Source organism: Sphingobium aquiterrae, assembly GCF_037154135.1.
Classification (GTDB): Bacteria; Pseudomonadota; Alphaproteobacteria; order Sphingomonadales; family Sphingomonadaceae; genus Sphingobium; species Sphingobium aquiterrae.
Map to the genome: position 1 here is coordinate 1 of NZ_JBANFL010000006.1, position 115,343 is coordinate 115,343.

Genomic DNA, 115,343 nt, shown 5'->3' on the forward strand with positions numbered 1-115,343 from the left:
CGAAGGCGAGACCGCCGGCGCGCCGGCCCAGGGCGCCGAGGCCGGCCTCGGCCAGTCGTCGGCAGAGCACGCCTTTGGTGGCGAACAGCCTGAAGGCGGCCGGCGTCAGCGTCGTCAGCGTGCGGCCGAACAGGTGGAGGAACCCGAAACCGTCAGCTGAAATCCCCCCGTCGTGCCCGGTCCCGCGCCTCCAGGCCGGGCCCGATCCCCGCAGGGTCCGCTTCGTTTCACGCGAAGCGGACCCTGTTCTTGTTTGGCGGCGGTATTTCTCGAACTTACTAAAATTGCCATATTTGGTATATGCCAACTATTCCGCCAGGACCGTGCCATGAATGCGGAAACCTTGCGGTCGACAACGAAGAAGAAAGTTCCGCGGACGGCCTTCCACAATCATACCGGTCAATATCCGGATATCAGCCGGCGAGAACCGATCACCGTCACAAAACATGGGCGTCCGGACATCACTATTGTCGAGGCCGCCTATTTCGAACGGCTCGCCGCTGGACAGATTCTTGCGGTGCTCGATCTCAACGCCGCCGATGCCGATCAAATGCCCGACGCGCATCGGGATCTTTTCGAGGCCGCGAAGCCCTCCGCCGAAGAAATCGGACAGGACGTTTGGAACGATGACGCCGCTCCTTAAGGTCGGCGACATCCTCCACTATGTCTATCTCTTCACCCGTGACCAGTAGGCCGGTCGGGACGAGGGCATCAAGACACGTCCAGTCGTTGTGATTGCTGTGCAGGGTCAGCGCGCTTTCACGGCCGCGATTGCCACGAGGAGCGACAAGGCGGGCCAAGGAGCTGGCCATTCCCGACGCCGTTGCCGATCCCGCCGGGCTCGCGCGCGGCACGTCAGTGGTCATCGGCCAGTATAATCATTTCACCTGGCTCGGCTTCGATATCCGCCCCGTTACAGCCGAACCTTCCCGGTTCCCATCCGGCGGCCGCGACAGTCCCCACCGCAGCACCGGTGATCATCTGCCGCCGTGACGACTGCGATCACCAGCGCCCTTCCTGCCGAAGCGCGCGATCCGGCGCGCTCGCCCGGGACGGACCCGCCGGCCAATCTCGTCGTCTCTGGGATGTGGCCCGGCCTCCGGCTGCAGGCCGCCCGCGGGATCGTCGAAGCGATCGGCGCGCACCGCGCCCACTGGCGGCCGCCTCGATCGGAGTCCGCGACCGGGCAACGCAGGCCGTCCATCGCCCGGCCATCGGCCGCGCTGGTTGAGGGCAAGCGGCCTGGATCGAGCCTTCCACAGTCGGTGCGTCCCCGTCTCCTGTCCGCCATCCGGCCACCCGCTTGTCGGGATGAACGCTACGCCCGTGCGGGACCGCCGCAACCCCCGATTTTGCGGCCGTGTTGAGGCCTGGCGGCCTCTGCCCGCACCACCCGAAAAATCGCAGGTTCCCCGTCGCTGGCGCTCCGGTGCGGCGCCCCCTCGTTCACGGGCTTTCGCGACTGTTCATCCCAGCGGGGTCGGCCCGCTGGCGGACACGCGAAAGGTACACGACCATGAACAAGGTTTTTCTCTCAGGCCGCATCACCTCCGACATCAGCCGCTTCGGCACCGACAGCAAGGGCGGCGTCAGCTTCAGCCTCGTCACGTCCAAGCCGGTGATCAAGGACGGCCAGGTCCAGAAGGACGACAACGGCTACACCGAGACCTACGACGAGTTTCACACGGTGAAGGCCTTCAACGGCCTCGGCAAGTCGGTCGCCAACCACAAGAAGAAAGGCGACAAGCTGATGGTCGTCGGCGAGATCCGCTACAGCCGCAACGAGCGCGATGGGCGCACCTACTACAACACCGACATCGTCGCCGAGGAAATCGAGTTCCTCTGATCCCTGACGGGCGGCCGTCAGCGGCCGCCCTCCTCATTTCCACGGAGAGCACAATGTTCCATCTCGCCACCTTCGATGAGATCGCCGGCATTGCCCACGGCATCGAGACCACGAACCCCGCCATGGTCGACCGCATCCGGCGTGCGGCAGACCGCCTCAACCGCTACGAGATCGCCGCACGCCTCGCCCAGGCGATTGCCGAAGCCGCCGACGCGGCCCACGTCCGCGCGTTCGAACAAGCCCAGTTCGGCGAAGCGAGTGCCGATGCGATCGTCGACAGCGAATATTACGACGACCTCGCCGCGGCCTGGTCGCTGGTCGCCGGCGAGCACCAGCTGATCAGCCCCGATGCCATCTTCGCGCATGACGGGTCAGTTCACTGACCCGTCCTTCCGCTCAAGCAAGGATTCCGCTCATGGCCACACAGCCCGCCCCCAGACCCGCCGTACAGCATTGCTACGGCGTCCTTCTCCATCACCGCCTCGCCTGGTGGCTCGTCGAGTTTCCCGAACTCGACGCGGCGCCGGTTCGCGCGCGCAAGCTCTCGGGCCGGCTCACGCCGGCCCTCGCCGACTGGCTTCGCTCGGAGACCGGCGATGCCGGTCTTCCCGCCGAGGTCACGGCCCTGCACCCGGACAGCCGTTGCTGGTCGGGCGAATTCTCCTGTGTGCGCGCCGCCGGGAGCGTCGATCTGTATGACATCGACGCGCATCCCTGGGGCAGCGATGCCGGCGAACTCGAGCTTCGGTTGGCGCGCACGATGATCGATGCGACGATCCGGCCGCTTCCGTCCGGCTTCACCTCGGTCTTCTTCGATCTTCCTTCGGAGAATCAGCCGGTGCTTGCCATTCGCCTCAGCGGCTATAGCTGCGCCACCTTTGAGCTGATGACCGCTCGATACATGCCGACCTATCGGCCGCGCTCGCCGTGGCGCGACATTTCGAACGACGCCGTCTCCGACAGTGGCAGCGACATCCTTGGGTGGCGTGAGGCCGCGGACTGGATCGGCCCCGTCTGATCGCTGCCGACGTCGAATGTCCGGGACGGGTGCCAGCCATGTCCCGGGCGCCGGCGTGACCACCCCTCGCACGGCGGAAGCCGCGATGCCGAAGTTCCTGCCGGCATGAGCGCATTGGCTCGCAGGATATTGCCCATATGCCTGATCTCGGGGCGCTGCGCTCCCGATTGCGGCATGGCGCAACATGGGGATGGGGCGGTTGCATGGATGGTTGGCGCATCCCGTCCTTCGCCAGGGCAGAAGGACGGGACCGGGGCTCTATTCGCTAAGCCGCCGCCCGCGCATGCGCGCGGTCCCCGGCTAACCTCACGGAGCCGAGGCCTGAGCCTCGTCTCCGCCCGTCCGAGTCACGATCCCGCTTGCGGTTGGTCACGCCCGTGAGGTTTTACACCCCTATTCCTCTCTTGTGTCTGCCTAGTGTGGCATGCGGGGTTGGCGGTCCGTCGAGCATGAGCGGTCCCCCCAATTTTGACGGCGCCGCCGCGCCGCTGACGCGTCCCGGCAACCCCGACAAAATCGGTTCCCCCACTCCCCGCTGGCGCGGCGTTAACCGGGGTCCGGCCTGTGGCCGGCTTCCCGGTTAACGTGCCTGACCTCCCTGACCACCGCATGCTCTGAGTCAGGTCTCATCCGAGGGGATGAGACAGCAAAAACGCCATGGAGGCTCACATGACCAAGTCTTTCACGAACTTCGCCGACCTCGCCAGCTTCATCGCCGGCGAAACCGGCCATCACGGCCAGAGTTCGATCTACGAGGGTGCTTTCATCGAGCACGACGAACGCGCCAAGCTGTCGCCCGTCGACGAGACCGAGCAACGCGAGATGCCTGATCCCGAGCAAGCCCGCGCAGCGGTGGAAATGGTGATGGCGACGCTGTTCGACGTGTTTCGCGACACGCGGCTCGAGCCTTTCGCGAGCGATCTCGCCTGGGGCTTCGTCAACAGCTTCCATGTCGTCGCCAAGCGCATCAACGACCGCGAGGACGACGCAGCCAAGGAGCTCGGAGATCTCGCACGCAGCTTCGATCCGAGCGAAATCTACGCCTCGCAGCTCGAGGAGGCGCAGCTGCTGTGCCAGACACTGCAGGGGTGCCGCGATGCGATGGAATGCATGCGCGACCATGCCGCCGAAGTCTATCGCGTCGAGACTGGCCGTCCCTACTCGCCGACCCGCGGCAGCCGGGTGTCGAGCGGGGTCACCGCCTCGATGATCGATGCCCGCAACTATCTCGCCGAGCGCGCCCGCGAGCGCCGCGAACAGTTCGCGCCCGAAGGTCCCGTCGTCGCCTTCTCCGGCGGTCAGGTCTGGGACGATCACGAGATGCTCTGGCGCGGTCTCGACTCCATCAAGGCCCGCGTGCCGGAAATGATCCTCGCGACCACCGCGCAGACCAAAGGCTGCGACGCGATCGCCCAGGCCTGGGCGGCAGCGCGCGGCGTGAAGGTCATCCTGTTCCGGCTGGATCGCCGTCTCGGCGCCAAGGCCGCCTTCGTCCGCAACGATCGCCTGCTGGCGCTCAAGCCGGTCGAAGCGGTCATCTGCGAGGGGTCGGGCATCCAGATGAACCTCGCGCAGAAGCTGCGGCAGGCCGGCGTTCCGCTCCATGTCGTGAAGCTGGACCAGCAGGCCCCGCGCCCGGCACCGCAGCGTCAGCAGCGCTGGGCCTGAGCCCGCGCCCGAGAGAGGCTCCGGCATCCGCCGGGGCCTCTCTCTTCCTTTTGCGCGCGACATGCGGAGCGCGGGGGCATCGAACCCCCGCGCTCCGCCGGGGCGAACGCCATGCGGCATCAAGCCGCGTCCAGAGAAAAGGGGGATGAAAGGGTGGCGGTTTGCCCAAGGAGACAAAGTCATGTCCATCCTCTTTCGCATCGCCGTTCCTGCCGACGACACCCTCGCGCCGGTTGCCGTCATCACTGCCCGCCAACTCGCCGCGCTGCGCCGCATCCTTCGCGCCGAAGGCGACCGAATCGGCACCGCGCTCATCGAACCCGACGACATCATCGGCGACAGTTTCGAGGTCCGGGTCTGCCCGCTCGCGCTGGCCACGGTGACGGCCATCTTCGACCATGATCCGGCGGTGATCAGCGTGGTCGAGGAAGCGCAGTTTCGTGCCCGCCGGGTCTGCGTTCACCACTGCGCCAACTCGGCCGAAATAACCATGAGGGTCGCGCTTACATCCGATAGCGGGCTTGAACTCGATCTTGCCTATGGCAACGCCTATGCGCTTCTCGAAGCCTTGGGCGTGGACGCCGAGAGCGTAGGAGAGATCGCCCTTTCGCAGCTCAGGGAGCGCATTGCCGACCCGGCTACGTCACGGCGCGCGATGCGCTTTGGCGTCGAACAGTATCTGCCCCGGCTGAAGCGTCTGGCGGATAGCGCCGATGGAACGGACGACGCCCGCCTCGCCTGGGCCTGATTTCAATGAATTTCCCGCGACAGATCATTGCGAGGGCCGCCCAGCAATCGGTCGATCGCCATCTGCAAATGCGGGGTGCAATTGGTGTCCCGGATCGAATCGAGCACGCCCAGAGCCTCGCGCATCAAGACCAGCGCATAAGCGCGCTGCATCCTCGCATCGCCACCATCGCCTTGCCCAATTTCGCCGCGCAGCATTCGGATCGATAGCATGACCTGCTCCACGAAATGTCGATCCGATGCCTCCAAATCTTCCGGCTTGATCATCCGACTTCCCCTCGCCTCCGCCGAGGCGGAAACGAGAGAGCCATTCCCGCCCAACGCTCCCGCGCGAAGGCGCGGGAGCCGGGGCTTAAGAACACGTCGAGACATGCGCCTACGCTTTTAGAGCCGAGGCTCCTGGACATATGCGCAGGCACCCCGGCGTGAAATCACACCGTGTGCCGTTCTCGACAGGGTTCTTAAGCCCCGGCGCTGCCGTTTTTGCAGCACGCCGAAGCGCCTAGCACAGCGACGAGGACCAACCAAGCGGCACCCCGTTCGCCGGAGTAGCGCCGGGGATTTACTGCCGGGTTACCCGCTCGACTTGCCGGGCAGGAGGCAAGCACGCGTTCGCACATCTCGGCATCAGACGGGGCTTCATCGCCATAGCATGACGCTGGGTGTTCCTCGGCCGTCAAGGATCAGCGGTCCCCCCGATTTTGCCGCCGCTCCGCTGCGCTACCCGGCAACAAAATCGGTTCCCCCGCTGCCCGCTTCGCGGCGGCCATGCCGTCCCTGACCGCCTCAACACCGCGTCCCGCTGAGCCCATCCTCATCGATGAGAGATGGGGAGCACGGCATCATTCTGATGGAGGCTCTTATGGACAACCTTTCCGACGATCTCCGGGCGCTGTTCAACGCTCCGATCTGCCCGTACTGCGCGACGCTCTACGATCCTGAGCAATATGACGAGGTCGATGAATGCGCCCGCTGTTCGAACTGCTGCAGGGCATACCAGGTCGCGGCCGAACACCGCCCACCACAGCCGCACATTCCGCAAGATGACCCGCTGTCGGCAGCCGCCCAATCAGATAGTCTGGCCCAGTTTCGGGACGAGGCGGGCCGCGTTTCGAAAGCCATGATGCGCCAGACCGCCGGAGGAAGCTACCAAATGTACGAACGCTGGTTCACAGAAGCGCTCGGGCCTGCCATCGACAAGCTCGATCCGGTGCTCCGGCCCCAGGCAATCACGATCGCCAGCGAGCTTGGCTATATCGCCGATACCGAGGTCATGGCGGCCGGCTTCGGTCCAGGCCTATGCTCGATCAGCGGCATCGATGAGCATTTTTGCCATTGCGGCCGGCATCCCTGACGACATCGGGGCCGGGTATCCGCTCGGCCCCTTCTTCTCATCCATCGCCGAACTCGTTCCGGCTCGCTCGCGTGCCGCGCGGACCCGTCGGTCCGCACGCCGCTACGCCTTGCCGCAGCGTCCCGACGAGGGGAAACATCTCTCACAGACTTCCCATTATGTCGGACGGCCGAGACCGCCTCAAGGACGGTGGGGCCCCACCATTTTCTTCGGCGGATCGAGCGCGGCGCTTCTCCTTCGGCGTTGGCGGCCGCCGAAGAAAATCGTGACCCCCACCGCCGCTCACGCGGTCGCTTCGCGATCCTTGACCCGGCCTCGGCCGCCCGACGCGCCGCTCCTGTCATTCAAGACCGACAGGAGCCTATCATGCAGATCATCTCGACCAGCGCCGCCGCCGACAACGCCGCCTTCTTCGCCGCCATCGCGAATGCCGAACGCCGCGCGCTTCACAGCTACTTCGACCAGCATGTCGTGGCGGACGAGGAGGCCGGCTACATCACCATCGACGAGGGCGATTACGGCGCGCTGCCGATGACGATCATAGACCGGATCGTCCACAGCGTGCCGGGCGGACGGCTTGACGAATTCTGAGACAGATGGGGAGGGGCGCGTCTGCGCCTCTCCCTTTTTTTTTGCTGTGGGGTCAGAACGGACATGGAGGGCATCGAGCCCTCCATGTCCGTGCCGCGAGCATGCTCGCGGCGGGGGCTGTTCACGCCGTCAGGCGCTTTTCCACTTCGTCTATCCCGAGGCTCCGAATCCGGCCGAGAAGGTTCCCCAGCCGCTTTGTCTCGAGTTTGAAAAGACCGGTCTTCTCGATGGCCTGAATGGCTGCCTCGCGTTCCTTCTCTTCCAGTCTTTGCCGCCGCTCTTCGAGCTTGCGGACATCCTTTTCGATCGCGGCTCTTTCCTGTTCCAATGTGCGTGCCATGAAGGGCCTCTTGGTTCACGCTGATCGGGCTATGAACCGCGACACTATAGCCTCTCGCGACCGGCCTCGAAAGCGGAACGTCGCCGATGTTTTTCGGTGCACTTTTCCTCGTGCAAACAAATCCCATCAGCGTCGTTCACAACGCTAAGACGCGCAGACTGGCAGTCTCGCTTCGCGTAATCACGCCTTGCACGCCGTTCCGTCCAAAGGACGGCGAGGCGCCCCGCCGAAGGCATTTTTCATCCCAGACCATCTGTGTCACATGACGACCCGAGGGTGGAGATCTGCCCTGGTACAGAGCAGCACACCGAACGCACCAGGGTGCATGGACTTTGACAGCGATCCCAATAGGTTAGCGGCGCCATGGGCTGTGTGCTGCTGTGGGACAGCATCCGGGAGGCGGAAAGCACCGCTAAAATCCGCCATTTCAGCGTGTTACGTCAGAACACAGCGCGCCCGTCGCTCGCGACTTCCTTGCCCTCCTGGCGCGGCTGCGCTATAAGGTGGATCGGTTTCTGAGACCCCACCAGCCTCCCTGCTAGGAGGCCTGGTTTGACGACCCCCAACAAGCATTGCACGGTCCGCCTCGACCGGAGCAAATATGATCGCCTCGTCGAGCTCGCTGCCGAACGTGGTTGCACGCTGACCGACCTGCTCCGCGCGGCCGTCGACAACTTCCTGTCATCCGGCCAGCTGCTGACCTCCAGTCAGCGCCGTATCGCACGGATCGGCGAGTTCCAGCACCTCGCGCTCGACATCATCATCCGCGAACAATTTCCCGAATATCGCGACCGTATCATCGCGGAAACCGACAAGCGCCTGGAGCTCTACCATGGCGCGTAAGGACGACATCCGCACCGATGGCAGAGCCATCCCGCTGACCCATCACAGCGCGCGTGGCAAAGTGCAGCGCAACTCAGGCAATTTCACCCGCGGCAGCCAGCTCATCACCCATGAGATGCTCATGTGGTTCTCGGGTGCGAAACTGCCTTTCATCCTCTGGTTCTTCGCCTTCCTCGGCGCCTGGTTCATCATCATGTCGATCAAGCTCGACGAGCACGGTTTCCAGCTCGTCTGCATGAAGGTCTACGCGACGCTCTGGAACTGGATCGACCTCGATCCAAACAAACGCGTCAACGTCACGTTGCCGAGCGGCGACATCATGCGAACGGTGATGCAGGCGGTCCCTTATATCCCCGAAGTCATCAAGGCTTGGAGCACCGCGATGCGCGGTCTCCTGGGAGCCTTTCTGATCTCGATCTTCGTGACCATTCCGGTGGCCATCTGGTTCGTCGATCTGTCGCATCGGCGGGGGCGTTCGATCCTTCAGGAACGGCACGAACGCGGGGCGATGCTCGTGGCCCGCGACATCCTTCAGGCCGAGATCAGCCAGCACAATCTCGAGAAGTTCGAGGAGGAGGCGCGCGATCTCTTCCCCGGCATGTCCCCTGCCCAGGTCCTCCGCCTTTCTTTCGGCAAGCGGAAGGGGGCGGGAATCCATCATCCTTACACGCTCGCAGGTGTTCCGTTTCCACACCGGACCGAGCAGTCCCACGTCATGCTCATCGGCACCACCGGCTCGGGCAAGACCACCGAGCTCAGGAGCCTTGTGACGCAGATGCGCGAGCGCCAGGACACCGCCGTCATCTTCGACCTCACCGGCGCCTATGTCGAAGCCTTCTATGACCCCGCGCGCGACACGATCCTCAATCCCATGGACGCGCGCTGCCCGGCCTGGTCGATCTTCAACGACTGCCGCACGCACAGCGAGTTCACCGCTGCTGCTGCTGCCCTGATACCGTCGGATGGTGGTTCGTCCGAGCCCTTCTGGGCGCTCGCCGCGCGCACCCTCTTCATCGAGATGTGCATCCGCTTGATGGAGCGCGGACAGACTACGAATCTCGCGCTGTCCGAGAACCTGATGACCGCCGACCTGAAGCGCGTTCACCGCTTCCTCGCCAATACCATCGCAGACCCGCTGACCGCGCCGGAAGCTGCGCGCATGGCGGAATCGATCCGCGCGGTCTTCAACACCAACGCCCAGGCCTTGCGCTTCCTCCCTGACGACGGCGAGCCCTTCTCGATCCGCGACTGGATCTGCGGGGAGAAGAAGCCGGGATCGATCCTCTTCGTGACGTCGAGCTATGTCGATCTGCCGATGAACCGGGCGCTGCTGACGCTCTGGATGGACCTCGCCATCAACCGCCTGATGACGCTGCCGCGCACACGTAGCTTGCGGACCTGGTTCATGTTCGACGAGCTCGGCGCGCTTCACAAATTGCCGGCGATCGAAAACGGTCTTCAGACCGCGCGCGCGTTCGGTGGTGCAATGATCCTCGGCATCCACAGCTTCGAGAAACTCGTCGAGGTCTATGGCGAGCAGGGCGCGAGAAATCTTGCCTCGCTCGCCCGCTCGAAACTCATTCTCGCGACCGCCGATCTCGACACGGCCGAGCAATGCGCACGCTATATTGGCAACCGCGAGGTCCGCCAGATGGATGAGGCCTATAGCTACGGCTACAACAACACGCGCGACGCCTCGACGCTGACCCCGCGCAAGCAGGTCGAGCCGCTCGTCATTGCCGACGACATCACCAACCTGCCCTCGATGCACGGCTTCGTGAAATTCCCCGACGGCTTTCCCGCCGCGCGGATCTTGCTCGAGTGGAAGGACTATCCCCAGGTCTCCCAGGGCTTCGTCCAACGGCCCGATATCGGGCCGGTTCGGTCGAAGCGCGGAGAGGAAGCGTTCGAGGAGGACGGGGCAGGGGAAGCGGGCGGACGGGACGGCGCCGGGCAGGTGATCGAGGAAGTGTCCGAAAGCACCAATCTCGCGAAGGATCTGGCCGCGCGCATCCTGTCTGCCGAGGTCGAGGAAGTGGACGATGCTGCGAGCCGGGCCGCCCAGCGTGCCGACGATCGCGATGAGCAGACCGCGCCCACGCTACACGCCGCGGACAGGGCCCAGGCGGGCCGCGCCAATGGCGAGGAGCAGCCGGTCGCGACGCGCGAGAGGGACCGGGGAAGCGAGCGGCGGACCGATACGCCGCGAGCGCCCCAGGTCGAGGATCTGACACCGGTCGAGCTGCGCCAGGCCTTCCACCCAGGCCGCGGCGACGACGGCGTCGACATGGGGATCTGATCCATGCTGTCGGTCGCCGCCGTCCGCTCCGCATCCGGCGCCGCGAACTACTTCGCAAAGGACGACTATTATACCGTCGAGGGATCGTCCGAGGCCACCGCCTGGGCGGGGGAGGGCGCCGATGCGATCGGGCTGTCCGGCGAGGTCTCCAAGGAGGCCTTCGAGGGCGTGCTCAACGGCATCCTGCCGAGCGGCGAGGCGGTCGCGCAGGTCGAAAATCGGCGCGCCGGCGTCGACCTTACTTTCTCGATGCCGAAGTCCGCGTCGGTCATGGCCTATGTCGCCGGCGACAAGCGCGTGCTCGGCGCCAACATGGCCGCGGTCAAGGCGACCATGGCCTGGGTCGAGAAGAACCTCGCCGAGGGGCGGCGCGATGTCGAGGGCCGCAAGGTTCCGGTCCAGACCGGCAATCTCGTCTATGCACTCTTCCAGCACGATACCAGCCGGGCGCTCGACCCGCAGGCGCATATCCACGCCGTTATCGCCAACCTCACCCGCATGCCCGACGGCAAATGGCAGGCGCTGCATGCCGACAAGATCTGGAGCCACAACAGCATCATCGGTTCGATCTACCACGCTTACCTCCGTTCCGAGCTCGAGCGGATCGGCTACCAGCTCGACATGAAGGGCAAGCACGGCACGTTCGAGATCGCCGGCGTGCCCAAGGCGGTGATCGCCGAATATAGCCAGCGGCGTGAGGCGATCCTCGAGCGGGCGACGCGGCTCGGCATCAAGTCGCCCGAGGGCCTGCGTGAAATCACCAAGCGCTCGCGCGATCCCAAGCTCGATGTCGAGGATCGCGCGGCCCTCAGACAGGATTGGATCGACCGGGCCGCCACCCTGGGTTTCGATGGCAAGGATCTGCGCGCGGCGGCCGAGGCGCGCGCCGGAATGGCGCCGCCCGAAGGGGCGCTGGAACGCGGCTATCGCGCCATCGTCGAAGCGATCGACGGCGCCCGCAATCGCCTCGGCGCATTCCTCCGTCCGCACGATCCGCTGGTCGACAATGTGCTCGCCCGTGCCGTCCGATCACCGGCCGAGGCTCGCACCCAGCTCGCGGTCGCATCCGCCGTTCGTATCCTCTCGGAGCGCGAGGCGGCCTGGCCGGTTCACAAGCTCAGCAAGACCGCGCTCGATCTCGGGCTCAAGGGCGTCACGGTCGAGAGCATCGAACGGCGGATCGAACGGCTGGTGCAGACCCGCCAGCTTATTCCCGGCGTCGCCACGGCGGCCGATCGGACCGGGCGCATGGTGACCACGCAGGAAGCCCTGCGCACCGAAGAGAAGATCCTTGGCGCCGTCGAGGCAGGGAAGGGGACTGCCGACCCGATCATCGCCGCCGACACAGCGCCCGCGCGGCTGCAGGAAGTGGCCGAGCGAGCGCTCAATCCGGGACAGCTTGCAGCGGCCACGACGATCCTGTCCTCGGCCGATCGGACCATTTCGGTCCAAGGCGTCGCGGGTGCCGGTAAGTCGACCATGCTCCAGGCGGTTTCCCGGGTCGCGGAAGCCGAGGGACGCTCGATCACCGGTCTCGCTTTCCAGAACAAGATGGTGGCGGACCTTGCGGAGGGAGCGGGCATCAGGGCGCAGACGATCGCCTCGTTCGTGCTCGCGAACGAGCGATTCATCACGCAGCGCGACACGCCGCGCTATGCGGCGGCGCATGAGAAACTCGCCGGCACCATGCTGCTGGTGGACGAGACATCGATGGTCTCGAGCAACGATATGCTCAAGCTCCATCAGATCTCCGAAGCGCTTGGCATCGACAAGCTGATCCTGGTCGGCGACCGCCAGCAGCTCTCCTCGATCGATGCGGGCAAGGCCTTCGCCATGATCCAGGCCGGCGGGGGCACCATGGCGCGGATGGATCAGAATATCCGTCAACGGACCGACCAGTTGCGGACGGTAGCGGCCCTTGCCAATGTCGGAAAGGCCGGTGCCGCGCTGAAGGTCCTCGGTGACCGGGTGATCGAGCATGCCGAGCCCGCTGCGGCGGCGGCCGATATGTGGCTCGCCCTACCGCAGACGGAGCGCGATGCGACAGCCGTCTTCGCCTCGGGTCGCGATGCGCGCACGGTCATCAACCAGCGTATCCAGGACGGTCTGGTTGCCGAAGGCAGCGTGAAGGGGCAGGGACTCCATCTCACCGTCTATGAGCGGGTCAACACCACGCGCGAGGAACTGCGGTACGCATCGACCTACCGGCCGGGGCAGACACTCGAGGTCGGCCGGGGCGGGGCACAGGATGTCGGTATCAAGGCGGGCCGCTACGATGTCCTCAAGGTCCATGCGAACGGCAGAGTCGAGCTTGCGGATGGTCGCCGCAAGATCCGTTTTGATCCGCAAAAGCTGTCGCCCACCGAACAGCGTGACCGGTTGCAGCTCTCCGAAAAGAAGGTTCTGCACCTGCGGGAAGGGGATCGCATCCGCTGGACAGCCAACGACAAGGAGCGGGGATTGCACAATGCCGCTCTCGCACGCGTCATCGCTATCGATGCCGATGGCGTGAAGGTTGAGACTGCGGACAAGGAGCGCCTCACGCTCGGCCTCGGTGACTCCATGCTCTCTCGGTTCGACCTTGCCTACAGCCTCAATATGCACATGGCGCAGGGGATAACGACCGACAAGGCGATCACCGTCATGTCGTCGCACGAGCGCAACCTCTCGAACCAGCGTCTCTTCAATGTCGGCGTCACCCGCGTGCGTGACGAGCTCACGATGGTCGTGGACGACAAGGAAAAGCTCACCCGGCAGCTCGATATGAACCCAGGCAACAAGACCTCTGCGATGGAGACGCTTGGTCGCCTCGACATCGATGGGAAGAAGGGGCCGCCCCCCCGTGACAAGTTCGATCCAGGGCCGATCGAGGGCGTCGATCTCGCGGACCTTCCACCCCTGCCCACCGACCTGCCCCCGTTGCCCGATGGGGCAGCGCCGGCGGCGAAGGATCCGCAGCGTCCACCCGATCTGAAGCCTGATCGCGGCGACGTGCTGCCGCCGCTGCCGGAGCGAAGCCTGGGTCTCGATTTGTAGCTTGAAGCCGCCGGCGAGGGCCGGCCGCAATGAAGGAGAAATGCCATGGGATGGGAATTCGAAGAAGCCGGTAAGTTCGGCAGTGAGAAGGCGGCCGACGAATATGCCCGGCGCAACAATATCGACCCTCGCGATGTCCATATCGCGCGCAAGGGCGATGAGGTCGAGCTTAGCATTCGCCGCTCCGCTCTCGATCGCCGAGGCTTGCGCGATAGTCATGAGGGCAGGCGGGATGGCTGGAGTTGAGGGGGAGTGCCCTCGCTCTCCTGTGGCCGGCATGGAGAGACTATGTCAGTCGCTGCACCATGTTCGCCCTTAAGGCTCGGGGAGGGGGTCGCGCTGTATCCTACGACTATCGATCCTCAGGCCAGGAGTTCCGTTCCGATCTGATGTGCTGCCTGACCGCTCTCTTCGAAGCTCGAGATGTTGTGGATCGTGGTCTCCGCGATGGCTGTGAGCGCCTCGCGGGTGAAAAAGCCCTGATGGCCTGTAATGAGGACATTCGGGAATGTCAGGAGGCGCGCGAAAACATCATCCTGCAGCATGGTTTCCGACAGGTTTCGGAAGAAGAGATCACCTTCTTCTTCATAGACATCGAGGCCCAACGCCCCAATCCTTCCCGACTTCAATCCAGCGATGACGGCGCGGGTATCCACGACGGCTCCCCGGCTCGTATTGATCAGCATCGCACCCTCGCGGATCAGCTTGAGCGAGTTCGCATTGATCAGATGATGCGTTTGCGGCGTGAGCGGGCAATGGATGGTTACGATGTCGGATCGTTCCATCAGCTCGGGGAACGGCACGTAGGTCACGCCCCGCTGCTCGAGGGTCTCATCCGGGACTGGGTCGAAGGCCAATAGCGTGCATCCGAATCCTTGAAGGATATGGGCCACGAGCGTTCCAATGCGGCCGGTCCCCACAATCCCGACTGTTCGGTTGCCGAGGTTGAACCCAAGCAGGCCGTCCAGCGCGAAGTTCCCTTCCCGGACCCGGACATAGGCCCGGTGCAGCTTGCGGTTGAGCGACAGGATGAGCGCGACGGTGTGTTCGGCAATTGCTGCGGGGGAATAGGCTGGTACGCGCGCGACGGCGATCTTCAGCGCCTCCGCCGCTTCGAGATCGACATGATTGAAACCGGCGCATCGCAAGGCAATCAGTTTCGTCCCTTGGCCGTGAAGCGCGGCGAGCACGTTTCGATCGAGGTGGTCGTTGACGAAGGCGCAGATCGCATCCGATCCCGCCGCCAGCGCCATCGTCTGCTCCGAGAGGCCGGCGTCGAAATAACGCAAGGCGTGCGAATTTCCAGCCGCCGCGTTGGCCAGATCGAGAAATTCCCGATCATAGCTGCGCGTGCTAAAAACGGCGACGTCCATCTACCTGTTTCTCCTGGCCGCAGTGTGCGTGTCCATAAGTATGATCCCGAACAGACAGCCATGTCGATCCGGGGCAAGCGTCACCACACTTTGTCATAATCCGTCAGCAGGATCACTCTCTGAGGCGAATCTCGCGGGCAGATCAGGAAGGACATCACAATGCAGGGATTTATCGGCGACATCGAAAATCTGACCGAGGATAATGAGGACTTTCGCCGTGTTCTCTACACGGGCCGAAACCTGCAACTCGTGCTCATGGCGTTGAAGCCCGGTGAGGAAATCGGGCTCGAAATTCATGATGATCGTGACCAGTTCTTTCGGGTCGAGAAGGGAAGCGGCGAGGTTCTCATCGATGGCGTTCGCACGGCCATCAAGGGTGATGACGGCATTGTCGTTCCTGCCGGGGCTGAGCACAACATCGTCAACACCGGCGACAAGTTGCTGCAGCTTTACACGATCTATGGGCCGCCGGAGCACATTGACGGTACGATCCATCGCACGAAGGCCGATGCCGAAGCCTCGCACAAGCATTTCGACGGTCGGACGACGGAATAGACGGGTTCCGTTCGGCCCGGATTGGACGATCAGCGGTCTCCTCCGAGGAGGAGCGTTCGCACCTTGCCTGCGACCACCTCGCGTGCGCCGTCCGCTCTTACCTTGTGCCAGTCAACAGTGCCGATGTCATAATGTGCCTGCGCTTCGGCCACGACGGCATCGGCGTCCGAGGCATCGTTCGCGCGCGTCGTGATCCGTTGTTTCAACAGATCGGGCGCGGCTTCGAGCCAGATACCCTCGAATGGAAGGCCCTGGCGCTGTGCGATCCGACCGATCGCATCGCGCTCCACCGGCCTTGCAAAGACCGCGTCCGCTATCGCGGCCTGTCCGGCGTGCAGGGTGTGACTGGCCAATCGTTCCAACTCGCCATAGACTGCCGCGCTCGCTGTCGAGGTATAAGAGGCACTGGGAAGCGGGGTTTCCGGCGGAACGCCCGCCAGCCGCTTGCGCAAGACATCCGACCTTAGAATTCGGGCACCGGGAGCCCGACCCAGACATGGAGCCACCAGCCTGGCAATGGTCGACTTTCCGGTTCCGGAAAGCCCGCCGATCGCCACGAGGCGCGGCGGCACGGAAACGAGCAGCTTATTGGCGAGCGCCAGATAATGCCGGGCCTTGTACGCCAGGTCCGAGTCCGGTGTCCCCGCCGCTTGTGCCGCCAAGGCATGGGCCCGGATGGTCGCGCGGATGGAAAGAAACAAGGGGAGGAGCGCTATGCCCGCCTCATCCTGCGGAGAAATGTCCAGATAGCGGTTCAGCAGCAGATTCGCCTGCGTTTGAAGCCCGCGCGCCCAAAGATCCATCAACAGGAAGCCGAGATCGTAGAGCACATCGGTCGTTGCAAGCGTCGGATCGAACTCGAGGCAATCGAACAAGACGGGCTCGCCGTCGATCACCGCAATATTCGCGAGATGCAGGTCACCATGCCCGTGCCTGACGCGGCCCTGGCGGGTGCGCGCATCCAGCAATTCGGCATGGCAAAGTGTCTGTTCCATTTGCCGTTCAATCAAACCGCTTGCGGTAGCGGCCGGCAATATCTCGCCAAATCGCGCCATGCTCGTCCGATTTCCCGAGATCACCGCTGCGATACGTTTCGCGCCCGATTGCGAGCGGTGCACCTCCGCACCAGCGTGAAATGCTTCGATCTGACCAGCGAGTCTCGTGACCAGCCGATCATCCAACCCGCCGCGAGCGGCGACGTCCTCGAGCAAGGCACCATCCGCAAAGCGCCGCATTTCGAGGAGCCAGTCGACGGCTTCTCCCTGTCCCTCCATGTTGAGCTTGCCAGTGCCATCCCGACAGATCGGGCGGACCGCAAGATAGAGCGACGGCGCCGCCCTGCGGTTGAGTGACAGTTCCGCCTCAAGCGCGGCGCGGCGCTTGTCCACGCTCGAAAAGTCGAGATAGTCGTAATGGACGGCTCGTTTGAGCTTCCAGGCGCGATCGCCGGCCAAAAATATGTGCGCGGCGTGCGTATCTATCCGTCGCGCGGTTTCGCCAGGCGCGAGGACGCCCGGCGTCTCCAGGAAGGCGACGACATCGGCTTGCTTTCCAGTCATGCCGATCAGCCGGGCCGATGCCGTCATCTGCGGTCTATGCCTTGCCAATCTCGATCTTGCGACTGCGTGCAGGCACGTTCTCGTCCTTTGCCAGGGTCACGGTCAGGACGCCATCCTTGAACCCGGCGGTGATCTGGTTCTGATCGACATCGTTCGGCAGGGATATCTGGCGGTGAAACGAGCCGTAACGGCGCTCGCTGTACAGATAGCCTTTGTCCTTGCGCTCGGTTTCTTCCTTCTTTTCGCCCGAGATATCGAGTACGCCTTCGGTGATATTAACTGCGATATCTTCCTCGCTGAGGCCAGGCAGTTCGACGGTCAGGCGATAGGCTTTGCCATCATCCACCATCTCGACGGCCGGCACGGGCGCTGTCGGTGATCGATTGCCAAAGCTGAATATGCTCGATGGGGGTCGGCCGAAATCTTCGAACAAGCGGTCGATCTCACCACGCAGCCAGTCCATTGGACGATCCCCAGACCGGCTGACAGGAGTTCCTTTTGACGCGGAAACCGGGACCTGATCAGTCATTGCACATCTCCTTCGAACGGGAACCCGAAGGCCAGCAATCGGCAGAAACAAGTTCGCCGCAGAAACGACACGAACCGTTGTTCCATCAATCGGCTCTCGAGTGTGACGAAGATAATATCCTCAGCCTACGCGCCTCTATTCGGGAATCTACGGAGGCCGCTCATGGTGTGCCACATATCCGCCCCTGCTCATGCAACCCGCTACGTAACTTTCCCAATTCACGTGAACCTGCCCGCAGTGACAGAATTATATGGATAAAGGAGCGTATGCTCGATGGCGCGCGCAGATTGTGGGGCGGGAGAATATCTGCGGCTTCGGCGCTTCATTCGGGATCGCCGAGTCGGCGCGCTGCGGAGTCACTTTGACGACCGTTTTGCCTTCCAGGGAAATCAATCCGATGGTTCGCATGTTCGACCTCAATCAGCATCTCCGGACGCTGCAATTGCGTCTTGACGCTCGAAGCAGCGATGGGGCGCAGATCGAAATTAAAGTCTCAGCGGAGAAGGCTCTGGTCAAGTTTGATGCGTCGGTCCTTGATGCTGCACTCGTCGAGCTTGTCGACAATGCGCGCACTGCTCTTGCAATCGGGGGGCGCATCATTGTGCGAGCCAAGCGCGTGGGGCGTCGGTTATGGGTCACCGTTGCAGACACGGGAAAAGGGATGAGCCCGCCGAAACGCACAGCCGTTCTGGATGGCGCGCATGACACTGGCCTCGGTCAGGTTCGCCATTTCGCACGATCCTGTCACGCCAGATTTCGACTTCGTAGCGCAGTCGGCCGGGGCACGGTTGCCGTGCTCATGATACCGCTTGTCCTCAATGTTGGCCTTACTCGTCAGGCGGGATCGCCAGCGCCCGCAGGGAGGCAAGCACGGCTACATGAACGCCGCGGAAGACTGCAGCGCGGACAGCCAAGAGGGAACAAGGCCCATATGAATGCTCAGCCCGTCGAACCCAAGCCTGACATTATTCGGCCATTGGCCCCGCCAGAGACTCCCGCACCTCCAGAGCCTCGAGAAACGCCTATGCCCAATCCCCCTGAAATCATCCCAAGCCAGCCTGATTTCGTACCGGGTGTGCCACCGGAGGAATACCCCGCCAGTGTCTAATTCTATCTGAGCGCGAGAAGCACCGCGATCCCCACGCCGGAGGCCAGTACCGCGGCGAACAGGGGGCCGGACGCCTTCCAGCCCTGCTGGCGGGGGCCGGCGATCCCGAGCGCCAGAAGGCCCTTGAAGGCCGTGTTCGCGAGCACGGGGACCGCCAGCACCAGGCCTGCCGTGTTTTCGTCGAGAACATCCCTGGGCATTCCCGCGAGAGTGAGGACCGCCGCGTCGACATCCCACATGCCGGTCAGGCCCAGCACGACGACAATGCCCTGGTTGCCGAACTGTTCGAGCGCCCAGCGTGCCGGCACGGCCATCACCGCCACCACTCCGGCGAGCAACAGCGCCGGTCCAAAATCGAGCGGGTTGCCGAGCTTCACCTCAGCGCTGCTCGTCTTTGCGTTATATTTGCGAAGCGCGATCAATGTCGTCAATCCGCCGACGATGAACGCTGGAACCATGGCCAGAGCCAGCGACCGGGCTGCGTAGGGGATGAGGGCAATCGACAACAGCTGGACGCGCACGAACATCACCAGCGAAGCAAGCGCTATACCGGCAATAAGGGGCGCTTCCGATCCGTCTTTCTCGCGCAATCGCCGCGCATAGGTTGCGGTCACGGCCGTTGAGGACACAAGCGATCCGCATAGCGCGGTTATCATGATGCCTTTCTCGGACCCCAACCGGCGGGTCGCGACATATCCGGCGAAGGAAAGTCCGAGGACGACGACCACCACCATCCAGATCTGGCGGGGGTTCCAGGCATCGTAGGGGCCGAGATTGCGGTCGGGCAGCAACGGCAGGATGACGAGTGCCACGAGCGCAAAGCGCGCGATCGAATCGACTTCCTGTGCCGTCATGCCTTTGAGCATGGCGTGGGCCTGCCCGCGCAGCGTGAGGATCAGCGTGGTTACGGCGGCGACCGCCAGCGCCTCGCTGACCTGGCCCCTGGCGGCAATGTAACCCAAAGCGAAGGTGATGATCCCAACCAGCGTATTGGTGACCGAAAGACTCCCTTCGCGTGCGAGAGCGCCGCGGTAACCGAGAACCAGGCTCGACAGCGTAGCGAGCGCAATGACGGCGGCCAGAATATCCGGGACGTGCCCGGCGAGTCCGCCGGCGAGGCCAATCAAGCCAAATGTTCTGAGCCCGCTCACCCGGCTTCCATCAATCGCATTCCGCTGGCGCCAGCCGCGTTCGATGCCGATCAGGATGCCAACTGCCAGAGAGGCCGCCAGAGTGCGTAGCAATTCAGCTTCAGGCATGTTCATGGAGTTGCCTTGTCGGGATCCAGGTTGATCGAATGGTGGACGGTGAGGACACACGGAACAGCCTGCACACTTGCACCCAACCCTTTCCGAACGTGCCGAATGAACCAACGCGGCGCCATTTATTGCCCTTGTCTGTCGATCGTGTCGGTTCGTCGACGAAACACGAAATGGGGTCTATCTTCCAGGCGCCGTCATGGGAATCCGTATTTGTTCCAATGACCGGCAGAGGGCGAGCGTCGCGCGCTGCGGCAGAGATGAAGGTAATCCGTCGCAATTCCCAGAGGCCTGACCTCGCAACTTTCGATGGCTCAATCCGGGTTCAATCGATAGAAAACGGAACAAAAGGGGAGTGTGTCCGCGCGGTGCGGCTCCCTTCACCACGGCGAGGGAGCAAAGCAATTCCGGATACCAATGGGCCATCGGAACGGAAGGGCGCCTTTGCGCCGGCATTGGCCGCTGCCAGGCTGCTCGCCAGTCCTTCGATCCGTTCCCAGATCATCACGGCGGTTCTCGCGAGTCTCGCGGTCGCGATCATCACCTTCGTGACCCGCGAACAGCTCGCCGAGCAAGTCGATGAACGCGTCCATTACTTCGTGGCCCTGAGCGTGGCGGGCATGGTGCTGGTCGCGCTCAGGCCCGACCTGTTCGTGATCTCGAGCGTCTCGCTCATAACCCTTGCAACGCTTGCCGTCGTCGACGGCTGGCCCACAGCAACCAGCCAGCAGATAGCCGTCGCGATCTTTCTCTTCGCGATGTTCCTCTTGTGGCGCAATCACCATCGCACCGTCACGGTGACGCGCGAACTGGCCGACAGCGCGGTCATCCTCGCCGAAGAGCTGAACCTCCTGATCGACGGCGCGCAGGATTACGCCATCTACATGCTCGATCCTGACGGGAACGTCACGATCTGGAACGAAGGCGCGCAGCGGCTGAAGGGCTGGACCGCCGCGGAAATGATCGGGAGACCGGCCGATCTCTTCTATCCTGATGACGCCGTTGCCGCCGGCAAACCGGCGTTGATCCGGGCCGAAGCGGTTGCACGCGGCAAGATAGAGATGGACGACTGGCGCGTCCGCAAGGATGGCAGCGAATTTCTCGCCCATGTTGCGATCACGGCGTTGAAGAATCCGGACGGGACGGTTCGCAGCTTTGCGATCGTCGTCCGCGACATTACCGACCAGCGCGCCGCCGAAAGCTCGCTCCGCAACAGCGAGGCGCATCTTCGCTCGATCCTGTCGACCGTTCCCGATGCGATGATCGTCATCGACGAGCGGGGGACAATGCTGTCCTTCAGTGCTGCGGCCGAGCGCCTGTTCGGGTACGCGCAGGCCGAAGTCCTGGGCGCCAATGTGAGCATGCTCATGCCCTCGCCCTATCGCGAACGTCATGACGGCTATCTCGAACGCTATCTCACGACGGGCGAGCGCCGGATCATCGGTATCGGCCGGGTGGTCTTCGCGATGCGCAAGGACGGGACCACATTTCCGATGGAATTGTCAGTGGGCGAGGCAACCGGCGATGGCCAGCGTGTCTTCACGGGCTTCATCCGCGACCTTACGGACCGCCATCGAACGCAGGAGCGGCTCGAGGAACTTCAATCCGAGCTTATCCACGTCGCCCGCGTCAGCGCGATGGGAACCATGGCATCCACCCTGGCCCACGAACTCAACCAGCCGATCACAGCGGTTGCGAACTATGTCGAAGCCGTTCGCGATTTGCTGGCCGAGCCGGATCCCGACGATCTGCCTGACATCATCGAGGCGTTGCAGGAGGCCGCAGGGGAGGCCATGCGCGCGGGCCAAATCGTCAGGCGGCTACGTGATTTCGTGGCGCGCGGCGAAGTTGAAAAGACGGTCGAGAGCCTGCCTGATCTGATCAACGAATCTGCCGCTTTCGGGTTGCTGGGCGCGGGTGACAAGTCGATCGGAACCCGGATCGACATCGATCACGAGGCAGCGAGCGTGCTGGTCGACAAGATCCAGATCCAGCAGGTTCTGGTCAACCTCATCCGCAACGCGGTGGACGCGATGAGCACATCCGAGCGCCGCCTTCTCACGATCCGGACGGCGCCCGATCAGCCAGGATTTGTTCGCGTGACGGTGGCGGACACAGGGCCTGGCGTGGCGCCCGAGGTGGCGGCCCAGCTCTTCAAGGCATTCGTGAGCACGAAAACGGAAGGCATGGGTCTTGGCCTCTCCATTTGCCGAACCATTGTTGAAGCCAATGGTGGTCGCATCTGGATGGAGCCAGCGGAAGAGGGCGGTACCCAGTTCCATTTTACCTTGATAAGGACGGAGGCGGAGAAGCTGGATGGATGAAAAGCGTGTCGTTCACATAGTCGATGACGAGGACTCGATCCGCCGTTCGACTGGTTTCATGCTCAAGAAATCGGGTTTTTCGGTGACGCCGTGGGCTTCTGGCGTGGAATTTCTTAAGAATCTCAAGCATGCCGAGCAGGGTTGTATCCTGCTGGATGTCCGCATGCCCGAGATGGATGGCCTGGAAGTCCAGCAGGAGTTGAACGCGCGTGGTATCTCCATGCCTGTTGTTGTCCTGACCGGCCATGGCGATGTCACGATCGCGGTGCGGGCAATGAAGGCCGGAGCGGTCGATTTCCTGGAGAAGCCGTTCGAAAAGGCAGCCCTGATCGCGGCCATCGAAAGCGCCTTTGAGCGCCTTGCCGATGCCGAGGGCAGGGCAAGCCGGGCGGCCGATGCGACCATCCTCATTGCGAGCCTCTCCGCCCGCGAGCAGGACGTCCTCAAGGGACTTGCCCAGGGCTTGCCGAACAAGTCGATCGCTTTTGACCTCGGCATTTCGCCGCGCACGGTAGAAGTTCATCGCGCCAACCTGATGACAAAGCTCGGTGTCCGCAGCCTGTCGGAAGCTCTTCGCATCGCATTTTCCGCGGGCGTGACTGGCTAGGGGTTCGGACACTTACGTAGCGACCCGTCGCCGATTTCCTGACATTCCCAATCAATCAGCATGGTCGCTGGATTTGATGGTGTGTCATGACAAGTGAGAGAATTGCATCCCGGATGCAGGAACGTCCACGGCTTCTCCTGGTGGAGGATGATGCCGGGGTTCGCCGATCGTTACAGCTTCTGTTTCGTGCCCGCGGTTTCGATGTCCGGGCCTATGCGGCCGGGGCCGCGCTCCTTGCCGATCCGACCGTCTGCAACGCCTGCTGCTTTATCGCGGATTACAGGCTGGACGAAACCGACGGGATCGACGTGCTCTGCCGTCTCAGAGAGAGTGGCTGGTCCGGTCCGGCGGTGCTTATCACCGCATTCCCATCGGCTGATCTCACCGAGCGTGCCCTGGCGCATGGGTTCAGCCAAGTCCTTGAGAAGCCCTTTCGCGAACATGTGCTCGGCGAGGCCGTTGCTCGATTGACGGGTGGGGGTGAGGCAATCGCCCATTCCTGATCGCGCTTGCCTTTGCGCCAACAGACGGCTGGAGATGATAGTCTGATGCTTCGAGATTCCCCTCATATGGTGAGCCTCATCCCGCGCGGCCGCGGGTGCAGGGCACCCTATGAATGACGGCTGCGCCTGCGTGGAAAACGCTGTGTCTGACCGGTTCCCCATGCATTTGATAGGTGTTGGTCCAGATGAGGAGTTTGGCATCGCCAGGCAGTTGACGAGCGGTCCGGTCGCCTGGCTTGGCAATGTTGAAAATCTCGAGACATTTCTGGGCCGGCCGCCGTTTACATCTCCTTACGTCGTTCTTCTTGATAGCCGCTCCTCGCCTCAACTAATCGCTAAACTTGATCGATATGCCGATTTCATCAGGGAAAATCCGATCATTCTGCAGATCGCCGCACCACCCGTTCGCCTGGTGGTGGAGATCATGCGGCGTGGGGTCCGCGACGTGATTCAAAAGCCCTATACGCTGGCGCGGTTGCGATCGGCCTTCGAGGAGCTTTGCGGTGGGCGCGGTCGCTGGCCACCGTGATTTGGCAGAATCTGCGACATCCCCGCGTGCCAGGGCAGCCGTGCACGCAATCAAGGCGCAATCACCGTCAGAACAGTAGCACGCCTGAAGCCATTAATATCCGCATAGCCTTATCAGGCAAAGGAAGACCAGATGACCGTAGCCGAGCAATCGCAGACGCCTTTCGATCTTATCGGTGGAGCAAAGATCGTTCGCCAGATTACCGATTGCTTCTATGATCTGATGGAAGCTGACCCCGCCTACGCACAATTGCGCGATCTTCACGCTGAGGATCTCGCACCCATGCGCGTGTCTCTTGCCGGCTTCCTCAACGCCTGGCTGGGCGGCCCATCCGATTGGTTCGTCGAACATCCAGGCGTCTGTATGATGTCGGCGCATGCACGTCTGCCCATCACCCGGGAAACGGCGGACCAGTGGGCCGATGCCATGCGCCGCGCGATCACGGCATCGCCAGTGGAACCCGTGATTGCCGGCAAGATGGCCGAAGCGCTCAGCACCATGGCGCAAGGCATGGCTCGGAACCCGGGACAAGCGATGTGACCTGTTTCATCGACCATGACCGTGCGTTCGCGGACGCAGTCCACGACCGCCGCGACTGGAGCTTGCGATGCGTCTGAAGGGAATATCGGCTGTCCTGATCGCCGTCGCGGTTGTCAGCGGAGCAATCGCGACCGGACAGGCCAGGCCTGCAAAGGAAAGCAATCGAGCCGAAAGGACGGCTCAGCAGCGGGGGCTGGCGTTTGCCCAAAAACATTGCTCGACCTGTCATGACATCGATACCGGTATCTCGCCCAAACCGGAGGCGCCATCGTTCGAGGCGATCGTCAATACTCCCGGACTGACCGCCCGTACCCTGAACCCATGGCTCCGGAATTCGCATAATTTTCCTGAGATCATGAACTTCGAAATCGCGCCGGAACAGATCGAGGTGCTTGCGGCTTACATGCTGACTCTCAAGAACGCCGATTATCGCCCTCCGATCCAGTAATATCCGGCGGGATTGATCGCCGCCGGCCATAAGATGATGATCGTCGCCGGCGGGCGTTGGCGCCAATTTACAGGGGAACCAACCGATACCGCTCCATCCGGTTTCGGCGCAGACATTGGAGGAAATAACTATGCTCACGCAACTGAATAGCGGGAACGACATCATTGCCCTGTCGGTAGGCGGACGGATCGAAAAGGACGAAATGGAACTCGCCTTCCGGCTGCTGGACGAAGCGTTCGCGCGCGATGGCAAGGTCCATATCTTCGTTGAAGTGCTGGACTTTCAATCCATCGCGCCCGATGCGCTGCTTTTCGATCTTCGCCATGTCTTTCATTATCTGGTGCGACTCAAGCAATTCGGCCGAATTGCCATCGTCACGGATCAGTCCTGGGTCCGCATTGCGTCACGCATCGAAAGCGCGCTGCTGCCTTACGTGTCTTACGAGGTCTATCCGGTCACCCAGCGTGACCGCGCGCTCGCCTGGGTGAAGGGCGAGGTCGATACGCCACACGCTCAGGCCGTCCGCCGCATTCCTGGCGACGACGACATCTGTGCGTTCGAGGTGGACGGCCAGATTACGGCAGATGAACTCGACGGCCTGTACGCTCACCTTTTCGAGGTCTCCCAGCCGGATTCGCCGCTGAAAATACTGATCCGGATGAAGCGCTATGACGGCTTTGCACCGGCAATCCTGGCCGATCCGAAAATTGTCGAACGCAAGTTCTCCCTGCTGCATCGCGTGTCGCGCTATGCGATCGTCGGCGGACCGGATTGGCTGGCGGCTCTGGTGAAGCTTTTCGATCCTCTGTTCAAGATCGAGTTGCGTCATTTCCCATTGGATAGCGAGGATGCGGCGCGGGCCTGGCTGTCAGAGGACGGTGACGAGAGGCGATAGAACTGGCCGCGCAGAACGGACGGTGAGGGTGGCGAGATGCGGTTACCGACAATCGGCAACGCCCGGATCACGATTCCGACCGCAGAACGGCGAGTGTATGATCGGCGATCATCCGCTCCTCGTCGGTCGGAATGACGAGGACTTTGACGCGGCTGTCCCGGTCGGAGATGCATGGGGCATTTGCGGCATTCGCATCCTCATCGATGGACAGTCCCAGCCAGCCTAGCCGCTCGCAAATGCGTTTGCGGATTTCCGCGTGATTCTCGCCGATCCCGGCCGTGAAGACAATGCCGTCAACGCCGCCGAGTGAGGCAATGAGCGCGCCGAATTCACGGACAGCCCGCCACTCAAAAAGTTCGACGGCCTCCTGGGCCTGCCTGCCCGGGTCGGCTGTCAGGACACGCATGTCGCTGGAAATCCCTGACACGCCAAGCAGGCCGGATTTCCGGTAGAGCAGATCGTCGATCTCGGCCGGACTCATGCCCATTTGCGTCTGGAGGTGGAGCACGACTCCGGGGTCGAGCGTTCCGCAACGCGTTCCCATCATCAGGCCATCGAGCGCCGTGAAGCCCATGGTGGTGTCGATGCTCTTCCCGTCCCGCATCGCGCACAGGCTTGCGCCGTTGCCGAGATGGGCGGCGATTACCCGTCCGCTTGCAAGCTCTCTGTCGATGGTTCGCAGCCGTCCGGCGATATACTCGTAGGACAGACCATGAAATCCATAGCGGCGGATGCCCTGCTCATGCAGCGCGCGGGGCAGCGCCAGCCGCGCGGCGACCTCGGACTTGTCGTGGTGAAAGGCGGTATCGAAGCAAGCGACCTGGGGAAGGTCTGGCGCCAGCGCGGCAATGGCGCGGATCGCGGCCAGATTGTGCGGCTGATGGAGCGGCGCGAGCGAGCAGAGCGCGTCGAGCTCGGTGAGGAGGGCGGCATCGATACGGCGCGGCGCGGCGAAACGCATCCCGCCATGCACGACGCGGTGCCCGATCGCGATCACTTCCCGGCCTTCGAGGTGTTCGATGGCCCAGTCGAACAGATCCTTGAGGAGTTCCGCATGCGTCAGGCCAGCGCCCTGCGCCCATATGCGCTCGACAAGGACAGTGCCGTCGACCCGGCGCGCGACCAGTGACGGTGCAATTCCGATCTTCTCGATCTTGCCGCCAGCCGAACGCTCCGGATGTCCCGCGTCATCCAGAGTGAAGAACGCAAACTTGATGCTCGACGAACCCGAATTGAGGCTGACAATCGCCTTCATGCGGCAGCCCGCGGAAGCCCGGGTGCCGCTTTCGGGGCAGCGCGTGCGAGCAGCGCGGCGATGGCGCAAGACGCAAGACGCGTCCGCTCGCTGTCCGCGCGGCTGGTAAGGATGATGGGCACCCGCGCGCCGAGGACGACACCGGCAGCGTCGGCGCCGCCCAGAAAGGTAAGCTGCTTGGCGAGCATGTTGCCGGCCTCCAGATTGGGAACGACCAGAACTTCCGCCTTCCCGGCGACCGGCGAGACGATCCCTTTCTCCCGGGCCGCGGCCTCGCTGATCGCGTTGTCGAAGGCGAGAGGGCCGTCGAGGATGCCGCCGCTGATCTGGCCCCGGTCGGCCATCTTGCAAAGAGCGGCCGCGTCGAGCGTCGAGGGCAGGTCGGGGTTCACCGTCTCGACAGCGGAGAGGATGGCGACTTTGGGCGCGGCGATGCCGATGACATGGGCCAGATCGATCGCGTTGCGAATGATGTCGGCTTTGTCCTTCAGGGTCGGCGTTATGTTGATGGCCGCATCGGTGATGATGAGCGGCGTCGGGTGCCCCGGCACGTCCATCACATAGGCATGGCTGATCCGCCGCTCGGTCCTGAGGCCGGTAGCGGCTGACACAACCGCGCCCATGAGTTCGTCGGTATGCAGCGAGCCTTTCATCAGCAGCTTCGCATCGCCAGCCCGCACGAGTGCGACGGCCTTCGCGGCGGCATCATGGCTGTGATCGGCGGGGAGGAGGCGGTAGCCGGAGATATCTTTCCCCGCTTCCTCGGCGGCGGCACGGATCCGTTTTTCCGGGCCGACGAGAATCGGCACGATCAGCCGCGCTTCGGCGGCATCCACCGCCGCCGCGAGCGCCGCCGCGCTGCACGGGTGCGCGACTGCGGTGGCGATGGGTTCTCCGCCCTGCGTCTGCTCGATCAGTCGCCGGTAGCCGTCATGCGTGGCGACACGCACGTCGGGGAGCGTCAGGCGCGGGCGGCGCACTTTTTCGCAAGGCGCGCGGACCTCGGCCTGCCCGGTAATGACGGTTTCGCCCTTCTGGTTCACACAGCGGCAGTCGAAAACGACGACACAGCCTTCGCGCTTCTTGTCCGTCACCGTGACCGATGCCGTGATGACGTCGCCTATGTCCACCGGGCGCGTGAAGCGCAGCGATTGCCCGAGATAGATCGTTCCCGGTCCGGGCAGCTCGGTCCCGAGCACCGCCGAGATGAGGCCGCCGCCCCACATACCATGGGCGATGATCCGCTCAAAGAAATTGGTCTGTGCAAAGTCGGCATCGAGATGCGCCGGATTCACGTCACCCGAGACGAGCGCGAATAGTTGGATGTCCTTCTCCGACAGGGTGCGGGACACGCTTGCCGTGTCGCCGATCTGGATCTCATCGAACGTCCGGTTCTCGATGAACGCGTTGTCGGTCATCCGCTTATTTCTCCAGGACATACAGGCCGGGCGCGTCGCCAAGGGGCGTGAGGCCCTTGTCTGGCGCGCCTATGACCGGAGGCGCGCTCGGCGCTCCCGAGCGCGCCGTGAGCCAGGTGCCCCACTCGGTCCACCAGGATCCCGCCCTGCCCTCCGCCCGTTCCAGCCAGGCCTCGGGGTCATAGGATGGTCCGCACGCCTCGCGCGTCATTACCCGATAGGAGCGGCCCTTGTGACCCGGTTCGGAAACGATCCCGGCATTATGCCCGCCGCTGGTGAGCACGAAGGTGATCTCCGCACTGGTCAGCAGGTGGATCTTGTGGACCGAACGCCACGGGGCGACGTGGTCGCGCTCGGTGCCGACCACGAACATCGGCGTATCGATCGCCGACAGCGTGATCGTGCGCTCATCGACCTTGTATTTTCCTTCGGCCAGATCGTCGTTCAGGAACAGGCGGTTCAGATATTCGCTGTGCATGCGATAAGGCATGCGCGTGGCGTCCGCGTTCCAGGCCATAAGGTCGCTCATCGGCTCGCGTTCCCCCATGAGGTAGGTGCCGAGCACGCGCGACCAGACGAGATCGTTCGACCGCAGGATCTGGAATGCACCGCCCATCTGCGCACCGTCGAGATAGCCGCGGCCCCACATCATGTTGTCGAGCACGTTGAGCTGCGCTTCGTCGATAAACAGGCCAAGCTCACCCGGCTCGCTGAATTCGGTCTGGGCCGCCAGCAGGGTGACGCTGGCGAGCCGCTCGTCACCGTCTCGCGCCATCGCCGCCGCGGCGATCGACAACAGCGTGCCGCCAAGGCAGTAACCGGCGGCATGCACCTTCTGACCACCCGTGATCGTGTCGATGACGTCCAGCGCGGCCATTGGCCCCTGCTGGCGATAGGCGTCAAGATCGAGGTCGCGGTCCTGTTTGCCGGGGTTGTGCCAGGAGATCATGAACACGGTGAAGCCCTGATCCGTCAGCCAGCGTACGAGTGAATTTTCCGGCGAGAGGTCGAGGATATAATATTTCATGATCCAGGCAGGGACGATCAGGACCGGTTCGGGGCGCACGGTCTCCGTCGTGGGCTCATACTGGATGAGTTCGATGAGCGCGTTGCGATAGACAACCTTCCCCCTGGCCGTCGCCACCTTCTCGCCGACGGGAAAGGCCTCCGCGCCCACGGGCGGCTCGCCGCGCGCCAGGCGCTGCATGTCATCCATGAGGTTATGGAAGCCATCGACGACGCACCGCCCGCCGGTTTCGACGATCTTGCGTTGCAGGACCGGATTGGTCGCAAGGAAATTGGCCGGCGCAAAGACATCGAGGATTTGGCGGGCCGCGAACTCGACGATCTCCTCATGGTGCCTGCTTACACCGCCGATCCCGGTGGTCGCGGCGTGCCACCACTGCTGGTTCAGCAAGAAAGCCTGGACGATCAGGTTGAAGGGCGGCTCCTTCCATGCCGGATCGATGAACCGGCGATCCTGCGGCAGAGGCTCGATCGCGGGGGTGGCATCGGGATTGCTGAGGCTTCGTCCGATATAATCGGACAAGCGCCAGCATTTTCTCAAGGCCTTGGCGCCCAACTGCAATTGCTTGCCGGGCGCGCTCGCGAGGTGCAGCATCCAGTCCGTTGCCGCGAGCATCATCGTCACCGGCGACAGCCCGTGCGTCAGGTGCGCGATGCCAGCAGCAGCCGCGCGATCGAGGGTCTGGCTGATGCCGTCGAGAGGGTCGGTGGCAACATGCTCTATGTTATTCATCATCAACCTGCCGCGCGTGGGTCATGCTTTAGCGTCTGCCGCACCTATCCGATCGGCAGCGGCCGACCGATACGTATACATCCCAATTCTGCGCATGAAGCCAATCAGGGTACAGGACCTGTGTTTCCGTAGGAGTGGGCCTTCACATGATTGCAACCGATGGTTGCGGCCCGGTGACAGGCTCGTCTTGCGGACATCATCATGGAAAGGATCCAACGATGACATTTCCACTCGATCAGGTCTTGGCGGTCGCCGGCGCCAACCGCCAGCTCGCGCTGAAGTTCTTTGATATCGCGCGCACCACTGGCGCGCGGCAGGCCGCGATCGGGGCCCATGCGCTGGGCGCTTTCCTGGAGCCGGACAAGCTTTCCGAAGTGGCCCAGGAGATAGAGCAGAACCGTCGGGCTCTCTTCGCTGACACAAAGGCGGCGTTCGAAGAATGGCAGGAAACCGCCGGAGATCTCTTCTCGCCGGAAAGCGAGACCGCGCAGCTGTCTGTTGCCTTTGCGCCTTTGCGCACCTTCTTCCTGTCGCCGCTCCAGGCCTTCGCCAATGCTGCCGCTGGCGTGCCGGTCGCAAACAACGCCGAAGCCAACGCTTGAGCCACAGGGAATGCGGAAAGACCAAGGTATGAAAGTCAGCGACATCATGACACTCGGGGCGGCCACCGTCACCCCGGAAAGCTCCCTGGCGGAAGCAATCCGATGCATGGGCAACCACAACATCAGCGGCTTACCGGTGGTGGATGGTGACGGTGAACTTCATGGCATCATTTCCGAAGGCGATTTCTTCCGGAAGGCGACGGGTTCATTTCAGCTGGACTCGTTGTTCGATGCCGGGCCGGAGGCCCGAAGGGATGCACTGGATTCGACGCGGGCCGGAGACCTCATGTCGACCGAACTGGTGACGGTCGACGGCGATGCTTCGCTCACCGATGCGATCGGCCTGATGGAGCGGCACGGGGTCAAGCGACTGCCGGTGATTTCGAACGGCAAGCTGGTCGGGCTCATCAGCCGAGCCGACATTCTCCGTGTCCTTCTGGACGAATGAATGACAGATCAGGCTGTGCCCGTGATAGGCGCCGCCGAGCAGTGGTGCAAGATGGGCCCCGGTCGATGGGCATCACCGTTGTCCCTTTACCACAAACAGCGAACTTCCATTTCGGTTACGTACACTTCCTAGGCTCGCTGAGGTCAACGGTCAGCTATCCTCCCGGCCGCATCGTCGACGGAGGAGTCATCATTCCGGCTGACGGCGCCTTGGGATCGTGTGAAAAGGCGCGCGCCGTGGTGCCTACAACTTACCGTCCTCTCGACATGGCCAATATCGCAGATGAGGTGATCATATGTCCGATATAGCGTCCTTTACCGAGGTGGTGACCCGATCGGGTCTCAGCCTGTCCTTAAGGCCGGTCACGCGCGACGATGGGCCTTTGCTCCGAGATTTTTTCGACAGGGTTACCCCGGAAGATCTCCGCTTCCGTTTCCTCACAGCAATGCTCAAGGTCTCTGACGACCAGATCGCGTCCATGATCGATGTCGACCACAAGCAGACTGAGGATTTCCTGGCCTTCGCGGACAACGGGACGCTGGTCGGATCGGCCATGATCGCAATCGAACCATCGGGAGAACGCGCCGAAGTGGCGATCGCGGTCCGTGCGGACTATAAGCATCAAGGCGTAGGCTGGACGCTTCTCAACCTCGCCGCAGACTATGCGAAGACGCGTGGCTGCCGCACGCTGGAGGCAGTCGAAAGCCGGCTGAACCAGAAGGCGATTGAAGTGGAACGGGACTCGGGCTTCACGGTGAAGGCCTATCCGGATGACGCAACCCTCGTCATTGTCTCGAAGCAGCTTCAATGATGGGCTGATAATTATATCCCGAAAGGACGTCTTTCGATGACGGAGATGTGGGCGATGGAACTCGGCGCGGTGGGCGGTCCGCTGCGTCTTGTCGCCCGCGCGATTCCGGATCCGGGACCAGGGGAACTGCTCATCAAGGTGATCGCCTGCGGTGTGTGCCGGACTGACCTCCACATTGTCGATGGTGAAGTAACGGCCCAGCTTCCGATTATCCCGGGCCATGAGATTGTCGGGATCGTCGCCGCGATTGGGGAGGGTGTGACCGGGTTCCTGCCGGGCGACCGGGTCGGCGTTCCATGGTTGGGCCATAGCTGCGGGCGTTGCGACTATTGCCGCTCGGGCCGTGAAAATCTGTGCGACATGCCCGGCTTTACGGGATGCACGCGCGACGGCGGCTATGCGACCCATGCTGTCGCCGATGCTCATTTCTGTTTCCGAATCCCCGACCTCTATTCGGATGAAGAGGCGCCGCCGCTGCTGTGTGCTGGCCTGATCGGCTGGCGCTCGCTGCGTGCCGCCGGCGATGGGCGGTGTCTTGGACTCTATGGCTTTGGCGCCGCGGCGCATATCATCGCGCAGATCGCCATCTGGCAGGGCAGGGAGGTTTACGCCTTCACCAAAGCGGGCGATCGCGAGGGCCAGGACTTTGCGCGGTCGCTTGGCTGTGTGTGGGCCGGATCATCGGACGAGCCAGCCCCTGTGAGGCTCGATGCCGCGATCCTCTTTGCGCCGGTCGGCACGCTGGTCCCTGTCGCGCTTCGCGCTATCCGCAAGGGAGGGCGGGTCATCTGTGCCGGCATCCACATGAGCGACATCCCCGCATTCCCCTATGCCGATCTCTGGGGCGAACGCACGGTCGCCTCGGTTGCAAATCTCACCCGCGACGATGGGACGAGCTTTTTCGAAGTCGCCCAAGAGGCTCGGGTCAGGGCGGTCACGACAACCTTCCCCCTCGTTGACGCCAACATTGCCCTTGAGCGCCTTCGCGCCGGAGCGTTGACCGGCGCGGCTGTTCTCCTTTCCGGAGAGCCGGGAAATTATCAACGCCAGGAATGATGTTCGCATGATTCATGACCTGTTCGGAGTCTCGGCGGCTCATGGTAATGTTACGGAGTGCGGGGCCGATCATTCGGAACCATGATGCGGTCATGAGCAAGAACATATCGATCAAGGACGTACTCGCCGTCGTCGATGGCACACCTGCATCGCTGACTGGGGTCGATCAGGCGGTCGCTTACGCGGGTCTTTATGACGCAACGCTCGCGATCGTCGTCGTGACCGAAAATCTCGCCTGGGCGGCAGCAGTCGATCCGATGGCATATGCCGAAGCGATGGAGGCGTCGGAGGCCCAGCGCAAAGAGCATGTCGCGGCGGTTCGCAAGCGTGTCGCAGGCGCGCCGGTTCACGTCGAGGTCCATGCGCTGTTCGAAGCACCCGGCCTTCTTCCCGGGCTTGCCAAGGCGGAAGGGCAATATGCAGATATCGCCCTCGTCCCCGGAACAGGCGGCTGGCAGAGCGATGGCCTGCGTCGCCATATCACCGAGGCGCTCATGTTCGCGGGCGTACCGACAATGGTGATGCCGGCAAACTGGAGACCGGTGCCCATCACCCATGCTGCACTTGGATGGAATGCGTCGCTTGAAGCCTTTCGGGCTGCGCGGACGGTCCTCGACCTGGTTGAGCCCGGCGCGACGATCGATGTTGTCGTGGTAGACTCGCTCGACGGCGATAAATCCGACCAGCCCGCACCGGGAACTCGGATCGCCCGCCATATCACTCGCCATGGCCATAATGCCCTCGTTCAGACCATTGGTTCAGCGGAGCACGGGACGTCAGCTGCTCTGCAACTTTTTGCCTTTGAGAGCCGCGCCGACGTGCTCGTCATCGGGGGCTATGGGCGTTCGCGAGCCTTGGAATTCATCCTGGGCGGGGTGACCCGCGAACTGATCGCGCACCAGCGATTACCGATCGTCTTCGTGCATTGATGACTGGGTGCGACCGAATGATTGCGAACGGAGGATGTCATGAAAGCTCTGGTTTATCACGGTCCTGGTCGGAAAAGCCTCGACGAACGCCCCAGGCCCGAGATTCAGGCCCCGACCGACGCGATTGTACGGATCACGAAAACGACGATTTGCGGCACCGATCTGCATATCCTCAAGGGCGATGTCCCCACTTGTGAACCGGGCCGAGTTCTTGGCCATGAGGGCGTCGGGATCGTCGAGGAAGTCGGTACGGCGGTCGGCAGCTTCAAGGCTGGTGATCATGTCCTCATTTCCTGCATCACGTCCTGTGCGCGTTGCGAATATTGCCGTCGCGGCATGTATTCGCACTGCACCGACGGCGGATGGGCCTTGGGCAATACCATCGATGGGACGCAGGCTGAATTCGTTCGTATCCCGCATGCCGACAACAGCCTCCATCCGGTACCAGCCGGAGCGGATGAGGAAGCACTCGTCATGCTCAGCGATATCCTGCCCACCGGCTATGAATGCGGCGTCCTCAACGGCAAGGTCGCGCCGGGAAGCAGCGTGGCGATCGTGGGCGCCGGCCCGATCGGTCTTGCGACCCTGCTCACCGCGCAGTTCTATGCGCCGGCCCTCATCATCATGATCGATCTTGACGACAATCGTCTTGCTGTTGCGCGCCGGTTCGGCGCCACGCATACGTTCAACAGCTCGCGCGATGCCGTCGTGCGCCTGGTTCGCGACCTGACGGATGGCAAGGGCGTCGATGCGGCGATCGAGGCGGTTGGCGTGCCTGCGACCTTCAGTTTGTGCGAGGAGCTCGTCGCGCCGGGCGGGGTGATCGCCAATGTTGGGGTGCACGGCACGAAAGTCGATCTGCATCTTGAGAAGCTCTGGTCGCACAATATCACGATCACGACGCGTCTGGTCGATACCGTCAGCACGCCGATGCTTCTCAAGACGGTCGAAGCGAAGCGATTGCAGCCTGGACAACTCATTACCCATCACTTTGCGCTTGATGACATCCTCGCCGCCTATGAGACATTCTCGAATGCGGCCGCTTCCCAGGCCCTGAAGGTGGTCATCGCCGCGTGATCGAGGATCAGCGCGGCGACCTCATCGGCGCACAGTCCGCGCTACAGGACTTGGGCGTATTAGGGCAGATCGAGCCGTCCTTCGCCCGGGCGCGCCGTCTTCACTTACACACGCACCACGAGCTGGTCGCTGTGATGCGGACCGACAGCCCAGTCTGCCATGCCGAGGGCCTTGCCGCACATACCCAGGTCTATATCCGCAACGGCAACCAGCCGATTGCGGCAACGCTTTATCAGGTCGATGGCGAATTTCTCGCTGGGGACGAAATCGGTCTCTCCGAAGCGGCATGGAAGGCGCTCGGCGCCGAGGAGGGGGCCATCCTGCAAGTCGGGCATGCACCGCCACTCGAATCGATCGCCTGCGTTCGCCAGCGCATCTATGGGCATCGGCTGGACGCCGCTGCCTTGAGCCATATTGTCGAAGACGTCGTTGCCGGGCGCTATACCGATGTGCATCTGGCCGCGTTCCTGACGGCGACGGCTGCTCTCCCGCTCGACGATGATGAAACCTATTTCCTCACTGAAGCCATGGTCGACGCCGGCGATCGCCTCAGCTGGCCGAGCGAGATCGTCGTCGACAAGCATAGCGTTGGGGGTCTGCCCGGTAACCGGACGACGCCGATCATTGTCGCCATCGCGGCTGCCTGCGGCCTCACCATGCCCAAGACATCGTCGCGCGCGATTACCTCCCCGGCCGGTACCGCCGATACCATGGAGACGCTCACCCAGGTCGACCTTGACCTCGAGGCAATGCAACGCGTGGTAGCCTCCGAAGGCGGGTGCCTCGCCTGGGGCGGTGCGGTCCGCCTGAGCCCTGCCGATGATATCTTCATCGGCGTCGAGCGCGCGCTCGATATCGATACCGAAGGACAATTGATCGCATCGGTCCTGTCGAAGAAGATTGCGGCGGGAGCCACCCATGTCGTTCTCGACATTCCGGTCGGACCCACCGCGAAAGTCCGCAGCGCCCCCGCGGCGGACCGGCTGGCGGCAACGCTCAGTGCCGTTGCAACGCGCTTCGGCATCGTCCCTACTGCGTCCAGACCGACGGCACACAGCCGGTCGGCCGGGCGATCGGCCCCGCGCTCGAGGCGCGCGAAGTTATCGCCGTGCTGACGGGAGACCCGGACGCACCCATGGATCTGCGCGATCGCGCCTGCATCCTTGCGGGCGTCCTCCTGGAAATCGGCGAGGCGGCCGCGGCAGGGACGGGAAGGGCGCTCGCCGAACGCACCCTGGCTGATGGAAGCGCCTGGCAGAAATTCCAGCGCATATGCGATGCTCAGGGCGGAATGCGAACGCCGCCCACCGCCAGGCTGACACACCCGATCGTGGCAATCCACAGTGGCCGGGTTACGCATATCGATAATCGCCGGATTGCCCGCCTGGCAAAGCTTGCCGGTGCTCCGGACGTGCCGGCGGCAGGGATGCGCCTGCATGTCGGCCTCGGCGACGATATCATCGCTGGTCAACCCCTGCTGACCCTTCATGCGCAGTCGCAGGGGGAAATGGCTTACGCCCTGACCTACGCCGCTTCCAATCCGGATATGATCGTGATCGTTCCATGACCATGATGCTGTTTCCGATGCTCGGGAACGAGCGCATGACCAATGCGATCGCCGAACGTATCGGAAGCGCGGTCGGGAAGCTTGAATTACGCCGTTTCCCGGATGGCGAGAGCTATATTCGTCTCCATTCAACCGTTGCGGGGCGCGCTGTTGCGGTGGTGTGTACGCTCGCACACCCCGATGACCAGTTTCTGCAGTTACTCTTCACGGCGCGATTGTTGCGCGAGAACGATGCGCGATCCGTCCACCTCGTGGCGCCCTATCTTGCCTATTTGCGGCAGGATCGCCGGTTCAACGACGGCGAAGCACTCACTTCGCGCCAGTTTGCCCAACTGCTCTCCGCCGAATTTGACGGGCTCGTCACGGTTGATCCGCATCTGCACCGGTACAGCAATCTGCAGGAGATCTATTCGATCGAAACCGAAGCGCTCGCCGCGTCACCGCTTCTGGCGGAATGGATTCGCGATCATGTCGAGGCGCCGCTCATCATCGGTCCTGACAGCGAGAGCGAACAATGGGCGGGCGCCATCGCCGGGCATATCGGCGCGCCGCACGTGGTGTTTACGAAGACGCGCCGGGGCGACCGCGATGTCATCATTGCGGCAGCGAACCTCTCGGCCTGGAAGGGACGAACGCCGGTCCTCGTCGATGATGTCATCTCATCGGGCCATACCCTTGCGAACGCCGCGCGGGAAATCCGCGAGCAGGGGTTCCCCGCGCCGATCTGCCTCGCGGTCCATGGCCTCTTTGCATCTGATGCCGAAGCGATGCTCCGGGATCTCGGCTGCCGCCTGGTGACGACCGACAGCATCCCGCATTCCAGCAATGCGATCGCGCTTGCGGCGATACTCGGTAACGCGCTGGCAGGCCAGGTCGCGACCATCGATGCGAAGCGATTACGTAATACACCCAAATGAACCGAACGGTGGCGCTGGGTAGAAAGTTTCTACAAGCTGGAGGAAAATATGGCCATCAAGGATGTCCTCGCGGTTGTGGATACCGGCGATAAGGACGAACAGTTCTTACGTGACGCTCTTGGTTTCGCCGAGTTTCACAACGCCAGCCTTTCCGTGGTTATTCTCTCGGCGCTTCCATCGGCTGACTACGCCCTGACGATCGCGCGGCCCTATGCCTTCCTTCAGGACTACACCGAAGCGGTGGAGGCCAAGCAGCAGCGCATCGACGCGCTCGCAGGTTCCACCAATGTCGAGGTTCGCACGATTTCGGACCAACCCTCGGTGATCTTCGTCAAGACGGCAGTCTATGCCCGCTATGCTGACGTCATTCTCTTCGGGCCGGCCAACAGCTATGATCACCCACCGATCCGTCGCGAAACGGCCGAGAGCATCCTGTTTTCATCGGGACGCCCCGTCCTGATCGTTCCGGACGGGTACAAGGCAAAAGCGATCGAGCATGTCGCGATCGGTTGGAACGCCACTCGGGAAGCGACGCATGCCCTGCGCGACGCGACGGCATTTGCTTCCCCAGGGGCCAAGATCGACATCCTCGTTCTCGACGCGAAACCCACCGTGAAAGGCCACGGATCGGAGCCAGGTTCCGACATAGCCCGTCATCTCGCCCGGCACGGCTTTGTGGCGAGAGTAGTGCCGGTCCGCGGCGGCCTTGAGGCAGAGGGCGACGCGCTCGTGACGGCCGCCCGCCACGGCGGCGCGGCCATGCTTGCGCTTGGCGCCTACGGACATTCGCGTCTACGCGAGATGATCCTTGGCGGCGTCACCCGCGACCTGCTTGGTGGCGCACCGCTCCCCCTGCTATTTTCACACTGACGGCGGCGTCTGTGTAGCGCTGCTCGGACAAGACGCCTGGCTCATTCTGGCGCTTGCGAACTTTGCGTGTGAGGTCATGCGCGGAGCGGCGGCGTTGCCGCATATTGGTCGGTATCGGCTGCCGTTCCGCCCTGCGTCGATACGATCGTTGCAGGGTTGTTCAGAGGCGCGAACGCCGCAATTCCCGCCGTTCAAGGACGAGCCGGGCCGGCATGCAGACACCTCTTTTTAACCCCGCATCCATAAAGCTGTCCCATCAAGCGGCGGCCGTACGGTGGGCGGCTGAGCCGCAGCGTTCGATTTGGTTTTGGGTTGCGGCTATGATTGAGAACCAGAAGATCCGTCCGGCAATGGTCATCGGACCGCTCGGGGAGCCACTGACACTCGAATCCTTGCCGCCACGCGATACCAAGCGGTGGGTTGTGCGGCGCAAGGCAGAAGTCGTTGCCGCGGTCACTGGTGGTCTGCTGACGATCGCGGAAGCCTGCGAGCGCTATGACCTGACCCTGGAGGAGTTCATATCCTGGCAGCGCGCGGTCGGGCGATCGGGAATGCCCGGCCTGCGCGTGCCACGCATCCAGCATTATCGCGACCTGTATGAGCGCCGTCAGAAGTATTGATTGGCGTTTACAAATCTCGCGGTGCCGGAATAGGATGATGGCTCTGGCGCAAACCGACCCATGCCGGAACAGGAGAGCGGACGATGGCGTACAAGATCGACGAGATCGAAGGTATTGGCTCGAAATATGCCGAACGGCTGCAATCTTCGGGGATCAAGACTACGGATGACCTGCTCAAGTTCTGCGGTAGCCGCAAAGGCAGGGAGGACGTCGCCGCGCAAACCGGGTTTTCTACCATCCAGCTCCTCAAATGGGCCAATATGGCTGACCTGATGCGGATTTCGGGCGTCGGTGAAGAGTATTCGGAATTGCTCGAGGCTGCGGGGGTCGACACAGTCAAGGAACTGGCCCTGCGCAGAGCCGACAATCTGGCTGCCAAGATGAAGGAAGCGAACGAGGCAAAGAAGTTGACCCGGGCTCTGCCGGCAGCATCGCAGGTTCAGAAATGGATCGACCAGGCCAAGACGCTGGACGCCGCTATCAGCCACTAAATGCCTCGTAGCCGGCAAAGGGGGAAGTTTCATGAGCGATGGTCCGGTGCAGAGGCAAAGTGTCGAGCGTCTTCCGGATCAGCGTTCAACTCTGCTTACCGACGAATTGAACAAGATTCTCGATATGCTGACAAGTGCCTGCCCCGAAGGGGCGATCATCAGCTTCGATTTCGACGGCAAACTGCATGTGCATGTCGATGTCCACAGCTTCGAGGATATCCTGAAAGTCGAGGGGGCCTTGCCGATCCTTGGCGGTGGGATGTTTCACGCTATCTCGCGCGGCGAGACGCCGCATCGTCCCTTCCACCATCGGCTGAGCGCTATCGTTGACCGTTGATCGCAATTCTGGACGATTTGGACTTGCATGAAGCCTAGCTGACCTTCGTCTCGGTTGCCCGCCTCGCGTAACCCGGCCGCCGGAAATGAAATTCAGTCGTGAACATGCATCTGTGACACTTTACCCGCTGGTAAAGTGTCACAGCCGACAAATGTCTGAAAGCGTAGGTTGAGGGATTCACTTTTCGTTCTACCTGTGCATGATTCTCGCATGCTCCAGACCCGCCTCACATCTGATCGTGATGCCAGGCCGCTCGATATGCCCGGTCTCGTCGAACTGCTTTCGAAAAGCTCCTCGCGGCCTCGCTACGCCTACATGATCCTTGATCTGATTGCGAAGATCGCTGGGCCCAATGGCAGCGCCGGCCCGCTTGTCATCGACGGTGGGAGCGCCATCCCCATCCGGGAGTGGTTGTGTGACGCCCTCGTCCCGATGGGCAGCAGCTACCCGCGCAGGATGGCTCTGGCCAATCGTGTTCGCCAGGAGATGGAGGCGGCGGGAACCCTACCCCAGAACCCCGCAGACGCCGAACGCGAAATCGATGCGGAAGTTCGGACGCGGGTTCGCGCATCCGGCAAGACGAACGTGAGCCGCGCGGTATCCGACCTCGTGCGTGCAGGAATCCTGCACAGGCATTATCAGGGCTACCGCGTCGATCACCACAATCGAGGCGGTCAACGCCAAGCGGTCTACACGCTTTCGCCGACCGCTCGAAAACTTCTCCGGGCAGGTGAGGTCCGGCCATCTCCTCCGCAGCAACGGCAAGGCTCGCTCGCCTTCGGCTGAACAGGGCAGTGGCCGGGCCGGCTTAGGGGTTGAGTTTGTCTTTCAGGGCCTTCGCGGCCGAAAAGCCAAGCTTCCGCGATGCCTTGATGGTCATGGGCTCGCCAGTGGCCGGGTTCCGGCCTTCCCGTGCGGGGCTGTCCTTGACCTTGAACTTGCCGAACCCGTTGAGCGCAATCTCCTCGCCCTTGGCCGCAGCCTCGCCAATCCCTGCGAACACCGCATCGACGATCTTGCGCGCGTCAGCCTTGGTGATCCCCTGTTCGGCGGCGATCTTTTCGGCAAGATCAGTGTTGTTCATGGACTTGGCCTTCCTGTGTTGAAATGCGGTCGTAGTTATGGTCGCTCCTAGCGGGCCCGGCATCGCGCGTCATCCTCGCAAATCCATGCCGACCCAATTCGCATCCAGAAGCATCCCGTGGGGGCCGGTGCGCAGCGCAGCGAGCCGGTTTCCTGGGCTGCTTTGACATCGAGCCGGTGGCATTCGTGATCAGGCGCGTCATCAAACGGCCACCATGCGCCTGCAAACGGAGGATTGCCAGACGGCGGTTCATGAGGGGTTGCATAGCCTTTGCGGACGATACGCACTTGTCTAATCCAAACTTACTTATCGGCCGAGGACGGTGACGGCGCTACGGATATAACCGGATTGCGGTCCACCCGGCCTCTCCAGCTAGGTGACCCCGATTGTGGATCGAACTGGAGGGCATCGGAGCGCAGCTCAGGAACATAAAGAAGCGACGTCCGAACCGTGCTTCCCTGTGCCCAATTCCCATAGCCTGAACCTATCTGAAGGAAGCTTGATGTCGGCGCCCGTCGATTTGGAAGAAATGCGCTGGCATGCGTTACCGAGCAATGAGATCGCCAGGATCCTCGACGTGGAACTGGCCGGCCTCTCAGCTCAGGACGTCAACCGGCAAGCTGCCCGTTTCGGTCCCAATACGCTGCCCAAGGCATCCCGGCGCAATCCGCTGCTGCGCTTTCTGGCCCAGTTCAACAATACCCTGATCTACGTCCTGCTCGCCGGCGCGCTCGCAGCCGCGCTGCTCGACCATATGATCGATGCCGCGGTCATCGTGGCCGTCGTCATCGTGAATGCGATCATCGGTTATATTCAGGAAGGGAAGGCCGAACAGGCGCTCGAAGCGATCCAGCAGATGATCGCGCCGAAAGCGAGTGTCATCCGGGAAGGCGTCCGGCAGACCATCCCGGTTTCCGACATCGTCCCGGGCGACCTTGTTCTCATCGAAGCGGGCGACCGTGTCCCGGCCGATCTCAGGCTTCTCCACGCCCGCCGCCTCCTGATCGACGAGGCTCTGCTGACCGGGGAGTCGGTCGCGGCCGAAAAGCATGATGCGGTGCTGCCCGAGGAAACGGTTCTTGCAGACCGGCAGAATATGGCGTTCTCCGGCACTCTGGTCGCCGCCGGGCAAGCGAACGGCATCGTCGTGGCGACAGGCGTGCATACGCAGATCGGACGGATCAGCACGCTGATCCAGTCGGTCGAGGTGATGGCGACGCCCCTCCTGACGCAGATCGACCAGTTTGCCCGCCGCTTCACCTGGTTCGTGCTGGCAGGGGGGGTGGCGCTGTTCGCTTTCGCTGTCCTCGTGCGGAGCTACGACTGGGTCGATGCCCTGATCGCCGTCGTCGCCCTGGCCGTGGGCATCGTGCCGGAAGGTCTGCCCGCGGTCATCACCATCACCCTTGCCATCGGCGTGCGCCGGATGGCGGCTCGCAATGCCGTCATCCGCAAGCTTCCGGCCGTCGAAACACTCGGCGCCACGTCCGTGATCTGCTCGGATAAGACGGGTACACTGACGCGCAACGAAATGACGGCCCGCCGGATCATCACGGCGCGATGCACCATGCTCGCCAGCGGCTCAGGCTATGTCCCGGAGGGCCATATCCAGATTGCGGGCGTCGGCGACCAGGCCGAGGCCATGGCCGCTTCCATGCCGCTGATCCGCTGCGGCCTCCTGTGCAACGATGCGTCGCTGCGCAAAGTCGGCGAGGAATGGCGCGTCGAAGGCGATCCCATGGAGGGAGCGCTGTTCGCCCTGGCCATGAAGGCGGCCGTCGATCCGGAACTGGAGCGCTCCGAATGGGAACGGCTCGACGAAATTCCATTCGATGCCGCGCACCGCTTCATGGCGACGCTCTGCCGCGGACCTGACGGAACGATGATCCTCTTCGTCAAGGGCGCGCCCGAAGCCCTCTTCGCAATGACCTTGCCCGAAGACATCGGCTATTGGGAGAATGCCATCTCTGACGCTGGAAACGAGGGCGAGCGCGTCCTCGCATTTGGCGCGAAGGAGATGCCATCGGATACAGTGCGGATCTCGTTCGACGACGTCATGGCGGGCGTCCAGCTGCTCGGACTTGTCGGCTTCATCGATCCACCGCGCCTTGAAGCGAAGGAGGCGATCGCCGAGTGCCGCTCCGCCGGGATCGACGTCAAGATGATCACCGGCGACCATGCCGCAACCGCACTCGCCATCGCGCGCCAGCTCGATCTCGCCGACGATCCGCAGGTGATGACCGGCCTGGATGTCGAGAAGCTTTCGGATGGGGACCTCGAAGGGGTCGTCAACCGCGTCTCGGTCTTCGCCCGGACCAGCCCAGAGCACAAGCTTCGCATCGTTCGCGCTCTGCAGGCGCAAGGCCAGATTGTCGCCATGACCGGCGACGGCGTCAACGATGCGCCGTCGCTCAAGCAGGCCGATGTCGGCGTAGCCATGGGCATCAAGGGGACCGAGGCGTCGAAGGAAGCCGCCTCCATGGTGCTCCTCGACGACAATTTCGCATCGATCGTCAGCGCCGTGCGCGAGGGCCGGACCGTCTACGATAACATCAGAAAGGTCATTTCCTGGGAAATCCCCACGAACGGCGGTGAGACGCTGGCGGTCGTCCTGGCGATCCTGCTGGGCTTCGCCCTGCCGATGTCGGCAACCCAGATCCTGTGGGTCAATCTCATCCTCGCCGCGACCCTTGGCCTGGTGCTCGCCTTCGAGCCGACCGAGCCAGGTGCGATGCAGCGCCGCCCGCGCGAGCGGGGCGCGCCTCTCCTTTCACCCTTCCTCCTCTGGCGCGTCGTGCTGGTGTCGGTGCTGTTCGCCGCGGTCACGCTCGGCATCTTCTTCTACACGCTCGATCAGGGGCGCGGCCTCGAAGTTGCGCGCACGATGGTCGTCAACATGTTCATCGTCGCGGAGATCTTCTACCTCTTCAATGTCCGCTATCTGCATACAACGTCTCTGACCTGGCGCGGCGCCATCGGAACCCCCGCCGTACTGATCGCGATCACGATCCTCGTTCTTGGCCAGGCGCTCTTCACCTACGCCCCGTTCATGCATGCGATCTTCCACTCGCGGCCGCTCACCGTCGCCGACCTTGCGCTGCTCGTGATTGCCGGCGTGGCCCTCATGCTCCTGCTCGAGGTCGAAAAGCACGTCATGCGGCGACTGGGCTGGTTCAAGGAACTCAATACCTAGGAGGATGAAATATGACCGAGGGCACTTTCCCCAGGCGCATGGCCTTGGCCACCGACCTTAGCCATCGCTGCGACCGCGCGCTCGACCGTGCCCTGCTCGTCGCCAGGGCGTGGCAGGCCGAACTCACCGTCATTCACGCACTCGCTCCGCCTGAGACTATGACCCTGTTCGGGAGCCTGCGCGATCTGCCGTCCTGGCGGCGGCCGCCCGACCCGGTCCGCAAGGCCCGCGACCGCATCTACAGGGATCTGGTGCGCGAGGATCCGCACGTCGACATCGCCGTCCATGTCGAAACCGGCTCGCCGGCCGAGGTCGTCCTCGAGGCAGCCCGGGAATCCCATGCCGAACTGATCGTCACCGGCGTCGCCCGCGACGAACTGCTGGCGCGGATGTTTCTTGGCGACACGGTCGACCGGCTGATCCGCAAGTCTCCTGTCCCGGTCCTCATTGTTCGCGACCGCGCCTTCGAACCTTATCACACCATGCTCGTCGCGACGGATTTTTCGGAATCCTCCCGCGTTGCGCTCGAAACAGCCATCCGGTTTTTCCCGGATACAGGCCTCTCGCTTTTTCACGCTTATGACGTGCCCTTTGCCGGCTATCTTGGCCGCGCAGAGGTCGAAAAGCAGTTCGAAGGATATGGCAAGGACGCGGCCGACAAGTTCCTGGCCGAAGCCGGGCTCACGCCCGACGCCGCCCGCAAGGTCAGCCACATGATTGAACATGGCGTGCCCGAGGCGCTGTTGCGGGACTATGCCGAGAACTCCCGGCGCCATCTCACTGTGGTGGGCACCCATGGCGGCGGCATGGTCTATGAAACCCTGATCGGCAGCACGGCGCGCAAGATCATCGATGCGGTGCCCGGCGACGTGCTTCTCGTACCCGATCCCGCCAAGCGCAAGGCAGACTGATCTTCGATGACTCATGCGATCGTCTGGATTAGCGTCGGGCTTGCCGCGTTGATCGCCGGCGCCGAACTGCTCGTAAGAGGCGGCGCGGCACTGGCAGCGCGCCTTGGCATTTCCCCCCTGCTGATCGGTCTTACCGTGGTTGCGCTTGGAACGAGCACGCCGGAGCTGGCCGTCGGCATCGAGGCCGCCATTCAGGGCAACGGCTCACTTGCGATCGGGAACATCGCCGGCACCAATACCGTCAACATCCTCCTTATCCTTGGCCTGAGCGCTGCGCTGCAACCGCTGGCGATCCAGATGCAGACCCTGCGTCTAGAGCTCCCCGCGATCGTCATTGCCGCGGCCACGCTGCTCGCCTTTGCTTGGGACGGCACGCTGTCGCGGCTGGAGGGCCTCGTGCTCGTCACCATGGGCGTGATATTCACGCTGGCGGTCATCCGCGCGGCCCGGCGAGAGAGCCTTAAGGTCAAGCTGGAGTTCGCCCGTGAGTTCGGGCCCCGGCGCCTCGCCAACCGTCAGGCGGCGACCGAGATGCTGATGCTCGCGATTGGTCTCGTCATCATCGTTGTCGGCGCCGACTGGCTCGTCGAAGGTGCTGTCGATCTCGCACGTCTCTGGAATGTATCGGACGCCTTCATCGGCCTGACGATCGTTGCCATCGGTACCTCGGCACCCGAACTCGTGACCACGATCATATCGACGATCCGGGGTGAGCGTGACATCGCGATCGGCAATCTGATCGGCAGTAGCGTCTACAATATCCTCGTGATTCTTGGGGTGACCTGCCTCATTCCGGCCGATGGTATCGATGTCAGCAGCCATCTCATCCGCATCGACATACCGGTCATGCTGGGAGTAGCGCTGCTCTGCATTCCGATTTTCGTCAGCAGCCGCAAGATTTCGCGGTTCGAGGGCGGCCTCTTCGTGAGTGCTTACGCAGCCTATCTCAGCTACCTCATCATCCAGCGCACATGACATCCACCGTGCCCCGCGAGTGGGAATTTTGATCAACCGAGAAGGAGGAAAACATGCTGAAAGATCTCGTCGCAATCGTGGACAATGGGGAGGCCGCCCGCGGTTTCATCAAGCACGCCACGGCCTTCGCCGCCGCCCAGGACGCGCACCTCGCAATATCCTTGATGATGGATATCTTCGACAATGCCGCCGTGCTGCCGCCTTTCGATTATTATCCGGTGATCCTGGATCGCATCGATGATGAGGCGAAGCGCCGCACGGAAACGGTGAAGGCCGCGGTGGAAGGCGCGCCGATCCCGGTCGAGATCCGTCCGGTCGCCGACGCCCTTGCCTATCTCGGCGGAGCCTCACGTGTTGAAGGGCGCTATGCCGATCTTCTGCTCATTGGCGGTGCTTCCGCCTTCGAAAACCAGAAACTGCGCCGCCGGAGCCTGCAGGCGGCCGTTACCGGATCGGGTGGACCCGTCCTGGTCCTGCCCGACAATGCAAAGCTGGAGCGCGTGGAACGCGCCGTTCTGGGCTGGGATGCATCGAGTGAAGCGCGCCGCGCCGCGCGGGATCTTATCGATGTCGCAGATCCGGGCGCCGTCATCGACGTCGTCTGCGTGGATCCGGAACCCACCGCGGAAGGCCACGGACCCGCACCCGGCTCGGATATTGCCCGCCACCTTGCGCGCCATGGATTCAAGGTCGACGTTCATGTGATCGCTTCAGCCGGCCGGCGCATCTCCGTGGCTCTTCAGGACTTCGCGAGAGATACCGGGGCGAATCTTCTCGCCATCGGCGCCTTCGCCCATTCGCGGGTGCGCGACATCCTGCTGGGCGGCGTCACGCGCGATCTGATCGACGACGTCGGCCTTCCCGTCCTGATGTCGCGCTGAGGGCGCGGGGGGACGAAACTTCATCTGGCAAAGGAGGGAGCCGTCAGTGATGCGCCGGCTCCCGTCATTCCACGGGCGCGAAGCACCTCGCCATGGCTGCGTCATCCGACGAAGGTTTGCGGCATGGGTTGAGGTTATGAAGAAACGCGATGATGTCCGTCACCTCCTGCGGCGTCAGGATAAAACGCGGCATATCACGGTGACCGACCTCAAGACCCTTCAGGAACGCCGGCTGCAAAGCGTCGACCGGATATTGCCTGTAGAGATTTCGAAACGGCGGTGCGAGCCGGTTGGGGCTCGCATTGGTTTCGCCGATGGCGTGACAACTCGCGCATCGCCGCTCCGCCAGGTCGCGGCCTCGAGACACTTCTCCCGCGCTCCCAGCAACCGCAAAGGCAGCGGTCCCCGTCAGCAACAGGCTGATTGCAATGGCTTCCTTCCACATGCTGAATCTACCCAGAAAGACAAGAACCTTGAAAAATCCCGATCCTGCCGCTCTTCACAAGGCGCGCGGAAGAAGGCCGGACGCCGTGCGCCCGGCCCCTCTCGACCGATCAGGCTGCTTGTGAAAGCGCCTCGGTGATCTGGTCCTTGATCGCCAGGCGGCGCTTGCGGAGCTCGGTTTCACGATCCTGCGACGTCGGCTGAACGTTCGTCTCGGCCACATGAATCTCGTCGTTCACTTCATCATAGGCGGCGAGCAGCTGCGCAAAGATCGGGTCCGAAACCTTCAGCGCGTGGATCTTGTCCATCTGGTCCGGGAACTCTTCGCCCAATGTATGCGGTGTATTCGACATGTCTTACTCCGTTGGTTTCCACGCGAACGTAATAGAAGACACGCCAAGGCGCGCCCATAAGTAGGTTCCCTAATCCGTTCCAGGCCTGATCCAATTATCCCCGTCGCCGCGCCGCTAGGAAAATCTAGCCGTTCTTCGCTTTCCGCTTGTCGCGATGGTCCTGGTACGAGCGAAGGACCTCCGACATCCGCGCGAGGGCTTCGCGCCGCGCCGAGGCGCTCTCAATACCCTGGAGTTCCTTCTTCAGGCGGATCGAGAAATCGGCGTAGTCATTCTGCCAGTCGCGCCCGACCGCGCCTTGCAGTTCGGGGTCGCCTGTCTTGAGGCGCCGCGCCGACGCGCGCGCAGGCAACGCATAGGTCTCGCCCAGTTGTGGAGCGATGATCGATGTCGCCGCCTCATCCGCCTGCAACAGCCGGCGGAACGTCTCGATAGATCCCGACTCGCCATGGCTCAGAAAAAGACTACCGTCGATCGGCTGCCGCGCCTTGATCCATCGCTGAAGATCCTGCTGGTCGGCATGCGCCGAATAGGTGTCGATCCTGCGTATCTGGGCACGGACGGCGACGTCCTGCCCCCAGATCCGCACCCGGTTGGCGCCATCAAGAATGGTCCGGCCGAGCGACCCGGCCGCCTGGAAGCCGACGAACAAGATCGTCGATTCACGCCGCCCCAGATTATGCCGCAGGTGATGGCGAATGCGCCCGGCTTCGCACATTCCCGAAGCCGCCATGATGATCGCGCCGGACAGGCTGTTGAGCCGCATCGATTCCGTAGCGTTCAGGACATAGTGGAAGGACGGATGATGGAAAACCTCGCCCGAGCCCATGTCCTCGAGTTCGCTGGCGTGCTTTGCAAACACCTCGGTCGCCCGTGTCGCCAGGGGAGAGTCGATGAATACCCGCGGATGCGCCAGACGGCCGGTGTTGATGAGCATGGCAATGTCGAGGAGCAACTCCTGCGTCCGCTCAAGCGCGAATACCGGGATGACGAGATTGCCGCCACGCGTCAACGCAGCCTTGATTTCGGCTTCCAGGAGCGTACGCCGCTGCTCGATCGTCAGATCCTCGCGGGCCCGGTCGCCATAAGTGCTTTCGCAGATCACATGATCAAGCCCCGCCGGTCCTTCGGGATCGGCGTGAAAGGCCTTGTGATCCGGGCCAAGGTCGCCGGAAAAGAGCAGGCGCGTTTCGCCAACCTGCATCTCGACGGAAGTCGATCCGAGAATGTGGCCGGCATTCCACAACCGGGCCGTGAAGCCCCGCGCGGGCTGGAACCACTTGTTCAGCGCGACCGTCTCGATCTGATCATAGGCCGCCTTGGAATCGGCCTCGGTATAGATCGGCTCGATCGGCTCCTCGTCCTTTCGATCCTTGCGGCGGTTACGCCGCTCCGCTTCGCTTTCCTGGATGCGCCCGGCGTCAGGCAGCATGTGGTAGAGAAGATCACGCGTTTGCGGCGTCGCATAGACCGGGCCCCTGAAGCCCTCGGCGACAAGCTTTGGCAATAGACCGCTATGGTCGATGTGTGCGTGCGTGAGGACGACGGCGGCGATCTTGCGCGCATCGAACGAAAATGGCTCGCGATTGAGCGTTTCGAGCGTCCGGGGTCCCTGGAACAGGCCGCAATCGATCAGGATCGCGCGGCCGTCATGTTCAAGCTCCATGCACGAGCCTGTGACTGTCCCCGCGGCGCCGTGGAAGGTGATCCTGGGCTCGTTATTCGTCACTGCACATGCTCCAAATTGGCGGGGTCCTGATCCGTGACACCTTAGTGACGCGCTATGCTCCCGCTATGAGAGATTTTCCTTAGCGAGCACCGACATGCACCTGCTGGATCGTTCATCAAAACGGAAAAACATCAGCACTGCTACCGTGGTATTGGAGGGTAGCAGCCAGATCCCCCTCGCATCTCCTCGTTCGCGGAGCCTAGCTGCAATGGCGCGATCGAGAAGCTCGGACAGTTCCAGAACGCAAGCAATCACGGATAGCGAGGCCAGTGTGATGATGACGGGACTGGCGAACAGATTTTGCACTTGGGGGAGGGGCGGAACGACGTCAGGCATCAGCGGGATTGCGATGCCCGGCAGGGCTGTCTTGGCACGTCGCGCCGGCGGAACGAATTGGGGATATTGCGGATAGACGGAAATACATCCAGCCCGCTCAAATGACGGGATGACGAACATTGCCACGCTGACGCTGAACCCGACGATCGACGTCGCCTATGAAGTCGATCGCATTTTCCACACCCGCAAGATGCGGACCAAATCCGAATTCTACAGCCCAGGCGGCGGCGGTATCAACGTCGCTCGAGTCTTTGTCCGCCTCGGCGGCAATGCCCGAAGCTATTATATGGCGGGCGGCGCCACCGGCAATGCTCTTGACGGCCTGCTCGACCTCCATCAGCTCGTCCACAATCGCATCCACATCGCGGGCCATACCCGCGTCGCATCCGCCGTGCTCGAGCTCGAAAGCGGCAAGGAATATCGTTTCGTTCCACCGGGGCCGACCATCCAACCCGCCGAGTGGCAGGCCTGTCTTGACAAGCTTGAAACCGCGCAGTGCAATTTCATGGTGTTGAGCGGTTCGCTGCCGCCCGGCATGCCCGACGATTTCTACGGTCAGGTCGTCGCGCTGATGCGCCGACGCAATATTCCCGTCATCCTCGACAGTTCAGGACCGGGACTTAAGGGCGGCCTCGATGAAGGCGGCGTCTTTCTCGTGAAGCCCAGCATCGGCGAGTTGCGGCAATTGACCGGGCTCGAACTCGGCGATCCCGACGAAATCGCCCATGCTGCACTCGAAATCGTTCGATCCGGACGATCCGCCCATGTCGCCGTGACCATGGGCCATGAAGGCGCGATCCTTGCCAGCGCCGCCGGACCGCTTTTCCTGCCAGCTGCCCCCATCGAGGCGAAAAGCGCGGTTGGTGCCGGTGACAGCTTCCTGTCCGCCATGCTGTTTGCGATCTCGATTGGCTGGGAGATGGGCGAAGCCTTCCGTCTCGGCATTGCCGCTGGCGCTGCCGCCGTGATGAGCCCGGGCCACGATCTCGCCAGGCCAAGCGACATCGAACGCCTATACCAACGGACGTCGCAAATATCCTGAGTGTTGCGAAGATCGGTATATCCCACTCGACTTCCGGCGCGGTGAGAACGCGTCTTCACTGCCTCAGTGTTTGCGCACAAATTCGGCTCGCAGGACCAGGCCCTTGATGCCATCGTAGCGGCAGTCGATTTCCTGCGGATCGCCGGTCAGCCTGATCGTCTTGATCACGGTGCCCTTCCTCAGCGTCTGCCCGGCGCCCTTGACCTTCAGATCCTTGATCGTGATGACGCTGTCCCCGTCCGCGAGGACGTTCCCTGCCGAATCCCGAACCTCGACCAAGTCTGCTGCCGCGGCCTTCGCCGCAGCCTCGGCGGCGGGGAGCCATTCGCCTGAAGCTTCATCATAGACATATTCGTCGTTTGCATCGCTCATCCTGGGTTCCTTCGTAGGTGGTGATCAATGGACTGTCTGCGTCGAGGAGGCCGGCTCCACGGTGAGGGATGAAGCAAGCCGCACGGCATCCGCGAAATTCGCACTATGCAAAACCCGACTGCTCGAGGGGCCGAGCGACACTCTTTCGAGCATCTCCATCGGCTGCGCCGTCACGCCCGAAAGGATGACCCGGATGCCCAGCACTTTGGCATGGTCGACAATGTCGCCCATTGCCGTGACGCCGCTTGCATCCAGCAGCGGAACCCGGCGCATTCGCAGGATGATGATTTTGGGAGCGGACCCGATGCGCCTCAGCGTGTCCATGAGGTCGTTGGCGACCCCGAAAAAGATCGGGCCATCGATGCGGAACACCTCGACGCCTGCCGGCAAGGCCGTGCGCTGGTCGAGTTCTTCCTCTTCGGCATCGGAGGCTGCGCCTTCGCCATCGCTCGCGATCTCAACAGTGCGGCTCATCCGCATCATGAACAGTAGCGATGCCAGCGTCACGCCAACCGCAATCGCCACGGTCAGGTCTATGAAAATCGTGAGTCCAAACGTCAGCAACAGCAGGCTCCTGTCGCCAGTCGGCATGCGCAGGAGCTGAAGGAAACGGTGGTGCTCGCTCATGCCCCAGGCCACCATGAACAGGATCGCCGCCAGTGCGGCCAGCGGTACGAAGGCCATGAGCTTCGAGGCGAACAGGATGAACAGGAGCAGGAAGACGGCGTGCAGCATGCCGGCGATCGGCGTCACCGCGCCGGCGCGGATATTGGTCGCGGTCCGTGCAATGGCTCCGGTCGCGGGCAGCCCTCCGAAAACGGCCGAGGCCATGTTCGCCACGCCCTGCCCGACGAGTTCCTGATTGGAGCGGTGCCGGGAACCGATCATGCCATCAGCCACAACGGCCGAGAGCAGCGCCTCGATCCCGGCGAGGAACGCTATGGTGAAGGCTGCAGGCGCCACCGCTTGCAGCCGGGCAAACGAGATCTCCGGCAGGGCAGGGGCGGGCAGGCCGGTGGGAAGCTCGGGGAAGCGCGATCCGATCGTCTCGACCGGGACATGGAGAAGGGCGACGATGGCGCTCGCCAGCACGACGGCGATAAGGAAGCCGGGGAGGCGCGGGGCCCATTTTCGCAGAGCGATGATGAGCGTGAGGGAGCCGGCGCCAATTGCAAGAGTGGCGAGCTGCAGGCTCCCGAGCGCGGAGAAATAGGCCGACCACTTGGGTATGAAGTCCGCGGGCACCGTTTTCATCGACAAGCCCAGGAAATCCTTCACCTGGCTTGAAGCGATGATCACCGCGATCCCGGCGGTAAAGCCGGTCACCACCGGCTGCGGAATGAAGCGCACAAGGCTCCCGAGCCCGGAATAGCCCGCAACAATGAGCAATACGCCCGCCATCAGCGTCGCCAGCAGGAGCCCGTCATAGCCATGCTGGGCGATCACGTTGAAGACGACGACGACGAACGCGCCTGTCGGCCCGCCCACCTGGACGCGCGAACCGCCCAGCGCCGAAATGAGGAACCCGGCGATGACGGCCGTGATCAATCCCTTGTCCGGGGTCGCGCCGCTCGCGATCGCCAAAGCCATGGCGAGGGGGAGGGCGACGATCGCGACCGTCAGCCCCGCAATGCTGTCCCGCCGCAGCCGATCGAACGTATATCCCTCGCCGAGAACCGTTACCAGTTTCGGCGTAAACGCGGTCAGCCGCGCATCATATGGCTTCATTTTCGGCCTGCGGTTCGCCAGCCTGATCGTAGAGCATCGATGGCACGCGCTTCGGCTGACTTCCCGCTGCGGTATCCTTCAGCCGGACCCCGCGCCCGGCGCCGTTGCTGGTCGCATTCTCACCGATGATCTCGATTCCGGCGGTTTCCAGTGCGTTGATCACCTTCACCAGCGTATCGACCACGCTGCGCACCTGCCCGTCCGACGCCTCCATTCTCTGGATCGTCGGAAGCGAGACGTTGGCCAGAGCAGCCAGTTGGCGTTGGTCGATACCGAGAAGAGCACGCGCCGCGCGCATTTGCTGTGATGTGATCATTGAGTCCTCGTGATGTATGAAACATCTAATTGCAATCTTACCTCTCATATGTGCGATATGCTAGATGAAATTCTGCAGCCAACCCCTCCGCTGATGGCCCCGGCGCCAAAGGAGTTTCCAGTCATGTCCGCGTTATTCTGATATGGGCAGGTTCCAGGCGACGCCGGAGGCAGGGTCAGGCGTTTGAACGCGCGTCCAAGACACGTTTCCCGCAAGGACAGCCGAAATCCCTGTGACCCGCGATGGGAAGGGGGGCGTTCGGCCGCTGTCCCTCCTGCGGCGGGGGTGCGTTTTTTCGCAAGTTCCTGAAGCCGATCGCAAAGTGCAACGTCTGCGGCCAGGACGCCTTAGCAAGCCGACGACTTTCCGGCCTATGTCTCAATCTTCCTGACCGGACATATTCTCGCGCCGCTGATCATCGCGATCGTCAAGGATGCGGACCTCTTTGTGGGAGCGCGCGTCGCCATCATTGTTCCGGTCGCGATGGTGTTGATGATCGGACTTCTCCAGCCCGCCAAGGGCGCCATTATCGCTGGCCAGTGGTGGTTTGGCATGTATGGTTTCCAACCATGTCGCGACGAACAGAAGGAATAGCCTGTGGCGCGTAAGCCCGCTGGGCCGGCGGCCTTTGTAATTGGGCACACACACCCGATAAGGCCTCGTCACCCGTCTGCGTTCTTCGAAGAGCAGATAAGCCGCTTCGAAGACTATGTGGGGCGCCGGGCATTGCTCGATGCGATCACGGTTGAGGAACGAATGCTCTTCGCGCGACTGCTCCACGCCAACAGGCGGAATATCGCCGCATGGTGCCATATTTTGCCACGTTAAACTGCCATCCCCTCCCGTTTTCATGTGTGTCAGCAACCTGGGCGAACGCCATTGGTGGGTGTCTGAAGCCCGCCAAGTTGCACGAGTTCGTCCATCTCCAGCGGTCGAGCCGCGCCTTTCTCGAGGGCGCCGAGGCTGACGCCACCGATCGCCACCCGAACCAGCCTGAGCACATTGCTGCCGCAAGCTGCCAACATCCGGCGTACCTGGCGATTTCGCCCTTCGGTCAACACGACCTCAATCCAACTCGAACGGCCATTCGTGCGCAGCAGCCGTGCGGATGCGGCCGATAGACGTTCTCCCTTATCCTCGACCGGCAACTGGAGCGTGGCGATCAGGCGTTCATCGGCGGCGCGATCGACCTTCACATGGTAGGTCTTCGAGATACCCGAAGCGGGGTTCATCAGATATTCGGCCCACCCCGTGTCGTTCGTCAGAAAAAGCAGACCCTCGCTCGCCTTGTCGAGCCTCCCAACTGGCGAGACAAACGGCAGATCCTCCGGCAAACAATCATAGACCGTTTTCCGCTCCTGTGGATCGCGGCGCGTGGTCACCAGGCCCCTTGGCTTGTTCAGCATGAGATAGACCTTGCGCCCTGCGCGGATCGCACTGCCGTCGACCGTGATGTTTGCAAGCGAGAAATCCACCCGCTGGCTCGCGGATTGCGCTCGGCGCCCACCTACACTGACCCGGCCAGCCTCGATCAGGCGTAAGGCTTCTGTACGCGAGCAGAAGCCCAGCTTCGATAGCGCACGAGGCAAACTCACGACCTCCGCTGGCTTGTGCCGTGCTCTTTCTCGGTCAAAACGGCGATCGACGCCGCGGCCCCGATGGTCGTGAACCATGAACGATCCCACGCCCCGACGCGCCGCGTGCGATAGGAGCCAAGCAATATCTTGAGTGCGGATCAGAAACGCGGCCGCAGCGGATTGTTCTCGCCCCCGAACACCGCCTGCGGCATCCGGGGCTAGGTGCCGGCGTGCAGTCTGCCGGCGCGGAGGGAAGTGCGGTTCACCATCACACTATCATCGGCGGTTCTCGGACCATGGTCAACACCTCGACAGCCCGGCGCGTAATCTTCAAACATCGAAGCATCCCCACATGGTCGGTCGTAGCACGTAAATCAGCTGATCCTGGGCATGGCACAACGGAACTTCCAGCGAATCCAGACCTCACTTTCGCAAACTCGGCCGAGTGGGGGGAGAGGCGGAGACGGCTTTGAGGGGCCTGCTTGAGCAGCATTGGGCCTGAAAATGCCAATTGATCGTCAGCATCATTGAAATGAGATGCAAAGAGGCAGATAGATGCATATATCAGGCTAGAAGTGCATGCATGCTTACTGCTTTTTTAGATGATATTCGTGACGGCGACCTGATCGCACCGCGCCGCATGGCGGAGCGCTTGCGACTGCCGATGACGCGCCTGTCGCGGATCGCCCACCTCAATCGCAACACGATGACGGCGCATCCCGCCAGCCCTATCGTGCAGGCCAAGCTCGGAGAAATTGTGCGCATCATCACGCGCGCAGCCGAGCTTGCCGGCGATGAGGGCAGGGCGATCATCTGGTTCCGCCACCAACCTATCCCCGGTTTTGGCAAGACGGCCGAGGAACTGGTGGAAGAGGGCAAGGCCGAGGCAGTATTGTGGACGCTCGATAGCATGGACGAGGGCGTCTATTCCTGATGGCATCGCTGGCGCCGCTGCAGGGCCGCTACTGGCGAATGCTTGGCGTACGCTGGCAGCGCCGCCCACTCGAAAGCGGGTCACACCGGACTGACGGCCGCTGGAATCCCATGGGCACACCCACACTCTACCTATCCGCGGACTATGTGACCGCGATAGTCGAGATGCATCAGGAGCTGGTGCGCCACGGCACGCTGGCAGCCTATGATGTTACTGCCAACGCTATTGCCGATCTGCGCGGGACATATCCGGCGATCACCAAATGCTTATGGCGCGCAGCCAGGGTCTGCATGCCACCTACAACGTGATCGTTCGGCAACTTCGAACTAGGCAGGTGCCGCCAAACGGGTAGCGCCCCGCCGCCTTCAAGGGTGGCTGGCCTCCATTTCACCGGAATGCCGGTTTCGAGAAACGCTGAAACACCATCGACGTTGAATGCCTCTCCGATTGCCCGCAATTCCGAGACAAAGATCCGTTTCTATAAAATTCGCTGGACAGTGAATATTGCTATATCGCCGAATGTTCGATATGAGCGACATATTCACTGGTGGTCGAATATGCGAATTTTTGAGCTTGAGGAACGCGAATTGCTGGAGGAGCTGTGCAGCGCCATAGCAGCGCTGCCGGGCGCTTCCGTGCATCAGCGCGCCGGAGAGGAGCGCGTCGGCGCGCGCTATGCCCCTGATGGCTTGCTCGATGTGCGCCTCAACCACCAGCAATTCGAGTTGGTGGTCGAAGCGAAGCGCGAGCTCTTTCCCAGGGACGTCCGCCAGCAGATCTGGCAGCTGCGGGACTATCTCGACCAGATGGATGGGGCTGGCGAGAGAGTCGCCATGCTGATCGCCGGCGCGATCTCGAAGGGTGCACGCGATATCCTTCAGCAGGAGAGTATCGGTTATTTCGATCTCGGCGGCTCGCTCTTCATCCCGGCGTCCGGAGCCTACGTGCTGATTGATCGGCCGCCGCCCAAGAAAGCGGGCCGTGCTCTCGGCTCGATCTTTCAGGGGCAGCGCGCGCGTATCGTTCAGGCAGTTGTGGAAGCCGCGCCCGATTGGGTTAGCGTCAAGGATCTCGCCGAAGAAACCGGCGTATCGCCGGCGACCGCGTCGGAAACCTTGACCGAAATGGAGCGCCGCGATTGGCTTGAGGTCGAGGGGGCGGGGCCGGCAAAGCTGCGCCGTCTGCGCGAGCGCGGGCCTGTCCTCGACGAGTGGGCGCGCCTGATCGCCGATCAGAAGCCGCCGCGGATCGAACGCTACTATGTGCCCGGTGGAGACGCTGACGAGATCGCGCGCCGGCTCGACGAGGCATGTCGCGATGTCGGCGCGCAATATGCCGTGACGGCCGAGGCCGCAGCGCAGGCCTATGCGCCGTACCTCTCCGCGATCTCGCAGCTCAAATGCCGGATTCAGGGCGGACGGCTGCACAGCGAGGTCCTCTCGCGCCTCAACGCTCGACCCGTATCGGAAGGCTGGAACCTTGGCGTCATCGAAGATGCCAGCAAGCGCGACATCGCGGTGGGCAAGAGGATCGACGGCATTGCCTATGCGCCGCCGGTCCAGGTCTATCTCGACCTTCTTCAGGGGGCTGGGCGCGCCAAGGACATGGCCGACCACCTCCGCTCCGAACGGCTTCCAGGATAATGACCAAACCTAAGACAATGGCCGCCTATGATGGTGGCGTGACCGAGGCCTGTGAGCGTGTGCTCGTCACGCTCCTCCGCGGCTTCGGCCCCTGGAAGGAATCGGTGTTTCTCGTCGGCGGGCTGACGCCCCGTTATCTGGTCGCTGCTCGTCCGCCCGAGGTGCCCCAGCACGCCGGCACCGGCGATGTGGATGTTGTCGTCGATGTGGGCATCCTGACCGACACCGAGGCCTACAGCACGCTGGAGGAGAACCTCCATACGATGGGTTTCGATCGCGGAACCAATGAGAATGGGGTGAAGGTCTCGTGGCGCTGGGAGGCCCGTCTGGAGACGGGCATCACCATGATCCTCGAGTTCCTCGCCGAGCATCCTGAGCTCGGCGGCGGGAAGGTCAAGGTGCTTCCGACCGAAGGCAACGTCTCTGCGCTCAACATCCCCCATGCCTCGATGGTGTTTGATCTGCACGACAAGACCGAACTGACCGCCGAGCTGCTCGACGGTGAAGGCCTGGCGACCGAGACGGTCCGATACGCAAATATCGTCAGCTTCACGTGCCTCAAGGCATTCGCCTTTGATCATCGCAACGCGCGCAAGGATGCGCATGATCTCGTCTACTGCCTGGAGCATCACCCGGGTGGGCTGGACGCGGTGATCGCCGCCTTCAAGGAGGCGCTAGCGGGACCGCACGTCGATGCGGTCGGCGAGGCACTTGCGAAGCTCAAGACCCGCTTCGTCCATGATGATCCAGGCCAATCTTATCGCCGGGACGGACCTGTCGCGGTGGCACGTTTCGAGGACAACGACGCCGACGCCGGTGGTAACGAGGACGTTCGTGATCTGCGGATTCTTCGCCAGCGCCGAGTGGCGGACCTGATGGCGAAATTTCTCTCTGCCCTGGAGACAGGAGGGTGATGCCGGTCCGGCTCATCCCGCTCGGCAGGGATTGAACCGATGGTGTCTGTGATCAAAGCGCGATCGCGCGCCAACCCATCCGTCGAACCGTCGCTAGGCTGGACATATCTCTCTCGCGAGGCCCTTGCTCGCGCGAAGGCGCAGATGGATGAGGAGTCGACAGGGGTTCGTGACGAAATCGGCTTCCTGACGATCCATCAGGGCTATGCGGACCTCTTCTTCCCGGGAACCTCGGTTCTGCACACGCGCGCACGTTACCTGCTCTTTGTGCCGTGGTTGTTCGAGGATCTGGCACCAGCGACCGGGCCCGTCGCGCAGCGAGCCTTGCAGGAGAAAGAGCGCGTACTGGCTGGCCGTCTGAGGAACCAGCCAGGTGAGGATCATCCCGATCGCAGAGGCACGATCGGGGGTGTGAAGTTCCCGAAGCCATCAGCGCAGCCCCCATCGACCGTCTATTGGAATGCGCTCGCGACCTGGGGCATCCTGCGGCCCGGCCCCAATGCCCGAGCCATCTCGCGCGCGCAGGCTCATCGACTGCTGGGCTCAGGAAAGACGGCGACCGACGACGATGGACAGCTGCTGGTCAGCTCCGAGCCGCCCTTCGTGAAAATGCCACGGCGACCGGCGAACTGGCTGGACGGCGAAATCTCTCTCCGCATGGAGAAATTGGAAGCCGATTTCCTGCGCGAGCATGTCGCTCGGGTTCGTCCGAAAGATCGGGCTGAACCGTCATTGATCGCCCGCTTGGCGCGGCTGGAGATGGTCCCGCCGTCCGACATGTTCGACGATGCGGTGCTCGCTGTCGCAGGCGATGACCGCCCGGCGCTCGTTCGCGCCGAACAGGCAGCATGTCTGTCGGGTATCGGCCGGGCGATTTACGACGCTCTTCTGGAGCGGATCGTGGTTGAGCATGACGGCAGAAAAGACTCGGCGCGCCACCGGCTCCATCTTGATGGCATGGTCAGAGATTATGGCGGTCGTGCCGTCGAACTCGACCTGGCCGGGCTCCAGACGGACATCGGCATCATGCCGGCGCGGTTGTTGTCCGTCCTTGAGGCGACGAAGACGTGGCTGGCCCAAGGCGGCGGGGATCCGTCGAGCCTGTACGATGTCTTTCAGGCTGCCGAGGCGAGAAAGGGCGCGCGAGCGCGGCTCTCTCAAACGCCAAACGGCCGCGATCGACGGGCCGAGTGGGCAACCGACGAGCACGTCCTGTCCGACGTGCTTCACTATCGCTGGGGACAGGTGCGCACCCTGCTTGCCGACCTGGCCGAGGCGGTATGACCGACACCCCACAAAGCTGGCCCGCTCTTTCCTACCTCGAGACCCTACGCCCCGGTCCAGACGAGGCGGTCGAGTTGGCCGTGTTGGCGGCCTACTCGGCGGATCTCGCTTCGATCGGGGCCGCTTTGCTCGCGCTTGCCGGGAAGGATAGCGATGCCGGGAAGGGGAGCGCCACCGATTTCGCCGATGCAGTCGAGCGTTTGAGGGGCAAGGTTCGGATCGTCATCCAACGCGGCCGTCTTGCCAAGATGCGGCGAACCCCACGCATCGCGGCGGTGCTCGACCAGTTCGTGCGCGAGGTAGACTTCGACGAAGCGACGCATAGCTGGCATCCGAAGGTGGCCTTGGTGCGGTTGCGGTCGGATGAGGGCGAGACACGTTGGCGTCTGTGGCTCGGCAGTCGCAACCTCACCGAGTGTGTGAACCGCGACATTGGGCTGTTGCTCGTATCAGGTGGACAAGGGGCGAGGCAGGTTCCCGGCGCCGATGCGCTTGCGCGGTCCTTGGCCGACCGTGCCGAGTTGAAGGGCGCGCGCAGCGCGTCACTCGCTTCGGCCATCGGCAAGGTTGAGTGGCGCGCGCCGGCCGGGGTTACGGTTGAAGCGCTGCGCTGGTCGAGCGGGCTGGTCCCGATGGAGATCCCGACACCGCCAGCGCGCACCGATGAGATTCTCGTCGTCAGCCCGTTCGTCGACAAAGCATTTCTTGCCGCACAGATGCCTCCGGGGAAGGACAAGCCCAGCCGCACGTTGCTCACGACCATGCGGGAGATTGATCGGGTAGGGCCATCGCTTCGCACGTTCGACAGTCTGCTGGCGCTAGATGGTCCAGATTATCCAATCGCCGATCCAGAACCTGCAGACAGTGCAGCAGCGTTGGGTGAGCAGGATGACGCCGCGGACGAGGAACAGCAGATTGGCCGCGGTCTACACGCCAAGCTGCTGTTCTGGCGCACTGGCCGATCGCGCACTTTGTGGCTGGGTAGCGCCAATGCCACGAGACGGGCCTGGTCCGGCCGGAATGCCGAAGCAACGCTCGAGCTTCGCATCACCGAAGGCGTCGAGGCAGGTTTGAAAGCACTGGTCGGCGCGGCCCGCTGCATCCCTGTGCCCGAACGCGAGTTCGAGCCGGATGCGGTCACACTCGAGGAAGAGGCGCTTGAGCGTGCGCGTGCGCAGGTCGCTGCCCGCTGGGGGGCAACCCTCGCCGTCGAGGGCGAGGATCTCCGCATCGAACAAGACCCTGCCCAATACCCTAGGGGGCCTCATCCGGATGAAGCAGGCGCGGTGCTGGAAATCGGGGCGCTGAACGGCGATCTGCGCGTCTGGCCGCGTGCCGTGACCGCGATCTCGTTGGGGAGCGTGCCTCCGGCCGAGCGTACAGAATTTGTCCGGCTCCGCGTCAGTCTTGGCGAGAAGGGGCTCTCGTGGCTGCAGCGCGCGCCGGCTGCCCCTCCCTTCGGGGTCGAACGCGATCGCGCGGCCTTCGTGCGGTTGCTGGGCACACGCGGGTTCCTGCTGTGGCTCGCGGGCCTTCTGGCCGATGATGGCCGAGAGGGCGAGGGCGACTGGACAATAGAGCAGGTCGCCGAACGACTGGGCGCCGGCGTTGATGCACCGCTGTCCAGTGCGCTACCGACGCTTGAGGAAATGCTGGCGGCATGGGCGCGGGATCGGACCAAGTTCCGGGAGATTGAGCGCCGCGTGTCCGACTATCTGCCGGCGGTGCTCGAGCAAGCGCGGCAGGAGGACCCCGAGGCGATCGCTATGTTGCGTCGCTTCGAGGATTTGTGGGGTAAGATTCGATCCGGTTTGGTCGGGGCCGGAGGGGGCCATCGGCGATGAGCGAACCCAAGCCATTTCAAAATGCGACGGTCGAAAGTGCGATCCGATCGTTCGAAAATCAGGCCGGTCGTCGACGCTTCCTTGTCGCGGACGAGGTTGGTCTCGGTAAGACGGTCGTCGCGAAAGAGGTCGCGCGGAGGATGTCGCAGGGCGGCACGCGTCCGCTGACGATCTACTACATCGCCAACGGCCACGCCGTGTCGTTCCAGAACAAGTCGCGGGTTGTTGCTTTCCTCGACGAGGCCCAACGAAAGAAGGCCGTTGAGACGCCGGATCGGCTTTCGATGATCGCGAGGTCGAAGCGACCCGACCAAAACGTCCTCATCTACGCGCTGACGCCGGCGACATCCTTTCCCGGCGGGAAGGTGCGTCTCACTGGCGGCAGAAAGGAGGAACGGGCGTTCCTGCAGGTGCTGCTCGCGAAGGCCTATCCGGCATTTGCAAGCCGTCTCGACCCGAATGTGCTGCGATTGAATGTGGGCGGCAGCTGGGAAGGGCTGCTCACTGAGGCCGAGAAGAAGCGTCAACAAGCTCCGCCGAACCTGACACAGCGGTTTCGGGAAGCGTTGGCGACCGAGTTCGGGCCCGATGTCCGCCAAGCGCTGGAGCACGCTATTGACGGTGATGACGCTACCGGTACGAAAGCGCTCAAACCGACCGCTTTCGTCGGAAAGCTGCGAAGGGCGCTGGCGCTTGCGACGCTGCGGCATCAACCACCCGACCTCGTCATCCTTGACGAATTTCAGCGCTATCGCGATTTGCTCGATGACGAGAGTTCCGATCCGCTACTCAAGGCGCTCCTCGAACCAGTAGGCGCCGCCACGCCGCCGGCAATCCTTTTGCTGAGCGCTACGCCCTATCGTTTGCTGAGCACGCGATGGGAGGAAAGCCAGGGCACCCTCGCGCATGCCCAGCTCATGGAGTTGATCGGCTTTCTGGCGGGCGAAACGGCACGCGGGCACGCGGCAAAGCTGTTCGCCAGCTTTGGGGACAAGCTGCGCGACATCATCGCGCATGCGGAAGCCGGGCATCCTGCATTGGCAGACGAGATCGTGGAGGCGGCGACCATGCGGGATGCGCTGCGTGGCCTGCTCACCCCTGTCATGTCGCGTACCGAACGCGACAGCGTCGTATCGTCAGACTCGTTCGCCGGCACGGAGTATCTCGATGCCAGCCCCGCCTCCGAGGATTTCCGCGTCTACCGGCATCTGGTTGACAGCTTTGACGATAGGGATAGCCATGAGGCGCTTCCTTATTGGTCGTCGATCCCCTTGCCAGCCCAGGCAATGGGCCCTCGCTATACGGCGTGGAGACGGGCAACCATCAAGTCGGAGCAGGGTGTCCCACAGATGACGCGCGCGCGTCGCAACCGGCTCGACGCCCCGGAGAGCTGGCCCGATGCGAAGCTGCGCGCCCTCACGAAGATTGCGGGGCCAGCGAAGTTGTCGCTTCCCTGGTCGGCGCCTTCCCTCGAATGGTGGCCGCTCGCAGGCCCATGGAAATCAGCCGGCGGTGATCCAAAGCTGCTGATGTTCAGTCGATTCAGGGCGACTCCGTCCGCGGTCGCCGCGCTGCTCAGTTTTGGGGTGGAAGCGAACTGCCTTCCCAAGAAGGGCGGGTACGAAAAGGCCTATCGCCGCCGCAGGTTCAAGCTTGCCGCGATGCCTGGGCCGGTGATGGCCGCGTTCCACCCATCCCCGTGGCTAATCCTTAATACAGACCCGTTGGCAAAGCCTGGAGCGACCATGGCGGCGATGCGCAGGGAGGTCCGGCGGCAGATCCTCGCCAAGCTGCCTAAGAACATCGTCGTTCGCGCAACTGCCAAGGACCGTCGCCGGCATCGTTCGATCGCGCGGACGATTGCGGCCATCGAGCAGTTCGACGGTCTCGCGAGCGTCTCCGCGGACGCTTGGGCAGCGGCAACCGGAGACGATAAGGCAGCCCGCGCTGCCATCAAAAAATGGCGGCAGATGCCCAAGCTGGACAGCCTCTCGCCGGAAGAGCTCAATGACCTTGTTGACTACGCGATCAGCGCGCCCGGTGTCGTGCTTGGGCGTGCGCTGCGTCGCCACGATTCGACCATTCTCGATGCCGGCAGGTTCGCGGCGCTCGTTCGCCTGAGTTGGCAAGGGCTTCGGGCGTATCTCGACAATCCCGTGATCCTCGCGTCGCTCCCCGGTGCCAACGCTGTCGAACAGGTTATGCGTGCAGTAGTCGATGGTGGGCTGGAGAGCGTCCTCGACGAGCATTTCTGGCTGCGGGCGCAGAATCTGCCGGAAGGGAGTGCCGGTCTGGCGGCCGACCTGGAGCAGTCGATTGGGCTCCGCGCCGGCGGTTTCAGCTTCCACACACTCGCACGAAATCCGGAGAAGATCCCGGTGAGGTGCCACGTCGCCGTTCCCTTTGGGGATGCGGAGGCCGAACCGGTGAGCAGGAAAGGAGGGGAGGCCAACACGTCTACGCCTGCTCGTCCGGACGAGGTGCGACGCGCCTTCAACACGCCCTTTTGGCCGCATGTACTGGCAACCACATCGGTCGGCCAGGAAGGGCTCGATTTCCATCCATGGTGCGCGAAGGTCGTCCACTGGGATCTTTCCTCCAATCCGTTAGATCTTGAACAGCGAGAGGGTAGGGTGCAGCGCTATGCCGGGCTTGCCGTGCGCCGGCAGCTCGCATCGGAATTGCGTGGCGATTGGCTGGCCGAGAAACAGAGCGCCGGTTCGCCCTGGATACGCCTTCAGCAGCTGGCAGACCGATTTGTCGACACCAGTGGGTTGAAGCCCTGGTGGGTGTTCGATGGAGCGGAGGTCCAGCGTCATGTCTTTGAGCGGCCATTCGGGCGCGACATGCTACGCTTCGCGCAGCTCCGGGAACAGCGCATGATTTACCGCCTTGCGCTCGGCCAACCCAATCAGGAGGATTTCATCGATGTTCTTTCGCGAGGAGGGACTCCGACGCGCGATATTTTAAGACCGTTGGTGCTTGATTTGTCAGCGATGGGCCTGCGACGATCGACCACCAACAGCGAAACCGAAGTCCGAACTTAGACGGTGTTGCCGTGACTTCGAGAAGAACCTACGCGCTCCCGATGACCTTCAATCGCATGGCGCGGGTCTCAAGAAGATAGGTCTCGACCCCGGCGAGGAGATGCAAGCCTTCTTCGCCAATCGCCTTCCGCGAAAGCCCGGGTTGCACGATACGGACATCGAACTCGAAGCGGTGATCCTGCCAGCCCACCTTCAGCTTCTTGATCCCAGCGGCTGAACCCTGTTCGATCCGCGAGCTCTCGCCGCGATCCCGGCGCATCTTCTCGCGCCTCAGCATGTGCTGAAGCATGCGGCCAGGGCGGTCGCGCCACCGGGCCGACTTCTGGGCCTGCCCGCACACCTCATAGAGGTCGCCGAGACGTGCGCCCGGGGTGTCTGTTCCTGAATATTTGCAGTGGTACAAGGTCACGGACACCACGGTGTCGGTGATCCGCAGCGCCACCACGTCAGCGATCTCCCCTTTGCCGTCGTCGTCGAAGATCACGTCATAGGGGTCAGGGTCGGCCATCAGCATCTCGATGACGTTGCGCTGGACCGAATCCGCACGTTTTCCGGTGCCTTGCGATTCGACCCGGATATTGGCCTTCGACCAATCCCATGCCTCGATCCGGGCAGCCGGATAGGGTTCGATCGTCTCGCCCTCGGGCAGGGTGTAGAGATGGCTGTAGATGAGCAGCGAGCCATCGCCGAAATCGATCTGAGGCGAGTCCTCGCCGAAGGATTCCGAGAGGGTCTGAACTTTGCTGCCGACCTTGATGGTGGCCTTGGGACCGGCGCGCTGGGGATAGCGGGCATGACCGTCGCTAAAGACAATCTCGAACTCAGCCGAATGGTCATCGCTGCGCACGGCAAAGCGCAGCGGCCCGGTGCGGGCATTGTCGAGCAACTCAATGTCGCATTCGGCAAACGTCACCGCCACATCGCCGAACGAGATCTCGATCCGCTCCTCGATCTGCGTGATCAGCGATTCCGGCCAGTGGATGGCGACCGGCGGCACGGCCGGCCGCTGGTTGATCTGGCGTGGGCGCATCGCGCTCTTGAAGACGCCGTCGGTGGTAATGCTGGGATCGTTCACCGTGCGACCGACATCCTGGCACCAGTCCACCCAGTCGGTCAGATCATGAACCTTCGCGCTCGACCAGAATTTGCCTTTGGCCGAACAACCACGCGAGGCGGGCATACCGTCTAGGAAACCGGTGGCGAAGATGTTGTTCTTGATCCGCGACTGGGATTTGGCGCTGTCGAGCCCGTCCGCGACGTCCACGCCCATATACATCGAGTAGCGCACGCCGCGCCCTTGATGGTGGGTAAGCCCCAGATTGCGGAGGATGAGGCGCTTGAAACCATGGAGGCTGCGGAACACTTCCTCGCCCTCCACACGGCGCGTCCCATCGCCGCAGACCGCTTTGGCGAGCCGGTCGAACGGCCCCTTGGCCGAGCTGCTGATGTAAAGGAGGCCGGTGGTCCGGTCCCAGTGCATCATATGCAGATCCCAGGTGACATTCACCGCCTGTTGGGCCGAGGTCCAGCGGGCCTGCTCCTCGGCGCGGGTGACGAAGATCGCGACCCGCTTGTGCTGATTGAGCTTCATACCGAGATAGGTGCCGGGGTTGTAGAGTTCCTCGGCGGCGAAGGGATCCCAGGCCTCGCATGACGTCCGGTAAAGGACCGCGTTCATCTTAGGCTCAAGGGTCTGAAGCGGGATGTCGCTCAGGTCGCCGGAGAACCCCTTGAACATCTCGGCACGACGGACTTGACGCTCGATCTTGGCCGAGCTGAGCGCCTCGACCAGCGCGTTCCAATCGGCATCTTCGGCATAGAGCTTGGCCAGCGAGCGATCGACATCATCAACACCGGTGTTGGCAATCACCGTGGCGTCGCCGAGTGTTGGATCCTGGCGCGTGAAACGGCCGACGAACTGGATTGTGACGGCGACGCTCTTGTGATGATCGTGAAGGGCCGCGATCTTCAGTTCGGGGAGGTCGAAGCCTTCGCCTAGCATATCGACGCAGATGATGATCCGGCTCTCGAAGCTGCGTAGCGCAGCCAGGTTGGCACGCCGGTCCTTCAAGGACTGCTGGCTATGGACGATCACCGGCCGATATTCCGGATAGATCGCCGCGTAGAGGGCGTGGAGCTGTTTGGCCCGCTCGATCGTGTTGCAGCGGGCCATCGCCAGATGGTTGAGGCCGGCTTCCAGATCAGCGGCAAGCACGTCGCCGAGCTTGTGAATGATGGCCTGATCGGCGTCGGGTTGATCGAGGCCGAACACGGCCTCGAAGCGGATCGGCTTGAAGTAACCTTCTGCCTGCGCCTTCTTCAGCGGATAGGTGTAGATGAACTCGCCATCTACGCGGCCGCCGTCCTCGCGAAACGGGGTGGCGGTGAACTGAACCACCGGGATCGGCGGATTGCGTTCGACAAAGAGGCCGCGAAAGGCCTTCCAGGTTCGCGCCCCGATATGATGCGCCTCGTCGATGAAGAGCGCCGCGGACCGCTCGGCCATATGCTCCTGCACCGGCGCCTCCGCGCGCCCGGCAATGTGCATGGTCGTCACGACGACGTTGGCGCTATCGAAGATCTGATCGACCTCGGCGATCGATGCCGGGATATGCGCGAGCCGCGTCACGACGGGAAATTGCGCTTCCTCATCGAGACAGGCTTGCCTCTTGAGCACGCCGAACGTCTCGAACTTGGCAGCAATCTGTTCGCGCAGCGCATCGGTCGGGACCACCACCAGCAAGCGGTCGAACCGCTGGCGGGCGTTGAGCGCCAGCATCGTCTCGGTCTTGCCCGTGCCTGTCGGCATCACGATCGTCGCGGGATCTGTCGAGCGGGTAGCGTGCGCAAGCGCTGCATGGAGCGCGCCGATCTGCGGGCGGCGCAGTCCGGGATACGCGGGCTTGCCGTCGGCCGCCGGACGCCCCTCGCGCAAATGCAGCGCGTCGTCCCACGACAGCATCACACCGGCGAGGCGCTCGGCCATTTCCTTCGCGCTCAACTCGGTCGGATCGATCGGCTTCGACCCGACCCAGCGCCCTTCACCGCGCAGCAGCGCTGCCTTGATGTCCCCTGGCGTCTTGGCATCCGGCACGAGCAGGAGAAGATCAGCGTCAAGGGCGGCTGCCGTCTTGGCGCTGATGATTTTCAGTGTCGCGCCGCTTTTCAGTAGAGCCTCAAAGCCGTGAACCCGGCGAACCGTAAAAGGTCGGAGGCGGCATGCGGTTTCGGCCGCAGGCACTGCCTGCTGGCGCACCGCGCTGCCAAGGATCTTGCCTTCGAGCGCCAAGCGGGCGGGCAGAAGAAGCGATACCTCTTCGCTGAACAGATCGTCCTGGTCGGGCTGCTTGGGCGTCGTTCGCTTCAGCATCGCTTCCTTGCCTCCCTGCGCTTCAGGCCGCGACGGCTGCCGGGGTTGGGTTGACGGTGATCACCTGACCGGATGTTACCAGCACGATCAGCCCCCGCTCGGTGCCGGTCATGTCGAGATAAGCGCGAACCTGAGCGCGATAGTGCTCGATCGTCGCCGCGGTCGGCTGCACATCGCTCTTCCAGTCGATCACGACAGAAGGTTTGCCCTGGCCGTCGAAGCCGGTCGCATCGGCGATGCCGACCGTCGCCTGCTCGACCCCCTCGACCTCAACCGCCGCATAGACGGTCAGTTCAGGCACCAGGCTGGGGCGCAGCTCGGCGATTTCAGGCAAGCCTAGCGTCCGCACCACGCAGCCGGCGAGTTCGCCGGGCGTCAGGCCCTGGGCGGGATCGTCCATCACCGGCTTGCCGATTTCCAGGATCAAGGCTCGAGCCCGATCGATCAGCGCCGCCTCACCGGCATCGGTCTCGCCCGTTAGCACTTCTTCGAGTAGCTTGTGGAGGATGAGCCCGCGTTCGCGCCCACCCTGAACGCTCAGCACCGGCCCTTCGTCATCGGGCTGCCCATCATCGGCTGCCGCCCAGATCTCGACCGTCTCGGGCGTCAGCACCGGCCCGGCTTGGCTTTCATCGCGGCTCGGCGCGAGCCAGACGAGGTGATGGCGCTTGTCGAGGATTGCGGCCGCTTCGGCGGCAAAGCCTTCGCGCGTCTGGACGTTGACTGCTTGTGCCGCTGCCGCACCCATCTCTTCGGGCAGGTGCGAGAGATCGAGCGCGGGCAGATCGACCAGCGACAGATCGACCAGCGAAATCCATGCGGACTTGGACTGTGCGGCATCGAGACGCGGCAGCACCAGCAGTTCGCGGGCACGGGTGGCTGCGACATACCAGAGACGGATGCGTTCGCGGTCGAGTTCGGCTTTCTCAGCGTCGAGCACCTCTTCATAGCCCGCCGGCTTCACCCCGAAGACCGGGCAATAGAAGGTGTCGCTATCGCGATCAGTGACGGCGCTATCGGGTGCCTTGATGGCCGTCATCGTATTGATGGGCACGACAATCGGCCATTCCAGCCCCTTGGCCGCGTGCATGGTGTAGAGCGCGACCGCTTCTTCCTGCGCGTCCGGTCGCCCCTCGACCGCACGCGCCTCGTCGGTCGAGGCCGCCGTCATCGTCTCGGCGAAGGCGCGCAGGCCGCGGACCGCGAACGCCGAGGTGAGACTCAGATAGAGATCGACATTGGCAAGCGCGCGCTCGGCCTGACCGCGATGGCGCGCCAGCAGGATGGGCCGCACCCGCAGCGCATCGATCGCCTGAGAAAGAAGCTCGTGCGGCGTCGTGTTATTGGTCTGGCGGTATAGCGCCTGGAGCTTCTCGATCGTCGCGCGGGCCAGCGGATGCGTGATGTCCGCCGGATCGACGCCAAGGTCGAGACGGGGCAGTTTGTCCGGCGCATCCTCGGCACGCGGTAGCGCCCAGATGATATCGAGCAATTGCTCTTCGGTGAGCCCGACGAGCGGCCCGCGCAGCAGTGCGCCCAGCGCCAGCGTATCGCGCCGGTCGGCGAGGACACGGGTGAGCGCGATGAGATCCTGAATTTCCTGGCGGCGGAACAGGCCCTTGCCGGCCTGAGTCGCGACCGGGATGCCATAGCGCTCCAGGGCTTCCTCATAACGCCAAAGGTCGCTGCCGGTGGGCGCGAGCAAGGCAATGTCGCCCGGGCGGCACAGGCGGCCGGCTCCCGAACGGCGGTCAAGGATCATCTCGCTGCCGATGAGCTTCGCGCACATCTGCGCGACGGCTTCGGCCTCGGCATCGCGCTGCTGCTCGGCTGACGCCTTGCCATCCTCGCCGGCGACCGCGACATCCAGCGCCGCAATGCACAGGGCATCGCCGCGATCGGCATGAAAAGGGTCAAGCGCGGTGAAGCCGGGCTGGCCGTCGCTGGAGAGCGGCCCCTCGAACCGCTCGTTCACGAACGTCAGGATCGGAGCGCAGGACCGGAAGTTGGTCGAAATCGACAGGACGCTTTCCTCGTCCTGGGCGATGAACGCATCGCGGGCGCGGACATAGGCCAAGACGTCAGCGCCGCGGAAACGGTAGATCGCCTGCTTGGGATCGCCCACCAGAAAAAGCGCGCCGGGCCGGATGGTGAAACTGGCCCAATCGCCGATCGCTCCGGCCTCCGGCGGTTCACCGCACAGGCGCCAGAAAATTTCGGTCTGGATCGGATCGGTGTCCTGGAACTCGTCGACCAGCACCTTCGAGAAGCGGGCGGCGAGCGCACGGCGCACATCATCATGGTCACGCAGGAGATCGCGCGCCGCGAAGATCAGATCGTCGAAATCGAGCAGCGCGGCGGATCGCTTATAGTCGCGGAAATGATCGAGCACCGGGCGCACCTCACCGATGAGGTCGGCAAGGACGCGGCTCGCGACATTCTGCATGAGCGCCTGCCAGGTTACGCAGCACGCCGAATAGGCAGCTTCCGCTGCGAGATTGAGCCGCTCGCCGTCAGCCTTGGCGAGCCCTTCACGCTTGGCCGCCTCGACCCATTTGCCCTTCTTCCTGAATACGAGGAACGTGCCCTTGCCGGTCAAAAGATCAGGATGCGGCGGCGTGGTCAGTAGACGGACGAGACCGGCAGGCATATCAACGGCCGGCCCGCCTTCAAGGGTATCAGCCATTCCGGCGAAGTGTTCGGCGAAGAGCGCCGTTTCTTCCTCGACGGCCGGCGCGGTGCGGATGAACTCGCCGAAGTCCGCGGTCGCTGCCCGAAACGCGGCGAGATGCGGGGCAAGCGCCTCCGTCCCCGGGGGGGCGACGGTACGTCGCTTGCGCAGATTGTCGACGATCCGGTGGATGAGGCCGACAGTCTCGTCAGGGTTATGGAGCACCATCTCGGCAATGAGACCACCCTCGGCGCCGGAAAGGCGGTCGCGCAGCCAGGCATCGACGATCTCGATAAAAGCGAGATCGGCCTGATTGCGGTCCATGACGCTCGCGCCCGGATCGATATTCGCCTCGACCGGATAGGGCTTGATCAGTCGCTGGCAAAAGCCGTGAATGGTCGAACAGGTGATCTCATCGATATGCGCCGCTGCTGCTTCGAGATACGCCTTGTGCTGCTCGGAAAGCCCATCGGGGAAAGCGATCTTGAGTTCGGTCGGGATCGTGCCCGCAACAAGCTCGCTCACGAAGTCGCGGACACGCACAAGAAGCTCACTTGCGGCCAGTTCGGTGAAAGTCACCGCCGCGATCGACTTCGGGGGCGCGCCTTCCGCCAACATGGCCGCGATCCGGCCCGCCATGACGGCGGTCTTGCCCGATCCTGCACCGGCTTCCACGAGAAGCGACTGGTCATGGTTGCTGATCGCTGTGTGGCGGGCGGCGTCATCCCGCAGTGTATTCAGAGCGGCAGTCATTACTGGGCCTCCCAGACCAGAGCGGCGTCCCCGAGGAGGTCGGTGGCAGCCGGTGTCTTGCGTTTGCAGTAGGTGGCGCCGGCGTTGGCGGGCAGCGCGAAGGCGAGATCGTCGTAAGCCCCGCCAGTGTCCGGCCCAATCAGCGCATGGCCTGCGCTCAAGCTGGTGCTGGCTGACTGGAGATAGCCGGTCAGCTCACCAAGCGTCGCTTCGGGATCGGCGAGCTGAAGGTCGACCTCGGCGCGCGGATAAAGCAGCGAGGCGCTGATCGACATGTCGGCGCCCAGGAGAGCCTTGACCGCGAAGGCATAGAGGCAGCGCTGCAATTCGCGGCCGCCGTCGATGCTGATGTCATCCTTGGGCGGTCGACCAGTTTTATAGTCGCGAACAAGCGCGCGCGTGCCATCGCCCGAGAGATCGAGCCGGTCGATATAGCCTTTGATGGCAAAACCGGTTTCGGAGATCGCGACCGGGGTTGCTGCATCCCATGGGCTGTCGGCGCCGGTCTTGGGCGTAGCGCCGCCAAAGGCGACTTCGCCGTAGGAACGAGCGCCCTCCAGATGCTCACCGCGATATGTGAGCGCGCGTTCTGCAAGTGTGCGGGCATCGTCAAGCGTGCGCCGCCAGATGACCGGCGGCGGGACTGCCCGCTCGCTTTCCCAGACGCCTGCAACATTCGCAGCGGCGGCTTCGATAGCGGCAGTAATCTGGGCATCGCCGGCGTTGGCGAGGCCGCCATTCGCTTCCAGATCCTGAAGCGCAAGGTCGAGGGTCATGTGGACGAGGTCGCCCATCGCCAGCGCGTCGAGCACCAGCGGGTCCGTGCCGCTCTCGGGCATCTGCAAGCGCATTCCATAGCGCCAGACGAAGCCCAGCGGGCTACGCAGGAGCAGCTTCAACGAGCTTGCCGACTGCACCCGTGCGAGGATGTCGAGCAGCAGCGGGTGGTCTGCGCGAACCAGTCCGTCGTGCGGCGTGATTTCCTTGCGATGCCAGTTGCGCCAGGTGGTGAGCGCACTGGCGGCTTGGCTGTCGCCCGCGAACTCATCTGGCCGCGCCATCAGGCGGTCGGTCTCGCTGAAGGCGTGTGCGGGGACGGCGTTACGGCCGATGTAGATTTCTTCCGCGACTGGCCCGAGCAATGCGCTCCGGCCGAGCAGGCGCCCCTCGCTGTCGCGCCGCGCACGCGACAATGTGACCTCAGTCTCGGTTGTCGCCAGGATGGTCTCGAAATCGCGCCGGTCCGCCGCGCCGATCGGCAGCGGATCAAGTTCAGCGGTGGGGATGATATGGTCGGAGATGAGGCGATCTTCGGAGATCCCGCGCGGCCAGCGCGAGGAGTTGAGTCCGATGAGGCGCACATAGCGACGCGGTGATGCCGCAAGCGCGCTCGCGGGCATCCATGCCGGCGACACGCAGGCCTCAAGGCCGTCGTCCTGCTTCAGATTTTCGAGCGTCGCATCGAGCGACACCGAAGGGCCAGCGAGCAGCGCTTTGCGCCAGATCGAGAGCGCACGGCCTGTCAGGAATGCAGCGCCGACCTCGTCGGCTGCCTCATGCCCCTTGGCGAGCAGATCGACGATCCCGCGCAAGGTCGGCGTGTGGTCCTGCTCGTCGGGCCAATCCGCAGCCGTGAGGCGACCGAGCAGCCGATCCCAGGCGCCGAGAGAGGCCAACGGCGCATCGGCGGGCAGCACGCGCAGCCACCCCTGCGGCAACGACTGGAACGGGCCGGTTTCCGATCGGCAAAGAGCCGCGAGCCGGCGCATGCGGGTCTGCGAGAACCCGCGGATCAGAATATCGGCAAGCGCTGCGGCGGCCTGACCGTCGCGGGTGGTGGTGACTTTGATGCCATGGACGAAATGGAGGTCCAAATTGGCATCCGCGCGCAAGGCAAGGAAGTGATCGTCATAGTCGGCGGTCGACGCTGCGGCGATGGCGATATCGGCCGGATCGACGCCCTCTGACACCATGAGCGCGCGCGCCCAGCGGATCGCCTCGACCGCTTCGTGATAGCCGGTGGCTGCGCTGACCATGTGCTGCTCGGGTGCCAGTGCATCCGAGCGGCGAATAGCCACATCGGTGGCGGCAAGCCATTCCGGGACGGGGCGCGGTCCCGCGACCCATGCGACAGGCACATGCGTCGCAAGCGCCGCCAGAAGCGGACGCCAGCTGGGCGAAAGCTCGGTGATACCAACAATCTCAACGGAACCGAGGACCGCCGGGGCATGCGCCAGGCGCTTCAGCGCCGCCGACACCAGGTCAGTGGGGCGCATCATCCCGGGCGCCAGCTGCTCCTGTACGGCCGCTTCGAGGCGCGCAATCGATTCGAGGCGCGGATGCTCATGGGCGCGCGCGGCCAGGTCTATCCCTGAGCGCCAGACCTTGTGGAGCGTATCGGCTGCGGCATCGACCATTCCCGGGAGCAGCTTGATGCCGTCCAGTTCTCCCAGAGGCGTCGCCGGTAAGGCTACCTGGATCGCGGTACGCAGGCTCTCGTCGTCAATGGGCCGCGTGAAGCCGCCAGCCAGCCGGACGGCGAGCTGCTCGAACGAGAGGATCTGCAAGCCGTGGAGCCGCTGCCGGGCGGCGTCGAGGCGCAGTTCGCGCATCGCCAAACGGCCATGTGCGACGATCGTGCGCCGATTAGGATTGGTGCTCACCGCCAACTATCTCCTATTGATTCGCCGGTTCCGCTTGACGCGACTCCACCATGTAGATACAAACTATACGGGCATTGCAGATATGTCCATATAGTTTTTATCCCCTCGTGATGTAAAGGAACGGAACCAGATGACCAGCGAGGGGCCAGCGCTGAAGTGGGGCGTGGAACGCCGCCTCGAGTTCATCGAGTTCCGGCTGTTCTGGGAGGGCGGCGTCAACCGCTCGGACATCATCGAAATGTTCGACGTGTCGGTGCCGCAGGCATCGAAGGATCTGACGCTCTACCAGGAGCGCGCACCGCACAATGCGCTCTATGACAAGAGTGCCCGTCGCTATGTGGCGGGCCCGGATTTCGAGCCCATTTTCCTGAAACCCGATCCCTATGGTTATCTGTCGCGCCTGCGCTCGGTCGCCGAGGGGCTGATCGAACTGGGCGAATCCTGGATTACCCAGGTGCCCGATACCGATATCGCGCTAACACCCCGCCGCGACATCAACGCCAAGGTGCTGCGCACCATATTGGGTGCGGTGCGTGACGTGCGATCGGTCGATATCCACTATCAGTCGATGAGCAGAGATCGGCCCGATCCGATCTGGCGGCGCATTACGCCGCATGCCTTTGGCTATGACGGCTTTCGCTGGCATGTGCGCGGCTACTGTCACATCACCGCCAAGTTCAAAGACTTTCTCCTGCCGCGCATCCTTGATGTAGGCGAGTTGGAAGAGGCTGGTGCGCCGGCCGATCAGGACGCTCTTTGGCAGAAGCGCTTTGGCATCGAGATCGGTCCGCATCCCGACCTCACAGAAAGCCAGAAGGCGGTAGTCGCAAAGGACTATGGGATGGCGGGCGGCTCGGCCGTGCTGACCGTCCGCTACGCGATGCTGTTTTATGTGCTGAAGCGCCTCGGCCTTTTGGGCGACGCCGCCCAGCTACCCGCCCGCAGCCAGCATATCGTGGTGGTCAACAGAGATGAGACTGTCGCGGCCTTGGAAAGGGCGGAGTTCGCGCTGTGATCTTGGGTAAAAGCCCAAAATATCGAAGATACCGAATGTCCTTTGGTGTGGGCGGGCTGATGCTCAATGAGAGCCTAGTGATCGCCCAGGCTTATCGACCCGGCGAGACCTGGGCGTGTGCTCGTGAGCGCTTGCTGGCCCAGGGCGCGTCTTCCTTGCCCAAATTGGCCTCGCAAACCCGCGCGCTTCGCGAAGTGTACGACCGCATAGGTCATCTCTCCGATGCCGAACGCCATTACCTGTCGGCAGAGGCTGACCGCGCCGAGCAGCAGGCGATGATGTGGCTGGCGGTCTGCCGGACCTATCGTTTTGTCCGCGAATTCGCTGTCGAGGTGATCAACGAGCGCTACCAATCCTGGCGGCTTGACCTGGGTCATGAGGTTTTTGACCGCTTTCTCGCGGAGAAAGCGGAGAGTGATCCTGGCCTCGCCGAGCTCTCACCATCAACCTGCGCGAAATTGCGTCAGGTCTTGTTTCGGATTTTGCGTGAAGCCGGTTTGAGAAGTGTCGAGGGCAGAATTCAGCCGATTTGGTTGTCGGGGCGCATAAAGCGGCTGATTGAGGAAAGTAATCCGGCGGATTTGCGAATCTTTCCCGGAAATGGGGGGTGATTGTGAGCACAAGAACCGATCGGCGCGCCCGCGCCGAGCATCTATTCAGGGTAGTTTCCAGTGAACGGTTCTTGCAAAAGCAAGGGCTGGGCAACGAGGTTCCCTTTTTCATCTGCGCATTTGATGCCGAAGACGGGCTGAGCCTGGGCGAGGATCGCGAGGATCTGATCGCCCGGTTGGGGCATGCCGGTGTGCGAGTGCTTGATATCGACCTCTATGCCCTTTCCCTCAGTATCCTCGAGGGCCGGGGCATATTTGAGCAGATTCTTGAGGTTGAAGCCGAGACCGAAAAGTCGGAGCTCAAGGAGCTGTTGCAAGGGGTTCTGGACCCGCAGGCACATCTCATTCCGGAGATCGCGCGGCGAATTGAAGAAGCCCCACACGATGTGATCTTCCTGTCAGGCGTTGGTGAGGTTTACCCCTACCTGCGATCGCACAACGTGCTCAACAACTTGCAAAGCACCGCGAAGGACCGGCCGACGGTCATGTTCTTTCCGGGAAAATACACCCATGCGTTGGCGACCGGGGCATCGCTGGAATTGTTCGGCGTGTTGCACGACGACAAATACTACCGCGCGTTCAATATCATGAATTACGAGGTCTGACCGATGGCTACTCTCCTGCGTGATATCTTTGCCAAACCGGTCGACCGTTCGATCGACGGGGTAATCAAGGCTGATGACAAGGAAAGCCTCCTGACCGAGCTCGATGAATATGTCATCACCAACGAGATCGGCGCCCGACTGGAGCAATTCCTCGACGCCTACAACAATTACGATACCGCGAACGGGGTGTGGATTTCCGGCTTCTTCGGATCGGGGAAATCTCACCTGCTGAAAATGCTCGCTCTTCTTCTGGAGAACGACGAGGTCGAGGGGCAACGCGCCATCGAAATCTTTGAGCGCAAGCTCGCGGGCAATCCGATGCTGGCGGGGGCCTTGCGCAAGGCGGTGTCGATTCCATCCCGGTCGGTATTGTTCAATATCGACCAAAAGGCGGATGTGATCTCGAAGACGGATGTCGATGCACTTCTGGCGGTCTTCCAGAAGGTCTTTGACGAGATGTGCGGCTATTATGGCAAGCTCCCGCATATCGCGCAGTTCGAGCGTGATCTGGACAGCCGCGGCAAACTTGATGCCTTCAAGGCGGCCTTCATGCGGTCTTCTGGCAAGCCTTGGGAGCGTGGGCGTGAGCAGGCGCTGATGGAAGGCAAGCACATTGCTGCGGCGTTCGCGGAGGTCACGGGCGATGAGGTCAAGGATATTCTTGGCCAGTATCGCAAGGATACGAAGGTCTCGATCGAAGATTTTGCCAATATGGTGAAGTCGTGGATCGATGCGCAGGGACCGAAGTTCCGGCTGAACTTCTTCGTCGATGAGGTGGGGCAGTATATCGCCGACAACGTCAAACTGATGACGAACCTGCAGACCATTGCCGAAAGTCTGAACACCAAGTGCAACGGGCAGGCCTGGATTGTTGTCACCGCCCAGCAGGACATGGGTTCGGTCATCGGCGATTTGACGGCGCAGCAGGAGAATGATTTTTCGAAAATCCAGGCGCGCTTCGCCAACCGAATGCCGCTGAACTCTCAGGATGTGGCCGAAGTCATCCAGCGCCGTCTGCTGGCCAAGACCGAGGCTGGCCAGATTACCCTTGGCAATCTTTATGATGCTGAGGAGAACAACCTGCGTACTTTGTTCGATTTTGGCGATAATTCCTTCAAGTTCAGGAATTTCTCCGGAAAAGAACAGTTCGTCGCGAGCTATCCGTTCCCGAACTACCAGTATGATCTGTTCCAGCGTGCGATCATGGGCCTCTCCCAGCATAACGCGTTTGAGGGCAAGCACAGCTCGGTCGGCGAACGCTCGATGCTGGGGGTGTTTCAGGAAGTGGCTAAACGGCTGGCGGATACGCCGGTCGGAGGCCTTGCGACCTTTGATCTCATGTTCGAGGGGATCCGTACCGCCCTGAAATCATCGGTTCAGCAGTCGATCCAACTGGCCGAAAAGAACCTTGGCGATGATTTCGCCGTGCGGGTTCTGAAAGTGCTGTTCCTTGTGAAATACGTCAAGGAATTCAAACCGACCGCTCGCAACATATCGATCCTCCTGCTTTCCCGGTTCGAGGCGGACCAGACCGAGCAGCGCCGCAATATCGAAGAGGCTTTGTCGCTTCTGGAACGCCAGACGCTGATCCAGCGCAATGGTGAAGTTTATGAATTCCTCACCAATGAAGAAAAGGACGTCGAGGCCGAGATCAAGGCAATTGCCGTCGATCCCGCCGAGATCGAGCGGCAGCTCGACGAGCTGGCGTTCGGCGCGATCCTCCGTCACGGCAAGATCAAGCATGCTGGCACGGGTGTGGACTATGCTTTCACCCGCAAGCTCGACGGGCACAGCCTGAACCGGGAGCATGAGCTTTCGGTGAATATCGTCTCGCCCTTCAGCGACGATTCCGACACGCCGGATGTGGTTCGTTCGAACAGCATGGCAAGCGATGAGATGGTTGTCCTGCTTGGACGTGATGTGCGCTTCACGCGCGATCTCGTCCTCTGGCTCCAGACCGTAAAATTTGCCCGTCAGGTCACAAGCGGCGATGCCCAGCCCGGCCGCGATCGCATCATTGCGGAAAAGCGTGACCAGAATACGCGGCGTGAAAAGGAGCTGGTACAGAGACTGCGCGGTCTGATCGCGGAGGCTCGCCTTTTCGTGCGCGGGGCCGAGCTGGAAATCGGCGGCGAAGACCCGCAAGAACGGCTGATCAAAGGTTTCCAGGTGCTGGTGGACAAGGTCTATACCAACCTGCCTGTCCTGCGCGGCGCTACTTACACCGAAGCCGATCTTGGGCGCGCCGGCCGTGTCGATGGCGGGCTTTTCGGCGGCGAAGGCAGCGGTCTGACCGAAGCCGAGCAGGACGTGCTGAATCATGCTCAGGCCCAGATGCGTCTTGGGACGCGGGTCTCGGTCAAGGCTTTGGTCGAGAAGTTTGGAGCCAAACCTTATGGCTGGCCGTCCATTGCGGTGCTGTGTCTGACTGCGAGTCTTGTTGCGCGCGGCAAGCTTGAGGCTCGGGCTGACAGCTCTCTGCTGGAAGGGGATGCCCTCGTGCCGCAGCTGCGCAACAGCCATGCCCTTGGCAATATTCTGCTCTCCCCGCAGATCGAATTCACCGCAGCTCAGATCCGTAAATCGCGCGAGCTGTTTCAGGCACTGTTCGATCTGCCCGCCTCGGGCAATGACGCCCGCAGTCTCGGGGCGGAATGGCAGGCGCAGTTGCGCAAGCTGACCAGCGAACTGGAAGGTCTTGGCCAGCAGTCGACCGGCTACCCCTTTATCGCCGCCCTCGATCCGCTGCGGACTCTGCTCGACAGCATGCGCGATCAGCCGGCGACATGGTTCATTACCGGCTCGGTGGGCCAGGAAGATCAGCTGCTGGATGCCAAGGAGGATATCCTCGACAAGGTCCGCAGCTTCATGTCCGGACCGCAGAAGGGCATCTATGATGAGGTGCGTGCTTTTCTGACCGTGCAGGACCAGAACCTTACCTTTGCCGAAGATTCTGCCGCCAACACATTACGCCGGGTTCTTGCCGATCCGCAGTGCTTCAAGGGCACCGCGATTCAGGAACTGAAGGCGGATTTCTACGCCCTGAAAGAACGCATCGAACAAACGGTTCTGGCTGAGCGCAACGCCGTCATCGCGGCGATTGACGAGGTGGCCGAGAAAATCGCCCAGACCTCGGAGTTCCGCGCGCTACCGCCAGAGCAGCAGACGGGTATCCGCGATGGGCTTACTGCGCAGAAATCCGGCGTTGCTTCGCAAACCCTGTTCCCGGCCTTGCGTCATCAGGCGACCGAGGTGCGTTCCAACCTTCTGGCCGATACGCTGACCCGGATCGCCGAACTGACGCCTGCACCAGCGCCGGCTCCCGCGCCCCAGCCCGAACCTGTCGGTGACGTGGCCGAAGCCCCGGCTGTGTCATATGTGCCGCCGGCACCGGCAAAGCCCCAATATATCAAGGCCCAGTCGATCACCGTCTCCTTCGCGAAAACCTATCTCGAAGATGAGGACGATGTGACCCGCTACCTTGATGAGATGAAAAAGACCCTGCTGGCCGCAATCGGCGCGGGCAAGAAAGTGATTGTCTGATGGATACCAATGCGCTGAAGAAATTTGCGCAAAGCGCACGCAATCTGCTGATCGATCAGGTCACTGCCCGGCTGGACATGGTGCTGAACGAAGGCGCTGCCGCTCGCCGTGAACACCCCAAGGCGATCGCAAAGTTGGAGGCCGCAGCCAACAGCAACCGTGGCCAAGTGATCGAGCAGGCGGCCTACACATGGTTCAACCGCTTCACCGCGCTGCGCTTCATGGATGTGACGGGCCTGACCAACCCGCGTGTTGTTTCGCTCGCCGATGGCGCCACCCGGCCCGAGATCCTGGCCGAGGCGATGGCCGGCAACCTGCCGGATCGCGCCCGGCCCGAGATCGCCGAATATCTGAACGGCACCCGCCCGGCTCATGACGGGCAGGCGGAAGCTTATCGGCTGCTGCTGATCCATGCCTGCAACGAATGGCACGGCGCGATGCCCTATATGTTCGAGCGCGCCGATATGCTCGACCGGGCCGAGGATTATACCGAACTGCTGATGCCCGACGATCTTCTGTCGCCGGACAGCATCCTGGCCCGCCTGCGCGAGGTGATGACGGAAGATGCCTGCCAGGATGTCGAGATCATCGGCTGGCTCTATCAGTTCTATATCAGCGAAAAGAAGGATCAGGTCTTTGCCGGGCTGAAGAAGAACCAGAAGATCACGGCGGAGAATATCCCCGCCGCGACGCAGCTGTTCACCCCGCATTGGATCGTCCGCTATCTGGTAGAAAACTCGCTGGGGCGGCTGTGGCTGCTCAATCGCCCGCAATCGAAGCTGGCGGCGAAGATGGAGTATTACATAGCGCCGGAAGAACCAGAGACGGATTTCCTGAAGATCACCCGACCTGAAGAGATCCGCATCTGCGATCCGGCCTGCGGCTCTGGCCATATGCTGACCTATGCGTTTGACCTGCTCTTTGAGATTTATGCCGAGGAAGGCCATGACGCGGCCGAGATTCCCGGCCTGATCCTGAAGCACAACCTGACCGGCATCGAGATTGACGACCGCGCCGGGGCGCTCGCGGCCTTTGCGCTGTCGATGAAGGCGGCGGCAAAGCTGGGGCGGCGGCGGTTCCTGCGGATGGCGGTGACGCCGGACATCTGCGTGTTGTCCGATGTGGCCTTCACGCCGGCCGAGATGCAGGACGTGGCCGCCGTGGTGGGCAAGGATCTGTTCACCGACGAGCTACGCGAGACGTTGGGGCAGTTCGACCAGGCCAAGAACTTCGGCTCGCTGATCGTGCCGAAACTGCGCGACCCGGCCGAGACGCTGCGGATGGTGGAGGCGCGGGACTTCGGCAGCGATCTGCTGCTGAAGGAGGTGCAGGAGCGTGTCGTGGCCGTGCTGCGAATGGCTGAGGCGCTGTCGCCAAAGTATCATGTGGTGGTGGCTAACCCGCCGTATATGAGTGTTGGCGGCATGAATGCAGCCATGAAGGCATGGGCGGAAGAATCGTATCCCAACAGCTTTTCTGATGCTTTTTCGATGTTCATCGAACGGACCGGAGCACTGAATTGTCAGTCCGGGTTCTCCGGTATGGTGACAATGCAGAATTGGATGTTCCTGTCATCTTTCGAAATGCTTCGCGATAACTTGCTGGCGGAGCGAACTTTGCGTAGCCTGTGTCAGATTGGTTATAACAGCTTCCCAGAAATGAACTCAAAGGTCGCTCAGGCGTCAGCCTTTGTGATTGAAAAACAGAAAAACGCTGGTAGCGGCATCTTTTTCAACCTTAATGATGCACCACAATCTGCAGATAAGCGGCTTGTATTTCTTGAGAAGCGAAGAACGTCGGAATACTACGCACCGATCCCAGATGATTTCCGAAACATTCCTGGAAGCCCTCTCGCATATTGGGCCAGTGATGGCGTTTATGCAGCGTTCAAGAGCAGCCAGCTCCTCTCCGCATATGCGTCAGTCGGAAAGGGACTTGATACAGGCGATAATGAGCGTTTTTTGAGATTTTGGTTCGAAGTGGAGCAATCCCCAAAACGTTGGGTGCCCTGCCAGAAAGGTGGCCCATTTCGAAAATGGTTTGGCAACAACGACATCGTGATCGATTGGGCGAATAACGGCACCGCATTGCGCAACTTTCCCAAGGCAAATCTCCGGAACGCCCAAAATTATCTCCGCCCTGGAATCTCATGGACAAGGGTTTCTAGCGCTCCCCCTGCATTTCGGGCCTTTGATGCAGGGCAGATTTTTGAATCGACCGGTCCATGCGTCTTTTCCGAAGACATACCTGAACCAGTGGCGCTTGGACTGCTGAATAGCAACTTCACGAGGCTTGTGCTGGGGATGCTAGCGCCCTCTTTGGACTTCCAAAGCGGGCACGTGTCCAAGGTTCCGGTGCCAAGTTCCTCAAAGACGCTGGATCAGCAACCGGCAACGGCTTGTGTTTCACTTTCCCGCGCCGACTGGGATGCCTACGAAACCTCTTGGGAATTCACAGCGCTCCCGCTGCTCTCGCCCGAGCATCGCGGCGGGACGCTGGCGGACAGCTACGCCACCCTTCGCGCCCAGTGGCAGGGCATGACCGATGAGATGCAGCGGCTGGAGGAAGAGAATAACCGCATTTTCATCAACGCCTATGGTTTGCAAGATGAGCTGACTGCTGAAGTGCCGATCGAGGAAATCACCCTCACCTGCAACCCGGCCTATCGCTATGGCGTGAAAGCCTCGGAAGAGGAGCGCGAGGCGCGGCTGCGCGAGGAGACGGTGGCCGAATTCCTCCACTATGCCGTGGGCTGCATGTTCGGGCGCTACAGCCTCGACGCGCCAGGCCTGATCCTCGCCAATCAGGGCGAGGGGGTGGAGGAATATCTGGCCCGCGTGCCGGAACCGAGTTTCGCCCCCGACCGCGACAATGTCATTCCAGTGCTGGATGCCGACTGGTTCGCCGATGACATCGTCACCCGCACCCGCGCCTTCCTGCGCGTGACCTTTGGCGAAGCGAAGTTCCGCGAAAACCTCGCCTTCATCGAAAAGGCGCTCGGCAAGGATCTGCGCAAGTGGTTCACCAAGGATTTCTTCGACTATCATGTGCGCCGCTATAAAAAGCGCCCGATCTACTGGATGTTCTCCAGCCCCAAGGGCAGCTTCAATGCGCTGATCTATATGCACCGCTATCGGCCCGACACCGTCTCGGTCGTGCTGAACCAGTATCTGCGCGAGTTCATCCACAAGCTGGAAGTCGAACGCGCCCGGCTGGAAAAGCTAGCCATGGATCCTACAGCCACGCCCGCCAAGCAAACAAAGGCGCAGAAGGAAACAGCCACGGTCATCAAGCAGATCGCCGAGCTGACCGAATGGGAACGCGATGTCGTCTATCCGATGGCGCAGCAGAAGATCGCCATTGATCTCGATGACGGGGTGAAGCGCAACTATCCGCTGTTCGCCGGCGCGCTGAAGCCGATCAAGGGGCTGGAGGCGGCGGATGACTGACCGCATCGCCGCTGGCCTGATGCGGCTTTATGAGGATCAGGGGCACCGCATCGTCTTCTGGTATGACGCCGCCCGCGATTTGCGCGCGGCGTTTGATGCGGTTGACCTGCCCGGCGTGACCAAGGTCGAGATCGCCAACAACGAATTCGGGTTGAAATACCGTATGCTGCGGCAGGAGCCGAAGGCGCGGTTCCTGCTCTATAAGGATGGTCCCGAGCCGCCGATGGCTGAGAACTGGTTGCTGGACGTGCAACTGGCCACAGCCGTCTTTCGCGCCGATCAGGCGGCGATCTGGGTGGCGGATCTCGGCATTCCGGCGAAATATGAAGCCGCCGTGCGCGACCACGCCGAGTTCTACCGTTCCGGCAAGCGGCTGGAAGCGCTGCGCGCGATCGAGCGCGAGCGTCCGTCGCAAAGCGCGAACGATGTCCGCCGCAAGATGCTGGCAGTCTGCGCCGGGGCGGATGGCGATCTGGATACGGTGGTCGAGGCGTTGCTGGCCGAACTGGCCGAAGACCATGATGATGCCCTGCGGCTCATCGATCGGGTCGGGCTGGCGGCGTTCTTCTGGAAAGAGGTTTCGGCGCGCTATGACTATGCCACTGCCGAGCAGGATCTTCAGGATTTCGCCATCACCCTGTTTTCCAGCGCCTGGGCGCGCGCCATGGGGGAGGCTGCCGCCCTGAACACGGATGCTGCGCTGATGTTTCGCCGCTGGAGCGCTTCGCGCCGGTGGGGTGAGGCGTTCGAGAAACTCTCGGGCGACTATCAGGATGTGCTCAAGATCAGGGATGATCTGGCATCCCGCGACTTCCGCAAGCTGATGCCGCATGACCATTTCGAGGAAGTGGACCGACGGATCGTTGTCGCCATCGTCGAGGGGCTGGCCCAGCAGAGCCTGGCCGCGACAGATGTGCTGAAATGGGTGCGCGATCGCCGCCAGAGCCATTGGTATGGCCGTTACGCGGATGTCTATCAGGCGATTGGTTATGCGACCGAGTTCCAGCAGGCCCTGGCCGAGGCCGACCTGACGATGACCAGTTTGTCCGATGGCGTGAAGCGCTATTCCGCAAGCTGGTTCCGTTTGGACCAGCTATATCGCAAGTTCATCTATCACATGCAGCAAAGCGGGCAGTCAGGACTGTTGTCCGCGCTCTACGAGGCAGTCGAGAACCGCTACACCACGAATTTCGTGCTGAAGCTGAACGACGCCTGGCAGGATCAGGTCGCCCGCCTGACCGATTGGGCGGTTCCAGGCTTTCCACGTCAGGGGGATTTCTACCGGGAACAGGCCGCTGAATACCGACGCAAGGATCAGAAGGTCGTCGTCATCATCTCGGATGCGCTGCGCTATGAGGTGGCCGAAGAGGCGCTGCGCGAGATCCGCAAGCTTAATCGGTTTGATGCCGAGCTGAAGCCGATGATCGGGGCCTTGCCCAGCTATACCCAGCTCGGCATGGCGGCACTCTTGCCGCATCGGCAACTGGCGATCCGCGATGACAATGATCTGGTGCTGCTGGACGGCGAAAGCACCATGGGTGCGGCCGCCCGTGAAAAGGCTCTGGCTGCGGGCCGGGCAGGGGACCGGGTAAAGGTTCTGGCGACGAAGGATTTCATGAATCTGGGATCATCGGAGGGCAAAGACCTCTTCCGAGATCATGATGTCCTCTATCTGTATCACAACCAGATCGACGCGATTGGCGATAAGCTCACCACCGAGGAAAATGTCCCCGCTGCGGCAGAGACTGCCATCGAGGATCTGGTGAAGCTGGTGCGGAAGCTGACCTCGGCCAACTTCTCGAACATCCTGATCACCGCCGATCACGGCTTCTTGTGGCAACACAAGGCTCTGGAAGAGAGCGGCTTCGCGCTGAGCGAGCCGGAAGGCGAGGTCGTTACACGAAACCGGCGCTTCGTCATCGGTCGAGGCCTTAACAGCAGTGGCGGCATGAAGAAGTTCTCTGCCGCACAGCTTGGGCTGGAAGGTGAGCAGGACATTCTGATCCCGAACTCGATCAACCGCCTGCGGGTCAAAGGATCAGGCAGCCGCTTTGTCCATGGCGGGGCGAGCCTGCAGGAGATCGTCCTACCGGTCCTGCGTGTCGGCAAGCAGCGTAAGGAGGATGTCGGACAGGTTTCGGTGCAGATCATTCCGCCACCCCGTGCTCAGATCACCACGGGCCAGATCCAGGTCACCTTCTATCAGGCAGAGCCAGTGACCGACAAGCAGCAGCCCCGGCAGGTGCATGCAGCCATCTTTGCTGACGATGGAGCACTCATCTCTGACGAAGCCGAGTTGGAATTCGATTTCACGTCTGAGAACCCGCGTGAGCGCGAGCTGTCGCGGAGCTTCCTGCTGTCCAAGGCGGCAGACGCCTATAACAATCAGACAGTCTTCCTGAAGCTGCGAACGCGCATCGGCAAGACCAGCCATTTCGAAGATCACGCTTCGCAGCCGCTGCTGCTGAAACGCGGGATCAGTACAGATTTCGATTTCTGAGGTGCCGATGTCGACCCTTGATGACAAGATCAACGAGCATTTTGCCGGTTTCGTGGTCCGCAAGGATCTGGTGAAGGCCGTGAAGGGGAACGCCATTGTCCCCACTTATGTGCTCGAATACCTGCTCGGCCAATACTGCGCGACCGATGACGAGGCCTCAATCGCGACAGGCATCGAGACGGTCAAGGATATCCTGCGCAAACATTACGTCCATCGTTCCGAAGCGGGGCTGGTCCAGTCGACGATCAAGGAGCGCGGCCGCTACAAGGTGATCGATCAGGTCAGCGTGGCGCTGAACGAAAAGACTGATGGCTATGAGGCGGTGTTCGAGAACCTTGGGATCAAGCGGGTTGCGATCGACAGCGCCACGGTCAAGGCGCACCCGAAACTGCTGGTAACGGGTATCTGGTGCATCGCCGATGTGCAGTACGAGTTCTCGGAAGACAGCCGGATCTCTCCATGGATCATCGATACGCTGAAACCGATCCAGATCGCCCGTGTCGACTATGACGGCTATCGCGAGACGCGTGACAAGTTCACCACCGAGGAATGGATCGATCTTCTGATGCAGAGCATCGGCTTTGATCCCTCCGTGTTCGGGCACAGGTCAAAGCTTTTGCAATTGTTGCGCCTGATCCCCTTCGTCGAACGCAACTACAATCTCATTGAGCTTGGCCCCAAAGGCACGGGCAAATCGCATATCTATTCCGAGTTTTCACCGCATGGTCAGTTGATATCCGGCGGTGAAGTTACTGTTCCCAAGCTCTTCGTGAACAACTCCAATGGACGGATTGGGTTGGTTGGCTATTGGGATGTCGTCGCCTTTGACGAATTTGCCGGCCGCGAGAAGACTGCCAACAAGGCGCTTGTCGATATCATGAAGAACTATATGGCGAACAAGCAGTTCTCGCGCGGGGTAAATCCGATGGGCGCTGAAGCCAGTTTTGCCTTTGTCGGCAATACCGATCATAACGTCCCATGGATGCTGAAGAATACTGATCTGTTCGAGGCTCTTCCGCCACAGTTTCACGACAGCGCCTTTATCGATCGACTGCACGCCTATCTCCCTGGATGGGAGGTCGATATCATCCGGGGCGAGATGTTCACATCTGGCTTTGGGTTCATCGTCGACTATCTGGCCGAAATCCTACGTCATCTGCGTGCCGAAGACTTCTCGCACCGGCCGGATCGGTTCTTCATCGTTCCCGTTCAGACTCACATCCGGGATCGCGCGGCGATCAACAAGACCATGTCCGGCCTGCTGAAGCTGATTTTCCCGAATGGAGGCGAGACAGAAGCCGAAGTTGAAGAGCTGCTGCGGTTTGCGATTGAATGCCGCAAGCGGGTGAAGGACCAGCTCCTGCGGATCGACAGTACCTTCGAGACCGCGGATTTCCATTACATTGCGTCGGATGGATCAAAGCGTGCTGTCACCACGCTGGAGGAAGAAGAATTCCCCCAGTTCTACCATCGGCGATCCGCCAATGATGTGGATGAGAGTTCGGATCGGCCTGAAATTATGGCGCTCGCAGCAGAGCCGGCTTCCAAGACGGCTGCTTCCGCAGCGTCTGCTGTTGTCTCTGCGGTTGCCCCGAAACCTGGGCATGTCGTTTTCACGGAAAACCGCAAGGGCATCAGCTTCGACAAGATCTTCGGTCCCTGGACGGATGGTTCAACGCGGATCATCATCACCGACCCCTATATCCGGAAGTTCCATCAGGCGCGCAACGTGATGGAACTGATCGAGATGCTGATACGGCGCAAACAGCCCGAAGATCAGGTCGCTGTGCATCTTGTCACGGCTCCGGACGATGGGAACATTCAGGAGCAGCGAGAATGCCTGGACGGGATTGCTGAGGCCTGCACAGGCACCGGCGTTGATTTCACCTGGGCCTTTGATGGTTCGGGGACACTCCATGCACGCGACATCACAGCGGACACCGGCTGGAAGATGGTTCTGGACCGCGGCTTGGATATCTTCCAACCGACACCTCGCAAGATGAACGGTTTTTCACTGGGGGAACGGATGCAGGAGCACCGCATGATCCGGGGGTTCTACATCACCTATGTAGAGAACCCCTGACCACAGGATCAGAAATTTAACATAAGATATATTATCAGTCTTTTATCCTTGTATATCAATATCTTATATTTTTCGCCCTTCACGGCTTGGTCTTGAGCGCGAACCGATCCGCACGGTCGCGTACAATCGTCGGCAGTTCACCAAGACGAGACGCATCCTCAAGCCCTGGCACCTCGATCCCATCGGCAATGGCGCCGCGGATAGCCCCGGCCATCGCCGCGGCACGCCGGCGCAGGAACGGAAGAGCCAGGCCCGCATCTTCGGCGAAGCGCTCGAAACTCTCTGCCCCTACGTCCTCAAGGGTCGCCGCACGGCCGAACCGCATGGCGAGCTTCGCTGAGAGTTCCGGCCACATATGGGTCGCCACGAGATCATAGAGCGGCGCCAACACCACCTGGCCATTATCCCGGCGCAAGAGACTGTAATTCTTGGCATGGGCGTCGGCGTTGCCGATGATCAGATTGAAGATGGCTGCGTCGGCGAGCTTAAGCACCTCGCGTGCGGGCCGCGTGGTGGCCCGACGCACCAATGCGAAGCCATCGCGAAAAGTTGGCCCGCCTTCACTCGCATATTTGCGGTTCGACGGCACGCCGAGCGCCTGGGCAAAATCTTCCTGATGCAACCGAGTGGTGCCGACATCGGCCTCAAGGCGATCATAGCGCGTCACGAGCAAATAGGGCTGGCCAGCGATGGCCCGCCATTCCGCCATCGCTGCGTCGAGACCCACTGTTCGCGCCAGCGCCAGGCAGAAAGCCTCATTGGCGGCAAGACCAGGAAAGTGGTCGGGCTCCGGTTTGATGAGATGGGTCGACGGTTCGCCGATGCGGGGTACAGCAATGGCGCCATCTATGAGAATTACCGGCAACTTGCTTTGCGCGCCGGCCAGACTAAGCCGTGCGCCTCCTTCCCCGGCCAGCATCGGCACTCGCGGCAGGCGATCGATCAGTGCGACGAGCTCGGCATCATCCAGCGGATGGGCTGGCTCGCCTTCAGGTGGTCCCGGTGGCATCTCTCCTTGAGGAAGGAAAGAGAGCGTGCCAGCGACATCGCCACCGAGCGCTGCCAGCAGACGGAAGGGATTGTCGGGCGAGACGCCAAGCGCCCTCGCGATGGCAGTCCGCTGTCCCTCTTCCGGTAGCAGACCTCCAAAGACAGCCTTACACAGCGCGTCACCGAACGGCTCGGGCTGCTCGGGAAGCGCGTGCGAGATAGGAGCCGTCGCCGGATCGGCCAGCCAATCGGGAGCGTAGGCGAAATGCATCGCGCCGCCACGATCGATCGCGAGTTCGCCGGCAATGCGCTGATCCGACCAGACGATAAGTCGGTCGAGAATATCGGCCGTCATGCGGGCGGTCCCGCAATCACGATCCCGTCCGGTCGCCGGATCTGCAACTCACATCCCAGCGCGGCGAGGACCGTGATGACCTTGCCGATCTGCGCAGTCGCCTTGCCCCGCTCGAGATCGACGACGAAGCGCAGTCCCACTCCGCTAGCGGCTGCCAGCTCATCCTGGCGAAGTCCGAGCTCCTTGCGTTCATCCCGGACGATCTGTCCGATCATTGTTGAGTCCAGCACAAGCCCTCACTTTCCCGGTCGGGAAATATTTAGTCCTGGATGCGATTTCAACCCACAATTTACCCGATCGGGATATTATTGGCCCGATCCCAGCAGGAAAGCTAATAAATTTCCTGCTCGGGATATCGCCACGCACCGCGCTGCAATCGACCCAGCCCATATCCTGAAGTTGAGACAAGCTGATGCAAGTCCCTTTGCAGACGTCGACGACCGCTGATACCTTCCCGTCCATGGTACCTGCTTGTCTCCTCGGTTGAATTTATGGTCACGCCACGAACTATCCTGCTGCCCACCGACTTTACCGGCCGGTGCGATCGCTCCCGCGACCGGGCGGTGCTCTTGGCACGCGCCTGGGGCGCCAGCTTGGTGCTTCTTCACGTCCTCGAGAACGATGCGACGATACCTTGGGATCGCGAAGAAGCCATGGATCGGGCCCAGGCGAAGCTCGAGAGCGAAGTGCAAGACGATAATATTGCGATTTGCACGAGGGTCGCGTTCGGTGATGTCACTTCGACCATTCTCGATGTCGCTGCCGAATTCTCGGTCGAGCTCATCGTCACGGGCATTTCCCGCAAGGATGAGCTCGGAGATTTCCTCATTGGAACCACGGTCGAACGCTTGGCACGGCGGGCAGGCTTGCCGCTCCTGATCGTCAAGGGCCGCGCGGAAGCAGAGTATCGGCAGTTGATGGCGGCCACGGATTTTTCGGAATGCTCAAGAACTGCGCTTACAACCGCGGTCGACCTGTTCCCGACGGCGGCAATCACGCTCCTGCACGCGTATCATGTTCGGCTCGAGACGTTGCGCGGTCGCGAGGGCCCTGCCGCGGCGCAACAGGCGGATATCGCATACGAGCTGGACGCATTCCTGAGCGCGACCGCCCTGTCTCCTGCGACGCAAGCACTCCTCGATGTCAGCGTGGACTATGGTGACGTCCGCCAGGTTGCGCGCGACCATGTGCAGGCGAACGCTGTCGATCTCGCGGTCATTGGAACCCATGGACGCTCGGCGCTAGCGACAGCGATGCTCGGGAGCACGGCGCGAGCCCTTGTCGGCTACCTTGAATGCGACGTACTGCTTGTTCCACAGGACAGCCGGGCGAGCGAACCAGCGCAACGCATTATCCAGGGAATCGCACCTGACGATGCGGGATAACAAGCGAGATGAAGAAAGGCGAGCCAGGCTCGCTCATCTCGTCATCCTCGTCGCCCTACAGTCCGTGATGGCAGCGGAGCTCATTCTCCTGACCATCGAGCAGCAATGGATCCACGTCTTCCTGGTGGCCGGGATCATGCTGACGATGGCGATGCCCATCGTGCTGAAAGCCCGCTTTTCCGTTCACATACCGCCCGAAGTACAGATACTTGCCATTCTGTTCGGTTTCGCGGCGCTCTTCCTCGGAGAGGTGCGCGACTATTACGAGCGCTTTTGGTGGTGGGATCTGATCCTCCATGCAACGGCAGGGCTACTGCTGGGACTTCAGGGGTTCATGACGGTCTACATCCTCAATGAGGATCGGCATGTGGACCTCCATATGAGGCCTTCATTTCTCGCGGTCTTTGCATTCTGCTTCTCCCAGGCGATCGGCGCTCTCTGGGAGATATTCGAGTTCACGATGGACCAGGTTTTCGGGTTGACCATGCAGAAGCCCATGCTCGGCGACCCGTCTGGCCTCACCGACACAATGTGGGATCTCATCGTCAACGCCATCGGCGCGCTCGCGATCAGCGTGGCTGGCTGGCGCTATCTCAGTCGCGCCCGATCCTCCTACCTGGACAACTGGGCAAGACGCTTCATCGCTCGCAATCCCCAGTTCTTCGGTGATTGAATTGCGATCACCATCCTGCGGACGGCGCACGGGGATCGCCTGAAGCAGGCCGACTGAAGGCAAAACCCGCGAAGACCTCCAATGGCGCCCTGACCAACGGACCCTCCTGTGCAACCCACGCATAGGACCCTTACGTAATGACCCTCACCTCCTGCCCGGCGATGGTTGCCCCGAAAACGAGGCGATCAAGGCGGCAGCTCGCCTGGCGCCATGCCCAAGCTGGAGGAAAGCCATGCCCAAGCCATTGATCCTGTGGTTCGAGGAAATCGCCATCGCCGACGTGCCGGCCGTTGGCGGCAAAAATGCGTCTCTGGGCGAGATGACGGCGGCTCTTTCTCAAAAGGGCGTCAAGGTGCCATCGGGTTTCGCCACAACCGCTGAAGCTTATCGCGCATTTGTTCATGACAACCAGCTTGCGCCGCTGATCACCCAACATCTTGCCGCTTTCCATTCGGGGAAATGCACGTTGCAGGAAACCGGACAAGCCATTCGTCGCTTGTTCCTGGAGGCGAAGATGCCTTCCTTCATCGCGGAAGATATACTGGCTGCTTATGGGGAGCTCGGCCGTCGCACGGGAATTGATCACCCGGCCGTTGCCGTGCGTAGCAGCGCCACCGCCGAGGACCTTCCCGATGCAAGTTTCGCGGGACAGCAGGAAACCTTCCTGAACGTGAAAGGGCAGCTCGCGCTTCAGGATGCGTGCCGGCGCTGTTTCGCCTCGCTGTTCACAGACCGGGCGATCGCTTACCGTGAAGCGAAAGGCTTCGATCATCTCGACGTTGCCCTTTCTATCGGCATCCAGCAGATGGTGCGTTCGGATTTGTCCGGTTCGGGCGTCATGTTCTCGATCGACACCGAAACCGGATTCCCCGACGCCATCGTCATCAGTGCCGCCTGGGGCCTTGGTGAAACCGTGGTCCAGGGGACCGTCAACCCGGACAGATATGTCGTTTTCAAGCCGCTTCTCGCACAGCCGGCAAACGAGCCGATCATCGACAAGGAGCTCGGTGGCAAAGCCTTCCGCATGGTTTATGGCGAGGGCGGAAGCCACCGCACCCGCATCGTCGAGACGACCGCGCAGGAACGCCGGGCCTTCGTGCTCGACAATGCCGATATCCTCCAACTCGCCCGCTGGGCTGTCGCGATCGAGAATCATTATCAACGCCCGATGGATATGGAGTGGGCCAAGGACGGCGAGACAGGCGAACTCTACATTGTCCAGGCCCGGCCCGAGACGGTCCAGGCACAATCCAGCGCCACCACCTTCCGGCATTACCGCCTGAAATCGAAAGGCGCCGCAATCACGACCGGCGCCGCCATCGGTACTGCCATCGCCGCCGGCAAGGCCTGTGTGATCCGCACCGCCGCCGACATCGAACAATTCCGCGATGGATCGATTCTCATAACCGAGACGACGGATCCCGACTGGGTTCCCGTCATGAAGCGGGCTGCGGGCATCGTGACCAACCACGGCGGTACCACCAGCCATGCCGCCATCGTCAGCCGCGAACTTGGTGTGCCCGCGATCGTCGGCACAGGCAACGCCACCGAGGTCATCGCCGAAAATCAGGACATCACGATCAGTTGCGCCGACGGCGACGTTGGCACGATTTACGACGGCATCCTCGATTTCTCGGTGACCGAGGTCGATATCGGTGCCCTGCCGGCCACCAGGACCGACATGATGGTCAATATCGCCAACCCGGCCGCGGCCTTCCAGTGGTGGAGGCTGCCCGCAAAGGGCGTCGGCCTCGCCCGTATGGAATTCATCATCAACGCCCACATCAAGGTCCATCCCATGGCGCTCGTCCACCCCGAGCGGACGAGCCCGGAAGCCCAGCGCCAGATCAGGGAACTCACACGCGGATACGCGCATCCGTCCGACTATTTCATCGATGTCCTCGCTCGCGGTATCGCCAAGCTCGCAAGTCCCTATCACCCGCACCCCGCCATCGTTCGCCTCAGCGACTTCAAGACCAACGAATACGCCCACCTCGTAGGCGGCGACGTCTTCGAACCGGAGGAAGAGAATCCGATGCTCGGATTCCGGGGCGCGTCGCGCTATTATGACGACCGCTATCGCGAAGGGTTTGCGCTCGAGTGCCGCGCCCTCAAACGGGTGCGCGAAACGATGGGCTTTCGCAACGTCATCGTGATGGTCCCGTTCTGCCGCACCCCGGCCGAAGCCGATCGCGTACTCGAAGCCATGGCCGAAAACGGCCTGCGCCGCGGCGAGAACGGCCTTCAAATCTATATGATGTGCGAGATTCCCTCAAACGTCATCCTGGCCGAGCAGTTCGCCACGCGCTTCGACGGCTTTTCAATCGGGTCAAACGACCTCACCCAGCTGGTGCTTGGCGTTGATCGCGATTCGGGCTTTCTGGCCAGCTTGTTCGACGAGCGCGACGAGGCCGTTACGCGGATGATCGCCGAGGCCATTCGCAAGGCTCACGCGGCCGGCATCAAGATCGGCATCTGTGGCCAGGCACCGAGCAATCATCCCGACTTCGCTGCTTTCCTCGTTGCTGAGGGTATCGACTCCATATCGCTGAACCCGGACAGCTTCGTGCGGACGGCGCAGGCTGTTTCCGCAGCCGAAGGCCTCTCGACGAGCTGATCTCCGACTTGCCTGACCAGCGTGTATGTCGCGACATTTGCCGCCACACCGGTTCAGCTCCTCCACCCCCAGCCATCCCTATTCGTAAAAGCCCTAATGTCATCCCCTGACTGGCCCCGATAGCGTGCCCCACACTGGCTCGAATCGGCAGGGAGCAAGAGCTGGTCCACGCAGCGCACCAAGAGGGTCCGCAGCACTCAAAGCCGCCGATCGCCGGGGGACGAACGGCAACAGGAGGTTGTGTCTCATGTCTGCCGTCGCTGCGTTTCCTCTCCCACCCCAGCCCCATCCGCCCGCATCCGACCCAGGCATCGTTGCCTGTATCGACTGCGCGGATCGCAATGCCTGGGTCTATCCGCACGCCGCTGCGCTCGCGGACGCACTCGATTTCCCGGTAACACTCCTTCAGGTTCTCGACGCCGAGGCGTCTCCTGACGTGCGCCCCGATCCTATCGAGTGGAATCTTCGGCGCCGGGAAGCATTGCGCGCGCTGGATCGATGCGCCAACGCTGCTCGGACGCCAACACCCCATACCACGATCGAACTCGCCGAAGGACAAACGGCAGAGGAGATTTGTCGCTTCATCGGCGAACGGAGCGATGGCCTGATCGTGCTGGGAAGGCGCGGAAGGAAGGAGTTGGGCAAGAGCGGGATTGGCGGCACCGCTCAGAAAATCCTGGCCCACGCGCCCAGTCCCATTCTGCTCGTCCCCGTCGAGGCTCAAGCGCCGGACCAGAGCTACCAGCGAATTCTCGTGCCACTTGACGGTTCCCGCTGGGCAGAGAGCGTGCTGCCGTTGGCCGCACGCATTGCGCGCGCCGCCAACGCGGAAATCCTCCTCGCCCATGTCGTCCCTGCCCCCGAAATGATCGAGGCACGGCCGCTGGAAATGGAGGACAAGGAGCTTCGCCAAAGTCTTATCGAGCGCAACGAACAGGCCGCGTGCAGCTATCTTCAGCGGGTCAAATCCAACCTGACAGCAACCGGCCTTCGCGTTCGCATCCTGTCCACCCGCGCAGACGATGTCCGCGAGGCGCTCAACGAGTTGATCCAAAAGGAAGCCGTGGATCTCGCCGTGATGTCAGCCCGTGGCCATAGCCGCGAGCATGTGGCGGACGTTCCCTATGGCACAGTCGCCTCCTACCTGATGACGCACTGCAGCGTACCGATGCTCGTTCTGCCGACCACAGTTCGCCCGGCGCAGACATCCCTCCCAACTGTGCACGAAAGGCTCCGGTTGCCGGTGGGCGGCCTGGGCTGATCATGGCCGATCTCGAGGAACGCGATCCCATCAGCGGGGCGGCCGCCGACACTGCGGCCCGCCACCAGCTCACCGGCCTGATCAGCCGCTCGGCTCCTCTCATGGCCTGGACCCGCCTTGATGCGATGAAAGGGTGGTTGACCAAGGCACGGCTCGCCGCAGGTAAGGCCGAACCACATGCCAGTTCGGCGGCCGAGTGGCTGTTGGACAATGATTATCAGATCCAGCGAGCCATCCTCCAGATCCGTGAGGATCTTCCGCAGGAATTCTACGCGAAACTGCCAGGCCTCGGCGAAGGCGGCCTCGCGCGCCCGCGCATCCATCAACTGGCCCACTCGCTCCTGCAGGCTTCCCACCTTCAGGTATCGCTGAACACGGCGGTCCATTATGTCGACCGCTATCAGGAGCAGATGCCGCTCAGCATCGCTGAAATCTGGGCTTTCCCGACGATGCTCCGCATCGTCTGCCTGGAACTTCTGGTCACGGCCTTCAGCCGGCTCTTCCCCGATGTAGTGCCACCGTTCGAGGTCGTCGAGACCCCGGACGCATGCGTAGCGGCATTTGACGATACAGAATATGTGGCACGCGCCATCGCCAACCTGGCGGTGATCGCGACCATCCAGTGGAATGACTTTTTCGATCGGACGAGCCGGGTCGAGGCAATCCTCAGGCGCGATCCGGCCGGGGTCTATCCGCGTATGGATTTCGATACCCGCGACCGATACCGTCACGCCGTTGAGCAACTTGCCGAGCAGTCACGGTTGGCGGAATGGGAGGTTGCGGAGCGAGCCCTGCGACAATGCCATAGCAGCGAGAACTCGCCCTCGGGCCATGTCGGCTATTGGTTAATCGACGAAGGGCGGGCCTTCTTTTCGGATGCCATCGATCCGCGCCCCTGGACTTTGGGCTCGATGCTGCGCCGCATACGCCGTTACCCTGGCGTCCTTTACGCGTGCGCTTTACTCTTGGCAGGACTCACCGCCTTCGCCGTGCCAGCCGCCTATCTCGCGTCAACAGAGGCCTCGATCGGCTCCTGGCTGCTCGGCATCGCCCTGACGCTCCTCCCTGCGTCGATCCTGAGCATCACGTTCGTGAACTGGCTCGTGACCCAGATCGTCCCTCCACGGGTCCTCCCCAAGCTCGAATTCAAGAAAGGAATCCCCAAGGACTGCGCCACTGCCGTCGCCATGCCTGTCCTCGTTGCGAACGCCTCCGACATCCCTTCCCTCCTGCAACGGCTTGAGGCGCATCGACTGGCAAATTCCGATACAGCTCTCCAGTTCGTCCTGCTCAGCGACTTCGCGGACGCAGATGCTGAGGACATGCCGACCGATGACGACATTACGCAGGCGCTGGTCTCGGGTGTGGACGAGCTCAACAAGCGCTACCCGGGCGCCCGGGGCGACGGTCCGTTTCACCTGCTCCACCGGCCTCGCCTCTACAATGAGACACAGGGATCCTGGATGGGCTGGGAACGCAAACGCGGCAAACTTGAACAATTCAATGCGTACATCCTCCATGGGATTTCCACGCCTTTCAGCGTGACCGCCGGTCGGATCGACGCCCTGCGCAAATGTCGCTTCGTCGTGACCGCCGATGCCGACACCCGTCTCCCGCATGGGGTCGTTCGCCGATTGGTCGGCACGCTCGCGCATCCGCTCAACAAAGCCCGTTTCGATCCCGCTTCAGGTCGCGTGGAACGCGGCTACACGATCATCCAGCCTCGCGTTGAGCTGGCGCCGGACACGACCGGTCAGTCGCTCTTCTCCCGCTTTTATGGCGGAGACACGGCGATCGACATCTATTCGCGCGCCGTATCGGACGTCTACCAGGACCTCCTTGGCTCCGGTGTCTTCGTCGGAAAGGGGATCTATGAGGTCGCCACTTTCGAGCGCAGTCTCGATGGCCGCGTCCCTGAGAACACTTTGCTCAGTCATGATCTGTTCGAAGGCCTGCATGGCCGCGCGGCGCTGGCGAGCGATATCATCGTCTACGAGAGCTTTCCGACCGGCTACCTCGATTTCGCGTGGCGATGGCACCGGTGGGTGCGCGGCGACTGGCAGATCCTGCTCTGGCTGTTTCCCTTCGTACCCGGCCGCGACGGGCGCTGGCTGCGCAACCGGTTCGGCTGGCTCGACCGCCTCAAGATATTCGATAATCTGCGCCGCAGTCTGATCCCCTTCAGCATCGTCGCGCTTCTATTGGGCGGCTGGTTCCTGCTCCATGGCCAACCGTGGGTGTGGACGCTCCTCGCACTTGCAGCACCCGCCGCCTATCTCTTCACCGATCTCGTCACCGGCGTCGCCCGAGGTCGTCGGCGCGGCGTCATGCAACGCGTCCTTCGGCGACAAGCCGATCAGCTCGGTCGATGGGCACTGGCGATCACGTTCCTCGTCAGCGACACATTCATCGCGCTCCATGCGATCTTCGTCACGCTCTGGCGGCTGCGATCGGGGCGAAAGAGGCTCGAATGGACCTCCGCCGCGCACATGGCGAGCCGCATCGCCGCGCGCCATCCCCGGCTTGCCGCCTGGCGTGACATGGCCGCCTCTCCGGTCCTCGCAGTGCTTGTTGCCGGCGTCATGATCATGATCGCCCCTGCCGCCTTGCCGGCGGCCGCGCCTGTGCTGCTGCTCTGGTTTGTCGCGCCCGAAGTTGCGATTTGGGTCAGCCGCATTCTCCCCCAGCGCCCGGAAACCATCTCCGAAGCGGACCGGACGTTTCTCCGGCTTGTGGCGCGCCGCACCTGGCTCTTTTTCGAAACCTTCGTGCGGCCGGAGGACAACTGGCTTCCTCCCGACAACTATCAGGAACCGCCGAACGAAGAGACCGCGCACCGCACCTCCCCAACCAACATCGGCATGATGCTGATCTCATCCCTCACCGCCTGGCGGCTTGGACATATCGGCCTCAATGAGCTCGAGATGCGTCTGCGCAACGCGCTCGACACGATCGATCGCCTCGAACGCTATCGAGGCCATATTCTGAACTGGTACGAGACCAGAACACTGGCCGCTCTCGAACCCCGGTACGTCTCAACCGTCGACAGCGGCAATCTGGCGGTTAGCCTGATCACCGTCACGCAAGCTCTGCGCGATGCGCGTAACGCACCGCCGGTTGGCCTCGATCTGTGGCATGGGCTCGAAGACACCATCGGCCTGCTCACCGGGGCGCTGGATGCACTCGATTCGGAGGCGGCTCGGGGAATCCGCACCACTCTCGCCACAATGCGTGAAACCGCCAAGCGCGCCTGGGACAATGAATCCGAATGGATCTGGGCGATCGAAGATCTGATCACGATCGACATGCAGAGGCTGCGAGAACAGGCCGGTTTGCTTGCCGAAGGCGTTGCCGAGAGCAATATCGCCGCCCTTCGGGACGTTCAGACCTGGCTTGAGCGGCTGGAGCATCATCTTCTGGGCATGCGGCGTGATCTTCGCATCTTCGCCCCCTGGACCGAGCGTCTGGCATCTCCGCCGTCAGGCTGCGCCGAAATCGCGGCCAGCATCGCTGATCTCATGACCTACGGCATGGTATCGCCGGTCGGCGCCGGGGAGGCGCAAGCCCTCGACGCCCTCGACGCCTTCTCACGAGATGCGGTTCCTGATGCCGTCCGGGAATGGGTACAGGATCTCCGCGCGGCGATCGCGGAGGGCGGCCTGGCGGCGCAGGAGCTTTCCGAGCGTCTGGAGAGCCTCGCGCACCGCGCGACCACACTCGCCCACGAGATGGATTTTGCGCTGCTCTTCGATCCCGCCACCCGGCTCTTCCACATCGGCTACAATCTCAGCGCCGACCGCATCGATCCCCATCACTATGACCTCCTGGCCAGCGAGGCCCGACTTGCCAGCTACTTCGCAATTGCCAAGGGCGACATAGCGCCGGAGCATTGGTTCCACCTGGGCCGCCCGATCACCAGGAAGGATACCGGACTGGCGCTGGTGTCCTGGAACGGTTCGATGTTCGAATACCTCATGCCGAATATCTTCCTGCACAGCGATCCGACCACTCTTCTCGGCATGAGCGATCGCACATCGATCGACATCCAGATCGCGTTCGGTCGATCGCAGGCGATCCCCTGGGGAATTTCCGAATCCTCGTTTGCCTCGATGAGCCAGGACCGCGTCTATCGATACCACGCCTTCGGCGTTCCGGAACTCGGGCTGCAGCGTGGCCTGGGCCGCGATCTCGTCGTCGCACCTTATGCAACCGCCCTTGCCCTGACGACACGCCCCGCAGTCGCCGTACGAAATCTCAAGGTGCTTGAGGAGCTGGGCGTTATCGGCCGCTACGGCTTCTATGAGGCCATCGACTTCACGCCCGAACGCGTGCCGACAGGAAAGCGGTTCGCCCTCGTCCGCTCCTACATGGCGCACCACCATGGCATGAGCCTCGGGGCCCTTGGCAATGTCCTGTTCGAGAACCTGCATGTCCGCTGGTTCCACACAGACCCTCATGTGCGAACCGTCGATCTCCTTCTCAACGAGCGGATTCCGTGGGAGCTGCCTCCCGAAATTGCACGGGTCGAGGTCCGGGAACCGCAAGCCACACCCGAGAGCGCAATTCCGGGCCTCTACAGCTGGACGCCAAACCGCCGTTACGGCAATCCTGCCTGGCAGGTGCTCGGGAATGGTCGCCTCTCAACCCGAATCCGCACGGACGGTGCCGGGAGCATTGGCTGGAACCAGAACGCGCTCACCAGGGTTGCCCCCGACGATCCGGAGGCGGGCCATTGGCTCTATCTGCGCGACATCGACGGCGGCGATGTCTGGGCGGCAACGGGAGGGCCATTTCCTCAACCGGAAGAGCCGCCACAGGTGGTTTTCCACGCCCATCAGGTCGAATTCCATCGGCGTGCACATGGCCTCTCGGCCACAACGACGATCACCATCGCCCATGGTGATGACCTCGAGATCCGGCGCCTCAGCCTCGTCAATGACGAAGACCGTCCCCGCATCATCGAAATTACCAGCTACGCCGAGATCGTGCTGGCGCCGGCCCAAGACGCGGCGCGCCATCCTGCTTTCAGCAAATTATTTGTCGGCGCCGAACCCTTGCCTGGTGGTGACGGGCTGCTGTTCAACCGGCGCCCCCGGAATCCCGCCGAGAAGCCTGCCGTCATGCTCCACCGGGCGATCGGCGATGACGATGGCTTCACGCGCCTTGGCGTGGAAGCCGATCGCAGGGCTTTCCTCGGCCGCCACGGCGGCGCCACCCGGCCGGCCGGGATGGAGGGATCAGCGCTCAGCGGAACGCTGGGATGGACGCTCGATCCGGTTTGTGCGGTCAGGCTCAGGATCGAACTTCCGCCGCATGGCCGGCGCGAACTCGCCTTTGTGACAATCGCCGCCGCATCCCACCAGTCCACGCTCGATATCGCCGAGCGCTACACAACTCTCGCTTCACTCGAGTGGGCCGTCAGCGATGCCGCGACCGCAACCGCGCGCGACATGCACGCCCTCGGCCTGGCGCCAGCGTTGGTACCGCAAGCACAGGAACTCTTGTCCTTCCTCCTCTCTGCCCGCACCAACTTTTCGCGATCTGCGTCACACGGATTCCGCCGTGGCGACCTCTGGGCACTTGGCATTTCGGGCGACCACCCCGTCCTGCTGCTGCGCGCCGGAACCGCGGAACAAACCGGGCTTCTGCGTTTCGTCATCTCGGCGCAGGCGCTCTGGCGGCAACGGGGAATAAGCGTGGATCTTGTGATCACGCACGAAGGAACGTCAGGCTATATCGAGCCTGTGCGCGAGCAGCTTCTTGAGGTGCTCAGAGACCAGAACGCCCAGGATCGCCTCGGGACGAACGGTGGCATCCACGTGATCGGTATCGGGCCCGGCGATGGCGAACGCGCGGCGCTCCTCGATCGGGTTTCGCGGGTGATCCTCGACGAGGGCGGCGGGCCACTCGGCGATCAACTCACCCGCCAGGAGCAGCCATGCCACCAGGGGCCGTCGTTCACCCCCGTCGATGGCACGGCAGCGATACATTCCTCCTCCCCGCTGCCGAGGCCGTCCGATCTGCAATTCGACAATGGCTGGGGTGGTTTTGCTCCCGATAGCGGAGACTATGTCATCTGTCTGGAGCCCGGCGCCACCACTCCGGCGCCCTGGTCCAATGTCCTCGCCAACGACGCCTTCGGTACGATCGTGACCGAAGGCGGACTGGGGTTCACCTGGGCGACTAACAGCGGTGAGAACAGGCTCACGCCCTGGTTCAACGATCCCATCCGCGACCCCCAGTGCGAACGACTGTACCTGCGCGACGAAGAAAATGTCCGCCTGTGGACCCCCACGCCTTTGCCGGCAGGCAGGCATTCGGCATGTCAAGTTCAGCACGGCCCGGGCCAGACCACATGGCGGACGAGCAGCGAGGGACTTGAACAGGAGCTCTCGGTCTTCGTTCCCACCACTGCGCCCGTCAAACTGGTCCGCCTGCGCTTGCGCAACCTCACGCCAGGCCCTCGCCGCCTCACGGCGACCTATTATGCAGAATGGCTGCTCGGCGCAGTCCACGGCGAACAGGCACCTCTGCGCACATCCGATTACGATCCGGCATGCCACGCAATTCTCGCGCGGAACCCCTGGACCGAGGAATTCGGTGACCGGGTAGCCTTCCTGGCCACCACGCGTCCGGTCCACAGCTTCACGACCTCTCGCCAGGATTTCGAGGGCGGCCAATCCGATCCCGCACGCCCGGGAGCACTTTTGAGCTGGGATCTCGGAAACAGGCCGGCTGCCGCCGCCGACGATTGCTGCGCGGCGCTGCAGGTCCATCTCGACATTCCGGCCGATGGAGCCGCAGACGTCTGCTTCATTCTCGGACAAGGCGAGAATTGGGATCATGCCCGCGAACTCGTCCGCACCTGGCAGGATCCGGCGAACATCGAAGCTGCCGCCTGCGCCTGTGCCGCCGCCTGGGACGAAAGGCTAAGCCGCGTCCAGGTCACGACACCCGACCCGGCCTTTGACCTCATGGTCAACCGCTGGCTCCCCCACCAGTCAATCAGCGCCCGCGTGCGCGCCCGCGCCGGCTTCTACCAGGCAAGCGGAGCATTCGGCTTTCGCGATCAACTCCAGGATGTCCTCGCGCAGTTGCACGTCGATCCAGCAGCAACGCGGCGCCATATCCTGGCCGCGGCCGCCCATCAGTTCGAGGAAGGCGACGTCCTCCACTGGTGGCATCCGCCCTTTGACCGGGGCGTACGGACCCGGTGTTCGGACGATCTCGTCTGGCTCCCTTATGCGGTTGCACATTATGTGGAGGCCACGGGCGATACGGGGATCCTTGCAGAGCAGATTCCCTATCTGCAAGCGCCGCCGCTCGCGGCCGACGAAGGCGATCGCTATGCGCGATTTGACGCCAGCACTTACACCCAGTCCCTCTTCAACCACTGCGATCGGGCAATTTCACACGCCTATCGTCTCGGACCGCATGGGCTTCCCTTGATCGGTGCCGGCGACTGGAATGACGGCATGGATCGGGTCGGCAGCCGAGGACGCGGTGAAAGCGTGTGGCTTGCCTGGTTCCTCATTGCGACTATCCGAAATTTCACGCGGCACTGCCTCCATGAGGGCCAAACAGGGTTCCGTGATCGCTGGCATGGACGTGCTGACTCTCTCGCCGCCGCCGTCGAACGATCCGCATGGGATGGCGAATGGTATCTGCGCGCATTCGATGACGATGGCAGGGCCTGGGGCACGTCCGAAGAGCAGGAGTGCCGCATAGATTCGATCGCGCAGTCCTGGTCCATACTTTCGGATGCTGGCGATCCGGAACGGACGGATATGGCCATCGCATCGGCGAGAAAGCACCTCGTCCGGGATGACGACAGCATTATCCGGCTCCTCGATCCCGCCTTCGACCGAACACCGCGCGAACCGGGCTACATCAAGGCCTATCCGCCCGGCATTCGTGAGAATGGCGGCCAATACACCCATGCCGCAGCCTGGCTTGCCATCGCGGTTGCGCGCAAGCGCGATGGCGATGGCGCCATGTCTCTGTTCGATCGGATCAATCCGATCCGGCACACAGCAACCCGCGAAGCTGCGGGACATTACCGGACCGAGCCCTATGTAGTCGCCGCCGACATTGCCGGTGTGATACCCCATCTGGGTCGCGGAGGCTGGACCTGGTACACCGGTGCGGCCGCCTGGACGTGGCGCCTGGCCGTCGAGGAAATCCTTGGCGTACGGCTCATCCAGAATGAATTGCAGATCCGCCCGAGCTTGCCGCGAGATTGGGACCGAGCGGAGATGACCTTCCGTCGCGGGGCGGCGGTTATTACCGTGACGCTGCAGGTTGATCACGATCTCGATCAGGAAACGCGGATATTCGTCGATGGCGCGGAGTGGCATGAACCCGGAGTTCCGTTTCCTGAAGACGGGGCAACGCGCAACGTCCTCGTGCGGCTTGCTCGGCCGGCGTGAAATCAGGCGCTCATCACCTCCTCGCATGCCATCCGGTAATCTACGAATTTTGACTTGATGTTTGAAATGCTGTCTCCACTCCCCGAACCATATGGGGCTCGCCCTTAATCGCCATGAGCCGGTTCCGGCTTTGATCGATGATCTTCCAACTGCTTTGTTTGGTCTCCCGCCCGCACATTGTTCCATAAATGAGACGTCGCATGGCAATAAGCTCAGCCAAACCCCTCACGCGCCGTTCCCTGCTGGCAACCGCAGCGATGGGGGCGCTTGGCCTGGCAGTTCCTCCGGCATTGGCCCAGGCAGGGCTTAACGAAGGATCGATCGCAGCAACCGCCCAGAATTTGCGGCCCGGACAGTTTCTCTGGGCGCCCGAAGCAGCCCCGGAAGGCCCCGTCATCATCGTGGTCAGCCTCGGCAAGCAGCGCGCCTATGTCTATCGCAACGGTGTCCTGATCGGGGTTTCGACCATATCGTCAGGCACCGCCGGCCATGAGACGCCGACCGGGATTTTCACCATCCTGCAGAAGAAGGTCGACCACAAATCCAACCTCTACGATGATGCACCGATGCCGTTCATGCAAAGGCTTACCTGGAGCGGCATTGCTATGCATGCTGGCAATCTTCCCGGCTATCCCGCATCACATGGCTGCATACGATTGCCGCTCGCCTTTGCGGAACACCTCTATGGTGTCACGCAACTCGGATTGACGGTGATCATTACCCAATCGGCGGATATCCCGCGTTTCGCTCCTGCCCCGCATGTGCTGGAAAATCGGGGAGCTTCACCCTCTTCATTCGAGAGCGCCTTCTCTACGACCTGGCAGCCGGAAAAAGCGTCCGCCGGACCGGTCTCCATCATTCTCAGCGCCTCCGACGAGCGCGCCGTGGTCCTGCGCAATGGCGTCGAGATCGGTTCCGCGCCCATCGCGATCCGCGGACAGGTTTCAGGGGTGCAAGCCTTTACGCTTTCCTCCATCGATCAGCACGGGGTGCATTGGATGTATCTGCCCTTGCTCGGGAGCACCCGGACGGGCGAAGTATCCCAGCAGGAGCGCGAGCGGCTGATACTACCGGAGGACTTCCGCCAGAAACTTCTGATGATCCTCAAACCGGGAAGTACGCTTATTGTGACGGCGGATAGCTTGCAGAGTGGGAACACGGGCACATCGGTCACTGTGATAACGAGTGAGGATTCGGAATAGTGCTCGTCATGAATGTATGGCGGCACAAAGTGTCCTGCGCAATATTACCTCTCGGGAATAGCAAGACTGAATAATGCGCCGTCCCACAATTCTCGAAATCGAATGCGTGTTTCTGGCAGCGGCATTAACCCTGCCTCTTTTGTGGAGCGGATACCAAGCTTTGCTATCGTTCATCATGTCCCGATGACCGCCTGCTCTACCACGCACCAGTTCACCGCGCATGCCCGAAGCGAAACTTTATCTGACCGTGATCGCCGTTGGGTTCCATGTCTCCTTGCAAGGGCTCTGAAAGTCAGTGCGAGATAAGGATCGGCAGTTTCGGCGCATCGAGAACGGATCGCGTCACGCCGCCCAGCACGAACTCGCGTGCTCGTGAGTGCCCGAACGCACCCATGACGAGCAACTCGCGGCCGTCGCGTTCACAATAGGCCTGGAGCGTCGCCGCCGCATCGCGCTCTTCCAACTCGACTGCCACCACCTCGGCCTCGATGTCGTGGAGCTTCAGGTTGCGGACCGCCTCCGCAGGGGCGGAGGCCTTGGACAGATCCTTCTCGCCCGTGATCTGCACGATCGCAACCGAACTCGCCTGCCGCAAGAGCGGCATCGCGTCGGACAGGGCTCGCGCCGCAACACTGCTCCCATCCCAGGCGATGGCGATCCTGTCGAACTTAAGCGCAGGCACGGTCACCTCGGGCAGTAGAAGAACCGGACGGCCACTTTCGAAGACCAGGCCTTCGGCCACCGAGATCGTCTCCGCATGCCCATAGACCGGGACGACAGTGAGATCATGGGCCCTCGCCCGCACAGCAAGCTGCCAATGGGTCACCGTTCCCGGGCAGTCTATGACGAATGTCTCGCCTAGGTGATCGGCGGACACTCTGGCCTTGAAGGTTTCCGTGAGCGCGTCCGCGTTGACCGCGCTCTTCTTGTTCTCGCCGGCGATCATGCCATCGATGTTCAGAAGCTTGTTCGCCAGCCAGTTCGAAACCTGAGGAATGTGAACCTGGCAGACCCCGAGGGACACTCTGGCGCCGAGACGAGCGGCAAGCTCTCTGACCCTCTCGATCGCCCACTCCGGGGTCGGCTCGGGATGCGTATTGGCCTGCAGCAGAATATCTCGCACGGTCATCGTTTTCCTCCAGCTTCCCCGTTCCTATGGCACAGGGCCGGCAACCAACTGATCCGTAAAGTCCCGGAGCCTGGCACCCATCAAATGCACGCCGGGCGATGGGGTCGAGTACGCTGCGCGACAGTATTCCGCATGTAGACCAGACGCCCGGAGCAAGGTCAGGCCAAACAATCTCCGCCCGTTTGCCCGCGGTTCCCGGCGCGCCACTGAAGCAAATGGGAACGGCAGCGCCCGCAATCGGTGCTCCCGAAACCTTTCAGGGGAATGTGAAATTCTCCGGTTGCAGTGAGAGTTGTAACAATCTCGCACTCGCTCCCGCCCTCGATCAGGACGGCCTGCAGCGTCCCGGCCCGACAGGTCAGCTGGTCAACGTGCCATCGGATCGCCTTGCTCTCCCGAAAGTGGCGACCCACCCTCGCCCTCAGGCCACCCGGGCCGTAAGCGCTCCCGGCATAAACATAACGCCCAGGCGCAAATTGATGCGGTCCGTTCGATCGGCATAAGATCACGGGTTCGGCAAGCTCGAGGATCAACGCATAGGCCCCGCCTGTAGAAGGTGCCGAGGAAATTGTCGGCGGATCGACCAGAACCGAGCCTGGCAAGAATGATTGTACGGCTCCTGCAAGCACCGTATCTACCTCCGCTGCACAACAAACTTCACAAGATCGATCCGCCAATACCCAGCAAATCTTGGCACCCAGCGCGCCGCTACGTATAGTTCACAGTTCCATCGGCACCTTGCCGCCGATAACAGAAAAATATCCACTGCCAGCAGACCCTTCCAGCCAGGATCTCATCGTGACGTTATTTTCCGTTCTCCGACCGCTTGCCTTTTGCAGTCTGTTGCTGGCCACGCCGTCAATCGCAGCCGAACAACCGCCGGTGGCCGGGACGGTTCAGACCGAAATTCCCGATGGCTTTTCCCTTGCGTCGGACGGGACAACTTTGGTCCATGTTGCAAGCGGCCTGCGCTTTCCGACCGAGTTCGCGGGATTCACCCGGATGCGCGAGCGTGCCTTCGACCCTGGCGGCGAATATATCGCGGTGGGTTATGATCGTCCGCTCGGCACGGGCAGCGACCGCATCGTTGTGCGCATCGCCGTGGTCCACATCGAGGATATGTCCGCCCACGATCATTACGAAATCATGCGGCAGGCCGTGATGTCCCATTTCTCGGCCCCGACGCTGCTCTCGCAGGGCCCCACGAAGATTCCCAACCAACGCCGCCTCGACGCCTATCGCGGCACCTTTACTGGAATGCGGGACAACCAGACTTGGCATTTCAGCCTCACAACCGTCAACTATGGCTACTGGAGCGGCCGGATGACGGCGGCCTATCCTGAAAGCCATGCCGCCGAAGCACAGAAGCAACTCGGCACGCTGCTTGCCGCAATCCGCTTGCAGCAGCCCAAGCCTCCGAAGCGCTAAGCACTTCCCAGGCGAGAGATCGACGATTGGGCACAGGGTGCACTGGCGGCCAGCAAACGGTAGCAGACCGCATCCGGTGCATTACGTAGCGCGTCCGTTATCCTTGTTCGGTAGTGGAATGAGGCTGCCGCGCGTTGCCGGCCAGGGAGAAACGACATGAGTGCACTTGATGACCTGAAGGCGGATCTCGCCAAGCTCAGGGACGAAGCCAAGGTTCAGGTCCACCTCGGGACCATGGAAACAAAGCAGGAATGGGAAGAAATCGAGGCCAAGTGGAATCACTTCGTTGCGGAGGCTGGTCTTCACAAGAGCGGCGAGGGTATCAAGGCAGCCCTGCTAAGCCTCGGCAATGAACTGCGCGCCGCCTATCAGCGCCTGAAGCAGGCCCTCTGAACGCCTGCCCGATGCGATCGCGGCCTTGGCCCGGCCCTCGACAGACGGCATGCACGTGTGAAGGAATGACCGAATGACCGATACCGCCGCCATCAAGACCCAGCTTGAAGAGCAGCTCGTCGAGCTTCGCGGCAGACAGGCCCGGGTCGAAACCGACCTCGCGGAACCGCTGAATGCCGATTTTTCCGAGCAGGCGGTGGAAATGGAAGACGATGCCGCGCTCGAGGGTCAGGCTGCTCTCATCGACCGCCAGATCGCATCCGTGAGCCGCGCTCTCGAAAGGATCGAGCGGGGCACCTATGGCGAATGCGTCCGCTGCGGCGGCGCCATCGCCGCCGCGCGCCTCGCGGTTCGGCCCGAGGCAGCGCTTTGCATCGCATGCGCCCGGAGCGAGCAATGACCGCGTTCCATCGTATCGTGTGAACAGAACGGCTGCCTCTCGCGGCCTGTGCCCCAGGCTCAAGTCCTCCGGGGAAGATCGGCAATGAATATGAACGGGACGGGTCCACCAGCGTCGGGGGCTCGCCGCCGATCATTCTCCCTGTCTATGGACCATGGCATTCCTCCACTATCCGGAGCGGACAATTTTTCCACCGCAAACGACCTCGCTGCACTGCTCGAATGTCTGATTTGCGCCGCCGACCGACACATCATTCCGGCGCCCGCCGCTGCTCCCGACCATCCGTCCATAACGGACGCGCTCGACGCGCTGCTCATAGCCGCCCAGGATTTAGAGGTGATCCCCGGCATGAGCCTGGCCGACCATCTCTGGACTCACGCCGCCCCCCTCCAGTCCGGCGAAGTCGCGTCCACGCTGATCCGCCGCGGCCGTCCCCGACACCCGATCCCAGGCTTTCTGCTACTCTACGCGGTCGATGCCCGGTCACCCCTGCTCTATTTGCCGCAAAGGCAGCCTCTTCGCGTCCGGGATGGTATCGAAATAGCCCATGAAGCGGCCGGCGGCTCGTTTCTGGCCCTCATCCGGTGCGAGGCCGCCGCTGACGGCCGAGCACACGCCGTCACAGCCTGTGCAATACCAATCTACCATGCCCGCCGCTTCGTTCCCGTCTCCGCAAGCCTTGACCGTGACGTGCTCCGTGCGCTCGAGCACCTCCAGGTGGCGCTTGACGCACATGGCGCCGAATGTGCGATCCGGCGCGAATTGCCGTTTTCCTGCACGGGGCCGACACGGCTCACGCTGAGCCTCTCCTTGCCGGGCCGTGCGACCCGTGAAATTCACCTGGGGGTCGCCGGCGATGAACGGTCCGGCCATTCCGCCGTCAGTCTCCCGCCAATCGATTTCCTGGTGACCTTGGCGAACTGGGAAGATGGCACCTTCATCGACTGGCTCAGGAAGACCCTGCCCTGACCTTCAACCGGCGCCGGCCTCACCCGGATTGTAAGGGTCGGGTGCCATACCCGTCCGTGCTGTCGACGTCTTTTCTGTTGGCTATTGTCAAATGGTAGCGCGTGTAGCGTCGCTCGCCAACCCGCTCCAGCGCGCCCAGTTCGACCAACTCCGCCAGATCACGCGTCGCCGTCGCCGAGGCAGCTTCCGTGATCGTGCGATAATTATGGGCGCTGAGCCCCCCGACGAAGCCATCCGGCCCTTCCCCCATCATGCGGATCAGCGCCTTTTCCTGGCGCGCATTGATCCTGCCGCGCAGACGATCAAGCAGGCGGGTCTTCTCAATGAGGAACCGGATGCTCTCTATCGTGCGCCCCTGCGCCTCCAGCACGATGTCGGCAAACCACACCATCCAGGCGTCGATCCGGTTGGTCTGGCTGGCCCGATGCAGCTGGGTATAATAGGCTTTCTTGTGGCGGTTGATGGTGGCCGCCAGCGCGGTGAGCGTCGGCGCCTCCAGGCTTTGCGCCAGCGCCTTTTCCGCAAGGGCGCGTCCAAGCCGGCCGTTGCCATCTTCGAAAGGGTGGATCGTCTCGAACCAGAGATGGACGATCGCTGCACGTGTGATCGCCGTCAAGGGTTTGCTGCCCTGAGGCGAGCTATCGTTGAACCAGGCGATGAACCGCGCCATCTCGTCCGGCATCCGGTCGGACGGCGGCGCCTCGAAATGAATGCGCGGCGCATGCAGCGCGCCCGACACAATCTGCATCGGATCGGCATGGGTCCGATAACTGCCGATCCCGGCCAGATCGCGTCGCCCGTTCATCAGCATTTTGTGCCAGTCGAACAGAAGCCGGTCGGTCAGCGGCTCCGCATAGCGCCGATAGAGGTCCGCCATCAGTTCGGCTGCCCCAGCCTCAGGCGGGTCGGACCGCCGCTTGTCCGCCGCAAAGCCGAGCTGGCGCGCGATGGAGGATTGGACGCTGATGCGATCCAAAATCTCGCCCTCAATGGCCGAACTGTCGACCATTTCCTGCGAGATCAGCTCAACCACGATCCCATGACGGGCTTCCCCATCAAGGTGATGCATCGATCCGACGACGACACCGGCACCCTTGAGGAACCGCGTCTCCGCATCGCGCAAACGGGCCTCATCAAAGGTGAATTGGGTCCAATCGGAGAGCTGCCAGTTCCAGAGCATGATCGATAAACGCCTTTCTATCGATCATTTTATGCGCCATTTCTGATTTATGAAAGCGCTCGTTATCGATCATGAATACCCGATGGGGATATTCTCGCCGTTCCCGATGACCATCTCGACGCCGATCGATGACGCGAAGTCCGCCCGAAACCAGCGCACTCGGTTGTGAGGCGGCAGAGGTTGTGATAGATATATCAACGTCATGGTCACCTTCGTAAAATTCGATGTCGAAACGTACAATCGTACGAAGGGACTTTCTGATTCTCCGATCTATACGTTTATCGAAGAAGAAGTTCCCGACGTCGAGATGGTCACCGACGACAAGGGCACACCCACGCTCGGCGGCAGAATTGGCTATGCCTTGGCCTATTTTCTGATGGCGGGCTTTATCGGCTATTTCTTCCTGTTCATCTGAGCAATATCATTCGCGTAGCTTGGGATCATGGAAAAAACCGTGATCCCGGCTGCGGCTCACTTCGCCCTGCACCTCGGCCGCACCCTGGACGCGCTGCCCACGCATGGTCTGCGCAGCGGCGCGTGTGCCTTCGAGTTCTGCCTTGCCCGCGTCGATGATCTCCGCCGCTTCTGAGGGTTGCCCCTTTCCCGGCCCCGCAGGCAGGCCGCCCAGGCCCCGCGGCCGATACGCCGCCCGCACATCGGCCGCACTGTCGACCGAGGGGCGGTGTACATCGACCAGATCGGGAGCCTGCAACCGCCCTTCAATCTCGCCCCGGATCGAGGCCTGCTTGTCCGCCATCCAACGCGTGATCATCTCCTGCCGGACCGCCCGCTGCTGAGCCGTCAGATCGGTCGCCCACAACTCGGGCGCGTCAAGCCCAGGGTTCGCGACCTGCTGCTGGCGGTACCATTGAGCGAGATCCTGGCTCAGATTCTCGCTCAATTGCATGCCGTGCGTCTCGGCATAGCTCGCATCCCGCGAGAGCTGCTGCGACAGCTCATCAAGCCGGCGTGCGGTTTCCGAATAGGATTTGGCGAGTGCCAGCGAATCCTCGGTGCTCATCGAAGAAGAGTCCGTCGTCGTCGCCCGAGCGAAGACGCCGCTGCGCACATAGGTGCCCTCCGACATCGAAGCACCCATTCCATTCGCATGCTCGTCCCGGACACCACTCGACGATGTATTCCCGTTCTCGCTGCTCCGGGAATCATCGGTGGTCCAGTTCATGGAATCTGTTTGAGTGCCTGCCTTTGTGACATTGCCGCTAATGCCCGGTAGCCCTCTACCGCCTCCTCCGCCTTTGCCGCGCCCGCCGGCGCCGGCGCCGACGGTCCCGCTGACCTGATCGGAAATCTGGGCTTGCCGGTCGTGTCGTCCCGACACTCGCTCACTCTGGGAAATCGTCGAGCGTTCCTCGATACCCTGTGAGCTGCTCCCCGTGCGCCGATCGAACTGCTCGACCGAGCTATTTGCCTGGCTGCCGCTGCTCGAATCCCACCCTCGGCTGTGTTCGGTCGAGGTGCCGAACGCGCTGCGGTTGGCATGAGTCGCGGTCAGGACCTCGTTGGCCGCATTTTCATAAGCGCGCGCCTGACGATGGGCCTCGCTGGCCATCTCGCGCCATTCAGCCACCGATCCAGATGTCATGGTCGGCGTGAAAGCAAGCCGCGAAATCGCCGCGGATGTATCATAGACCTCTTGCCCATTGCCGAAGCCCGTCACCATCGCACCATTGTCCTGACGCCAACCGAAGCTCGCCCCACCGCCCATGTATGTTGGAGCGGTGGTCCACTGATCAGCCTGGCGCATGTTCGACGTCGCATTCGCCCAGCTGACATTCCCATAGGAATAGTTTCCGGTCGTCTGCTCGAGCGCGGCCGCCTCGGCCGCATTCTGGGCAGGCGCCAGCATGGACATGGAATGCCCGGCGATCGACATCGCGCCGCGCGCGAGGCCCGCGGCAAGGAACGGCACGCTCATGAGCATGAAACCGGCGATCGTCGCGGTCTCGCCGTTGACGGCACCTATCCCGGCATAGCTCGCGAGCGACACGCCGCCGCCGGCAACGCCCGTCGCCGCCGACGTCGCCCGCGTCATGCAGATCATATGAAGAATGACGTAAAGCGGGCCCCAGGCGGCAAGATAGAAGAAGCCAGTCGCATAGCCCTTGAGCGTCGAAATCCCGGTCTGCGGCATCAGGAACAATGGGAACACGATCGGAAACATCGCGAAGAAGACCACCGTCAGCACGATATTGAGGATCGGCACCCACGCCATCGCCTGCTGGGCAATCGAATTATAGGTGTTGCGGGCCTGAATATCGGCGCGGGTCTGCGCGAATGTGTCGATTGACGCCGCGCCGGTCCCGCCCGACATCGCATTGCGGGCCTGCATGAAAGCGTTGATTGCCGTGTTCTGGCGCATCACCTCCGCATAGCCTCCTCCCGAGCCCGTGAATGCCGCGCTGACGATGGGCACGTCATGCTTGAGCTTGTCCACCGCCAGAGCGTTGCTCAGCTTGGGATAGACCTCTTTCCCCCAGAGAGGCGTGTTCGCCTCGATCATCGGCCCCCACTGCGCGTCCAGCGCCTGATAGGCTTGCCTGCAGGTGATGATGAAACTGTTGACCGTCCCGTCGCCCTGGCGCTCGAGCCACTGCTGTGACCGCGCCTCCGACCCCGGCCCAACGGCGGCCCAGAGATCGGTTGCCGTCGCCAGATTGGTGAGCGATTTCTGATAGAGCATGACGTCGCCGAACAGGCAGTTCTTGAAGTGGTTTTCGAGATTGGTCGAGAACTCCGCATCACGGATGATGAAGTTGCGCGTCGCATCGAACAGGCGCGCGCCATAGACCATGCCGTTGGTGCTATAGTTGAGTTCGCTCGGCATGGCGAAAACCGTCTCGGCCGTCCGCGTCAGCCAGTCACCGATCTGTGTTGTGAAGCTGGCGAGGACTCCCAGCCCCAGCGGGACATTGTCGACTGTCGCCGGCGCGAGGCTCGGGTTGATGCGATCGGTGACCTTGATGTCGATCGTCGGGACCATCAGGCACAGGTAAATTGCCGTCGCCTGGAGGAACCAGTTCATCCAGGCCTTCCAGTTCAGCGTGAAAGCGACCACAAGCAATGAATAGATGAGGCCCATGACCATGACGACGCGGATGAGCGAGCGATAGCCCCCTCCCCCCGACCAGGCTGCGACCGCGTTGAAGATGTTTACGAGATACTCGCCGCCCCCAACCGTAAAGACCTCAAGCATTGGCCTGCCCCTGCGTCTAGTTCAGCCGCCTAGTTCAATCCCTGGGCATTGAGCCCGCGCGAAAAATTCAGCGCAGCGGCCATCCCCGGTGACATCGAATTCTGGAGCGTCGATTCCAGCATGACGCTGCGATTGATAATCTGCATCGTCACCTGCAGCTTGTTGTTCAGCCTGACATCGCGCTGACTGAACTTCGCACGTGTTGCTGCAATCTGCTGCTTCCACTGCGCCGCCGTCTCCTGGTCGAAGGTCTGGTAATGGACTTTCGCCTGCTCGACCCGGTCGAGCATATTGTCGAGCATAGCCGATAGAAGGTCGACGGCGACGATCTCGGAGAGTGTCTCGATCTCGCCCTGCGTCAGCGCGTAATGCGCATAGGCCTGCACACTAAGAATCTTGTAGATCGGCACGGTTGCGAGATTGAGGAGCTGCTTCTCGGCGGCATCGAGCGGCGTGTCCGAGCGGATCTTGTCGCTCATCGACCGGATCATCGTCGCGATCCGCGGCCGCAGCGCGGAAGACGCGGGCACCGAGAGCGTCTGCTCGCCGACGTCGTAGCAGTTCTCGTCGTTGCAACGCAGGATCTTGACCGGCGGCGCATCGGCTGTGCCGTCGAGAAGCGCGGTGACCACCGCTTCCTCCGCCGGCCCGAACATCACGACCTTCCCGCCGACGCTGGGATCAGTCGACGGTGTCGTCACCACCGTGCCGACAAGCGTCATGACATATTCCGAGAAGGTCTTGTCGAAGGCGCCGAACTTGGCGGATTTTCTGAGGGCTTCCCAGGTATAATTGTGTGGTTCGCCAACCAGCTGGTCCTTCATCGACGCATCGGTATTGCCCGCGATCGTCGCGTCCCGCCGATTGCCGTTGTTGCAGCCCTGGCGCGCGGCCGCCCAGTCGGAGAAGACGCCCTGGCTGTTGCCCACCGCCTCACAGATCGTCGCGCGGGTCGTTTCCATCTGCGGCCAGATGCCGCCAACCAGCGCCTGCGCCGTCTCGCAGCTCGAGATGTTCATCTGGTTCAGGAGCTGCGCCTTCTGGCTGAACTCGTCCATGACCTTGCCAATCTCGGGCGACACAGAATCGATCGCGAGTTTGAAGGCGAAGCCAAGCGCGTTGTTGGCGGTCGCCTTGAGCATCGCAATGATCTCGCTCGCATTGATGAACGAGAAACTCCCGCTGAAGAGATCAATCCCTCCGCAACCGGCGCGTGCGCTGGGAAGCTGAAGATTGAAGGGCTGGACGCTTTTCTGCGGAAAACGCGTCCAGACATTGCCGAGCGAATAGTAGCCAGCCGACTGCCCCTGGAACGCCGATGGCCCGGTAACATTGGCTGCTCCCCCGGCGTCAGAGAAGAAGTTGTTCATCTCGGATGCGACATCGGCTTGCGCCGTGCCGATAAAGGCGAGATTGGCCGCGGCGAGCATGCCAATCCATCCCGCCGTAGAGCGAAGTGCGCGGCGCATAAGGCCGCTGCGGCGATCCCGTCCCATCAGAAGTCGCTCCCCACCTTGGTGTTCGTCAGCGCGAAAATGCGGTCCATGATCTCATCGGCGCTCAGAATGCCGTAGCCCACCGGAATGGTCCGCCGCGTCATCGTGTCGAAGAGCACCAGCGCCGGCGTCTCATTGCCCGGAATCCCCATTCGCGCCCGCTGGCCAGCGTCCACGACATAGTTCGGGAAATCGCGGCTCGGTCCGCCATCCATCGAAACCGC

95 protein-coding genes (1 of these 95 running past the window's edge) are annotated in these 115,343 nt (G+C 62.3%); 66 read left to right on the top strand and 29 right to left on the bottom strand.

What is annotated here, in order from left to right; all coding sequences use genetic code 11:
* Positions 1 to 328 precede the first annotated feature (328 nt).
* The 6 genes from WFP78_RS07685 (at position 329) to WFP78_RS07710 (ending at position 5,280) form a co-directional block, all read left to right on the top strand.
* Complete coding sequence (locus tag WFP78_RS07685) at positions 329 to 643, top strand: type II toxin-antitoxin system prevent-host-death family antitoxin (protein WP_336960348.1); 315 nt, start codon at positions 329 to 331, stop codon at positions 641 to 643.
* An 873-nt stretch (positions 644 to 1,516) separates the two neighbouring features.
* Positions 1,517 to 1,846: a single-stranded DNA-binding protein gene (locus tag WFP78_RS07690; RefSeq protein ID WP_007015553.1), complete on the top strand. Its 330-nt coding sequence runs from the start codon at positions 1,517 to 1,519 to the stop codon at positions 1,844 to 1,846.
* A 53-nt stretch (positions 1,847 to 1,899) separates the two neighbouring features.
* Positions 1,900 to 2,229 (top strand): hypothetical protein, encoded by a 330-nt coding sequence (locus WFP78_RS07695; protein WP_020818465.1) that lies wholly within the window; start codon positions 1,900 to 1,902, stop codon positions 2,227 to 2,229.
* A gap of 32 nt (positions 2,230 to 2,261) precedes the next feature.
* Entirely contained in the window at positions 2,262 to 2,864 is a 603-nt protein-coding gene (locus WFP78_RS07700; RefSeq protein ID WP_020818466.1) for a hypothetical protein, read from the top strand.
* A gap of 669 nt (positions 2,865 to 3,533) precedes the next feature.
* Positions 3,534 to 4,532, top strand: coding sequence for a DUF2493 domain-containing protein (locus WFP78_RS07705; protein WP_336960358.1), 999 nt, complete (start codon positions 3,534 to 3,536; stop codon positions 4,530 to 4,532).
* Positions 4,533 to 4,713: 181 nt separating this feature from the next.
* Positions 4,714 to 5,280, top strand: coding sequence for a hypothetical protein (locus WFP78_RS07710; protein WP_020818468.1), 567 nt, complete (start codon positions 4,714 to 4,716; stop codon positions 5,278 to 5,280).
* A gap of 2 nt (positions 5,281 to 5,282) precedes the next feature.
* Here the strand turns inward: WFP78_RS07710 and WFP78_RS07715 are convergent, their stop codons facing one another.
* Positions 5,283 to 5,546 carry a hypothetical protein gene (locus WFP78_RS07715; protein WP_015460598.1) on the bottom strand — a complete coding sequence of 88 codons (264 nt, stop codon included), beginning with the start codon at positions 5,544 to 5,546 and terminating at the stop codon, positions 5,283 to 5,285.
* A 595-nt stretch (positions 5,547 to 6,141) separates the two neighbouring features.
* Between WFP78_RS07715 and WFP78_RS07720 the strand changes: the two genes are divergently transcribed.
* Entirely contained in the window at positions 6,142 to 6,633 is a 492-nt protein-coding gene (locus WFP78_RS07720; RefSeq protein WP_020818469.1) for a hypothetical protein, read from the top strand.
* A 366-nt stretch (positions 6,634 to 6,999) separates the two neighbouring features.
* Positions 7,000 to 7,224, top strand: a complete 225-nt coding sequence (locus WFP78_RS07725; RefSeq protein WP_020818470.1) for a hypothetical protein — start codon at positions 7,000 to 7,002, stop codon at positions 7,222 to 7,224.
* A 121-nt stretch (positions 7,225 to 7,345) separates the two neighbouring features.
* On the opposite strand, the gene WFP78_RS07730 is transcribed toward WFP78_RS07725, so the two are convergent.
* Positions 7,346 to 7,564, bottom strand: a complete 219-nt coding sequence (locus WFP78_RS07730; protein ID WP_336960362.1) for a hypothetical protein — start codon at positions 7,562 to 7,564, stop codon at positions 7,346 to 7,348.
* Positions 7,565 to 8,116: 552 nt separating this feature from the next.
* Here WFP78_RS07730 and WFP78_RS07735 point away from each other — a divergent pair.
* The 4 genes from WFP78_RS07735 to WFP78_RS07750 are packed head-to-tail and all read left to right on the top strand — an operon-like array spanning position 8,117 to position 13,988.
* Complete coding sequence (locus tag WFP78_RS07735; RefSeq protein ID WP_089221411.1) at positions 8,117 to 8,407, top strand: hypothetical protein; 291 nt, start codon at positions 8,117 to 8,119, stop codon at positions 8,405 to 8,407.
* Complete coding sequence (locus WFP78_RS07740) at positions 8,397 to 10,706, top strand: type IV secretion system DNA-binding domain-containing protein (RefSeq protein WP_089221410.1); 2,310 nt, start codon at positions 8,397 to 8,399, stop codon at positions 10,704 to 10,706. The genes WFP78_RS07735 and WFP78_RS07740 overlap by 11 nt, the downstream gene beginning before the upstream one ends.
* A 3-nt stretch (positions 10,707 to 10,709) precedes the next feature.
* Entirely contained in the window at positions 10,710 to 13,742 is a 3,033-nt protein-coding gene (gene mobF / locus WFP78_RS07745; protein WP_336960368.1) for a MobF family relaxase, read from the top strand.
* Between the two features lie 45 nt (positions 13,743 to 13,787).
* Positions 13,788 to 13,988 (top strand): hypothetical protein, encoded by a 201-nt coding sequence (locus WFP78_RS07750; protein WP_336960370.1) that lies wholly within the window; start codon positions 13,788 to 13,790, stop codon positions 13,986 to 13,988.
* 116 nt (positions 13,989 to 14,104) lie between these two features.
* On the opposite strand, the gene WFP78_RS07755 is transcribed toward WFP78_RS07750, so the two are convergent.
* Positions 14,105 to 15,115, bottom strand: a complete 1,011-nt coding sequence (locus WFP78_RS07755; RefSeq protein ID WP_336960372.1) for a 2-hydroxyacid dehydrogenase — start codon at positions 15,113 to 15,115, stop codon at positions 14,105 to 14,107.
* Between the two features lie 159 nt (positions 15,116 to 15,274).
* Between WFP78_RS07755 and WFP78_RS07760 the strand changes: the two genes are divergently transcribed.
* Positions 15,275 to 15,670, top strand: a complete 396-nt coding sequence (locus WFP78_RS07760) for a cupin domain-containing protein (RefSeq protein WP_336960374.1) — start codon at positions 15,275 to 15,277, stop codon at positions 15,668 to 15,670.
* Positions 15,671 to 15,699: 29 nt separating this feature from the next.
* Here WFP78_RS07760 and WFP78_RS07765 read toward each other — a convergent pair whose 3' ends face one another.
* A complete protein-coding gene (locus WFP78_RS07765) occupies positions 15,700 to 17,256 on the bottom strand; it encodes a bifunctional aminoglycoside phosphotransferase/ATP-binding protein (RefSeq protein ID WP_336960376.1) in 1,557 nt (518 codons plus the stop codon).
* 7 nt (positions 17,257 to 17,263) lie between these two features.
* Positions 17,264 to 17,758: an Hsp20/alpha crystallin family protein gene (locus WFP78_RS07770; protein WP_336960378.1), complete on the bottom strand. Its 495-nt coding sequence runs from the start codon at positions 17,756 to 17,758 to the stop codon at positions 17,264 to 17,266.
* A 406-nt stretch (positions 17,759 to 18,164) separates the two neighbouring features.
* On the opposite strand from WFP78_RS07770, the gene WFP78_RS23385 reads away from it, so the two are divergent.
* A complete protein-coding gene (locus WFP78_RS23385; RefSeq protein WP_419722940.1) occupies positions 18,165 to 18,866 on the top strand; it encodes a sensor histidine kinase in 702 nt (233 codons plus the stop codon).
* Between the two features lie 2 nt (positions 18,867 to 18,868).
* On the opposite strand, the gene WFP78_RS07775 is transcribed toward WFP78_RS23385, so the two are convergent.
* Positions 18,869 to 20,131, bottom strand: a complete 1,263-nt coding sequence (locus WFP78_RS07775; RefSeq protein WP_336960379.1) for an MgtC/SapB family protein — start codon at positions 20,129 to 20,131, stop codon at positions 18,869 to 18,871.
* Between the two features lie 449 nt (positions 20,132 to 20,580).
* Here WFP78_RS07775 and WFP78_RS07780 point away from each other — a divergent pair, with 449 nt between their 5' ends.
* From WFP78_RS07780 to WFP78_RS07810, 7 genes are all read left to right on the top strand, one after another.
* Complete coding sequence (locus tag WFP78_RS07780; RefSeq protein ID WP_336960381.1) at positions 20,581 to 22,449, top strand: PAS domain-containing sensor histidine kinase; 1,869 nt, start codon at positions 20,581 to 20,583, stop codon at positions 22,447 to 22,449.
* Positions 22,442 to 23,056, top strand: a complete 615-nt coding sequence (locus tag WFP78_RS07785; protein WP_336960383.1) for a response regulator transcription factor — start codon at positions 22,442 to 22,444, stop codon at positions 23,054 to 23,056. Before WFP78_RS07780 ends, WFP78_RS07785 begins: the two co-directional genes overlap by 8 nt.
* A gap of 113 nt (positions 23,057 to 23,169) precedes the next feature.
* Positions 23,170 to 23,559 carry a response regulator gene (locus tag WFP78_RS07790; RefSeq protein WP_336960385.1) on the top strand — a complete coding sequence of 130 codons (390 nt, stop codon included), beginning with the start codon at positions 23,170 to 23,172 and terminating at the stop codon, positions 23,557 to 23,559.
* Between the two features lie 109 nt (positions 23,560 to 23,668).
* Positions 23,669 to 24,088: a response regulator gene (locus WFP78_RS07795; RefSeq protein ID WP_336960386.1), complete on the top strand. Its 420-nt coding sequence runs from the start codon at positions 23,669 to 23,671 to the stop codon at positions 24,086 to 24,088.
* Positions 24,089 to 24,220: 132 nt separating this feature from the next.
* Positions 24,221 to 24,628 (top strand): group II truncated hemoglobin, encoded by a 408-nt coding sequence (locus tag WFP78_RS07800; RefSeq protein ID WP_336960388.1) that lies wholly within the window; start codon positions 24,221 to 24,223, stop codon positions 24,626 to 24,628.
* A gap of 67 nt (positions 24,629 to 24,695) precedes the next feature.
* On the top strand, positions 24,696 to 25,076 hold the full coding sequence (locus tag WFP78_RS07805) for a cytochrome c (protein ID WP_336960389.1): 381 nt from the start codon (positions 24,696 to 24,698) through the stop codon (positions 25,074 to 25,076).
* 130 nt (positions 25,077 to 25,206) lie between these two features.
* Positions 25,207 to 25,971, top strand: coding sequence for a SpoIIAA family protein (locus WFP78_RS07810; RefSeq protein ID WP_336960390.1), 765 nt, complete (start codon positions 25,207 to 25,209; stop codon positions 25,969 to 25,971).
* A gap of 67 nt (positions 25,972 to 26,038) precedes the next feature.
* Here the strand turns inward: WFP78_RS07810 and WFP78_RS07815 are convergent, their stop codons facing one another.
* Genes WFP78_RS07815 through WFP78_RS07825 form a run of 3 tightly spaced genes read right to left on the bottom strand, consistent with a single transcriptional unit; the run spans position 26,039 to position 30,406 of the window.
* Positions 26,039 to 27,226, bottom strand: a complete 1,188-nt coding sequence (locus tag WFP78_RS07815) for an acetate/propionate family kinase (RefSeq protein ID WP_336960392.1) — start codon at positions 27,224 to 27,226, stop codon at positions 26,039 to 26,041.
* Complete coding sequence (locus WFP78_RS07820) at positions 27,223 to 28,644, bottom strand: bifunctional enoyl-CoA hydratase/phosphate acetyltransferase (RefSeq protein ID WP_336960393.1); 1,422 nt, start codon at positions 28,642 to 28,644, stop codon at positions 27,223 to 27,225. Before WFP78_RS07820 ends, WFP78_RS07815 begins: the two co-directional genes overlap by 4 nt.
* Before the next feature lie 4 nt (positions 28,645 to 28,648).
* Positions 28,649 to 30,406 carry a PHA/PHB synthase family protein gene (locus WFP78_RS07825; RefSeq protein ID WP_336960395.1) on the bottom strand — a complete coding sequence of 586 codons (1,758 nt, stop codon included), beginning with the start codon at positions 30,404 to 30,406 and terminating at the stop codon, positions 28,649 to 28,651.
* Positions 30,407 to 30,549: 143 nt separating this feature from the next.
* On the opposite strand from WFP78_RS07825, the gene WFP78_RS07830 reads away from it, so the two are divergent.
* From WFP78_RS07830 to WFP78_RS07890, 14 genes are all read left to right on the top strand, one after another.
* Positions 30,550 to 31,005, top strand: coding sequence for a hypothetical protein (locus WFP78_RS07830; RefSeq protein ID WP_336960397.1), 456 nt, complete (start codon positions 30,550 to 30,552; stop codon positions 31,003 to 31,005).
* A gap of 28 nt (positions 31,006 to 31,033) precedes the next feature.
* The gene (locus tag WFP78_RS07835) at positions 31,034 to 31,453 is read left to right on the top strand and encodes a CBS domain-containing protein (protein ID WP_336960399.1); all 420 of its coding nucleotides are present in this window, start codon (positions 31,034 to 31,036) and stop codon (positions 31,451 to 31,453) included.
* Positions 31,454 to 31,748: 295 nt separating this feature from the next.
* Entirely contained in the window at positions 31,749 to 32,264 is a 516-nt protein-coding gene (locus WFP78_RS07840) for a GNAT family N-acetyltransferase (RefSeq protein WP_089221270.1), read from the top strand.
* A 36-nt stretch (positions 32,265 to 32,300) separates the two neighbouring features.
* Positions 32,301 to 33,320 (top strand): zinc-dependent alcohol dehydrogenase family protein, encoded by a 1,020-nt coding sequence (locus tag WFP78_RS07845; protein WP_336960402.1) that lies wholly within the window; start codon positions 32,301 to 32,303, stop codon positions 33,318 to 33,320.
* Between the two features lie 92 nt (positions 33,321 to 33,412).
* Positions 33,413 to 34,249 carry a universal stress protein gene (locus tag WFP78_RS07850; protein WP_336960404.1) on the top strand — a complete coding sequence of 279 codons (837 nt, stop codon included), beginning with the start codon at positions 33,413 to 33,415 and terminating at the stop codon, positions 34,247 to 34,249.
* Between the two features lie 39 nt (positions 34,250 to 34,288).
* Positions 34,289 to 35,326 carry a zinc-dependent alcohol dehydrogenase family protein gene (locus tag WFP78_RS07855; protein ID WP_336960406.1) on the top strand — a complete coding sequence of 346 codons (1,038 nt, stop codon included), beginning with the start codon at positions 34,289 to 34,291 and terminating at the stop codon, positions 35,324 to 35,326.
* Positions 35,323 to 36,441: a thymidine phosphorylase gene (locus tag WFP78_RS23520; protein ID WP_473829050.1), complete on the top strand. Its 1,119-nt coding sequence runs from the start codon at positions 35,323 to 35,325 to the stop codon at positions 36,439 to 36,441. The genes WFP78_RS07855 and WFP78_RS23520 overlap by 4 nt, the downstream gene beginning before the upstream one ends.
* Before the next feature lie 20 nt (positions 36,442 to 36,461).
* Positions 36,462 to 36,893: a hypothetical protein gene (locus WFP78_RS23525; protein WP_473829051.1), complete on the top strand. Its 432-nt coding sequence runs from the start codon at positions 36,462 to 36,464 to the stop codon at positions 36,891 to 36,893.
* A complete protein-coding gene (locus tag WFP78_RS07865; RefSeq protein ID WP_336960407.1) occupies positions 36,890 to 37,810 on the top strand; it encodes a ribose-phosphate pyrophosphokinase in 921 nt (306 codons plus the stop codon). The genes WFP78_RS23525 and WFP78_RS07865 overlap by 4 nt, the downstream gene beginning before the upstream one ends.
* A 48-nt stretch (positions 37,811 to 37,858) precedes the next feature.
* A complete protein-coding gene (locus WFP78_RS07870) occupies positions 37,859 to 38,680 on the top strand; it encodes a universal stress protein (RefSeq protein WP_336960409.1) in 822 nt (273 codons plus the stop codon).
* 320 nt (positions 38,681 to 39,000) lie between these two features.
* On the top strand, positions 39,001 to 39,300 hold the full coding sequence (sciP, locus tag WFP78_RS07875; RefSeq protein WP_336960411.1) for a CtrA inhibitor SciP: 300 nt from the start codon (positions 39,001 to 39,003) through the stop codon (positions 39,298 to 39,300).
* Positions 39,301 to 39,383: 83 nt separating this feature from the next.
* Positions 39,384 to 39,791, top strand: a complete 408-nt coding sequence (locus WFP78_RS07880) for a DUF4332 domain-containing protein (RefSeq protein ID WP_336960413.1) — start codon at positions 39,384 to 39,386, stop codon at positions 39,789 to 39,791.
* A gap of 31 nt (positions 39,792 to 39,822) precedes the next feature.
* Entirely contained in the window at positions 39,823 to 40,128 is a 306-nt protein-coding gene (locus WFP78_RS07885; RefSeq protein ID WP_336960414.1) for a hypothetical protein, read from the top strand.
* Between the two features lie 210 nt (positions 40,129 to 40,338).
* Positions 40,339 to 40,914 carry a replication-relaxation family protein gene (locus WFP78_RS07890; protein ID WP_175485343.1) on the top strand — a complete coding sequence of 192 codons (576 nt, stop codon included), beginning with the start codon at positions 40,339 to 40,341 and terminating at the stop codon, positions 40,912 to 40,914.
* A 22-nt stretch (positions 40,915 to 40,936) separates the two neighbouring features.
* Here the strand turns inward: WFP78_RS07890 and WFP78_RS07895 are convergent, their stop codons facing one another.
* Positions 40,937 to 41,212: an HU family DNA-binding protein gene (locus WFP78_RS07895; RefSeq protein WP_092958568.1), complete on the bottom strand. Its 276-nt coding sequence runs from the start codon at positions 41,210 to 41,212 to the stop codon at positions 40,937 to 40,939.
* Between the two features lie 502 nt (positions 41,213 to 41,714).
* On the opposite strand from WFP78_RS07895, the gene WFP78_RS07900 reads away from it, so the two are divergent.
* Genes WFP78_RS07900 through WFP78_RS07915 form a run of 4 tightly spaced genes read left to right on the top strand, consistent with a single transcriptional unit; the run spans position 41,715 to position 47,172 of the window.
* Positions 41,715 to 44,405: an HAD-IC family P-type ATPase gene (locus WFP78_RS07900; protein ID WP_336960719.1), complete on the top strand. Its 2,691-nt coding sequence runs from the start codon at positions 41,715 to 41,717 to the stop codon at positions 44,403 to 44,405.
* An 11-nt stretch (positions 44,406 to 44,416) separates the two neighbouring features.
* Complete coding sequence (locus WFP78_RS07905) at positions 44,417 to 45,316, top strand: universal stress protein (RefSeq protein WP_065846070.1); 900 nt, start codon at positions 44,417 to 44,419, stop codon at positions 45,314 to 45,316.
* Between the two features lie 6 nt (positions 45,317 to 45,322).
* Entirely contained in the window at positions 45,323 to 46,291 is a 969-nt protein-coding gene (locus WFP78_RS07910) for a calcium/sodium antiporter (protein ID WP_092958560.1), read from the top strand.
* A gap of 53 nt (positions 46,292 to 46,344) precedes the next feature.
* Positions 46,345 to 47,172: a universal stress protein gene (locus WFP78_RS07915; RefSeq protein ID WP_336960426.1), complete on the top strand. Its 828-nt coding sequence runs from the start codon at positions 46,345 to 46,347 to the stop codon at positions 47,170 to 47,172.
* Between the two features lie 64 nt (positions 47,173 to 47,236).
* Here the strand turns inward: WFP78_RS07915 and WFP78_RS07920 are convergent, their stop codons facing one another.
* The 4 genes from WFP78_RS07920 to WFP78_RS07935 form a co-directional block, all read right to left on the bottom strand.
* The gene (locus tag WFP78_RS07920) at positions 47,237 to 47,617 is read right to left on the bottom strand and encodes a c-type cytochrome (protein ID WP_336960428.1); all 381 of its coding nucleotides are present in this window, start codon (positions 47,615 to 47,617) and stop codon (positions 47,237 to 47,239) included.
* A gap of 109 nt (positions 47,618 to 47,726) precedes the next feature.
* The gene (locus tag WFP78_RS07925) at positions 47,727 to 47,924 is read right to left on the bottom strand and encodes an HP1242/YdcH family protein (RefSeq protein ID WP_336960430.1); all 198 of its coding nucleotides are present in this window, start codon (positions 47,922 to 47,924) and stop codon (positions 47,727 to 47,729) included.
* A gap of 169 nt (positions 47,925 to 48,093) precedes the next feature.
* On the bottom strand, positions 48,094 to 49,677 hold the full coding sequence (locus tag WFP78_RS07930; protein WP_336960721.1) for an MBL fold metallo-hydrolase: 1,584 nt from the start codon (positions 49,675 to 49,677) through the stop codon (positions 48,094 to 48,096).
* A gap of 84 nt (positions 49,678 to 49,761) precedes the next feature.
* Positions 49,762 to 50,154, bottom strand: coding sequence for a hypothetical protein (locus tag WFP78_RS07935; RefSeq protein WP_336960432.1), 393 nt, complete (start codon positions 50,152 to 50,154; stop codon positions 49,762 to 49,764).
* On the opposite strand from WFP78_RS07935, the gene WFP78_RS07940 reads away from it, so the two are divergent.
* Positions 50,144 to 51,076: a 1-phosphofructokinase family hexose kinase gene (locus tag WFP78_RS07940; RefSeq protein WP_336960434.1), complete on the top strand. Its 933-nt coding sequence runs from the start codon at positions 50,144 to 50,146 to the stop codon at positions 51,074 to 51,076. The genes WFP78_RS07935 and WFP78_RS07940 overlap by 11 nt on opposite strands.
* Positions 51,077 to 51,139: 63 nt before the next feature.
* Here WFP78_RS07940 and WFP78_RS07945 read toward each other — a convergent pair whose 3' ends face one another.
* From WFP78_RS07945 to WFP78_RS07955, 3 genes are read right to left on the bottom strand one after another with little or no spacing between them, the layout of a single operon-like run.
* On the bottom strand, positions 51,140 to 51,448 hold the full coding sequence (locus WFP78_RS07945) for an alkylphosphonate utilization protein (RefSeq protein WP_336960436.1): 309 nt from the start codon (positions 51,446 to 51,448) through the stop codon (positions 51,140 to 51,142).
* Between the two features lie 24 nt (positions 51,449 to 51,472).
* Positions 51,473 to 53,176, bottom strand: coding sequence for a SulP family inorganic anion transporter (locus WFP78_RS07950; protein WP_336960438.1), 1,704 nt, complete (start codon positions 53,174 to 53,176; stop codon positions 51,473 to 51,475).
* Complete coding sequence (locus WFP78_RS07955; RefSeq protein WP_065846061.1) at positions 53,163 to 53,492, bottom strand: helix-turn-helix domain-containing protein; 330 nt, start codon at positions 53,490 to 53,492, stop codon at positions 53,163 to 53,165. Before WFP78_RS07955 ends, WFP78_RS07950 begins: the two co-directional genes overlap by 14 nt.
* Before the next feature lie 414 nt (positions 53,493 to 53,906).
* Here WFP78_RS07955 and WFP78_RS07960 point away from each other — a divergent pair, with 414 nt between their 5' ends.
* A complete protein-coding gene (locus tag WFP78_RS07960) occupies positions 53,907 to 54,086 on the top strand; it encodes a DUF983 domain-containing protein (RefSeq protein WP_336960723.1) in 180 nt (59 codons plus the stop codon).
* Positions 54,087 to 54,349: 263 nt separating this feature from the next.
* On the opposite strand, the gene WFP78_RS07965 is transcribed toward WFP78_RS07960, so the two are convergent.
* A complete protein-coding gene (locus tag WFP78_RS07965) occupies positions 54,350 to 55,165 on the bottom strand; it encodes a pseudouridine synthase (RefSeq protein WP_336960441.1) in 816 nt (271 codons plus the stop codon).
* Between the two features lie 487 nt (positions 55,166 to 55,652).
* Between WFP78_RS07965 and WFP78_RS07970 the strand changes: the two genes are divergently transcribed.
* From WFP78_RS07970 to WFP78_RS08000, 7 genes are all read left to right on the top strand, one after another.
* Positions 55,653 to 56,003 (top strand): antitoxin Xre/MbcA/ParS toxin-binding domain-containing protein, encoded by a 351-nt coding sequence (locus WFP78_RS07970; RefSeq protein WP_336960443.1) that lies wholly within the window; start codon positions 55,653 to 55,655, stop codon positions 56,001 to 56,003.
* Positions 56,003 to 56,311: an RES family NAD+ phosphorylase gene (locus WFP78_RS07975; RefSeq protein WP_336960445.1), complete on the top strand. Its 309-nt coding sequence runs from the start codon at positions 56,003 to 56,005 to the stop codon at positions 56,309 to 56,311. Before WFP78_RS07970 ends, WFP78_RS07975 begins: the two co-directional genes overlap by 1 nt.
* A gap of 63 nt (positions 56,312 to 56,374) precedes the next feature.
* Complete coding sequence (locus tag WFP78_RS07980) at positions 56,375 to 57,646, top strand: MarR family transcriptional regulator (protein ID WP_336960447.1); 1,272 nt, start codon at positions 56,375 to 56,377, stop codon at positions 57,644 to 57,646.
* Positions 57,646 to 58,560 (top strand): antitoxin, encoded by a 915-nt coding sequence (locus tag WFP78_RS07985; protein ID WP_336960449.1) that lies wholly within the window; start codon positions 57,646 to 57,648, stop codon positions 58,558 to 58,560. Before WFP78_RS07980 ends, WFP78_RS07985 begins: the two co-directional genes overlap by 1 nt.
* Before the next feature lie 39 nt (positions 58,561 to 58,599).
* Positions 58,600 to 59,844: a DUF6361 family protein gene (locus tag WFP78_RS07990; protein WP_336960451.1), complete on the top strand. Its 1,245-nt coding sequence runs from the start codon at positions 58,600 to 58,602 to the stop codon at positions 59,842 to 59,844.
* Entirely contained in the window at positions 59,841 to 61,688 is a 1,848-nt protein-coding gene (locus WFP78_RS07995; RefSeq protein WP_336960453.1) for a phospholipase D family protein, read from the top strand. Before WFP78_RS07990 ends, WFP78_RS07995 begins: the two co-directional genes overlap by 4 nt.
* Entirely contained in the window at positions 61,685 to 64,735 is a 3,051-nt protein-coding gene (locus WFP78_RS08000) for a DEAD/DEAH box-containing ATP-dependent helicase (RefSeq protein ID WP_336960455.1), read from the top strand. Before WFP78_RS07995 ends, WFP78_RS08000 begins: the two co-directional genes overlap by 4 nt.
* Positions 64,736 to 64,763: 28 nt before the next feature.
* Here WFP78_RS08000 and WFP78_RS08005 read toward each other — a convergent pair whose 3' ends face one another.
* Genes WFP78_RS08005 through WFP78_RS08015 form a run of 3 tightly spaced genes read right to left on the bottom strand, consistent with a single transcriptional unit; the run spans position 64,764 to position 74,192 of the window.
* On the bottom strand, positions 64,764 to 68,105 hold the full coding sequence (locus tag WFP78_RS08005) for a DEAD/DEAH box helicase (RefSeq protein ID WP_336960457.1): 3,342 nt from the start codon (positions 68,103 to 68,105) through the stop codon (positions 64,764 to 64,766).
* A gap of 22 nt (positions 68,106 to 68,127) precedes the next feature.
* The gene (locus WFP78_RS08010; RefSeq protein WP_336960459.1) at positions 68,128 to 71,529 is read right to left on the bottom strand and encodes a UvrD-helicase domain-containing protein; all 3,402 of its coding nucleotides are present in this window, start codon (positions 71,527 to 71,529) and stop codon (positions 68,128 to 68,130) included.
* The gene (locus tag WFP78_RS08015) at positions 71,529 to 74,192 is read right to left on the bottom strand and encodes a PD-(D/E)XK nuclease family protein (RefSeq protein WP_336960461.1); all 2,664 of its coding nucleotides are present in this window, start codon (positions 74,190 to 74,192) and stop codon (positions 71,529 to 71,531) included. Before WFP78_RS08015 ends, WFP78_RS08010 begins: the two co-directional genes overlap by 1 nt.
* A 130-nt stretch (positions 74,193 to 74,322) precedes the next feature.
* Between WFP78_RS08015 and WFP78_RS08020 the strand changes: the two genes are divergently transcribed.
* Genes WFP78_RS08020 through brxL form a run of 7 tightly spaced genes read left to right on the top strand, consistent with a single transcriptional unit; the run spans position 74,323 to position 87,998 of the window.
* A complete protein-coding gene (locus WFP78_RS08020) occupies positions 74,323 to 75,207 on the top strand; it encodes a WYL domain-containing protein (RefSeq protein ID WP_336960463.1) in 885 nt (294 codons plus the stop codon).
* Positions 75,208 to 75,242: 35 nt separating this feature from the next.
* Positions 75,243 to 75,818, top strand: coding sequence for a DUF1819 family protein (locus WFP78_RS08025; RefSeq protein WP_336960465.1), 576 nt, complete (start codon positions 75,243 to 75,245; stop codon positions 75,816 to 75,818).
* A gap of 2 nt (positions 75,819 to 75,820) precedes the next feature.
* Entirely contained in the window at positions 75,821 to 76,423 is a 603-nt protein-coding gene (locus WFP78_RS08030) for a DUF1788 domain-containing protein (protein WP_336960467.1), read from the top strand.
* 3 nt (positions 76,424 to 76,426) lie between these two features.
* Entirely contained in the window at positions 76,427 to 79,966 is a 3,540-nt protein-coding gene (brxC, locus tag WFP78_RS08035; protein ID WP_336960469.1) for a BREX system P-loop protein BrxC, read from the top strand.
* The gene (gene pglX / locus WFP78_RS08040) at positions 79,966 to 83,415 is read left to right on the top strand and encodes a BREX-1 system adenine-specific DNA-methyltransferase PglX (protein ID WP_336960471.1); all 3,450 of its coding nucleotides are present in this window, start codon (positions 79,966 to 79,968) and stop codon (positions 83,413 to 83,415) included. Before brxC ends, pglX begins: the two co-directional genes overlap by 1 nt.
* Positions 83,408 to 85,915, top strand: a complete 2,508-nt coding sequence (pglZ, locus tag WFP78_RS08045; RefSeq protein ID WP_336960473.1) for a BREX-1 system phosphatase PglZ type A — start codon at positions 83,408 to 83,410, stop codon at positions 85,913 to 85,915. The genes pglX and pglZ overlap by 8 nt, the downstream gene beginning before the upstream one ends.
* Positions 85,916 to 85,922: 7 nt before the next feature.
* Positions 85,923 to 87,998, top strand: coding sequence for a BREX system Lon protease-like protein BrxL (brxL, locus tag WFP78_RS08050; RefSeq protein ID WP_336960475.1), 2,076 nt, complete (start codon positions 85,923 to 85,925; stop codon positions 87,996 to 87,998).
* 79 nt (positions 87,999 to 88,077) lie between these two features.
* Here the strand turns inward: brxL and WFP78_RS08055 are convergent, their stop codons facing one another.
* Both WFP78_RS08055 and WFP78_RS08060 read right to left on the bottom strand, forming a co-directional pair.
* Entirely contained in the window at positions 88,078 to 89,343 is a 1,266-nt protein-coding gene (locus WFP78_RS08055; protein WP_336960477.1) for a type II toxin-antitoxin system HipA family toxin, read from the bottom strand.
* Positions 89,340 to 89,558 carry a helix-turn-helix transcriptional regulator gene (locus tag WFP78_RS08060; RefSeq protein ID WP_336960479.1) on the bottom strand — a complete coding sequence of 73 codons (219 nt, stop codon included), beginning with the start codon at positions 89,556 to 89,558 and terminating at the stop codon, positions 89,340 to 89,342. The genes WFP78_RS08055 and WFP78_RS08060 overlap by 4 nt, the downstream gene beginning before the upstream one ends.
* A 276-nt stretch (positions 89,559 to 89,834) precedes the next feature.
* On the opposite strand from WFP78_RS08060, the gene WFP78_RS08065 reads away from it, so the two are divergent.
* The 6 genes from WFP78_RS08065 to WFP78_RS08090 all read left to right on the top strand — a co-directional run bounded on the left by WFP78_RS08065 (position 89,835) and on the right by WFP78_RS08090 (position 104,910).
* On the top strand, positions 89,835 to 90,728 hold the full coding sequence (locus tag WFP78_RS08065) for a universal stress protein (protein WP_336960481.1): 894 nt from the start codon (positions 89,835 to 89,837) through the stop codon (positions 90,726 to 90,728).
* Positions 90,718 to 91,401 (top strand): DUF2238 domain-containing protein, encoded by a 684-nt coding sequence (locus WFP78_RS08070; RefSeq protein ID WP_336960483.1) that lies wholly within the window; start codon positions 90,718 to 90,720, stop codon positions 91,399 to 91,401. Before WFP78_RS08065 ends, WFP78_RS08070 begins: the two co-directional genes overlap by 11 nt.
* 232 nt (positions 91,402 to 91,633) lie before the next feature.
* Positions 91,634 to 94,018, top strand: coding sequence for a phosphoenolpyruvate synthase (gene ppsA / locus WFP78_RS08075; protein WP_336960485.1), 2,385 nt, complete (start codon positions 91,634 to 91,636; stop codon positions 94,016 to 94,018).
* A 247-nt stretch (positions 94,019 to 94,265) separates the two neighbouring features.
* A complete protein-coding gene (locus WFP78_RS08080; protein WP_336960486.1) occupies positions 94,266 to 95,279 on the top strand; it encodes a universal stress protein in 1,014 nt (337 codons plus the stop codon).
* A gap of 2 nt (positions 95,280 to 95,281) precedes the next feature.
* The gene (locus tag WFP78_RS08085; RefSeq protein ID WP_336960488.1) at positions 95,282 to 103,708 is read left to right on the top strand and encodes a GH36-type glycosyl hydrolase domain-containing protein; all 8,427 of its coding nucleotides are present in this window, start codon (positions 95,282 to 95,284) and stop codon (positions 103,706 to 103,708) included.
* A gap of 200 nt (positions 103,709 to 103,908) precedes the next feature.
* Positions 103,909 to 104,910 carry a L,D-transpeptidase gene (locus tag WFP78_RS08090; RefSeq protein ID WP_336960490.1) on the top strand — a complete coding sequence of 334 codons (1,002 nt, stop codon included), beginning with the start codon at positions 103,909 to 103,911 and terminating at the stop codon, positions 104,908 to 104,910.
* A 292-nt stretch (positions 104,911 to 105,202) separates the two neighbouring features.
* Here the strand turns inward: WFP78_RS08090 and WFP78_RS08095 are convergent, their stop codons facing one another.
* Both WFP78_RS08095 and WFP78_RS08100 read right to left on the bottom strand, forming a co-directional pair.
* Positions 105,203 to 106,039, bottom strand: a complete 837-nt coding sequence (locus WFP78_RS08095; protein WP_336960491.1) for a universal stress protein — start codon at positions 106,037 to 106,039, stop codon at positions 105,203 to 105,205.
* 158 nt (positions 106,040 to 106,197) lie between these two features.
* Positions 106,198 to 106,668 carry a GIY-YIG nuclease family protein gene (locus WFP78_RS08100; RefSeq protein ID WP_336960493.1) on the bottom strand — a complete coding sequence of 157 codons (471 nt, stop codon included), beginning with the start codon at positions 106,666 to 106,668 and terminating at the stop codon, positions 106,198 to 106,200.
* A 61-nt stretch (positions 106,669 to 106,729) separates the two neighbouring features.
* On the opposite strand from WFP78_RS08100, the gene WFP78_RS08105 reads away from it, so the two are divergent.
* From WFP78_RS08105 to WFP78_RS08120, 4 genes are all read left to right on the top strand, one after another.
* On the top strand, positions 106,730 to 107,467 hold the full coding sequence (locus WFP78_RS08105) for a hypothetical protein (protein WP_336960495.1): 738 nt from the start codon (positions 106,730 to 106,732) through the stop codon (positions 107,465 to 107,467).
* 156 nt (positions 107,468 to 107,623) lie between these two features.
* Positions 107,624 to 107,860, top strand: a complete 237-nt coding sequence (locus WFP78_RS08110; RefSeq protein WP_336960497.1) for a hypothetical protein — start codon at positions 107,624 to 107,626, stop codon at positions 107,858 to 107,860.
* Positions 107,861 to 107,933: 73 nt separating this feature from the next.
* Positions 107,934 to 108,260 (top strand): TraR/DksA family transcriptional regulator, encoded by a 327-nt coding sequence (locus WFP78_RS08115; RefSeq protein WP_015449390.1) that lies wholly within the window; start codon positions 107,934 to 107,936, stop codon positions 108,258 to 108,260.
* Between the two features lie 147 nt (positions 108,261 to 108,407).
* Positions 108,408 to 109,229, top strand: coding sequence for a hypothetical protein (locus WFP78_RS08120; RefSeq protein WP_336960499.1), 822 nt, complete (start codon positions 108,408 to 108,410; stop codon positions 109,227 to 109,229).
* A gap of 19 nt (positions 109,230 to 109,248) precedes the next feature.
* On the opposite strand, the gene WFP78_RS08125 is transcribed toward WFP78_RS08120, so the two are convergent.
* Entirely contained in the window at positions 109,249 to 110,409 is a 1,161-nt protein-coding gene (locus WFP78_RS08125; RefSeq protein ID WP_336960501.1) for a Fic family protein, read from the bottom strand.
* Between the two features lie 202 nt (positions 110,410 to 110,611).
* Between WFP78_RS08125 and WFP78_RS08130 the strand changes: the two genes are divergently transcribed.
* On the top strand, positions 110,612 to 110,824 hold the full coding sequence (locus WFP78_RS08130) for a hypothetical protein (RefSeq protein WP_336960503.1): 213 nt from the start codon (positions 110,612 to 110,614) through the stop codon (positions 110,822 to 110,824).
* Between the two features lie 6 nt (positions 110,825 to 110,830).
* Here WFP78_RS08130 and WFP78_RS08135 read toward each other — a convergent pair whose 3' ends face one another.
* The 3 genes from WFP78_RS08135 to WFP78_RS08145 form a co-directional block, all read right to left on the bottom strand.
* Positions 110,831 to 113,623, bottom strand: coding sequence for a conjugal transfer protein TraG N-terminal domain-containing protein (locus WFP78_RS08135; protein ID WP_336960505.1), 2,793 nt, complete (start codon positions 113,621 to 113,623; stop codon positions 110,831 to 110,833).
* A 29-nt stretch (positions 113,624 to 113,652) separates the two neighbouring features.
* Entirely contained in the window at positions 113,653 to 115,053 is a 1,401-nt protein-coding gene (locus WFP78_RS08140) for a conjugal transfer protein TraH (protein ID WP_257551748.1), read from the bottom strand.
* Between the two features lie 65 nt (positions 115,054 to 115,118).
* A protein-coding gene (locus tag WFP78_RS08145; protein ID WP_336960509.1) for a conjugal transfer protein TraF crosses the window boundary here: on the bottom strand, positions 115,119 to 115,343 show its end. The gene runs 597 nt beyond the window's last position; the window shows 225 of its 822 coding nt (coding positions 598-822); its start codon lies off the right edge, out of view; the stop codon is at positions 115,119 to 115,121.

Bases quoted from the DNA above. Each gene is read 5' to 3' on its own strand.
- WFP78_RS07835 (WP_336960399.1), top strand. From the start codon at position 31,034: ATGAAAGTCAGCGACATCATGACACTCGGGGCGGCCACCGTCACCCCG.
- WFP78_RS07790 (WP_336960385.1), top strand. From the start codon at position 23,170: ATGCAGGAACGTCCACGGCTTCTCCTGGTGGAGGATGATGCCGGGGTT.
- WFP78_RS07965 (WP_336960441.1), bottom strand. From the start codon at position 55,165: ATGGTTCACGACCATCGGGGCCGCGGCGTCGATCGCCGTTTTGACCGA.
- WFP78_RS07885 (WP_336960414.1), top strand. From the start codon at position 39,823: ATGAGCGATGGTCCGGTGCAGAGGCAAAGTGTCGAGCGTCTTCCGGAT.
- WFP78_RS07865 (WP_336960407.1), top strand. From the start codon at position 36,890: ATGACCATGATGCTGTTTCCGATGCTCGGGAACGAGCGCATGACCAAT.
- WFP78_RS07775 (WP_336960379.1), bottom strand. From the start codon at position 20,131: ATGAACATGCCTGAAGCTGAATTGCTACGCACTCTGGCGGCCTCTCTG.
- WFP78_RS07850 (WP_336960404.1), top strand. From the start codon at position 33,413: ATGAGCAAGAACATATCGATCAAGGACGTACTCGCCGTCGTCGATGGC.
- ppsA (WP_336960485.1), top strand. From the start codon at position 91,634: ATGCCCAAGCCATTGATCCTGTGGTTCGAGGAAATCGCCATCGCCGAC.
- WFP78_RS07725 (WP_020818470.1), top strand. From the start codon at position 7,000: ATGCAGATCATCTCGACCAGCGCCGCCGCCGACAACGCCGCCTTCTTC.
- WFP78_RS08135 (WP_336960505.1), bottom strand. From the start codon at position 113,623: ATGCTTGAGGTCTTTACGGTTGGGGGCGGCGAGTATCTCGTAAACATC.
- WFP78_RS07880 (WP_336960413.1), top strand. From the start codon at position 39,384: ATGGCGTACAAGATCGACGAGATCGAAGGTATTGGCTCGAAATATGCC.
- WFP78_RS08020 (WP_336960463.1), top strand. From the start codon at position 74,323: ATGACCAGCGAGGGGCCAGCGCTGAAGTGGGGCGTGGAACGCCGCCTC.
- WFP78_RS08005 (WP_336960457.1), bottom strand. From the start codon at position 68,105: ATGCTGAAGCGAACGACGCCCAAGCAGCCCGACCAGGACGATCTGTTC.
- brxC (WP_336960469.1), top strand. From the start codon at position 76,427: ATGGCTACTCTCCTGCGTGATATCTTTGCCAAACCGGTCGACCGTTCG.
- WFP78_RS08110 (WP_336960497.1), top strand. From the start codon at position 107,624: ATGAGTGCACTTGATGACCTGAAGGCGGATCTCGCCAAGCTCAGGGAC.
- WFP78_RS07985 (WP_336960449.1), top strand. From the start codon at position 57,646: ATGACCAAACCTAAGACAATGGCCGCCTATGATGGTGGCGTGACCGAG.
- WFP78_RS07950 (WP_336960438.1), bottom strand. From the start codon at position 53,176: ATGAAGCCATATGATGCGCGGCTGACCGCGTTTACGCCGAAACTGGTA.
- WFP78_RS07720 (WP_020818469.1), top strand. From the start codon at position 6,142: ATGGACAACCTTTCCGACGATCTCCGGGCGCTGTTCAACGCTCCGATC.
- WFP78_RS07905 (WP_065846070.1), top strand. From the start codon at position 44,417: ATGACCGAGGGCACTTTCCCCAGGCGCATGGCCTTGGCCACCGACCTT.
- WFP78_RS07740 (WP_089221410.1), top strand. From the start codon at position 8,397: ATGGCGCGTAAGGACGACATCCGCACCGATGGCAGAGCCATCCCGCTG.
- WFP78_RS07695 (WP_020818465.1), top strand. From the start codon at position 1,900: ATGTTCCATCTCGCCACCTTCGATGAGATCGCCGGCATTGCCCACGGC.
- WFP78_RS07755 (WP_336960372.1), bottom strand. From the start codon at position 15,115: ATGGACGTCGCCGTTTTTAGCACGCGCAGCTATGATCGGGAATTTCTC.
- WFP78_RS07945 (WP_336960436.1), bottom strand. From the start codon at position 51,448: ATGAGCGATGCAAACGACGAATATGTCTATGATGAAGCTTCAGGCGAA.
- WFP78_RS07715 (WP_015460598.1), bottom strand. From the start codon at position 5,546: ATGATCAAGCCGGAAGATTTGGAGGCATCGGATCGACATTTCGTGGAG.
- WFP78_RS07805 (WP_336960389.1), top strand. From the start codon at position 24,696: ATGCGTCTGAAGGGAATATCGGCTGTCCTGATCGCCGTCGCGGTTGTC.
- WFP78_RS07785 (WP_336960383.1), top strand. From the start codon at position 22,442: ATGGATGAAAAGCGTGTCGTTCACATAGTCGATGACGAGGACTCGATC.
- WFP78_RS07760 (WP_336960374.1), top strand. From the start codon at position 15,275: ATGCAGGGATTTATCGGCGACATCGAAAATCTGACCGAGGATAATGAG.
- WFP78_RS07990 (WP_336960451.1), top strand. From the start codon at position 58,600: ATGGTGTCTGTGATCAAAGCGCGATCGCGCGCCAACCCATCCGTCGAA.
- WFP78_RS07925 (WP_336960430.1), bottom strand. From the start codon at position 47,924: ATGGACAAGATCCACGCGCTGAAGGTTTCGGACCCGATCTTTGCGCAG.
- WFP78_RS07815 (WP_336960392.1), bottom strand. From the start codon at position 27,226: ATGAAGGCGATTGTCAGCCTCAATTCGGGTTCGTCGAGCATCAAGTTT.
- WFP78_RS08010 (WP_336960459.1), bottom strand. From the start codon at position 71,529: ATGACTGCCGCTCTGAATACACTGCGGGATGACGCCGCCCGCCACACA.
- WFP78_RS07770 (WP_336960378.1), bottom strand. From the start codon at position 17,758: ATGACTGATCAGGTCCCGGTTTCCGCGTCAAAAGGAACTCCTGTCAGC.
- WFP78_RS07730 (WP_336960362.1), bottom strand. From the start codon at position 7,564: ATGGCACGCACATTGGAACAGGAAAGAGCCGCGATCGAAAAGGATGTC.
- WFP78_RS08140 (WP_257551748.1), bottom strand. From the start codon at position 115,053: ATGCTCGCCGCGGCCAATCTCGCCTTTATCGGCACGGCGCAAGCCGAT.
- WFP78_RS08000 (WP_336960455.1), top strand. From the start codon at position 61,685: ATGAGCGAACCCAAGCCATTTCAAAATGCGACGGTCGAAAGTGCGATC.
- WFP78_RS07970 (WP_336960443.1), top strand. From the start codon at position 55,653: ATGCTTACTGCTTTTTTAGATGATATTCGTGACGGCGACCTGATCGCA.
- WFP78_RS07975 (WP_336960445.1), top strand. From the start codon at position 56,003: ATGGCATCGCTGGCGCCGCTGCAGGGCCGCTACTGGCGAATGCTTGGC.
- WFP78_RS07915 (WP_336960426.1), top strand. From the start codon at position 46,345: ATGCTGAAAGATCTCGTCGCAATCGTGGACAATGGGGAGGCCGCCCGC.
- WFP78_RS23385 (WP_419722940.1), top strand. From the start codon at position 18,165: ATGTTCGACCTCAATCAGCATCTCCGGACGCTGCAATTGCGTCTTGAC.
- WFP78_RS07705 (WP_336960358.1), top strand. From the start codon at position 3,534: ATGACCAAGTCTTTCACGAACTTCGCCGACCTCGCCAGCTTCATCGCC.
- WFP78_RS07870 (WP_336960409.1), top strand. From the start codon at position 37,859: ATGGCCATCAAGGATGTCCTCGCGGTTGTGGATACCGGCGATAAGGAC.
- WFP78_RS07845 (WP_336960402.1), top strand. From the start codon at position 32,301: ATGACGGAGATGTGGGCGATGGAACTCGGCGCGGTGGGCGGTCCGCTG.
- WFP78_RS07840 (WP_089221270.1), top strand. From the start codon at position 31,749: ATGTCCGATATAGCGTCCTTTACCGAGGTGGTGACCCGATCGGGTCTC.
- WFP78_RS07920 (WP_336960428.1), bottom strand. From the start codon at position 47,617: ATGTGGAAGGAAGCCATTGCAATCAGCCTGTTGCTGACGGGGACCGCT.
- WFP78_RS07765 (WP_336960376.1), bottom strand. From the start codon at position 17,256: ATGACGGCATCGGCCCGGCTGATCGGCATGACTGGAAAGCAAGCCGAT.
- WFP78_RS08025 (WP_336960465.1), top strand. From the start codon at position 75,243: ATGTCCTTTGGTGTGGGCGGGCTGATGCTCAATGAGAGCCTAGTGATC.
- WFP78_RS07940 (WP_336960434.1), top strand. From the start codon at position 50,144: ATGACGAACATTGCCACGCTGACGCTGAACCCGACGATCGACGTCGCC.
- WFP78_RS08115 (WP_015449390.1), top strand. From the start codon at position 107,934: ATGACCGATACCGCCGCCATCAAGACCCAGCTTGAAGAGCAGCTCGTC.
- brxL (WP_336960475.1), top strand. From the start codon at position 85,923: ATGTCGACCCTTGATGACAAGATCAACGAGCATTTTGCCGGTTTCGTG.
- pglX (WP_336960471.1), top strand. From the start codon at position 79,966: ATGGATACCAATGCGCTGAAGAAATTTGCGCAAAGCGCACGCAATCTG.
- WFP78_RS07690 (WP_007015553.1), top strand. From the start codon at position 1,517: ATGAACAAGGTTTTTCTCTCAGGCCGCATCACCTCCGACATCAGCCGC.
- WFP78_RS07685 (WP_336960348.1), top strand. From the start codon at position 329: ATGAATGCGGAAACCTTGCGGTCGACAACGAAGAAGAAAGTTCCGCGG.
- WFP78_RS07855 (WP_336960406.1), top strand. From the start codon at position 34,289: ATGAAAGCTCTGGTTTATCACGGTCCTGGTCGGAAAAGCCTCGACGAA.
- WFP78_RS23525 (WP_473829051.1), top strand. From the start codon at position 36,462: ATGGATCTGCGCGATCGCGCCTGCATCCTTGCGGGCGTCCTCCTGGAA.
- WFP78_RS08120 (WP_336960499.1), top strand. From the start codon at position 108,408: ATGGACCATGGCATTCCTCCACTATCCGGAGCGGACAATTTTTCCACC.
- WFP78_RS08065 (WP_336960481.1), top strand. From the start codon at position 89,835: ATGGTCACGCCACGAACTATCCTGCTGCCCACCGACTTTACCGGCCGG.
- WFP78_RS07710 (WP_020818468.1), top strand. From the start codon at position 4,714: ATGTCCATCCTCTTTCGCATCGCCGTTCCTGCCGACGACACCCTCGCG.
- mobF (WP_336960368.1), top strand. From the start codon at position 10,710: ATGCTGTCGGTCGCCGCCGTCCGCTCCGCATCCGGCGCCGCGAACTAC.
- WFP78_RS07895 (WP_092958568.1), bottom strand. From the start codon at position 41,212: ATGAACAACACTGATCTTGCCGAAAAGATCGCCGCCGAACAGGGGATC.
- WFP78_RS07890 (WP_175485343.1), top strand. From the start codon at position 40,339: ATGCTCCAGACCCGCCTCACATCTGATCGTGATGCCAGGCCGCTCGAT.
- WFP78_RS07910 (WP_092958560.1), top strand. From the start codon at position 45,323: ATGACTCATGCGATCGTCTGGATTAGCGTCGGGCTTGCCGCGTTGATC.
- WFP78_RS07750 (WP_336960370.1), top strand. From the start codon at position 13,788: ATGGGATGGGAATTCGAAGAAGCCGGTAAGTTCGGCAGTGAGAAGGCG.
- WFP78_RS07825 (WP_336960395.1), bottom strand. From the start codon at position 30,406: ATGATGAATAACATAGAGCATGTTGCCACCGACCCTCTCGACGGCATC.
- pglZ (WP_336960473.1), top strand. From the start codon at position 83,408: ATGACTGACCGCATCGCCGCTGGCCTGATGCGGCTTTATGAGGATCAG.
- WFP78_RS07830 (WP_336960397.1), top strand. From the start codon at position 30,550: ATGATTGCAACCGATGGTTGCGGCCCGGTGACAGGCTCGTCTTGCGGA.
- WFP78_RS08055 (WP_336960477.1), bottom strand. From the start codon at position 89,343: ATGACGGCCGATATTCTCGACCGACTTATCGTCTGGTCGGATCAGCGC.
- WFP78_RS07795 (WP_336960386.1), top strand. From the start codon at position 23,669: ATGAATGACGGCTGCGCCTGCGTGGAAAACGCTGTGTCTGACCGGTTC.
- WFP78_RS08080 (WP_336960486.1), top strand. From the start codon at position 94,266: ATGTCTGCCGTCGCTGCGTTTCCTCTCCCACCCCAGCCCCATCCGCCC.
- WFP78_RS07995 (WP_336960453.1), top strand. From the start codon at position 59,841: ATGACCGACACCCCACAAAGCTGGCCCGCTCTTTCCTACCTCGAGACC.
- WFP78_RS08130 (WP_336960503.1), top strand. From the start codon at position 110,612: ATGGTCACCTTCGTAAAATTCGATGTCGAAACGTACAATCGTACGAAG.
- WFP78_RS07800 (WP_336960388.1), top strand. From the start codon at position 24,221: ATGACCGTAGCCGAGCAATCGCAGACGCCTTTCGATCTTATCGGTGGA.
- WFP78_RS08125 (WP_336960501.1), bottom strand. From the start codon at position 110,409: ATGCTCTGGAACTGGCAGCTCTCCGATTGGACCCAATTCACCTTTGAT.
- WFP78_RS07955 (WP_065846061.1), bottom strand. From the start codon at position 53,492: ATGATCACATCACAGCAAATGCGCGCGGCGCGTGCTCTTCTCGGTATC.
- WFP78_RS08095 (WP_336960491.1), bottom strand. From the start codon at position 106,039: ATGACCGTGCGAGATATTCTGCTGCAGGCCAATACGCATCCCGAGCCG.
- WFP78_RS07810 (WP_336960390.1), top strand. From the start codon at position 25,207: ATGCTCACGCAACTGAATAGCGGGAACGACATCATTGCCCTGTCGGTA.
- WFP78_RS07935 (WP_336960432.1), bottom strand. From the start codon at position 50,154: ATGTTCGTCATCCCGTCATTTGAGCGGGCTGGATGTATTTCCGTCTAT.
- WFP78_RS08085 (WP_336960488.1), top strand. From the start codon at position 95,282: ATGGCCGATCTCGAGGAACGCGATCCCATCAGCGGGGCGGCCGCCGAC.
- WFP78_RS07900 (WP_336960719.1), top strand. From the start codon at position 41,715: ATGTCGGCGCCCGTCGATTTGGAAGAAATGCGCTGGCATGCGTTACCG.
- WFP78_RS07700 (WP_020818466.1), top strand. From the start codon at position 2,262: ATGGCCACACAGCCCGCCCCCAGACCCGCCGTACAGCATTGCTACGGC.
- sciP (WP_336960411.1), top strand. From the start codon at position 39,001: ATGATTGAGAACCAGAAGATCCGTCCGGCAATGGTCATCGGACCGCTC.
- WFP78_RS08070 (WP_336960483.1), top strand. From the start codon at position 90,718: ATGCGGGATAACAAGCGAGATGAAGAAAGGCGAGCCAGGCTCGCTCAT.
- WFP78_RS08060 (WP_336960479.1), bottom strand. From the start codon at position 89,558: ATGATCGGACAGATCGTCCGGGATGAACGCAAGGAGCTCGGACTTCGC.
- WFP78_RS08090 (WP_336960490.1), top strand. From the start codon at position 103,909: ATGGCAATAAGCTCAGCCAAACCCCTCACGCGCCGTTCCCTGCTGGCA.
- WFP78_RS07820 (WP_336960393.1), bottom strand. From the start codon at position 28,644: ATGACCGACAACGCGTTCATCGAGAACCGGACGTTCGATGAGATCCAG.